100 protein-coding genes and 10 pseudogenes (2 of these 110 running past the window's edge) are annotated in these 113,860 nt (G+C 57.2%); 70 read left to right on the top strand and 40 right to left on the bottom strand.

Going from position 1 to position 113,860, the window contains the following annotated elements:
• The 9 genes from secY to bfr form a co-directional block, all read left to right on the top strand.
• Nucleotides 1–256, top strand: the end of a protein-coding gene (gene secY, locus AC4LE2_RS18625; protein ID WP_491827320.1) for a preprotein translocase subunit SecY. 1,079 nt of this gene lie to the left of the window's left edge; the window shows 256 of its 1,335 coding nt (coding positions 1,080–1,335); the start codon falls outside the window, past its left edge; it ends in the stop codon at nt 254–256.
• A 29-nt stretch (nt 257–285) separates the two neighbouring features.
• Complete coding sequence (gene rpmJ / locus AC4LE2_RS18620; RefSeq protein WP_002555468.1) at nt 286–402, top strand: 50S ribosomal protein L36; 117 nt, start codon at nt 286–288, stop codon at nt 400–402.
• Between the two features lie 130 nt (nt 403–532).
• Nucleotides 533–889 carry a 30S ribosomal protein S13 gene (gene rpsM / locus AC4LE2_RS18615; RefSeq protein WP_181117530.1) on the top strand — a complete coding sequence of 119 codons (357 nt, stop codon included), beginning with the start codon at nt 533–535 and terminating at the stop codon, nt 887–889.
• A gap of 30 nt (nt 890–919) precedes the next feature.
• Complete coding sequence (gene rpsK / locus AC4LE2_RS18610; protein ID WP_002555466.1) at nt 920–1,309, top strand: 30S ribosomal protein S11; 390 nt, start codon at nt 920–922, stop codon at nt 1,307–1,309.
• Between the two features lie 18 nt (nt 1,310–1,327).
• Nucleotides 1,328–1,948, top strand: a complete 621-nt coding sequence (gene rpsD / locus AC4LE2_RS18605) for a 30S ribosomal protein S4 (RefSeq protein ID WP_491827318.1) — start codon at nt 1,328–1,330, stop codon at nt 1,946–1,948.
• A 22-nt stretch (nt 1,949–1,970) separates the two neighbouring features.
• Nucleotides 1,971–2,972 (top strand): DNA-directed RNA polymerase subunit alpha, encoded by a 1,002-nt coding sequence (locus tag AC4LE2_RS18600; protein ID WP_491827317.1) that lies wholly within the window; start codon nt 1,971–1,973, stop codon nt 2,970–2,972.
• A 43-nt stretch (nt 2,973–3,015) separates the two neighbouring features.
• Nucleotides 3,016–3,402, top strand: coding sequence for a 50S ribosomal protein L17 (gene rplQ, locus AC4LE2_RS18595; protein WP_263264684.1), 387 nt, complete (start codon nt 3,016–3,018; stop codon nt 3,400–3,402).
• 171 nt (nt 3,403–3,573) lie between these two features.
• Entirely contained in the window at nt 3,574–5,022 is a 1,449-nt protein-coding gene (locus tag AC4LE2_RS18590) for a catalase (protein ID WP_491827314.1), read from the top strand.
• 157 nt (nt 5,023–5,179) lie between these two features.
• On the top strand, nt 5,180–5,650 hold the full coding sequence (gene bfr, locus AC4LE2_RS18585) for a bacterioferritin (protein WP_491827313.1): 471 nt from the start codon (nt 5,180–5,182) through the stop codon (nt 5,648–5,650).
• Nucleotides 5,651–5,799: 149 nt separating this feature from the next.
• Here the strand turns inward: bfr and uvrA are convergent, their stop codons facing one another.
• Nucleotides 5,800–8,637, bottom strand: coding sequence for an excinuclease ABC subunit UvrA (gene uvrA / locus AC4LE2_RS18580; protein ID WP_491827312.1), 2,838 nt, complete (start codon nt 8,635–8,637; stop codon nt 5,800–5,802).
• A gap of 202 nt (nt 8,638–8,839) precedes the next feature.
• Between uvrA and AC4LE2_RS18575 the strand changes: the two genes are divergently transcribed.
• Nucleotides 8,840–10,234: an MFS transporter gene (locus tag AC4LE2_RS18575; RefSeq protein WP_491827310.1), complete on the top strand. Its 1,395-nt coding sequence runs from the start codon at nt 8,840–8,842 to the stop codon at nt 10,232–10,234.
• Nucleotides 10,235–10,243: 9 nt separating this feature from the next.
• Nucleotides 10,244–10,777 carry a single-stranded DNA-binding protein gene (locus tag AC4LE2_RS18570; RefSeq protein WP_491827308.1) on the top strand — a complete coding sequence of 178 codons (534 nt, stop codon included), beginning with the start codon at nt 10,244–10,246 and terminating at the stop codon, nt 10,775–10,777.
• 103 nt (nt 10,778–10,880) lie between these two features.
• Here the strand turns inward: AC4LE2_RS18570 and AC4LE2_RS18565 are convergent, their stop codons facing one another.
• From AC4LE2_RS18565 to hhe, 3 genes are read right to left on the bottom strand one after another with little or no spacing between them, the layout of a single operon-like run.
• A complete protein-coding gene (locus tag AC4LE2_RS18565; protein ID WP_491827306.1) occupies nt 10,881–12,077 on the bottom strand; it encodes a hypothetical protein in 1,197 nt (398 codons plus the stop codon).
• 10 nt (nt 12,078–12,087) lie between these two features.
• Entirely contained in the window at nt 12,088–12,708 is a 621-nt protein-coding gene (locus tag AC4LE2_RS18560) for a glutathione S-transferase (RefSeq protein ID WP_491827304.1), read from the bottom strand.
• A 50-nt stretch (nt 12,709–12,758) separates the two neighbouring features.
• On the bottom strand, nt 12,759–18,242 hold the full coding sequence (gene hhe / locus AC4LE2_RS18555) for a DUF4011 domain-containing anti-phage protein Hhe (protein WP_491827302.1): 5,484 nt from the start codon (nt 18,240–18,242) through the stop codon (nt 12,759–12,761).
• 416 nt (nt 18,243–18,658) lie between these two features.
• Between hhe and AC4LE2_RS18550 the strand changes: the two genes are divergently transcribed.
• The 3 genes from AC4LE2_RS18550 (at nt 18,659) to AC4LE2_RS18540 (ending at nt 21,755) form a co-directional block, all read left to right on the top strand.
• On the top strand, nt 18,659–19,837 hold the full coding sequence (locus tag AC4LE2_RS18550; protein WP_491827300.1) for an HD-GYP domain-containing protein: 1,179 nt from the start codon (nt 18,659–18,661) through the stop codon (nt 19,835–19,837).
• 111 nt (nt 19,838–19,948) lie between these two features.
• Nucleotides 19,949–20,833, top strand: a complete 885-nt coding sequence (locus tag AC4LE2_RS18545) for a sugar nucleotide-binding protein (protein ID WP_491827298.1) — start codon at nt 19,949–19,951, stop codon at nt 20,831–20,833.
• Entirely contained in the window at nt 20,826–21,755 is a 930-nt protein-coding gene (locus AC4LE2_RS18540; RefSeq protein WP_491827296.1) for an NAD-dependent epimerase/dehydratase family protein, read from the top strand. The genes AC4LE2_RS18545 and AC4LE2_RS18540 overlap by 8 nt, the downstream gene beginning before the upstream one ends.
• Nucleotides 21,756–21,768: 13 nt before the next feature.
• Here AC4LE2_RS18540 and AC4LE2_RS18535 read toward each other — a convergent pair whose 3' ends face one another.
• The 5 genes from AC4LE2_RS18535 to AC4LE2_RS18515 form a co-directional block, all read right to left on the bottom strand.
• Nucleotides 21,769–22,467 carry an OmpW/AlkL family protein gene (locus AC4LE2_RS18535; RefSeq protein ID WP_491827294.1) on the bottom strand — a complete coding sequence of 233 codons (699 nt, stop codon included), beginning with the start codon at nt 22,465–22,467 and terminating at the stop codon, nt 21,769–21,771.
• 118 nt (nt 22,468–22,585) lie between these two features.
• On the bottom strand, nt 22,586–23,101 hold the full coding sequence (locus tag AC4LE2_RS18530) for a DUF3299 domain-containing protein (protein WP_491827292.1): 516 nt from the start codon (nt 23,099–23,101) through the stop codon (nt 22,586–22,588).
• A 10-nt stretch (nt 23,102–23,111) separates the two neighbouring features.
• Nucleotides 23,112–24,377 carry an ABC transporter permease gene (locus AC4LE2_RS18525; RefSeq protein ID WP_491827290.1) on the bottom strand — a complete coding sequence of 422 codons (1,266 nt, stop codon included), beginning with the start codon at nt 24,375–24,377 and terminating at the stop codon, nt 23,112–23,114.
• On the bottom strand, nt 24,377–25,084 hold the full coding sequence (locus tag AC4LE2_RS18520; protein ID WP_491827288.1) for an ATP-binding cassette domain-containing protein: 708 nt from the start codon (nt 25,082–25,084) through the stop codon (nt 24,377–24,379). The genes AC4LE2_RS18525 and AC4LE2_RS18520 overlap by 1 nt, the downstream gene beginning before the upstream one ends.
• A 3-nt stretch (nt 25,085–25,087) precedes the next feature.
• A complete protein-coding gene (locus tag AC4LE2_RS18515) occupies nt 25,088–25,675 on the bottom strand; it encodes a DUF2796 domain-containing protein (RefSeq protein ID WP_491827287.1) in 588 nt (195 codons plus the stop codon).
• Nucleotides 25,676–25,799: 124 nt separating this feature from the next.
• Between AC4LE2_RS18515 and AC4LE2_RS18510 the strand changes: the two genes are divergently transcribed.
• The gene (locus tag AC4LE2_RS18510; protein ID WP_491827285.1) at nt 25,800–26,168 is read left to right on the top strand and encodes a hypothetical protein; all 369 of its coding nucleotides are present in this window, start codon (nt 25,800–25,802) and stop codon (nt 26,166–26,168) included.
• Here AC4LE2_RS18510 and trxA read toward each other — a convergent pair.
• Together trxA and AC4LE2_RS18500 are read right to left on the bottom strand one after the other, a co-directional pair.
• Nucleotides 26,162–27,034 carry a thioredoxin gene (gene trxA, locus AC4LE2_RS18505; protein ID WP_491827283.1) on the bottom strand — a complete coding sequence of 291 codons (873 nt, stop codon included), beginning with the start codon at nt 27,032–27,034 and terminating at the stop codon, nt 26,162–26,164. The genes AC4LE2_RS18510 and trxA overlap by 7 nt on opposite strands.
• 111 nt (nt 27,035–27,145) lie before the next feature.
• Complete coding sequence (locus AC4LE2_RS18500) at nt 27,146–27,604, bottom strand: YbaY family lipoprotein (protein WP_491827281.1); 459 nt, start codon at nt 27,602–27,604, stop codon at nt 27,146–27,148.
• A 148-nt stretch (nt 27,605–27,752) separates the two neighbouring features.
• On the opposite strand from AC4LE2_RS18500, the gene nrdR reads away from it, so the two are divergent.
• The 10 genes from nrdR (at nt 27,753) to ribA (ending at nt 35,153) form a co-directional block, all read left to right on the top strand.
• Nucleotides 27,753–28,217, top strand: a complete 465-nt coding sequence (gene nrdR / locus AC4LE2_RS18495; RefSeq protein ID WP_491827279.1) for a transcriptional regulator NrdR — start codon at nt 27,753–27,755, stop codon at nt 28,215–28,217.
• Nucleotides 28,214–29,353 (top strand): bifunctional diaminohydroxyphosphoribosylaminopyrimidine deaminase/5-amino-6-(5-phosphoribosylamino)uracil reductase RibD, encoded by a 1,140-nt coding sequence (gene ribD, locus AC4LE2_RS18490; protein ID WP_491827277.1) that lies wholly within the window; start codon nt 28,214–28,216, stop codon nt 29,351–29,353. Before nrdR ends, ribD begins: the two co-directional genes overlap by 4 nt.
• A gap of 21 nt (nt 29,354–29,374) precedes the next feature.
• Nucleotides 29,375–30,037, top strand: a complete 663-nt coding sequence (locus tag AC4LE2_RS18485) for a riboflavin synthase (protein ID WP_491827276.1) — start codon at nt 29,375–29,377, stop codon at nt 30,035–30,037.
• Between the two features lie 14 nt (nt 30,038–30,051).
• Nucleotides 30,052–31,143: a bifunctional 3,4-dihydroxy-2-butanone-4-phosphate synthase/GTP cyclohydrolase II gene (gene ribBA, locus AC4LE2_RS18480; protein WP_491827274.1), complete on the top strand. Its 1,092-nt coding sequence runs from the start codon at nt 30,052–30,054 to the stop codon at nt 31,141–31,143.
• Nucleotides 31,144–31,224: 81 nt separating this feature from the next.
• Complete coding sequence (ribH, locus tag AC4LE2_RS18475) at nt 31,225–31,701, top strand: 6,7-dimethyl-8-ribityllumazine synthase (RefSeq protein WP_491827273.1); 477 nt, start codon at nt 31,225–31,227, stop codon at nt 31,699–31,701.
• A complete protein-coding gene (gene nusB / locus AC4LE2_RS18470) occupies nt 31,698–32,195 on the top strand; it encodes a transcription antitermination factor NusB (protein ID WP_491827272.1) in 498 nt (165 codons plus the stop codon). Before ribH ends, nusB begins: the two co-directional genes overlap by 4 nt.
• A gap of 11 nt (nt 32,196–32,206) precedes the next feature.
• Nucleotides 32,207–33,172 carry a thiamine-phosphate kinase gene (gene thiL / locus AC4LE2_RS18465; protein ID WP_491828178.1) on the top strand — a complete coding sequence of 322 codons (966 nt, stop codon included), beginning with the start codon at nt 32,207–32,209 and terminating at the stop codon, nt 33,170–33,172.
• Nucleotides 33,169–33,672, top strand: a complete 504-nt coding sequence (locus tag AC4LE2_RS18460; protein ID WP_491827270.1) for a phosphatidylglycerophosphatase A family protein — start codon at nt 33,169–33,171, stop codon at nt 33,670–33,672. The genes thiL and AC4LE2_RS18460 overlap by 4 nt, the downstream gene beginning before the upstream one ends.
• Before the next feature lie 28 nt (nt 33,673–33,700).
• Complete coding sequence (locus tag AC4LE2_RS18455) at nt 33,701–34,462, top strand: substrate-binding periplasmic protein (RefSeq protein WP_491827268.1); 762 nt, start codon at nt 33,701–33,703, stop codon at nt 34,460–34,462.
• A gap of 100 nt (nt 34,463–34,562) precedes the next feature.
• Complete coding sequence (gene ribA / locus AC4LE2_RS18450) at nt 34,563–35,153, top strand: GTP cyclohydrolase II (RefSeq protein WP_491828177.1); 591 nt, start codon at nt 34,563–34,565, stop codon at nt 35,151–35,153.
• A 79-nt stretch (nt 35,154–35,232) separates the two neighbouring features.
• Here ribA and dxs read toward each other — a convergent pair whose 3' ends face one another.
• From dxs to AC4LE2_RS18435, 3 genes are all read right to left on the bottom strand, one after another.
• Complete coding sequence (gene dxs, locus AC4LE2_RS18445) at nt 35,233–37,119, bottom strand: 1-deoxy-D-xylulose-5-phosphate synthase (protein ID WP_491827266.1); 1,887 nt, start codon at nt 37,117–37,119, stop codon at nt 35,233–35,235.
• 178 nt (nt 37,120–37,297) lie between these two features.
• A complete protein-coding gene (locus AC4LE2_RS18440) occupies nt 37,298–38,185 on the bottom strand; it encodes a polyprenyl synthetase family protein (RefSeq protein WP_491827264.1) in 888 nt (295 codons plus the stop codon).
• Nucleotides 38,182–38,424 carry an exodeoxyribonuclease VII small subunit gene (locus AC4LE2_RS18435; protein WP_491827262.1) on the bottom strand — a complete coding sequence of 81 codons (243 nt, stop codon included), beginning with the start codon at nt 38,422–38,424 and terminating at the stop codon, nt 38,182–38,184. Before AC4LE2_RS18435 ends, AC4LE2_RS18440 begins: the two co-directional genes overlap by 4 nt.
• A 218-nt stretch (nt 38,425–38,642) precedes the next feature.
• On the opposite strand from AC4LE2_RS18435, the gene AC4LE2_RS18430 reads away from it, so the two are divergent.
• Nucleotides 38,643–38,858, top strand: coding sequence for a PLD nuclease N-terminal domain-containing protein (locus tag AC4LE2_RS18430; protein ID WP_491827260.1), 216 nt, complete (start codon nt 38,643–38,645; stop codon nt 38,856–38,858).
• Nucleotides 38,859–39,113: 255 nt separating this feature from the next.
• Nucleotides 39,114–39,326, top strand: coding sequence for a hypothetical protein (locus AC4LE2_RS18425; protein WP_491827258.1), 213 nt, complete (start codon nt 39,114–39,116; stop codon nt 39,324–39,326).
• A 101-nt stretch (nt 39,327–39,427) separates the two neighbouring features.
• On the opposite strand, the gene tssA (AC4LE2_RS18420) is transcribed toward AC4LE2_RS18425, so the two are convergent.
• From tssA (AC4LE2_RS18420) to AC4LE2_RS18350, 15 genes and pseudogenes are all read right to left on the bottom strand, one after another.
• Nucleotides 39,428–40,522, bottom strand: coding sequence for a type VI secretion system protein TssA (gene tssA / locus AC4LE2_RS18420; protein ID WP_491827256.1), 1,095 nt, complete (start codon nt 40,520–40,522; stop codon nt 39,428–39,430).
• A gap of 100 nt (nt 40,523–40,622) precedes the next feature.
• Nucleotides 40,623–41,141 (bottom strand): Hcp family type VI secretion system effector, encoded by a 519-nt coding sequence (locus tag AC4LE2_RS18415; RefSeq protein WP_491827254.1) that lies wholly within the window; start codon nt 41,139–41,141, stop codon nt 40,623–40,625.
• 132 nt (nt 41,142–41,273) lie between these two features.
• A pseudogene (gene tssM / locus AC4LE2_RS18410) lies at nt 41,274–43,761 on the bottom strand (type VI secretion system membrane subunit TssM).
• Entirely contained in the window at nt 43,758–44,684 is a 927-nt protein-coding gene (gene tagF / locus AC4LE2_RS18405) for a type VI secretion system-associated protein TagF (RefSeq protein WP_491827253.1), read from the bottom strand. The pseudogene tssM (AC4LE2_RS18410) and the gene tagF overlap by 4 nt, the downstream one beginning before the upstream one ends.
• A gap of 31 nt (nt 44,685–44,715) precedes the next feature.
• Complete coding sequence (locus AC4LE2_RS18400) at nt 44,716–48,636, bottom strand: type VI secretion protein IcmF/TssM N-terminal domain-containing protein (RefSeq protein ID WP_491827251.1); 3,921 nt, start codon at nt 48,634–48,636, stop codon at nt 44,716–44,718.
• Nucleotides 48,637–48,666: 30 nt separating this feature from the next.
• Entirely contained in the window at nt 48,667–49,380 is a 714-nt protein-coding gene (gene icmH / locus AC4LE2_RS18395; RefSeq protein ID WP_491827249.1) for a type IVB secretion system protein IcmH/DotU, read from the bottom strand.
• A complete protein-coding gene (tssK, locus tag AC4LE2_RS18390; protein ID WP_491827247.1) occupies nt 49,377–50,720 on the bottom strand; it encodes a type VI secretion system baseplate subunit TssK in 1,344 nt (447 codons plus the stop codon). The genes icmH (AC4LE2_RS18395) and tssK (AC4LE2_RS18390) overlap by 4 nt, the downstream gene beginning before the upstream one ends.
• Nucleotides 50,713–51,471 carry a type VI secretion system lipoprotein TssJ gene (gene tssJ / locus AC4LE2_RS18385; RefSeq protein ID WP_491827245.1) on the bottom strand — a complete coding sequence of 253 codons (759 nt, stop codon included), beginning with the start codon at nt 51,469–51,471 and terminating at the stop codon, nt 50,713–50,715. Before tssJ (AC4LE2_RS18385) ends, tssK (AC4LE2_RS18390) begins: the two co-directional genes overlap by 8 nt.
• Nucleotides 51,472–51,507: 36 nt before the next feature.
• Nucleotides 51,508–54,105, bottom strand: coding sequence for a type VI secretion system ATPase TssH (tssH, locus tag AC4LE2_RS18380; RefSeq protein ID WP_491827243.1), 2,598 nt, complete (start codon nt 54,103–54,105; stop codon nt 51,508–51,510).
• Complete coding sequence (tssG, locus tag AC4LE2_RS18375; protein ID WP_491827241.1) at nt 54,102–55,172, bottom strand: type VI secretion system baseplate subunit TssG; 1,071 nt, start codon at nt 55,170–55,172, stop codon at nt 54,102–54,104. Before tssG (AC4LE2_RS18375) ends, tssH (AC4LE2_RS18380) begins: the two co-directional genes overlap by 4 nt.
• On the bottom strand, nt 55,136–56,968 hold the full coding sequence (gene tssF / locus AC4LE2_RS18370) for a type VI secretion system baseplate subunit TssF (protein ID WP_491827239.1): 1,833 nt from the start codon (nt 56,966–56,968) through the stop codon (nt 55,136–55,138). Before tssF (AC4LE2_RS18370) ends, tssG (AC4LE2_RS18375) begins: the two co-directional genes overlap by 37 nt.
• Nucleotides 56,968–57,450, bottom strand: coding sequence for a type VI secretion system baseplate subunit TssE (gene tssE, locus AC4LE2_RS18365; RefSeq protein WP_491827237.1), 483 nt, complete (start codon nt 57,448–57,450; stop codon nt 56,968–56,970). The genes tssF (AC4LE2_RS18370) and tssE (AC4LE2_RS18365) overlap by 1 nt, the downstream gene beginning before the upstream one ends.
• 25 nt (nt 57,451–57,475) lie before the next feature.
• Entirely contained in the window at nt 57,476–58,978 is a 1,503-nt protein-coding gene (tssC, locus tag AC4LE2_RS18360; protein ID WP_491827235.1) for a type VI secretion system contractile sheath large subunit, read from the bottom strand.
• 14 nt (nt 58,979–58,992) lie between these two features.
• Entirely contained in the window at nt 58,993–59,526 is a 534-nt protein-coding gene (tssB, locus tag AC4LE2_RS18355) for a type VI secretion system contractile sheath small subunit (RefSeq protein WP_491827233.1), read from the bottom strand.
• A gap of 67 nt (nt 59,527–59,593) precedes the next feature.
• Nucleotides 59,594–60,343, bottom strand: coding sequence for a hypothetical protein (locus tag AC4LE2_RS18350; protein ID WP_491827231.1), 750 nt, complete (start codon nt 60,341–60,343; stop codon nt 59,594–59,596).
• Nucleotides 60,344–61,071: 728 nt separating this feature from the next.
• On the opposite strand from AC4LE2_RS18350, the gene AC4LE2_RS18345 reads away from it, so the two are divergent.
• The 7 genes from AC4LE2_RS18345 to AC4LE2_RS18315 are packed head-to-tail and all read left to right on the top strand — an operon-like array spanning nt 61,072 to nt 66,361.
• The gene (locus AC4LE2_RS18345) at nt 61,072–61,218 is read left to right on the top strand and encodes a hypothetical protein (protein WP_491827229.1); all 147 of its coding nucleotides are present in this window, start codon (nt 61,072–61,074) and stop codon (nt 61,216–61,218) included.
• Nucleotides 61,219–61,276: 58 nt separating this feature from the next.
• On the top strand, nt 61,277–63,052 hold the full coding sequence (gene tssI, locus AC4LE2_RS18340) for a type VI secretion system tip protein TssI/VgrG (protein WP_491828176.1): 1,776 nt from the start codon (nt 61,277–61,279) through the stop codon (nt 63,050–63,052).
• Nucleotides 63,053–63,071: 19 nt separating this feature from the next.
• Nucleotides 63,072–63,659: a DcrB-related protein gene (locus tag AC4LE2_RS18335; protein WP_491827227.1), complete on the top strand. Its 588-nt coding sequence runs from the start codon at nt 63,072–63,074 to the stop codon at nt 63,657–63,659.
• On the top strand, nt 63,656–64,858 hold the full coding sequence (locus AC4LE2_RS18330) for a PAAR domain-containing protein (RefSeq protein ID WP_491827225.1): 1,203 nt from the start codon (nt 63,656–63,658) through the stop codon (nt 64,856–64,858). Before AC4LE2_RS18335 ends, AC4LE2_RS18330 begins: the two co-directional genes overlap by 4 nt.
• Nucleotides 64,859–64,867: 9 nt before the next feature.
• On the top strand, nt 64,868–65,596 hold the full coding sequence (locus tag AC4LE2_RS18325) for a hypothetical protein (protein WP_491827223.1): 729 nt from the start codon (nt 64,868–64,870) through the stop codon (nt 65,594–65,596).
• Nucleotides 65,597–65,647: 51 nt separating this feature from the next.
• Entirely contained in the window at nt 65,648–65,935 is a 288-nt protein-coding gene (locus tag AC4LE2_RS18320) for an HNH/ENDO VII family nuclease (protein ID WP_491827221.1), read from the top strand.
• A gap of 3 nt (nt 65,936–65,938) precedes the next feature.
• Complete coding sequence (locus AC4LE2_RS18315) at nt 65,939–66,361, top strand: SMI1/KNR4 family protein (RefSeq protein ID WP_491827219.1); 423 nt, start codon at nt 65,939–65,941, stop codon at nt 66,359–66,361.
• On the opposite strand, the pseudogene AC4LE2_RS18310 reads toward AC4LE2_RS18315, so the two are convergent.
• Nucleotides 66,358–66,822: pseudogene (locus AC4LE2_RS18310) on the bottom strand (IS30 family transposase); the annotation flags it as partial. The gene AC4LE2_RS18315 and the pseudogene AC4LE2_RS18310 sit on opposite strands and share 4 nt — an antisense overlap.
• A gap of 64 nt (nt 66,823–66,886) precedes the next feature.
• Here AC4LE2_RS18310 and AC4LE2_RS18305 point away from each other — a divergent pair.
• From AC4LE2_RS18305 to AC4LE2_RS18290, 4 genes are all read left to right on the top strand, one after another.
• Nucleotides 66,887–67,237: a hypothetical protein gene (locus AC4LE2_RS18305; protein WP_491827217.1), complete on the top strand. Its 351-nt coding sequence runs from the start codon at nt 66,887–66,889 to the stop codon at nt 67,235–67,237.
• Nucleotides 67,238–67,614: 377 nt separating this feature from the next.
• On the top strand, nt 67,615–68,805 hold the full coding sequence (locus AC4LE2_RS18300) for a PAAR domain-containing protein (RefSeq protein ID WP_491827215.1): 1,191 nt from the start codon (nt 67,615–67,617) through the stop codon (nt 68,803–68,805).
• Between the two features lie 47 nt (nt 68,806–68,852).
• Nucleotides 68,853–69,869 (top strand): IS30 family transposase, encoded by a 1,017-nt coding sequence (locus AC4LE2_RS18295; protein ID WP_491823487.1) that lies wholly within the window; start codon nt 68,853–68,855, stop codon nt 69,867–69,869.
• A 75-nt stretch (nt 69,870–69,944) separates the two neighbouring features.
• The gene (locus tag AC4LE2_RS18290; protein ID WP_491827213.1) at nt 69,945–70,526 is read left to right on the top strand and encodes an Imm5 family immunity protein; all 582 of its coding nucleotides are present in this window, start codon (nt 69,945–69,947) and stop codon (nt 70,524–70,526) included.
• Between the two features lie 86 nt (nt 70,527–70,612).
• Here AC4LE2_RS18290 and AC4LE2_RS18285 read toward each other — a convergent pair.
• Nucleotides 70,613–71,021, bottom strand: a pseudogene (locus AC4LE2_RS18285) (IS3 family transposase); the annotation flags it as partial.
• A 6-nt stretch (nt 71,022–71,027) separates the two neighbouring features.
• Between AC4LE2_RS18285 and AC4LE2_RS18280 the strand changes: the two are divergent.
• Both AC4LE2_RS18280 and AC4LE2_RS18275 read left to right on the top strand, forming a co-directional pair.
• Nucleotides 71,028–71,454, top strand: a pseudogene (locus AC4LE2_RS18280) (PAAR domain-containing protein); the annotation flags it as partial.
• 351 nt (nt 71,455–71,805) lie between these two features.
• The gene (locus AC4LE2_RS18275; RefSeq protein ID WP_491827211.1) at nt 71,806–72,225 is read left to right on the top strand and encodes a hypothetical protein; all 420 of its coding nucleotides are present in this window, start codon (nt 71,806–71,808) and stop codon (nt 72,223–72,225) included.
• Between the two features lie 78 nt (nt 72,226–72,303).
• On the opposite strand, the pseudogene AC4LE2_RS18270 reads toward AC4LE2_RS18275, so the two are convergent.
• A pseudogene (locus AC4LE2_RS18270) lies at nt 72,304–73,440 on the bottom strand (IS3 family transposase).
• Nucleotides 73,441–73,505: 65 nt separating this feature from the next.
• On the opposite strand from AC4LE2_RS18270, the pseudogene AC4LE2_RS18265 reads away from it, so the two are divergent.
• Nucleotides 73,506–74,252, top strand: a pseudogene (locus AC4LE2_RS18265) (RHS repeat-associated core domain-containing protein); the annotation flags it as partial.
• 276 nt (nt 74,253–74,528) lie between these two features.
• Here AC4LE2_RS18265 and AC4LE2_RS18260 read toward each other — a convergent pair.
• Nucleotides 74,529–75,545, bottom strand: coding sequence for an IS30 family transposase (locus tag AC4LE2_RS18260; RefSeq protein WP_491823487.1), 1,017 nt, complete (start codon nt 75,543–75,545; stop codon nt 74,529–74,531).
• On the opposite strand from AC4LE2_RS18260, the gene AC4LE2_RS18255 reads away from it, so the two are divergent.
• Both AC4LE2_RS18255 and AC4LE2_RS18250 read left to right on the top strand, forming a co-directional pair.
• Complete coding sequence (locus AC4LE2_RS18255) at nt 75,501–75,725, top strand: HNH endonuclease (protein WP_491827209.1); 225 nt, start codon at nt 75,501–75,503, stop codon at nt 75,723–75,725. The genes AC4LE2_RS18260 and AC4LE2_RS18255 overlap by 45 nt on opposite strands.
• 2 nt (nt 75,726–75,727) lie before the next feature.
• The gene (locus tag AC4LE2_RS18250; protein ID WP_491827208.1) at nt 75,728–76,183 is read left to right on the top strand and encodes an SMI1/KNR4 family protein; all 456 of its coding nucleotides are present in this window, start codon (nt 75,728–75,730) and stop codon (nt 76,181–76,183) included.
• A gap of 235 nt (nt 76,184–76,418) precedes the next feature.
• Here AC4LE2_RS18250 and AC4LE2_RS18245 read toward each other — a convergent pair.
• A pseudogene (locus AC4LE2_RS18245) lies at nt 76,419–77,430 on the bottom strand (IS30 family transposase).
• A 198-nt stretch (nt 77,431–77,628) separates the two neighbouring features.
• Here AC4LE2_RS18245 and AC4LE2_RS18240 point away from each other — a divergent pair.
• On the top strand, nt 77,629–78,093 hold the full coding sequence (locus AC4LE2_RS18240; RefSeq protein ID WP_491827207.1) for a YrhA family protein: 465 nt from the start codon (nt 77,629–77,631) through the stop codon (nt 78,091–78,093).
• Between the two features lie 18 nt (nt 78,094–78,111).
• Nucleotides 78,112–78,387: pseudogene (locus tag AC4LE2_RS18235) on the top strand (RHS repeat protein); the annotation flags it as partial.
• 50 nt (nt 78,388–78,437) lie between these two features.
• Here AC4LE2_RS18235 and AC4LE2_RS18230 read toward each other — a convergent pair.
• The gene (locus AC4LE2_RS18230) at nt 78,438–79,355 is read right to left on the bottom strand and encodes a LysR substrate-binding domain-containing protein (RefSeq protein WP_491827206.1); all 918 of its coding nucleotides are present in this window, start codon (nt 79,353–79,355) and stop codon (nt 78,438–78,440) included.
• Nucleotides 79,356–79,539: 184 nt separating this feature from the next.
• On the opposite strand from AC4LE2_RS18230, the gene AC4LE2_RS18225 reads away from it, so the two are divergent.
• The 7 genes from AC4LE2_RS18225 to AC4LE2_RS18195 all read left to right on the top strand — a co-directional run bounded on the left by AC4LE2_RS18225 (nt 79,540) and on the right by AC4LE2_RS18195 (nt 85,520).
• Nucleotides 79,540–80,382: a transporter substrate-binding domain-containing protein gene (locus AC4LE2_RS18225; RefSeq protein ID WP_491827204.1), complete on the top strand. Its 843-nt coding sequence runs from the start codon at nt 79,540–79,542 to the stop codon at nt 80,380–80,382.
• A 12-nt stretch (nt 80,383–80,394) separates the two neighbouring features.
• Nucleotides 80,395–81,057 carry an amino acid ABC transporter permease gene (locus AC4LE2_RS18220; RefSeq protein ID WP_491827202.1) on the top strand — a complete coding sequence of 221 codons (663 nt, stop codon included), beginning with the start codon at nt 80,395–80,397 and terminating at the stop codon, nt 81,055–81,057.
• A 7-nt stretch (nt 81,058–81,064) separates the two neighbouring features.
• Nucleotides 81,065–81,745, top strand: a complete 681-nt coding sequence (locus tag AC4LE2_RS18215; RefSeq protein ID WP_491827200.1) for an amino acid ABC transporter permease — start codon at nt 81,065–81,067, stop codon at nt 81,743–81,745.
• A 2-nt stretch (nt 81,746–81,747) separates the two neighbouring features.
• The gene (gene argH / locus AC4LE2_RS18210; protein WP_491827199.1) at nt 81,748–83,250 is read left to right on the top strand and encodes an argininosuccinate lyase; all 1,503 of its coding nucleotides are present in this window, start codon (nt 81,748–81,750) and stop codon (nt 83,248–83,250) included.
• Nucleotides 83,247–83,984, top strand: coding sequence for an amino acid ABC transporter ATP-binding protein (locus AC4LE2_RS18205; protein WP_491827197.1), 738 nt, complete (start codon nt 83,247–83,249; stop codon nt 83,982–83,984). The genes argH and AC4LE2_RS18205 overlap by 4 nt, the downstream gene beginning before the upstream one ends.
• A 157-nt stretch (nt 83,985–84,141) precedes the next feature.
• Nucleotides 84,142–85,215 (top strand): aldo/keto reductase, encoded by a 1,074-nt coding sequence (locus tag AC4LE2_RS18200; protein ID WP_491827195.1) that lies wholly within the window; start codon nt 84,142–84,144, stop codon nt 85,213–85,215.
• 83 nt (nt 85,216–85,298) lie between these two features.
• Nucleotides 85,299–85,520, top strand: coding sequence for an NAD(P)H-binding protein (locus tag AC4LE2_RS18195; RefSeq protein ID WP_491827193.1), 222 nt, complete (start codon nt 85,299–85,301; stop codon nt 85,518–85,520).
• A gap of 143 nt (nt 85,521–85,663) precedes the next feature.
• Here AC4LE2_RS18195 and AC4LE2_RS18190 read toward each other — a convergent pair whose 3' ends face one another.
• From AC4LE2_RS18190 to AC4LE2_RS18175, 4 genes are all read right to left on the bottom strand, one after another.
• Nucleotides 85,664–86,854 carry an MFS transporter gene (locus AC4LE2_RS18190; protein ID WP_491827191.1) on the bottom strand — a complete coding sequence of 397 codons (1,191 nt, stop codon included), beginning with the start codon at nt 86,852–86,854 and terminating at the stop codon, nt 85,664–85,666.
• Between the two features lie 79 nt (nt 86,855–86,933).
• A complete protein-coding gene (locus tag AC4LE2_RS18185) occupies nt 86,934–87,770 on the bottom strand; it encodes a DeoR/GlpR family DNA-binding transcription regulator (RefSeq protein ID WP_491827189.1) in 837 nt (278 codons plus the stop codon).
• Between the two features lie 52 nt (nt 87,771–87,822).
• Nucleotides 87,823–89,169, bottom strand: coding sequence for a GntT/GntP/DsdX family permease (locus AC4LE2_RS18180; RefSeq protein ID WP_491827188.1), 1,347 nt, complete (start codon nt 89,167–89,169; stop codon nt 87,823–87,825).
• Between the two features lie 55 nt (nt 89,170–89,224).
• Entirely contained in the window at nt 89,225–90,598 is a 1,374-nt protein-coding gene (locus AC4LE2_RS18175) for a hypothetical protein (RefSeq protein ID WP_491827186.1), read from the bottom strand.
• A gap of 250 nt (nt 90,599–90,848) precedes the next feature.
• Here AC4LE2_RS18175 and otnK point away from each other — a divergent pair, with 250 nt between their 5' ends.
• Together otnK and otnC are read left to right on the top strand one after the other, a co-directional pair.
• Complete coding sequence (gene otnK / locus AC4LE2_RS18170) at nt 90,849–92,138, top strand: 3-oxo-tetronate kinase (RefSeq protein WP_491827184.1); 1,290 nt, start codon at nt 90,849–90,851, stop codon at nt 92,136–92,138.
• Entirely contained in the window at nt 92,135–92,773 is a 639-nt protein-coding gene (gene otnC, locus AC4LE2_RS18165) for a 3-oxo-tetronate 4-phosphate decarboxylase (protein WP_491827182.1), read from the top strand. Before otnK ends, otnC begins: the two co-directional genes overlap by 4 nt.
• Nucleotides 92,774–92,919: 146 nt before the next feature.
• On the opposite strand, the gene AC4LE2_RS18160 is transcribed toward otnC, so the two are convergent.
• Complete coding sequence (locus AC4LE2_RS18160; RefSeq protein ID WP_491827180.1) at nt 92,920–93,438, bottom strand: Hcp family type VI secretion system effector; 519 nt, start codon at nt 93,436–93,438, stop codon at nt 92,920–92,922.
• Nucleotides 93,439–93,997: 559 nt separating this feature from the next.
• Between AC4LE2_RS18160 and tssA (AC4LE2_RS18155) the strand changes: the two genes are divergently transcribed.
• From tssA (AC4LE2_RS18155) to AC4LE2_RS18080, 16 genes and pseudogenes are all read left to right on the top strand, one after another.
• Complete coding sequence (gene tssA / locus AC4LE2_RS18155; protein WP_491827178.1) at nt 93,998–95,554, top strand: type VI secretion system protein TssA; 1,557 nt, start codon at nt 93,998–94,000, stop codon at nt 95,552–95,554.
• A 34-nt stretch (nt 95,555–95,588) separates the two neighbouring features.
• A complete protein-coding gene (tssB, locus tag AC4LE2_RS18150) occupies nt 95,589–96,092 on the top strand; it encodes a type VI secretion system contractile sheath small subunit (RefSeq protein WP_491827176.1) in 504 nt (167 codons plus the stop codon).
• Nucleotides 96,093–96,118: 26 nt separating this feature from the next.
• Complete coding sequence (gene tssC / locus AC4LE2_RS18145) at nt 96,119–97,591, top strand: type VI secretion system contractile sheath large subunit (protein WP_491827175.1); 1,473 nt, start codon at nt 96,119–96,121, stop codon at nt 97,589–97,591.
• A 13-nt stretch (nt 97,592–97,604) separates the two neighbouring features.
• The gene (gene tssE, locus AC4LE2_RS18140) at nt 97,605–98,051 is read left to right on the top strand and encodes a type VI secretion system baseplate subunit TssE (protein ID WP_491827174.1); all 447 of its coding nucleotides are present in this window, start codon (nt 97,605–97,607) and stop codon (nt 98,049–98,051) included.
• 2 nt (nt 98,052–98,053) lie between these two features.
• On the top strand, nt 98,054–99,841 hold the full coding sequence (tssF, locus tag AC4LE2_RS18135) for a type VI secretion system baseplate subunit TssF (protein ID WP_491827172.1): 1,788 nt from the start codon (nt 98,054–98,056) through the stop codon (nt 99,839–99,841).
• Nucleotides 99,805–100,824, top strand: a complete 1,020-nt coding sequence (gene tssG / locus AC4LE2_RS18130; RefSeq protein WP_491827170.1) for a type VI secretion system baseplate subunit TssG — start codon at nt 99,805–99,807, stop codon at nt 100,822–100,824. Before tssF (AC4LE2_RS18135) ends, tssG (AC4LE2_RS18130) begins: the two co-directional genes overlap by 37 nt.
• Nucleotides 100,821–103,466 (top strand): type VI secretion system ATPase TssH, encoded by a 2,646-nt coding sequence (tssH, locus tag AC4LE2_RS18125; protein WP_491827168.1) that lies wholly within the window; start codon nt 100,821–100,823, stop codon nt 103,464–103,466. Before tssG (AC4LE2_RS18130) ends, tssH (AC4LE2_RS18125) begins: the two co-directional genes overlap by 4 nt.
• The gene (locus AC4LE2_RS18120; RefSeq protein ID WP_491827166.1) at nt 103,466–104,980 is read left to right on the top strand and encodes a sigma-54 interaction domain-containing protein; all 1,515 of its coding nucleotides are present in this window, start codon (nt 103,466–103,468) and stop codon (nt 104,978–104,980) included. Before tssH (AC4LE2_RS18125) ends, AC4LE2_RS18120 begins: the two co-directional genes overlap by 1 nt.
• A gap of 126 nt (nt 104,981–105,106) precedes the next feature.
• A pseudogene (locus AC4LE2_RS18115) lies at nt 105,107–105,193 on the top strand (type VI secretion protein); the annotation flags it as partial.
• Nucleotides 105,194–105,210: 17 nt separating this feature from the next.
• Nucleotides 105,211–106,416 (top strand): type VI secretion system-associated FHA domain protein TagH, encoded by a 1,206-nt coding sequence (tagH, locus tag AC4LE2_RS18110; protein WP_491827164.1) that lies wholly within the window; start codon nt 105,211–105,213, stop codon nt 106,414–106,416.
• Nucleotides 106,413–106,913 (top strand): type VI secretion system lipoprotein TssJ, encoded by a 501-nt coding sequence (gene tssJ / locus AC4LE2_RS18105; RefSeq protein WP_491827162.1) that lies wholly within the window; start codon nt 106,413–106,415, stop codon nt 106,911–106,913. The genes tagH and tssJ (AC4LE2_RS18105) overlap by 4 nt, the downstream gene beginning before the upstream one ends.
• Before the next feature lies 1 nt (nt 106,914).
• Entirely contained in the window at nt 106,915–108,246 is a 1,332-nt protein-coding gene (gene tssK, locus AC4LE2_RS18100) for a type VI secretion system baseplate subunit TssK (RefSeq protein WP_491827160.1), read from the top strand.
• Nucleotides 108,247–108,251: 5 nt separating this feature from the next.
• Nucleotides 108,252–109,127, top strand: coding sequence for a type IVB secretion system protein IcmH/DotU (gene icmH, locus AC4LE2_RS18095; protein ID WP_491827158.1), 876 nt, complete (start codon nt 108,252–108,254; stop codon nt 109,125–109,127).
• Between the two features lie 14 nt (nt 109,128–109,141).
• Nucleotides 109,142–112,636 (top strand): type VI secretion system membrane subunit TssM, encoded by a 3,495-nt coding sequence (tssM, locus tag AC4LE2_RS18090; protein ID WP_491828175.1) that lies wholly within the window; start codon nt 109,142–109,144, stop codon nt 112,634–112,636.
• Nucleotides 112,636–113,364: a PP2C family protein-serine/threonine phosphatase gene (locus AC4LE2_RS18085; RefSeq protein ID WP_491827156.1), complete on the top strand. Its 729-nt coding sequence runs from the start codon at nt 112,636–112,638 to the stop codon at nt 113,362–113,364. Before tssM (AC4LE2_RS18090) ends, AC4LE2_RS18085 begins: the two co-directional genes overlap by 1 nt.
• 17 nt (nt 113,365–113,381) lie before the next feature.
• Nucleotides 113,382–113,860: pseudogene (locus AC4LE2_RS18080) on the top strand (serine/threonine-protein kinase); its annotated part runs 400 nt beyond the window's last position; the annotation flags it as partial.

The raw sequence follows: 113,860 nt of genomic DNA, 5'->3' as shown, positions 1-113,860 counted from the left end.
CTACATTGATGGCGTTTTGACCCGTTTGACCATGTTCGGTGCTCTATACATGACGGCCGTGTGCCTGCTTCCCCAGTTCCTGGTGGTTGCGGCAAATGTACCGTTCTACCTTGGCGGGACCTCGTTGCTGATCGTGGTAGTGGTTGTGATGGACTTTATGGCCCAAGTGCAATCTCACCTCGTGTCACACCAGTACGAATCCCTGATGAAGAAAGCCAACCTGAAGGGCTACGGTGGCAGCAACATGCTGCGCTGATGTACCCATAAGGTTCGAGGAGTTGGTCGATGAAAGTTCGTGCATCGGTGAAAAAGCTGTGCCGTAACTGCAAGATTATCCGCCGCGAAGGCGTCGTGCGGGTAATCTGCAGCGCGGAACCACGTCACAAGCAGCGCCAAGGCTGATTGTGAGCTGTGCTTAAGCCTGGCAGCTAGTGTGCTGCCGGGTTGATTAATTGTTTTTACAGCGATATCATCTCGCGCCCTATTTCTTGGCTTCCGGGGCGCAAGTAGCTGTCAATTGGAGTCCCACTGAATGGCCCGTATTGCAGGCGTTAACATTCCAGATAACAAGCATGCTGTTATCTCGCTGACCTACATCTATGGTGTCGGTCGCACCACTGCGCAGAAAATCTGTGCAGACGCCGGTGTAAACCCGGCCGCAAAGATCAAGGATCTGAGCGACGAGCAAATCGAACTGCTGCGCGGCGAAGTTGCGAAGTTCACCACTGAAGGTGACCTGCGTCGTGACATCAACATGAAGATCAAGCGCTTGATGGACCTGGGTTGCTACCGTGGCCTGCGTCATCGCCGCGGTCTGCCGGTTCGCGGTCAGCGTACCAAGACTAACGCTCGTACCCGTAAGGGTCCGCGTAAGCCGATCCGCAAGTAATCGCGCCAGCGAATCGACAGGAATTTACTCATGGCAAAACCTGCTGCTCGTCCTCGTAAAAAAGTCAAAAAGACAGTGGTTGATGGCATCGCCCACATCCATGCATCTTTCAACAACACCATCGTGACCATTACCGACCGTCAAGGTAACGCCCTGTCTTGGGCTACCTCCGGTGGTTCGGGTTTCCGCGGTTCACGCAAGTCCACCCCGTTCGCTGCTCAGGTAGCGGCTGAGCGTGCTGGTCAAGCTGCGCTGGAATATGGCCTGAAAAACCTCGACGTCAACGTCAAAGGTCCAGGTCCAGGTCGTGAGTCCGCTGTCCGTGCTTTGAACGGCTGCGGCTACAAGATCGCCAGCATCACCGACGTGACGCCGATCCCGCATAACGGGTGCCGTCCGCCGAAGAAGCGCCGCGTGTAATTCAGGAGACGATAGATAATGGCTCGTTACATTGGTCCAAAATGCAAGCTGGCTCGTCGTGAAGGCACTGACCTATTCCTGAAAAGTGGCGTTCGCGCTCTGGAATCCAAGTGCAATATCGAAGCAGCTCCAGGTATCCACGGTCAGCGCCGTGGCCGTCAGTCCGACTACGGCACACAGCTGCGTGAGAAACAAAAGGTTCGTCGTATCTACGGCGTACTTGAGCGTCAGTTCAGCGGCTACTACAAGCAAGCCGCTAGCCAGAAGGGCGCCACTGGCGAAAACCTTCTGCAACTGCTTGAGTGCCGTCTGGATAACGTCGTTTACCGTATGGGCTTTGGCGCTACCCGTGCCGAGTCTCGCCAATTGGTATCGCACAAGTCGATCACCGTTAATGGCAACGTTGTAAACGTCCCGTCCTTCCAGGTACGTGCTGGTGACGTGGTTGCGGTTCGTGAAAAGGCTAAAAACCAGCTGCGCATCGCTCAAGCCCTTGAGCTGTGTGCCCAGCGTGGCCGCGTTGAGTGGGTAGAAGTAGACGTTGAGAAGAAGTCTGGCACTTTCAAAAGTGTTCCAGCTCGCAGCGACCTCTCCGCCGACATCAACGAAAACCTGATCGTCGAGCTCTACTCCAAGTAAGGGCTAGAAAGTAGGTGCATCCATGCAGATTTCGGTAAATGAGTTTCTGACGCCCCGTCATATTGATGTGCAGGTCGTCAGCCCAACCCGCGCCAAGATCACGCTCGAGCCTCTCGAGCGTGGTTTCGGCCACACCCTGGGCAACGCGCTGCGTCGCATCCTGTTGTCCTCCATGCCTGGCTGTGCAGTAGTAGAAGCCGAAATTGACGGTGTACTCCATGAGTACAGCGCTATTGAAGGTGTTCAGGAAGATGTCATTGAGATCCTGCTCAACCTCAAGGGTCTGGCTATCAAGCTGCACGGTCGTGACGAAGTTACGCTGACCTTGTCCAAAAAAGGTTCGGGGGTGGTTACCGCTGCCGATATTCAGCTGGATCATGATGTCGAGATCGTGAATCCCGAGCATGTGATCGCGAACCTGGCGTCTAACGGCGCCTTGAACATGAAGCTCGTTGTAGCCCGTGGTCGTGGTTACGAGCCGGCTGACTCGCGTCAGAGCGACGATGATGAAAGCCGCAGCATTGGTCGCTTGCAGCTGGATGCTTCGTTCAGTCCGGTACGCCGTATTTCGTACGTGGTGGAAAACGCCCGTGTGGAACAGCGCACCAACCTGGACAAGCTGGTCATCGACCTGGAAACCAACGGTACCCTGGACCCTGAAGAAGCTATCCGTCGCGCCGCGACCATTCTGCAACAGCAGTTGGCCGCGTTCGTGGATCTGAAGGGCGACAGCGAACCAGTCGTGATTGAGCAGGAAGACGAGATTGATCCGATCTTGCTTCGCCCGGTAGACGATCTGGAGTTGACTGTACGTTCGGCGAACTGCCTTAAGGCGGAAAACATTTACTACATCGGTGACCTGATTCAGCGCACTGAAGTAGAACTGTTGAAGACTCCGAACCTGGGCAAGAAGTCCCTGACTGAAATCAAGGACGTCTTGGCCTCCCGCGGTCTTTCCCTCGGCATGCGCCTTGATAACTGGCCGCCGGCAAGTCTTAAGAAGGATGATAAGGCTACGGCCTGATCATCGTAATCACCGAACGTAGAGTTTCGGTAAGGAATGAACCATGCGTCATCGTAAAAGTGGTCGTCACCTAAGCCGCACGAGTTCGCACCGCAAGGCCATGTTCCAGAACATGGCGGTGTCGCTGTTTGAACACGAGCTGATCAAAACCACCCTGCCGAAAGCCAAAGAACTGCGCCGCGTTGCCGAGCCGCTGATCACCTTGGCCAAGGAAGACAGCGTTGCGAACCGTCGTCTGGCGTTCGACCGTACTCGGTCAAAGTCTGCCGTTGGTAAGCTGTTCAACGATCTGGGCAAGCGTTATGCCACCCGTGAAGGCGGCTACCTGCGCATTCTCAAGTGCGGTTTCCGCGCTGGTGACAATGCACCCATGGCGTACGTTGAGTTGGTTGACCGGCCTGTTGGCGGTGTTGTTGAAGCTGCTGAGTAAAGCACACTTCGATAAGACAGAAAACCGAGCCTAGGCTCGGTTTTTTGTTGCCTGTCATTTAGTTTAAATCTATCAGTCACCTGCACTTAATAAATGAGCCTTACCGCTTCGCCTTCTCCATAATTGTTCTCAACCGGGCGTTCCCCGGACTGAATGAAGGATGAGACGCCCATGAGCGATAAGAACACGTTGACCACCGCGAGCGGTGCACCCGTCGCAGATAACCAGAATTCTCGCTCTGCAGGCCCACGCGGGCCGCTGCTGCTGGATGATTTCCACTTGGTCGAGAAGCTGGCCCACTTTAACCGTGAAAACATTCCTGAACGGCGTGTTCATGCAAAAGGCTCAGGCGCCTTTGGTACATTCACCGTTACTCAGGACATCACTCGGTATACCAGTGCCAAGCTATTTAGCGATACCGGTAAGCAGACACCTATTTTCATGCGTTTCTCTACCGTAGGCGGCGAGCGTGGTTCTGCAGACACTGAGCGTGACCCACGGGGTTTCGCGATCAAGTTCTATACGGAAGAGGGCAACTGGGACATCGTGGGTAACAACACGCCTGTGTTCTTCATTCGTGATCCTATGAAATTCCCCGACTTCATTCATACACAAAAGCGCTTGCCTCAGAGCAACCTCAAAAGCGCTCAGATGATGTGGGACTTCTGGTCGCACTCGCCTGAATCACTGCACCAGGTCACCATTCTGTTCAGCGATCGCGGCATTCCCGACGGCTACCGCCATATGCATGGCTTTGGCAGTCACACCTATAGCCTGGTCAATGCACATGGCGAGCGCGTTTGGGTGAAGTGGCACTACAAAACCCAGCAAGGCATCAAGAACCTGGCCCCGGCTGATGCCGCACGCCTGGCAGGGACTGACCCTGATTATGCGCAGCGGGACCTGTTCACCGCTATTGAGCGCGGTGACTTCCCGCGTTGGAAAGTCTGCATCCAGGTGATGACCGAGGCGCAGGCTAAACAGCACCCTGAGAATCCCTTCGATGTGACCAAAGTCTGGTCGCAGAAAGAATTCCCGCTGATTGAAGTAGGTACATTGGAGTTGAATCGCAATCCTCAGAACTACTTTGCAGAGGTTGAACAGGCGGCCTTTGGCCCCAGCAACATGATTCCAGGCGTTGGTCTGTCTCCGGATCGCATGCTGCAAGGTCGCGTGTTCGCATATGCGGATGCACACCGTTATAGGGTTGGGACCAACTTCCAGCAATTACCCGTGAACGCCTCCGTCAACCCGGTGAACAATTACCAGCGAGATGGCGCCATGCGTTTCGGTAGCAATGGCGGCGCGCAGCCTAACTATGAGCCTAACAGCTACAGCAATGCGCCTAAGCAAGTGCCTGGATACGCAGAGCCTGGCTTGCCTATCAGCGGTGCTGCGGACCGGTACGATCACCGTGTGGATGAGGATTACTACAGCCATGCTGGCGCCTTGTTCCGCTTGATGGATGACGACCAGAAGCAATTATTGATTAGCAACATCGCGGGCACCTTGGAAGGGGTAAGTGAGGATGTGGTGCAGCGTCAGCTTGGCCACTTCTTTAAAGTGGACCCTGCCTACGGCGGCGGTATCGCTCAAGTGCTAGGCGTATCGCTTACCTAAGTGAAAACGCGAAAAAGAACCGCCCTCATTTGGGCGGTTTTTCGCATCTGTGTAGCGGTTTTTTGCCGGAATTCGCGTTTTTTTAACCCAGCAGCATCGACCTTGCGCCTGCCTTGGTCCACACTATGCCCTTCTGAAACGCAACGAGATGTGGGCTATGCAAGGTCATCCAGATGTTATCGACTACCTCAACACGCTGTTGACCGGCGAACTCGCGGCCCGCGACCAGTACTTTATTCATTCGCGGATGTATGAAGACTGGGGCTTTGCAAAGCTCTATGAGCGCATCAACCATGAGATGGAAGAGGAGGCCGGCCATGCCGATGCCCTCATGCGCCGTATCCTGATGCTCGAAGGCACACCGCGCATGCGCCCGGACGATCTTGACGTAGGCACCACGGTGCCAGAAATGCTGCAGAGCGACCTGCGGTTGGAGTACAAGGTGCGTGCAGCACTGTGCACGGGGATTGCGCTGTGCGAGCAGCACCGGGATTACGTTAGCCGGGACATCCTCAAACTGCAGCTGGCAGATACAGAAGAAGACCACACCTACTGGCTGGAAAAACAGCTAGGCTTGATTCGCCGCATCGGGCTGCAGAACTATCTGCAATCACAGATGGGTAACTAGCCTAAAGCATGCACTAGCGTTGTAGGAGTCAGCGAAGCTGGCGAGAGGTTCGCTAGCTCTTACACGCGGTAGAATTGAGCCTTCACCCAAGTCTATGCTTCCTCTCTGTAAGAGCCAGCGAAGCTGGCGAACCTCATTTCGGTAAAAGGTCAGGCCTTATCCCGCTCAAGCAGCGGCTTCAGGTACTTCCCGGTATAGGACTGCGACATCTTGGCGACTTGTTCTGGGGTGCCACAGGCAATAATCTGTCCGCCGCGTGAGCCACCTTCCGGCCCCAAATCCACAAGCCAGTCAGCCGTCTTGATCACATCCAGGTTGTGTTCGATTACCACTACGGTATTGCCATGGTCACGAAGTCGGTGCAGCACATCCAGTAACTGTTGAATGTCGGCGAAGTGCAAGCCCGTCGTAGGTTCATCAAGGATGTACAGCGTCTTGCCCGTATCGCGCTTGGACAGTTCCCGGGAAAGCTTTACCCGTTGTGCCTCACCACCGGATAGCGTAGTCGCGGATTGCCCCAGTTTGATATAGGACAAGCCCACATCCATCAGCGTCTGGAGCTTTCGCGCAAGGGCAGGCACTGCGTCGAAGAAGGTCCGGGCCTCCTCGATGGTCATGCCTAACACTTCATCGATGCTTTTGCCCTTGTAGCGAATCTCAAGGGTCTCCCGGTTATAGCGTTTGCTCTTGCACACGTCGCATGGCACGTAGATGTCGGGCAGGAAGTGCATCTCTACCTTGATAAGGCCATCGCCTTGGCAGGCTTCGCAACGGCCGCCCTTGACGTTGAAGGAGAACCGCCCCGGGCCATACCCGCGAGCCCGAGCCTCCGGCACGCCTGCGAACAACTCGCGAATCGGCGTAAACAAGCCGGTATAGGTAGCAGGGTTTGAGCGCGGCGTACGGCCAATGGGGCTCTGGTCGATGTCCACGACCTTATCCAGGTGCTGCAGCCCGTCGATGCTGTCATGCGCCGCAGGCTCAAGGGTAGTAGCACCATTCAACGCCGTGGCGCTCAGGGGGAACAGGGTATTGTTGATCAGGGTAGACTTGCCCGAGCCCGATACACCGGTTACACACGTCAGCAGCCCGATAGGGATCTCAAGGTCCACATTACGCAAGTTGTTGCCGCGCGCGCCCTTGATGCTGAGCGTGAGTTTTTTGTCTCTAGGCGTGCGTTTGGCCGGGTAAACAATCTTCTTGCGCCCAGAGAGGTAGGCGCCGGTCAGTGAGTCTGGGTGCGCCATGACTTCTTCCGGCGTGCCCTCGGCGACAATAGCGCCACCGTGTACCCCCGCACCCGGGCCGATATCAACCACATAGTCAGCCAAGCGGATCGCGTCCTCATCGTGCTCTACCACAATAACGGTGTTGCCGATGTCTCGCAGGTGATTGAGGGTTGCCAGCAGCCGGTCGTTGTCGCGCTGGTGCAAGCCAATGGAGGGTTCGTCCAGAATGTACATCACCCCGACCAGACCAGCACCAATCTGGCTGGCCAGGCGAATACGCTGCGCCTCTCCGCCGGACAGGGTGTCAGCGCTCCGATCAAGCGTGAGGTAATCCAGGCCTACGTTCACCAGGAACTGCAAGCGCTCGCGAATTTCCTTGAGGATCTTGTCGGCAATCTCGCCCTTACGGCCGGTAAGCTGTAGCCCGCCAAAGTAATCCCAGGCCTCACCAATAGGCAGGCCGGTAACCGCAGGGAGCGTTTTCTCACCTACCCACACATGGCGAGACTCACGCCGCAGGCGCGTGCCTCGGCATTCAGGGCAAGGCTGTGTACTCAGGTACTTAGCCAGCTCCTCACGAACACTGGTGGATTCGGTTTCCCGATAACGACGCTCCAGGTTCGGGACAATCCCCTCGAACGGGTGAGAGCGTTTGACGATATCGCCTCGGTCGTTCAGGTACCGGAAATCAACGTTATCGCGGCCACTGCCGTACAGCAGCAACTTCTGCTTCTCTGCCGGCAATTCGCCAAAGGGTTTTTCCAGGCTGAACGCATAATGTTTGGCCAGGGACCCTAGCATCTGGAAGTAATACACATTACGTCGGTCCCAGCCGCGAATGGCGCCCTCACCCAGGGTGAGCTCACCATTGACCAAGCGTTTGGGGTCGAAGAACTGCTTTACACCCAAGCCGTCGCAGGTGGGGCAAGCGCCTGCCGGGTTGTTGAAGGAAAACAGCTTGGGTTCCAGTTCGCTGATGGCGTGACCGCAAATGGGGCAAGCGAAACGGGCGGAGAAAATGATGTCTTCGCCAGTATCGCCTTCTTCCATAGGCGCCACTAAGGCAATGCCGTCGGCCAACTTCAGCGCGGTCTCGAAGGATTCGGCCAGCCGTTGCTGCAGATCGGCGCGCACCTTGAAACGGTCCACCACCACGTCGATACTGTGCTTCTTTTGTTTATCCAGCTTGGGCGCTTCGTCCAGCTCATGCAGCTTGCCATCGATCCGGGCGCGTACAAAACCTTGGGCACGCAGCTCTTCCAAAACGCCCAAGTGCTCGCCCTTGCGCTCACGGATCACAGGCGCCAATAGCATCAAACGGCGCCCTTCAGGCTCGGCCATGACCAGGTCGACCATCTGCGAAACGGTTTGTGCTTCCAGGGGGGTGTCGTGGTCGGGGCAGCGCGGTGTACCCACGCGGGCATAGAGCAGGCGAAGGTAATCGTAGATCTCGGTGATCGTCCCCACCGTGGAGCGGGGGTTGTGAGAGGTGGATTTCTGCTCGATCGAAATGGCCGGCGACAATCCTTCGATGGTGTCGACGTCAGGCTTTTCCATCATCGACAAAAACTGCCGGGCGTAGGCCGACAGCGACTCGACGTAACGCCGTTGACCCTCCGCATAGAGGGTGTCGAACGCGAGGGACGATTTGCCAGAGCCCGAAAGGCCGGTAATGACGATCAACTTGTCGCGGGGCAGGGTGAGGTCGATGTTTTTCAGGTTGTGGGTGCGTGCCCCACGAATCAGGATCTTGTCCAAGGCGGCCTCGCTCGGCGGGCATAAACACAAAGTATACGGGGGCTGCCGGGCAAACTCACTTCCCGGCGTACTGCGCCCAAAGGGGCCCGAATTGAATGCGCCCACCGGCCATGAAAATCCATTCATGTGGCATAGCGTCACTCAATGTGCCGTCAAACGATGGGACTGGTAGAATCTCGGCCGGTTCACACGAGGTATCTCCATGCAAGATCTCCACAGCGAACGCATGAGCGGCGGCGAAACCCGCGCGGCTGCCGGCCTGGCATTGGTGTTTGCGTTTCGCATGCTAGGCATGTTCATGGTGCTGCCAGTATTGGCGACCTATGGCATGGAATTGAACGGGGCTACCTTGCCGCTCATTGGGCTGGCCATCGGCGCGTACGGGCTGACGCAGGCCGTGCTGCAAATCCCCTTTGGCATGATCTCCGACCGGGTGGGCCGCTTGCCGGTGATCTACGTAGGCCTGGTAATGTTCGCCATTGGCAGCCTGGTAGCGGCGCAGGCGGACGGCATTTGGGGGGTGATCCTCGGGCGCGTGCTGCAAGGCGCTGGGGCCATCTCTGCGGCGGTCATGGCGTTGCTGTCAGACCTCACCCGGGAGCAACATCGCACCAAGGCAATGGCCATGATTGGCATGAGTATCGGCCTGTCGTTTGCCGTGGCCATGGTGGTAGGGCCACTGCTGACCCGTGCGTTCGGGCTCAAAGGGCTGTTTTTCGCCACGGCTGTGTTGGCCTTGCTTGGGGTGCTGATCGTCGCGTTCGTGGTGCCGCGCTCCACGCGCGCGCTGCGTCACCGAGAATCGGGCGTTGCCCGCCAAGCCCTGGGCCCCACACTGCGCCACCCCGATCTGCTGCGCCTGGATGCGGGTATTTTCATCCTCCACGCTATCCTCATGTCCAGCTTCGTCGCTCTGCCACTGGCGTACGTCGAGCGCGCCGGCCTGCCAAAAGAACAGCACTGGTGGGTGTACCTGACCGCGCTGCTGGTTTCATTCTTCGCAATGATTCCGTTCATCATCTACGGCGAAAAGAAGCGCAAGATGAAACGCGTGCTCTTGGGTGCGATCGCAGTGCTGGCGCTGACCGAGCTCTATTTCTGGGCATTCGCTCAGAGCCTGAGTGGTTTGGTTATCGGCACGGTGGTGTTCTTCACCGCGTTCAACCTGCTGGAAGCCTCGCTGCCTTCACTGATTAGCAAGGTGTCGCCTGCAGGCGGAAAGGGCACCGCGATGGGGGTGTATTCCACCAGTCAGTTCCTGGGTGCCGCGCTTGGCGGCATTCTAGGCGGGTGGATGTTCCAACACGGGGGGCTGGGCGGGGTGTTCCTGGGCTGTGCGGTATTGCTCATGTTGTGGGTAGCTATTGCTGGTACTATGCGGGAACCGCCCTATGTGACCAGCCTACGCCTGCCTCTTTCGCCTGAGTCGCTGCAGGACACCGGGCTGAGCGAGCGGCTAATGGCCGTCCCAGGGGTAACGGATGCGGTAGTGGTGGCCGAGGAAGCTGCCATCTACATCAAACTGGACACGAAAATTTTGGACCGCACGGCGTTGGACGCGTTGGTAAACCCACGTCACGCTAAGTGCGAAGCCTAGGAGAACGTTATGGCCCGCGGGGTTAACAAAGTCATACTGGTCGGCACTTGCGGTCAGGATCCTGAAGTCCGCTACCTGCCCAACGGCAACGCCGTGACCAACCTGAGCCTGGCTACCAGCGAACAATGGACCGACAAGCAGAGCGGCCAGAAGGTCGAGCGCACCGAATGGCACCGGGTGTCCATGTTTGGCAAGGTCGCGGAAATCGCTGGTGAATACCTGCGCAAGGGTTCTCAGGTGTACATCGAGGGCAAGCTGCAAACCCGCGAGTGGGAAAAAGACGGCATCAAGCGTTACACCACTGAAATCATCGTGGACATGCAAGGTACCATGCAGCTACTGGGTGGCCGCCCACAGGGTGATCAGCAAGCACCCAGCGGCGGCGGCAACGGCGGCGGCAATTACAACCAGGCGCCACGCCAGCAGGCCCCCCGTCAGCAATCGCAGCCCGAACAGCAGTCGCGCCAGGCGCCTCAGCAGCAGCCTGCACAGCAGCAAGCACCGGCTGATTTCGACAGCTTTGATGACGATATTCCGTTCTAACGCACACCTTAAACACGCCTCCTAACGGTCAAGTAAAAGCCCCCGCCGTGCGTTTACACGGCGGGGCTTTTGCGTTCAACGGCATATTGCAAGGCTTCGCTGCTTACTCTTCTGACTGGAGCCGCCGCTCAACGCGGCTGCGAACCATTTGTTCGAAGGCCTGCTTGGCGGACGTTTTTGATTCAGCGGAGATAGGCACGAATGGGTGGCCAACCTCGCTAAAACCAGCGGCCTGGTTAAAACCCGCTTGATAGCGCAACACGGACTTGGGCACATAGGTCCCGGATTCGTTGGTATAACCTTTCACTTGCCCATCTGCGAACGTCACCGTTCCCGCATACCGCACATCTTTGGCATTGCCGGCGAGCAGTGCATGGGCATTCTGCCCGTTGATTACGTTGCCAAGACGAATCTGACCGTCAAGTAAGGTAACGAAGATAAAAGGCCCGTTGAGTTTTTCCAGACTCAATGAACCGTCGGGCGGCGTGCCTCGCCAGACACCGTCTTCGCCGCATATGGCCAGTTGCGGTGGCTGCTTGGCAGGGGTTCCGGCGTCACCGTATCTACCGGACACCCTCTGGGCTATTTTCAGATTGACTGGACCAACACCCCCAGGAAACTGCCCGTTTGCGCGGCCCTCAAGCTTCATGCGAATGCGAGCATCTTCGTCGGCAGGGGGCGTGTCGAGCTCCAATGCGTCATGGGCTCGCTTCTTGTCTTGTTTCGGCAGCGTAGACGGGGTGCCGTAGGAGCGCCCTGGCGGCACCAATCCGGTCACTCGACGCTCATTACTGCTTATTTTTGCTTGTTTGGCGGGGGGCTCCTCACTTGCGGAACGTTCACCAATGGCTGCAGAGACCGAGGCATTCGCATTCGAGACCTTCAAGCGATCTACTTCGCCCCTGGCATTGATGCCAAACGTAACCTGCTCGGCGCCACGAAACGGTTGAGAAAGTTCAAAGCGCCCGCCATCGTTTTCGCACACCGGGTGCATGACGGCAACGCTGCCCTCTAGCGCTGCCACCGCATGATCGATAAGCGCGGCGTTAGCCTCGGACAGTAACTTTTTTTGCCCTTCGAGCCATGGCGTCGAAACTGTTCGGTTTGGGCCAAACAACGGATCTACAGTGCGAACGTCAGCGCTGCGTTCTGCACGTTGAATAGGCTCCTGCGCCGCGGGTGCTGCTGTTTGGTGAGCGCCAGGTGGCGTTATCATGGTGTGCAATGTTCCACAGGTACGTGGTGATAAGTCGCATAAAAGTGCAGTTGGGTTCCTTAGTAAAGCCGCAGCCTGTACCACGGCTGACCTCTTATCCCTTCCAATGCCGCTCACACACTTGTGCCACCCGTGGATGCCGGTCTATCAGCAGCAACATCTCATGAACCTGAGGGCGGGCGGTGCGCAGGTACTCACGTGTGCCTGACCAACGGGAAATCACCGAGGCAATGATTTCAGGGGCGCCTGGCGTTTTCGGCTGCCAGCAAGCCTGCGGTGTGAAGGTGTCGCTGAACACCGCCCACTGGTGATAGAGACGAGCCGTTGCACCCGCCACCAGACGCTGTGAGTGCTCCGGGGTAGCGTCGCTCAGCCAGCGCTCCGGGTAGTCGATGATGCCGATGGCGGCATAGCAGTTGGTTGCCAGGTACACCATGCTGCGCAACTGCTGTGTTTGCAGCTCGGCCAACGGCGAAAGCAGGCCCGACGACGGGAAGCTAAGCCCAAGGTGGATCAGAATCGCGGCGCTTTCGGTAAGCACCTGACCATCAGGGAGCAATAAGGTAGGCACCTGCCGCAACGGGTTGACGCGCTGGAGTTCGTCGTCGTTGCCGGGGGCCTCAGCGTTCGTTACCTCATATTCAACCTTGCAATACCTCAAGGCGATTTCCACTGCCGCCGAGCCTGATCTAGGTGCGCCAAACAGTCTGTACATTCAGGCCTCCAATGGGTAGGTATTGCTTCATGACTATGGCGCGGGGCCTGTTATGCATGGCCCGCGATTAACGTGAGTACGTCATCCAGGAACCGACCTTCCACTGGGTCTGTGCCATCGCGCAGATAACCCGGCAACCGTTGCTGGAATTCCCCTCGGTCGGCTGGCTTGAATTCCAGCAACGCTTCCAGCATGGCAGGCCGTAGTAAGCGGCGGTTCAGGGCGGTGTCTGGCAAGGCTGGGCGAATGACCTGCTCCTCCAGATAAAGCAGCCTTTCCCGAAGGCTTGAGCCTGGTTCAGCGGCAAGCACCTCTGCGTGCTGCGCTTGCCGGGCGACTGTTTGCAGGATTACCTCCTGCTCCGCTGCTGCCTCTGCGTGCGCCTGCAGGGCTGGGTCGGTACGCAGGGTAGCGAGCTCTTGCAGCAGCGGTTCGAGTTGCAAGCGGGCATTACGGAACCAGTCCACGGACCAAATCCGCCGAATACGCCAGCCCAATTGCTCCAATACGCTTTGACGCAAGCGGTCTCGGTCGCGGACCGACTTCGCTGAATGGTACGCCGCCCCATCGCACTCCACGCCCATGAGGTAGCGGCCTGGCTGCCCAGGGTCACGCACCGCCAGGTCAATGAAGAAGCCCGCCACGCCCACCTGGGGTTCGCACTGGTAGCCGTGCCGTTCCAAGGCCTCGATCACGGCCACTTCGAAATCGCTGTCAGGCGCGCGATCGCTTTCGCGAATAGTCGGCATGCGCCCGGATTCCGCGAACAGCAAGAAGTCGCGCAGCGCCTGGACGCCTCGGCTGGAGGTGCCAGTGATCAACACATCACTGCCGGTGAAGGACGAGAACACCTGCATGCGCTTTTTCGAGCGCGTAAAGAGTACGTTCAGCCGACGCCAGCCATCACCACCGTTAATAGGCCCAAAGCGTTGAGGCACGCTGCCGCCGATCTCCAGGGGGCCATAGGTGGCCGAGATGTAGATCACGTCCCGCTCATCCCCCTGGACGTTCTCCAGGTTTTTGATGAACAGGGGTTCGGCCGAGGCCTCGCTACGCTCCCGCGCTGCCTGCAACGCAGGGTTTTGCTTGGCGAGTTGTTCCAGAGCGCGTTCGATCTGGTCCGCCTGCTTGAGGTTCATTGCAACCACGCCCAGGGACTCTTCCGGCCGATGCAGCAAGTGATGCTCAATGGCGTTGGCCACCAAGTCGGCCTCTTCGACGTTGCGCTGCTCGACGAATCGGCCATGGGCCACCTTGACGAACTTCACGCCAAATTCAGCAGACTCACGGTGTGGCGAGGGGTACACCACCAGATTGCCGTCATAGAAGGCCTTGTTAGAAAACGCGATCAGGCTTTCATGGCGCGAGCGGTAGTGCCACCGCAAGCGGCGCAATTTGAACAGCGGCATGGCGGCTTCGAGAATGCTCTCTGAGTCTTGCGCCAGTGAGAGTTCGTCGGTGTCCTCGTCATCGTCGCCGCCTTGGCGTGCGAAGAAGTTGGTAGGCGGCAGCTGTTTGGGGTCGCCCACCACCACCAGTTGAGCCCCTCGGGAAATAGCCCCCAGCGCTTCTTCCGGGCGCATCTGAGAGGCCTCGTCCATGACCACGATGTCAAAATGCACTTTGCCGGCAGGCAAGTACTGGGCTACGGCCATGGGCGACATCATGAAGCAGGGCTTGAGCCCTTGCAGCGCCTCGGCTGCTCGCAGCATGAGCGAACGAATCGGCTCATGGCGGGTTTTTTTGCTGGCCTCGTTCTTCAACAGCGCCAGTTGCGTGCGCTCTTTCACTTTGCCGGAGTTGTTGCCTTCAGGCACCGGGTGCTGGTCTATCTGCGCGGCCAATTGCTCACGCTGAAGCCTGGCCAGTTGGCTGTCGATGTCTGCAAACCGGGCACGAACAGCCTCCTGGCTTTTACCCGAAAACTGGCCAAGGGCCGGGTTGTCTTCGAGTAACTGCTTGGCCCATGCGTCCAGCAGGCCCAATTGGCACGCGTCCTGGGTGCGGTCGGCCGGGAGGGTTTTGTTCTCCACCGCCTGGATGACGGCTTCAAAACCTAGCTCAGCCAGCCGGTTGCGCAACCGGCGATACTCCAGCCAGTGCTCCAGAACGTCGTCGTTGTTCGCAGCCCATTGCAGCCGCTGCACACAACGCTCCAAGCGAGCCTGGTCCGTACTCAACCACCACTGCGCAGGCTCCAAGGCCGCAGACGTGCAGAACTGTTCAAAGCCTTCTCGCCACGCCTGAGCGGCGTCGGTCAACGCGCTGCCGTGCTCATGCCAGGCGGTAACTACCTGTTCTGCTTGCTTGGGCGTGCAGCCGAGCAGCCGGCCGACGAGCGCCGGAGTGACTGGCAAGCCCATGACAGGCCTGGCCAGGGCAAGGCTGTGGCGCCACTTCAATAGCAGTGCACCGGCTTGGGATGGGTTATCGAAGGTAAGGGCTGCTTCGCCGCTGAGGCTTTCGAGTACAGTGGTATTCTGCTGCTGCGCAGCTGCGCGCTCTTGCCAACGCTCGACGGTTTTGGTCAGTTCAGCAACGCGGCCCAGCGTGGGGCGTTGTTCGCTGATCAGCGGCAGGAGGTCATTAAGGGCGGTACCCAGCACCTGCACCAGGTGACGGTACAGCCCGTCGGCCGCGAGCAGGTCCTGGGATTGCAAGGCAAGGGCATCGAACGCAAGCAAGGCTTCTAACGCGGCGCGATGTTCGAGTACTCCGTCGAGGTACGCTTTGACCTGTGGGGCGGTGGTCAACGTCGCGTCCAGAACAGCTGCCTCCTCTGTGAGCAGGTACTCCGCTATCCAGACGGAGCCCCCAAAACCACGGCCGCAGGCTTCTCGCAACGCGCGGTACCAACCGCGCAGGGTGATAAGGCTGTCGGTGTCAGTGTGAACACCGTTGAAATGCTCACCGAGGCTATCGCGGTAAGCCTTGTGGTCGTTGAGTTGTGCGACTTGATGCGCATAGGCAATGCCATGTACCAAGGCCTCGCGGGCCGCAGTGAAGGTGACCCCTGGGCGGGTAAACGCCATCAGTTCCTTGCGCGCAGCCCGCCATGGGCCTTTGAGCCAACGGAACAGCGAGGGGTCGTCCAGTACGCGTTTCAGATCTTCCAGGCGGGTAGCGTCCGGCAAGCGCTCAAGGCTCAAGCCCTGGCTGGCCTGGTCTTGTGAGTGCTTGATGCGCTCGATGCGCACGCTCAGCTCGGGCAAGTGCTGGTCCAGCGCGGCCTCTTCAAAGCGTTTGTGCCGGTACTCAGCCAGCGACAATGGCATCTGCTGTAGCCACTCGAGCAACGACTTGAGTTTTTCAAGGCCTTGCTTGTCGGTCCCAAGTGAAGGGGCTACGCCACGTCGACCGATGGCCTGAAGCAAAGGGTGTAGCAGAACGGCCTCGTCGAGCACGGCTCGGGCCTGCTGTACCTGTTCCAGTAGGCTATTGAGCGAAAGGGCCGGGCTATCGTTGTGCTGACGGATGACAAGGCAGGCACGTTGCAGGGTGGCCAGTGCCTCAGGCGAAGTCACCGCCGCAGGCTGAAGAGCAGCGCCCAGCTCCACCTGCTGACGCATGAGCGCATCGGTTTCCTCCAGCCAGGCCTGCAAGTGGTCGCAGGTGGCCGCGTCAAGCCGCTGAATCAGTGTCCAGTCTTCGTCCCCTTTAGGCAGCGGCACCGCGACCAGCGCCACGGCCAGGTCCTGGAGCTGTGAAGGCGAGAGCGTGGCGATGCCTGGTGTGTCCAGGGCGGCGGCCACCTGGCTGCGTATTACCTCCAGCGTTTGCAAGGCTTCAATGGCGGCGTGCAGGTTCTCGAACAGCTCAGCCCGCTGCGGGCCATTCACGTGGGTAAGCGTAGAGCCGAACCAAGGGTGGGTTTCGAGATGGCCGGCTTGACCTGCTTCTTCAGCGGTACGGCTGTAGAGGTGGGCAAAGTAGCCTGCCTGTTCGCTGACCTGCCGAGTGTCCAGCTGCGCTGCGGCGGCAGGGTGGAAGTCAGCGGGCCGCACGCTCAGCGATTCGCGCAGTCGGGTCGCCTGCATCAATATCTGGTGGGCACTCAGGCCGGTGTTGGCGTAAGGCGCGTGCAGTTGCTGCACGTGGGTATTGAGTTGCTGTTTAAGCTGCTCGTAGTTGGCGATCAGTGCGTTCAGCTGCGCCGGCGCACGGTAGCTACCCCGGTTGCTGATGCGGGCCCCAATGCTGGAAGCGACGGCGCTCTTCTGGCTTTTATGACTGTGCAGCTCCAGGCAAAACTCCCCTAGCCCTGCGCGGGTCAGGCGGTTTTTCACCACCTCCAGGGCCGCTCGTTTTTCAGCCACAAACAGCACTTTCTTGCCCTGCGCCAACGCCGCCGAGATCATGTTGGTGATGGTCTGAGACTTACCGGTGCCCGGTGGCCCCTCGATCACCACGTCTTCTCCCCGCATAACGTCTACCAGTGCGCTGTGCTGCGAGCTGTCGGCGTCATCGATAAGGGGGTACTCGTGATGAACATCCTGGAGTTCGTCAATGGCGTATTCGGCACTGAAGCCGCTAGGGGGCGCCTCGGCCTGAGCCGCATCACCCAGGCCGATCAACCGCTGCACGAGGCTGTTCTGTAGCAGCGTCGTGTTCTTGGCCGGTTCCAGGTCCAGGTACATCATCAGCTTGCCGAACTCGAACAGGCCAAGCGAGGCGTAGCGGTGCAGCTTCCACTCCGGCTTGACCGTCAGCACGGTGGCCCGCACCTGCTCGAAATACGCTTCAGGCAGCACGTCGTCTGTGATCGCTGGCAACGCAATGCCAAAATCGCGGCGCAGTTTCTCGCGAAGCGACAGGTTGGTCAGAATGTCTTCGCCGGTGTGCACCACCTCGTAGTCAAAGGTGGCAGTCTTGGTGTTCAGCTTGCCCTTGTCCAGCCGAACGGGCAGCAGTATCAGCGGCGCCAGTCGGGTGCTGTGCTTGCCTATTACCGACTCGTCCCATTCCAGAAACCCGATAGCCAGGTACAGGATATTGGCACCGGTTTCGTCCAGCGACAGGCGCGCCTGGGTGTAGAGCAATTGCAGGCGTGCTTCGAGTTCAGAGGGGTAATACAGGGTTTGGATGGCGTCGTCGGTGTGCTTGCGGCCAGCGGCAGGTGCGGCTAGCGGCAGCTCATAGTCGATATTCATGCCCAGCACCTGCGCCCAGGCTTCTGCCGTAGGTGGCTTTTTAAGCTCAACGACGTTGCCGGTCTGTTCGTCACGGCACAGGTAACCGCGTTCAAGCAGTTGCTTCTCGGTAGGGTCAGGCACGGGCGCGAAGCGCATGGCCTGCTCGTCGGTCAGGGTTTCGAACAGGTGGTCGGGCAGTTCATCGATGATGCGCGCGAAACGCTTTGAGCGCGCATGCGAAAAATTCAGCAGGCGGTTTCGCGCGCTCAGGTCTAGCAAGCGGCTACGTAGTTTTTCCAGGCTCTCTGGGCTGGCCGCGGGTTCGTCCGGGCGTTCTCCTTCCACTTCACCTGTTCGTTCATCAGGGGAGGGCGGCGAGGAAATGTGCGATTGCTCTGTCATTGAGCGGGTCCATTACGTGCGGGAAGCGGATGCAGGCGGAGTTGTCGATAGAAGCGGCGGGGAAGGTGGGGGAGGAACCCGTGGCGAACAAGTGCGGAGTTGGCCTTTCCATGGTGTCTCGCGGCAAATCTGAACTGCGTTTTGGCTACAGTAGCGAGCCGTCAGGCTTGGGTAAAGCACGGCGGGGGCCAGCATGCGACGGTAATATCTTTTTGGACGAATGGCGTGCTAATTTCGAGGCCTTGCCCCATTCATTCTCTTGCTAAAGGCGCCATGAGTCGATCGCAACCACGTTGACCACACGCTAATGCCAGGCCATGCCCGAATAGCCATTTTACTGTTGAAAGTAGCCTTGGGCAGTTATGAAAAGGCGGCCCGCTGCCGATACAGCAGTTACGCACACTAGGCTGGTCATCATGCTCCGGAAGATACCCATCGCTGAACTGGCCGTAGGCATGTTCATTCACGAAGGCGTGGGGGACGGCATCACTCAGACCTTGTGGAAAACCGGTTTCAAGATCCAGCATCCGGTAGACCTGGCGCGCATTATGGCGGCCGGCATGACCGACGTGTACATCGACACGTCCAAGGGCATTGACGCCCCGCCACGCTTTATCATCGAGGCGCCTGCCCCGGTCAGCCTTGAGGAGGAGGTGAGCCGCGCCGTTGAGGTGTGTGCCCGTGCCAAGCGGGCCGTGGCCAGCATGTTTAATGATGCACGCTTGGGCAAGGCCGTTAGCGACGAAGCCGCGGTGGCCACAGTTGAAGAAATCAGCCTGTCGGTCATGCGTCACCCTCATGCCTTGATTAGCTTGGCGCGCCTCAAAACCGCTGATGAATACACCTACATGCACTCGGTCGCCGTGTGTGGCCTGATGGTAGGGCTGGCACGCCAGCTGGGTCATCCGCCAGCGTGGGTGCTGGAATCAGGCACGGCGGGCCTGCTTCACGATATCGGCAAGATAGCGATCCCCACTGAAATATTGGATAAGCCAGGCCGACTTGACGCCGCAGAGTACGCCATCGTGCGTAGCCACCCGGTACGTGGCGTGGAGATTCTCAGGCAAAGTGGCTTCCTGAACATCGCCGCCATTGATGTGTGTATGCACCACCATGAGAAGTTCGATGGCACGGGTTATCCCCATGGCCTGGCGGGTGAACAGATCAGCACCATGGCCCGTATGGGCGCCCTGTGCGACGTATACGACGCCATTACCTCTGTGCGCCCCTACAAACAACCCTGGAGCCCTGCCCACGCATTAAAGGAGATGGCTTCGTGGAAAGGGCATTTCGATAACCACCTGTTCCAGGCCTTCGTGCGCACCGTGGGGATTTACCCTGTAGGTGCGTTGGTGCGCCTGGCCAGTCAACGGTTAGGGCTGGTGATAGAGCAGAATAACGGTGCGCTCCTGGCCCCCAGGGTGCGGCTACTGCTTGACTGCAAGCGCCGGCAACTGCTTGCGCCCACAGAGATCGACCTGACGACAGGGGAGGACCGTATCGTCGGAATCGAGACCGCCGAGGCATGGGGGTTGCGCGATCTGGAGGCCGTCTGGTCTGGCATGGCGATGCCGCGTTACCCTCTGTTCAGTTAGGTCGCCCCAAAACACGCCTCCAGGGGTGACGAATGCCCCATAAACCCGCAAAATGGCCAGTCGTGCGTGGTATCGCCACGCGACACCCTTTGGATTGGACCTGTTTAATCTATGCGAATGCGCCTACTGCTGTTGGGCGGCGATAGTGCCCTTGGTCAGGCGCTGATCCGTCTGGGGAGAGAAGAAGAAATCGACTTCCTCGCGCCCTCTGCGCCGGAGACGGGCTGGACTGCCTCAAGCGTGACCCAGTGCCTCGATGAGGCCCGCCCCGATGTGCTGGTTAACCTGGCCTACTACTTCGACTGGTTCCAGGCCGGTGAGGTAAACGAGGCTCGCTTTGTCGATCAGGAGCAGGCAGTCGAACGCTTGGCCGAGCTGTGCGAGCACCACGGCATGGTATTGGTCCAACCGTCGAGCTACCGAGTGTTCGACGGTGCGCGAGCGACTGCCTACAGCGAAAAAGACGAACCCTTACCCTTGGGGCTGCGTGGCCAGGCATTGTGGCGTATCGAGCAAAGCGTGCGCGCCAATTGCCCGCAGCACGTGTTGCTGCGCTTCGGCTGGCTGCTGGACGACAGCCATGAAGGCGTGCTGGGGCGCTTCCTTCGGCGTGCTGAAACCACAGAGCACGTTCTGTTGGCGGATGACCGGCGCGGAAACCCCACGCCGGTAGACGATGCCGCGCGAGTGATACTGTCCGTGCTCAAGCAACTGGACTGCGCCGCGCCGTTATGGGGCACATACCACTACGCAGGCAACGAAGCCACAACGGCGGTTGCCTTGGGCCAGGCCATTCTGACCGAGGCGGCAGGCTTGAGTGAGCTAAGGGTGCAAGCGCCTACCCCCCAGGCGCACGCTGCGCTTGCGGATGCACTCGAAGAACCGCAACATGCGGTACTGGCCTGCAAGAAAATCCTTCACACCTTCGGTATCAAGCCTCGTGCCTGGCGCACCGGGGTGCCTGCCCTGTTGCAACGGTACTACCGCCATGACTGAACGCCCCATCCTGATCACGGGAGGCGCCGGCTTCATCGGCTCGCACCTGGCAGACGCGCTGTTGGCGCGAGGTCACTCGGTGCGTGTGCTGGATAACCTCTCGACGGGCAAGCGTGCCAACCTGCCATTGTCTAACCCCCGTCTTGAGCTACGGGTAGGCGACGCTGCCGACCCCCAGCTTATGGCTGAGGTGGTACAGGGCTGTAGTGCGGCAGTTCACTTGGCAGCGGTGGCTTCGGTACAGGCCTCGGTAGACAACCCCGTGGCAACCCACCAGAGTAATTTTGTAGCCACGCTGAACCTGTGCGAAGCCCTCCGCGCCAACGGCGTCAAGCGCGTGCTTTTTGCGTCCAGTGCGGCAGTGTATGGCAATAACGGCGAAGGCCAGGCAATCGATGAAGGCCTGCCAAAGGCCCCGCTCACCCCCTATGCGGTGGATAAGCTGGCCAGCGAGCAGTACTTGGATTTCTACCGTCGTGAGCATGGGCTGGAGCCCGTAGTGTTCCGTTTTTTCAATATCTACGGCCCGCGCCAAGACCCCTCTTCCCCGTACTCCGGCGTCATCAGCATCTTTGCCCAGCGGGCACAGGCTCAGCGGCCCATTACCGTATTTGGTGATGGGGAGCAGACCCGAGATTTCTTTTACGTCGAAGACCTGGTGGGCCTGCTGGTACAAGCCCTGGAGGCCCCCGAGGCGCACCCTGGCCCGTTCAACGTGGGGCTGAATCAGGCTATTTCGCTTAACCATCTGTTGGCGGCACTGGCAACCGTAGTGGGGGCGTTGCCGTCGATTACCCACCAGCCACCGAGGGCAGGGGATATCAAGCACTCACGCGCCGACAATCATCAGTTGCTGGCGCATTTTGTGCTCGACGAGGTTACGCCGTTGGAAGAGGGCCTGCGGCGCTTGCTGGGGCGTTGATTCTGAACGGGGTTTAGAACCTATACCCTAGCCCTACCATGTATACCCATGGGTCCACGTCGACGTTGACCTTGGTACGGCCCACGCCCAGGGCCGTCGGCCCGTCTATGCTGGCCTTGGTATTGATGTCTGCGTACCACACGGCGGCGTTGAGCATCAGGTGGTCATTGAGCATGTAGTCCACGCCCACCTGACCGGCCAGGCCGATGGAATCCTGCAGCTTGAAGTTGCTGAAGCCTTGGGCCTTGCGCTCGCTACTCAGGTCTTCATCGAAAAACAGCGTGTAGTTCACGCCAATCCCGGCGTAAGGCTGGAAGCGCGAGTTCGGTGCCATGGGGTAGTACTGAACGCTGAGGGTGGGAGGCAGTTGGCGAATGTCGCCCAGCTTGCCGTCGAGCCCATCGATGCCAGTGGCTGCGCTGATGCCTTTAACCCCTACCCGGTGCTGAAAGGGTGTGGCGGCCAGCAACTCGATGCCTACGTGGTCGGTCAGCATATAAGCCAAAGCCAGGCCTAGCTGGGTATCGCCGTCCAGGGTAGCGCGGGTACCGCTAACCCGTGCCCCGTCGAGTTTCAGCTCCCCGCTGTCCTCGGCCGGTGACACCTTGGCGGCGCCCGCACGGATGATGAAGTCCCCGGCCTGGTGAGCGAAGGCGGCCGGCGTTGCTAGCGCCAGCCCCAGCAGCGCGGCACTCAATACAGACGTTTTCATGACAGCTCCATTGGTAAATGAACAATGGTTCAATCCTGAACGTGTACCAAGGGCACTCTATTGATCTGGGTCAGTAAACGCCGGCGGCAGGGGTGCGACCTGCTGCCACACCGGCCGCTCAATCAGGCAGCTCGTAGGCGAAGATTTTTTCGCCTTCCAGCTGGTACCCGGCCTCTGCCAACTCGCTGCTGGTGGACTTGACCTGCAGCTTGCCTTCGACCCAGTACGGCTGGTACAGCTCGTCGACCTTGACGCCAGCCTCCGTCACCACATGCACGATCTGGTTCGATGGGGGCGGTGGCACATGAATGCAGGCCCCGTAGTAAGGAACGAGCAGAAAGTCTGTGGTGCGGCCGTCCTCGCCTACTTCCAGAGGAACGATATAGCCCGGCAAGCGTACTTGCTGGCCGTCCAGCGCGGCGACCACAGGCGCGTGAGGGGCGACTTGATGCGCTGCTGGCGCTGCCTCTGCCAGCCCCGTGCCTAACGTGGACAGGTCGTGCATGGGGGTAAGCACTGGGGCGATCTTCGGCGCGTCGGGCGGCACTAACGCCTCCCAGGTCAAGACCTGCACCGGCACCGCATTCGCAACGCCGGCGAACGTCAGCAGGGCAGTCATCAGCAGCGCACGCATGGAAGCCTCCTCACAAGTGAACCGTCAGGCCGTCAGCCAGTGATTGCCGGTAAGCCCGCCAGGCAGGAAGCGCCCCGATCAACAACGCGGCCACCAATACCAGTGCCAGTAGGCGCCACTCGTAGGCACTGGGTAACGCCAGCGGCAAGTAAAGGCCGTAGCTGGCCTGTACATAGCCTTGGCTGGCGGCAATACCCACATACAGTAGCGCTATCCCGGCCCCGATGCCGGCCAGGGCCATGGCGCCGGCTTCAGCAATCAGCAGCACTGCAATCTGCCAGGGCCTGGCGCCGACTGAGCGCAAGATGGCCATTTCTCTTCGGCGTTCGTTCAGGCTGGTCAGAATCGCCGTTAACATTCCGATCAGCCCGGTGAGCACTACAAACAGCGAGACGACGAACAACGCCTGCTCAGCGGTGCCCATCAGGCTCCATAGCTCTTGCAACGCCACCCCTGGCAAGATGGCCAGCAGCGGCTCGTCCAGGTATTCGTTGATTTCCCGCTGCAGCGCAAAGGTGGTCACCCGGTTGTTCAAGCCCACCAACATGGCGGTAATCGCACTGGGCGTCAGGTCCATGGCACGGGCCTGGTCCGCGCTGATCCGTGCGGCGCCTCGCGCGGGCATGCCGTTATGCCAGTCCACGTGGATCGCCTCCATACCCGCCAAACTGATATGCAGTGTGCGGTCCACAGGGGTGCCGGTACGCTTGAGAATACCGACCACTGTGAAGGGTTTATCGTCGTGCTTGACCAAGCTGATGGTCGCGACCCCGTGAGCCAGTACCACCTTATCCCCTAAGGTGTAATGCAGCGCATCCGCCACCTCGGCGCCTAGCACCACTTCGAACGGGTCGTCGGCGAAGGGGCGGCCTTGAGCTAAGGCCAAGGCCTGGCCGCGACCGTAGTGATAATGCTCGAAGTAATTGTGATCAGTGCCCATGACTCGGTAACCACGGTGGGAGTCGCCCAGTGAAATGGGAATGGTCCATTTCACCCTGGGGTCGTGGGCGTAATGCTGATAACTGCTCCAGAGGATGTTATTGGTGGCATTACCGATCCGGAACACCGAATACAGCAACAGGTTGATGGAGCCCGAACGCGCGCCGACTACCAGGTCTGTACCGCTGAGGGTGCTGGCAAAGCTGGCGCGCGCCTCTGTACGCACGCGCTCTACCGCCAGCAGCAGGCACACGGACACGGCTATGGCAAAGGCGGTAAGCGCAGCGGTGAAGCGGCGGTTGGCGATGCTCGCCAGGGCCAGGCGTAACAAAGGCATCAAGCCCCCGAAGCGCGGACGGCGCGGTTAAGGTCTGCAAGGGAGACGGAGCGGTCGAACAGCGGCGCCAGGCTTTGGTCATGGCTGACGAACAGCAAGCCTGCGCCTGCAGCCTGACACTCTTCGAACAGCAACCGTAAAAACGCCTCCCGCGCATCAGTGTCCAGGGCAGAGGTAGGCTCGTCGGCGATCACCAGCTCCGGCTGGCCAATCAGCGCACGGGCCGCAGCTACGCGTTGTTGCTGGCCAATGGAAAGGGCATCGGCACGTCGCCCCCATAGTTCGGCGGGCAATCCAAGGTGACTTAGCAGCGTCTGCGCAGCCTTTACCAAGCTGCCATGACGGTGCTGTGCCCGGCCTGCACGCACCGGTGAGAAACGGCATGGCAACAGCACGTTGTGTTCGACGGAGAGGAACGGTAGCAGGTTGAACTGCTGGAAGATGTACCCGGTATGGTCCACCCGGAAACGATCCCGAGCGCCTTGGCGCAACTGGGCCAGGTCCTGACCGAGCAAACGCACGTGGCCACGGCCGGGCAGTTGGACACCACCCAGCAGGCCTAGCAAGGTAGTTTTACCGCTGCCGCTAGGCCCACGCAGGAACAGGCTTTGGCCGACCTCCAGGCGCAGCTCAGGCAGGTCCAGTAATTCTGCCTGGCCGGGCCAGGCGAAGCCTACGTCATGCAGTTCGATCAGCGCCGCAGGCATGGCTTAGAACGCCACCGCGCTGTCAGCGGGCGTCACCTCGTGACCTGCCTGCCCATTCGGGGTAATCGCTTGCACCACCAGCTTGTGGGTAGCGGGGAAGGTGCTGAAGAAGCGCCCAAGGTCCAACCCCTTCAGGGCATCGGGGTTGGCGCAGGTGAACTGAAAATGCCCGTCCACGTCGCTGTGTTCGTGGTGTGCGCCTTCGCCCTCATGGTCACCGTGATCGTCATGGCCTGCAGGCTGCGCGCTGGCATTGCCGAACAGCGGGCTTTGCACATCTGCCTTGGCCACGGTGCACTTGGCGGCGGCGGGTAGGCTGAACAGCTCCAGGGGTGCGCTCAATTGAGCGCGGGCTTTAGCAATAGCTGCACGGTCGGCGTCGGTGGCCGCCGCATGTTCAAAGCCCACCAGGTTCATGGCAGGGCTGTCCAAGTCCAGCGCCAGGGTGTTGCCGTCCAAGGCCACATCGAGCCGCGCCGTGCCGTGTTCATGAGGGGGCAGGCTGCCATGGGCATGAGCGGTCTCGGCTGCGATAGCGGAGTGCATGAACGGGATCAGGGCTAAGGTAAGGGCAAGCAGGCGAGGGCGCATAGGGAAGTCCATTGGGCGTTATTTTGGTTATGTTATAACGATTATAGGGCGAAGGCCAGGCCAGACCTGCACGCGTTTGTCGGTGCTCATGGTAAGGTTCGCCAAGCGCTCACGAGGTGAAAGGATGATCAGAATCACGGGCAAGCTTGGCCCATGGCCAGTGGACTTGAATATTGAGATGGCGCCTGACGACTGGGCCAACCTTCGGCTGGCGGTGGAGCGCTCCGAGGCCCACGCCGCAGTAGAGGCTAAAAGCCAAGAGCATCCATCGCCGCCACACGCCGCCCCTAACGATGCCTTATGGCAAAGCGCGCTGGCGCTGCTCAAAAGCGCCGGGCAAGTGAGTGGGCCTACATTGTTCGAGCAGTTGGAAGGGCTGGCAGGAAGCCCCGCTGCAGGCAAGCGGCTGCTTGTACGGTTGCGCCACTGCGAGCAGGTAAGGGTAGTGAGCGGCACTGACGCACCGCTCTATACCTGGAAGCAGGCTCAGTAGAGCACAGCGAACAGCTTGCGCCGGTAAGTCGTTACCAGTGGGTGGTCGTTGCCTAGCAGTTCGAACACTTGCAGCAGGGTCTTGTGTGGCAAGCCTTCGTTATAGCTGCGATTGCGCTGGAACAATTTAAGCAGCGCGTCCAGGGCCGCTTCGTACTGCTGTCGCGCCAGTTGCCGAACGGCCAGTTGATAGGCTGCTTCGTCGTCACCGGGGTTTTGTGCAAGGCGGCTTTTCAAGTCGGCAGCGTCAGGCAGCTCGCCAGCTTGCCGCAAGAATGTCAGCTGAGCTTTGGCGCCTGCCAGTGCAGCCTTATGCTCATCGCCTGTTACGGCATTGAGCACGTCTTCGGCCTCGCTTAACGCACCGCGTTCTGCCAGGCAGCGGGCATAGAGAATCAACGCGCCTGCATTGCTGTTATCCGCGCTGAGCAAGGCTTGCAGCGCGGCTTCTGCTTCACCGAAGCGGCCTTCAGCGAACAGCGCTTGGGCGTGTTCGTACGGGTCGGCCGCCACGGGCGCGGGCTCGCTCACATGCGGCTCAAGCATGGCCCGAATAGCGGATTCAGGTTGGGCCCCGGCGAAGCCGTCTACCGGTTGGCCATCTTTGAACAGCACGACCGTAGGCAAGCTGCGTACGCCAAGCATTGCGGTCACCTGTTGCTCCGCGTCGCAGTTCACTTTAGCCAGCAGCAACTGGCCCTGGTAACCCTCGGCGATTTTCTGCAGCACGGGCATCAGTGCCTTGCAGGGGGCGCACCAGTCGGCCCAGAAGTCCACCAGCACGGGTGTAGTAAAAGACGCCTGGATCACCGACTGTTCAAAATCCGCGTCGGTGGCGTCGAAGATGTACGGAGTATCCTGACTCATGGTGAATCTCTAAAAAGGCAAGGTTAGCGACACTATAAAGGCTGTTGGCGTGCCCTGAAAGTGATCGCCCATGGGGCACCGCCTCTCTTGAAGCACAGAGGCGTGTGGTAGTCAGGGCGCCTTGGTCATGTCCAGATTGCCCAGGTTTTGCGTGGTAGGGCCGCCGATTTGCCGGGGCACCAAGTGCAGAATCAACTGCCCTGACTGGCTCGCCCGCCCTCGCAATTCAACCTTGGCATTCTGCGGGAACGCATCAGGGTTGAAGCGTAGGCGGAACGGCAGCCCCCGGCCTGTTCCGGCCAGGGTGGTATTGGCCAGCAGCTGCTGGGGCCGCCCTCGCTCGTCGACCACCAGCAACGCCAACTCGACTTCCGCGCCCTGAGGGACCGCCTCAAGGGTTCCACTGAGCTCTCGCTGGTAGGCCGGCAAGGGGCCCAAGGGCTCAGGGTCGCGAATATCTGGCGCCGGGGCCTTGGAGGCAACAGGGGGCGGAGCGGGTTTTGGCGGCTCGCCCGCGCACGCGGCAAGTACGCCAAGGCAGCAGAGCAAGGCAAGTGAACGTAGGGTCATGAAGGGCCTGTTCCTGTAGGCATGTCGGGTTGCGTCATCGCGCAAGGCCTGTATACCGTAAAGCCTGGGCCATGTCTCGCGGGCAAGGCTGTGTCTCGGCCGGGCGATGCGCTAACATTGGCGTCCATTTCTAACCATGCCGGCTGCCATGCACTGTCCCTTCTGCGGTGCCAACGATACCAAAGTCATCGATTCGCGCCTGGTTGCCGAGGGCGAACAGGTGCGCCGTCGTCGCGAATGCGTGGCTTGCGGTGAGCGTTTCACTACGTTCGAAACCGCTGAGTTGGTACTGCCTCGCCTTATCAAGCAAGACGGCAGTCGGCAGCCCTTCGACGAAGAAAAACTACGCGCGGGCATGCAGCGGGCGCTGGAAAAACGCCCGGTCAGCATCGAGCGGCTTGAAGCGGCGCTGGGCCATATCAAAGGGCAGCTACGCGCCACCGGTGAGCGGGAAGTCAAATCCCTGGTAGTAGGAGAGCTGGTCATGGCCGAGCTGCGCAAACTCGACGAGGTGGCCTATATCCGCTTTGCATCGGTGTACCGCCGCTTCCAGGCGCTGGATGAGTTTCGCGAAGAGCTCGACCGCCTCGCTCGGGAGCCCGTCGTCAAATGACCGATTGTCGCCAAGACGCGCTGGATCACCGCTTCATGGCCCGGGCCCTGGAGCTGGCCCGCCAAGGGCTCTATTCCACGGACCCAAACCCTCGCGTGGGCTGTGTGATCGCCCAAGGCGACAACCCGGTGGGGGAGGGCTGGCATGTGCGCGCTGGCGAGCCCCACGCTGAAGTGCACGCGCTACGCCAGGCAGGAGAAGCAGCACGGGGCGCTACCGCCTACGTCACGCTGGAACCCTGCAGCCACCATGGGCGTACCCCGCCTTGCGCCGACGCCTTGCTGGCCGCTGGGGTAGGGCGCGTGGTCGCTGCCATGCGCGACCCTAACCCGCACGTCGCCGGCCAAGGCCTGGCGCGCCTGGCGGCAGCGGGTATCGCAGTGCAGGTAGGGGTTGCCGAAGCCGAAGCAAGGGCCCTTAATCCGGGGTTTATCAAACGCATGGAGCAGGGCTTGCCCTGGGTCCGCGTCAAGTTGGCCATGAGCCTGGACGGCCGAACTGCCATGGCCAATGGTGAAAGCCAATGGATCACGGGCCCGGCCGCCCGCAGTGCAGTACAACGGCTAAGGGCGCGCTCCAGCGTAGTACTCAGCGGTGCCGATACCGTGCTCATGGACGGTGCCCGCCTTACGGTACGCCCTTCGGAGCTAGGTTTGTCTGAGCCGTTGCTCTCCCTGGCAGCTGGGCGGCCTCCACTGCGCGTAGTGATCGATGGACGCCTTCGCGTGCCTACCGAAGCGCCTTTTTTTGCGGCGGGCCCCTCGTTGGTGGTGTGTGCTCAGCCGCCGGCCAGCACCTTAGGGTATGAGGCCGTGGGCGCAGAAGTGATATCAGTGCCTGGCAAGCAGGGGCGGGTGGCCCTGGCCCACCTGCTGAGTGAGCTGGCCCGGCGTGGTGCCAATGAAGTACTGGTAGAGGCAGGCCCGCGATTGGCTGGCGCGTTTGCGCAGGCCGGGTTGGTGGACGAGTACCACCTTTTCATGGCGGGGCTGTTTCTGGGGTCGAGTGCGCAGCCGCTGTTGGAGTGGCCACTGGCCCACATGGCGCAAGCCCCTCGCCTAACGATCAAGCACATGCGCGCGGTAGGCGACGACTGGCACCTCATTGCCGTGCCGGCGCCTGCCGGGCCCGTATAATTTCCGCTTCACGGAGGTTCCATGTTCACTGGCATTATCGAATCCATTGGCAGCATCCGCGCCCTTACCCCAAAAGGGGGTGACGTGCGCGTTCACGTTCACACCGGCAAGCTGGACCTAACCGACGTGAAGCTGGGCGACAGTATTGCGGTAAGCGGTGTGTGCCTGACGGCCGTTGAGCTGCCCGGTGATGGTTTCTGGGCAGACGTAAGCCGCGAAACCCTCGATTGCACTGCGTTCAGTGACCTCAAGGCCGGTAGCCTGGTAAACCTTGAAAAAGCCCTGACACCCAGCAGCCGGCTAGGCGGGCACCTGGTAAGTGGTCATGTCGATGGCGTGGGTGAGATCGTTGCGCGCAACGAAAACGCTCGGGCCGTGCAGTTCAAGGTGCGTGCCCCCAAGGCCCTCGCCCGGTACATCGCTCATAAGGGTTCGATCACCGTAGATGGCACCAGCCTCACCGTGAATGCGGTCGATGGCGCCGAGTTCGAACTCACCATTGTTCCCCACACCTTGGCCGAGACCATCATGGCCGACTACCGCCCTGGCCGTCGCGTGAACCTGGAGGTAGACCTCCTTGCCCGCTACCTGGAGCGGCTACTGATGGGCGATAAAGCCGCCGAACCTGGTCACGGTGGTATCACTGAAGGTTTCCTGGCCGCCAATGGCTACCTGAACACATAGAAGGGGGCTGCCGCGTGGCGCTCAATACGATCGAAGAGCTGGTGGAGGATATCCGCCAAGGCAAGATGGTCATCCTGATGGATGACGAAGACCGCGAGAACGAAGGCGACCTGATCATGGCAGCCGAATGCTGCCAGGCCGAGCACATCAATTTCATGGCGCGCTACGCCCGTGGCTTGATTTGCATGCCAATGACCCGTGAGCGCTGCGAAACCCTCAAGCTGCCCTTGATGGCGCCGCGTAACGGGTCAGGTTTCGGTACCAAGTTCACGGTGTCCATCGAGGCCGCCGTAGGCGTGACCACGGGCATCTCGGCGGCTGACCGTGCGCGTACCGTGCAAGCGGCTGCCGCCAGGGACGCGGTGGCAGAAGACATCGTCAGCCCAGGGCATATTTTCCCGTTGATGGCGCAGCCCGGTGGCACCCTTGCCCGTGCCGGGCACACCGAAGCGGCCTGCGACCTTGCGCGCATGGCAGGCTTTGGCCCGGCCGGCGTGATTTGCGAGGTGATGAACGACGACGGCACGATGTCGCGGCGCGCCGAGCTGGAAGCCTTCGCCCATGAGCATGGCATCAAGATTGGTACCATCGCCGACCTGATTCACTACCGCATGATCCACGAGCGCACCGTTCAGCGGATTGCCGAGCAGCCTTTGGACAGTGAGCTGGGTCAGTTCAACCTGGTGACCTACCGTGACTCCGTCGAGGGCGATGTGCACATGGCACTGACCTTGGGTCAGATCCATGCCGAGCAGCCGACCCTGGTGCGTGTGCACAACATGGACCCGCTGCGGGACCTCTTGATGGTGCGTCAGCCTGGGCGCTGGAGCCTGCGGGCAGCCATGAGTACCGTGGCCCAGGCTGGCAGTGGCGTAGTGCTGTTGCTGGGGCATGCGCCAGACGGGGATGCCTTGTTGGCGCACATTCGCGAAACCACTGAGCACCTGCCTGTGAAAAAGCCCACCACCTACAGTATTGTCGGCGCCGGCTCGCAGATCCTGCGCGACCTGGGGGTGCGCAAAATGCGCCTGATGAGTTCGCCAATGAAATACAACGCGATATCCGGATTCGATCTGGAAGTTGTAGAATACTTGCCTTCCGAATAAACGGCGCGTTGCGCCTGCTTTGGGCTTTACTTACCTACAGGCCGCTGCATGCGGCCTGGCTCTTTAATACGAGATCGCCGAATGACCCTCAAGACCATCGAAGGTACCTTCATTGCCCCCCAAGGGCGCTTTGCACTGGTGGTGGGGCGCTTTAACAGCTTTGTTGTAGAAAGCCTGGTCAGTGGCGCGGTAGATGCCCTGGTTCGCCACGGTATCAACGAAAGCGATATCACCGTCATCCGTGCCCCTGGCGCCTTCGAAATCCCTTTGGTCGCTCAAAAAGTCGCCCAGCGTAGCGAGTTCGACGCCATTATCGCCCTCGGTGCAGTGATCCGCGGCGGCACCCCGCATTTTGAATACGTGGCGGGTGAGTGCACCAAAGGCCTGTCTCAGGTCTCCATGGAGTTCGGCGTGCCTGTCGCGTTCGGTGTGCTCACCGTAGATTCCATCGAGCAGGCCATCGAGCGTTCGGGTACCAAGGCGGGTAACAAAGGTGCCGAGGCAGCATTGTCTGCACTGGAAATGGTTAGCCTGCTGGCGCAGTTGGAGGCCAAGTGATCAACGATCAGAACGAGGCGTTCAACCCACGGGAACCCAAGGACCCTGCCGTCGCCAAGAGCAAAAGCGCCAAGCGGCGTGAAGCGCGCAAAATGGCAACGCAGGCCTTGTACCAGTGGCACATCGCTAAGCACTCGCTGAACGAAATCGAAGCACAGTTCCGCGTGGACAACGACTTTAGCGACGTCGACGGCGCCTACTTCCGTGAGTTGCTCCATGGGGTGGCCACCCACCGCACGGAAATCGACGACGCGCTCAAGCCCTGCATGGAGCTGACGCTCGAAGAGCTCGATCCCGTAGAGCTATGCGTGCTGCAGTTATCCACCTTCGAGTTGCTCAAGCGGATCGATGTACCCTACCGCGTGGTGATCAACGAAGGCATCGAACTGGCCAAAATCTATGGCGCTACAGACGGGCACAAGTTCGTCAACGGCGTACTGGATAAACTAGCGCCTACGCTGCGAGCGCCGGAAGTCAAGGCGCACAAGCGCTAGGCGCCGTGGCGCTGTCGGAGTTCGAGCTGATCCGCCGCTTCTTTGCGGCGGCAGCTTGTGCGCGCCAGCATGAAGGGGTGGCGCTGGGCATCGGCGATGATTGTGCCTTACTGGCGCCCGCGCCAGGTGAGCAACTGGCCGTCTCCACCGACACGCTGGTAGAAGGGGTGCATTTCCCGCATCACGCGCCACCCTTCGAACTTGGCCAGCGTACCCTCGCGGTGGCTGCCAGTGACCTGGCCGCCATGGGCGCTACACCTATAGGGTTTACCCTGGCGCTAACGCTACCCCAGGTAGACGCCCAGTGGCTGGAGGCCTTTTCCCATGGTCTGGATGCCATGGCCCAAGCCTGTGGCTTAGCCTTGGTCGGGGGCGATACTACCCGTGGCCCGCTTAGCCTCACCGTGACGGTATTCGGTACCGTACCGGCAGGCATGGCCCTGACCCGCGCAGGCGCCAAGCCAGGCGATCTCTTATGCGTGGGCGGTAATCTCGGCGACGCCGCCGGGGCGTTGCCCTTGGTACTGGGCCAGCGTGATGCCCCGCCCGATGTTGCGCTACCCCTACTGTCTCGCTATTGGTCCCCCCGTCCGCAATTCGCCCTTGGCCTCGCGCTGCGAGGGCTGGCCAGTGCCGCGCTAGACATCTCCGATGGGTTGCTGGCCGACTGTGGTCATATCGCGGCGGCCTCAGGGGTGTCATTGCAGATAGAACGATCACGCCTACCGGTGTCAGATGCCTTGCACCAGTTCGCGGGGCCGCTCGCCGCAGTCCACGCCGCACTGTGTGGTGGCGATGACTATGTACTGGCGTTCACAATGCCCCTGGCGCACGAACAGCGTCTGCGTCAGAAAGGGCACGTTTTTTACGTGATCGGCCAGGTTACCCGCGACGAAGGTGTATACCTGTTGGATGAACAAGGCCGGGACATCACCCCACGGCAGCGGGGCTATCAACATTTTCAGGAGCAACCGTGACAGACCATCCCAACCAGGTACCCGCGGAGTTCGTTCCCCCTTCGGTGTGGCGTAACCCGTGGCATTTCCTGGCCTTCGGTTTTGGCTCAGGGACCTTGCCCAAGGCGCCCGGCACTTGGGGGTCCATGGTCGCAGTGCCGTTCATTCCGCTGTGGCAGATGCTACCGGACTGGGGGTATTGGCTAATGCTCGGCATCACCATGTTGTTCGGCTTCTGGCTGTGCGGCAAGGTGGCCGACGATTTACGGGTACACGACCATGAAGGCATCGTCTGGGATGAAATGGTCGGCATGTGGATCACCTTATGGCTGGTGCCAGAAGGCTGGTACTGGCTATTGGTGGGCTTTCTGGTGTTTCGGTTCTTCGACATCCTCAAGCCCTGGCCCATTCGCTGGATCGACCGCCACGTACACGGCGGTGTCGGCATCATGCTTGATGACGTGTTAGCAGGCGTGTTCGCCTGGCTGGCGATGCAAGGGCTTGTTGTGGTGTTCACGTAAAGGCCTAGGCCATGTGCCGGGAGGGATGATGTTCAAGGTATGGATACCGTTGCTGTTCGCTGTTCTTACTGGGTGGCTCACCCCGGCCAGCGCGGCCACTGTTCCCGGAACAGTAGAGATTGTCAGTGACGCCTGGAATAACTACACCGGCGAAGACGGCACTGGCCTGGGCTGGGATTTGCTGCGTACGATTTTTGAGCCTGCGGGTTACAAGGTGGTGTGGCGAATCGAGCCCTATTCGCGCTCCGTCGGCCTGGTTCAGCACGGCGAGGCAGACGCGTGGGCAGGCTCCTATCAAAACGAGCAAACGGCGTTGTACCCCCGCTGGCACTACGACACTGACCATATTTACGCACTCAGCCTGGCCAGCTTTCCGGCACCCACCACCGCCAGTTTGGGGGGGTATCGCCTGGCCTGGGTACGGGGTTATGAGTTTCAGCGCTATTTGCCGAGCGTGACCCGCTATGAAGAAATCCGCAGGCGTGACGGTATTCTGGAAATGCTCAAGCGAGGCCGCGCGGATTACTACGTAGACGCTGAGCAGGAAATGGACTACATCCAGCGCCTCATGCCAGACCCCGCCGCCTACCGGCTCACCCACTTGATCGATTTGCCCTTGTATTTGGGCTTCACCGACAGTGCCCGTGGGCGAGAGCTGCGAGACGTCTTTGATAAGCGCATGGATCAACTGGTGGCCAGTGGCGAACTGCGCCCGCTCTACGCGCGCTGGGAAATGCCATACCCCTTTGAGCAAGGCGCTGACTCCAAAGCGCGCAAGCAAAAAGACTGATAGAACCGTTCGATAGGTGGCTTCGATATTTCGCACTGAGCGTGCACTGGCGCAGATGTTACAATGTGACATTTCCAGCCTTCACAGATAGGAGCACATGGTGCCCGTCGCTTTCGTCGCTGCTTCCAAACTGCCAACGCCCTTTGCCACCTTCACCATGCACGGCTTTCTAGAAGCCGCCACAGGGCGTGAGCATGTCGTCTTGAGCCTCGGCGATGTTGCCGATGGCGTGCCAGTGCTGGGCCGGGTCCATTCCGAATGCCTTACCGGCGATGCCCTGTTCAGCCAGCGCTGCGATTGTGGCTCACAGCTTGAAGCTGCGTTGCAGGCCATCGCTAAGGAAGGGCGTGGCGTGTTGATGTACCTGCGTCAGGAAGGGCGAGGCATTGGCCTGATGAACAAGATCCGCGCCTATGCGCTGCAAGATCAGGGGGCCGACACTGTGGAGGCCAACGAGCGGCTAGGTTTTGCGGCAGACCAGCGGGATTATTCGATTTGCCTGCCCATGCTTGAGCACCTGGGCGTGAAGGCGCTGCGGCTGATGACCAACAACCCTCGCAAGGTCAAGGCACTGACAGACATGGGTATCACTGTCGCCGAGCGCGTGCCCTTGCACACGGGCCATAACCCTCACAACCAGCATTATCTGGCGACCAAGGCTGGCAAGCTTGGTCACATGATGGGCGATTGAGGCGGTAGACAAGCGCGTTGGAGTAGTAGGGATAGCGGTAGATCAATCTCCGATCTACCGTAGCTGGGCTAGCGAGGCGTCAGGCCAGCCGTGCCTTAATAGCGGCCTCGATACCGGCTTCATCCAGCCCGCATTCAGCCAGCATTTGCGCCGGCTTGGCGTGTTCCACGTAAGTGTCCGGCAGGCCCAGTTGCAGCAGTGGGATCAAAATACCCTCTCGCGCCAGGTATTCACCTACCGCAGACCCTGCACCCCCCATGATGGCGTTCTCTTCGATCGTGACCAGCAGCCCGTGCCGGGCAGCCATTGCCTTGACCAAAGCCTCATCCAGGGGTTTGACGAAGCGCATGTCTACGACCGTTGCGTCCAGCCGTTGCGCGACGGCCAGTGCCTCGGTCAGCTGTACGCCGAACACCAATATCGCCACGCCTTGGCCTTGCCGCCTGACCACACCCCTACCTACCTCGACCGTGCCTAGCGCAGCGTTCATCGGTGCGTTGGGGCCAGTGCCACGTGGGTAGCGCACAGCGGCCGGGCCCGGATAGTGGAAGCCTGTGCTAAGCATCAGCCGCAGCTCATTTTCATCACTGGGCGCCATGATGACCAAGCCTGGGATGCAGCGAAGGAAGGAGAGGTCAAAGCTGCCCGCGTGGGTAGGCCCGTCTTCACCGACCAGGCCTGCGCGGTCGATGGCGAAGAGAACGTCCAGGCCCTGAACCGCTACGTCGTGGATCAGCTGGTCGTAGCCGCGCTGCAAGAAGGTGGAGTAGATCGCGACCACAGGTTTTACGCCTTCGCACGCCAACCCCGCAGCGAGGGTTACTGCGTGCTGCTCGGCGATGGCCACGTCAAAGTAGCGATCAGGGAACCGTTCGCTGAAGGCCACGAGGTCCGAGCCTTCTTTCATCGCGGGAGTGATTCCCACCAGCCGCGAATCGGCTTCGGCCATGTCGCACAACCATTGCCCGAACACGCTGGAATACTTGGGGCCGCTGGGCTTTTTGACCACGCCCGGTGTAGGCGCCAAGGGCTCGAGTTTGGTAATGGCGTGGTAACCGATAGGGTCGACTTCGGCGGGCGCGAACCCTTTGCCTTTTTTGGTAACCACATGCAAAAACTGCGGCCCTTTGAGGTCGCGCATGTTGCGCAATGTGGCAATCAGCGTAGGCAGGTCGTGCCCGTCAATGGGGCCGATGTAGTTCCAGCCCAGCTCTTCGAACAGGGTGCCCGGTACCAGCATGCCCTTGGCGTATTCCTCTGTGCGGCGGGCAATTTCCCAGGCGCCCGGCAGGCGCGAAAGTACCTTTTTGCTGCCTTCACGCATGCTGGAATAGGTGCGGCTGGACAGAATCTTGGCCAGGTAGTTGGACAGCCCGCCTACGTTACGGGAAATGGACATGTCGTTATCGTTGAGGATAACCAGCATGTTCGCATTCACTTCCGGCGCGTGATTGAGCGCCTCAAAGGCCATGCCCGCAGTGAGCGCACCGTCACCGATCACAGCAATGGCCTTACGGTCGCTGCCTTGCAGGCGGGCGGCAATGGCCATGCCCAGCGCGGCACTGATGGATGTGCTTGAGTGCCCGACGCCAAAGGTGTCATAGGGGCTTTCACTGCGGCGAGGGAAGGCTGCCAGGCCTTCTTTTTGACGCAGGCTGTGCATGCGCTCGCGGCGGCCAGTGAGGATCTTGTGGGGGTAGGCCTGGTGGCCAACGTCCCATACCAGCCGGTCGTCCGGGGTATCGAAGACGTAGTGCAACGCAATGGTCAACTCGATCACGCCAAGCCCGGCCCCGAAATGGCCGCCGGTTTGCCCAACGCTGTACAGCAGCGCCTGGCGCAGCTCGTCGGCCAGGCTTTCAAGCTCGGCTTCGCCCAGGCGCCGCAGGCCGGCTGGCGTATCGGCGCTATCCAGCAACGGGGTTGGCGGGCGCTCACGGGGAATTTCTTGGAACGTCGTAGGCATCAGGCGGATCGTTTTGGAAGCCATAAAGGGGAAGAGTTTACCCTATGGCGTGGGCCTATAGGAGGCTTGCGCGACGATGGCCGTGCTGCCTGGGTGGTGACCGGTGCACGCTGCGCTTTATCGCGCGCTGCGTAGGCTCGCACATGAAGGGCTGGCGGCCTGCCCAGGTGAGCGACGCTTAGTGACGCCGCTCTACGATGTACCGGGCCAGCTCCCGAAGCGGCTCGGCGTCAGGGCCGAAGGGGCGCAGTGCATGCAGCGCCTGGTCGCGCAGCTCAAGGGCATAGCCTTTGGCAGTAGCCAGCCCCATCAAGGCAGGGTAGGTCGGCTTGTCGCGGGCGATATCGGCGCCTTGGCGCTTGCCCAGGGTAGCGGTATCGCTTTCTACGTCCAGGATGTCGTCCTGCACCTGGAAGGCCAGGCCGATAGCTCGCGCATAATTCTTCAGTGCTTTGAGGTCATCGGGTTGTGCCCGCTGGCTCGCCAGGGCGCCCAGTACCACGCTGGCCTCGATCAGTGCCCCGGTCTTGTGCCGGTGCATCTGCTCGAGGGCTGTCTGGTCCAACCTGAGCCCAACCGACCCCAGGTCGATCGCCTGGCCCCCCACCATGCCGGCCGGGCCTGCACCCTGCGCAAGCGCCTGCACCATCTGCAGGCGCAGGGTATCGTGCAAATGCCCGAGGCGGGGTGAGGTAAGTGCCGTAAACGCCAGCGCCTGCAGGCCATCCCCCGCCAGGATCGCACAGGCTTCGTCGAAGGCTTTGTGTGTGGTGGGCTTGCCGCGCCGCAGGTCATCGTCGTCCATGGCCGGCAAATCGTCGTGGACCAGCGAATAGGCATGGATCAACTCCACCGCGCACGCGGCGCCATCAGCATTGGCAGGGTCACCGCCCAAAGCGTCACAGGCGGCATACACCAGCAGAGGCCGCACCCGCTTACCGCCATTCATCACGCTGTAGTGCATGGCCTCATAGAGCCGTGCCAGCTCTTGGAGCGGCGCTTTGAGCAGCTGCTGCAACGCGGCGTCTACACGTACCTGACAGCGTGCCTGATACCCGGCGATCATTGCGTGTCGTCCACATCCAGGGGTTCTTCTACGAGCTGACCGTCTTGCTCCAGCAATTGCTGGACCTTCACCTCGGCCGCAGCCAGCGCGTCCTGGCAGTCACGGGTTAGCCGTATGCCTTGTTCGAAGGCCGTGAGGGAGTCTTCCAAGGACAGCTGCCCGTTTTCCAGGCGCTCTACCAAGGATTGCAGATCCGTGAGCGATTGCTCGAAGTCCAGAGCGGTTTTCTTTCGGGCCATGGCGGGGTTCTCGGGGGGCATGATTAACCGGGGGACGTTAGCAGAGCAGAACAGTGCGGGCAAACCGCCATGTCATCGCCCCTCAATGCTTGATGCTGCCGGATAGACCGCTCGTCCAGATGTGCCTGCCTCTTCATGAACCAAACGGCGCCTAAAACGCCGACAGTAGTAGTGGGCGACAGGGGTCGCCTAGGCGTCTAAACCATGAGGGATATGCCATGGACTCATTACTTTCCGGCTTGATAGGCCTTGTCGTACTGATAGCGGATATCTGGGCCATCGTCAGCGTATGGCGCAGCAGCAAATCATCGGGTACCAAAGTGGGCTGGACCGTGCTGATCTTCATCCTGCCCGTCGTAGGATTGATTATCTGGGGTGTCATGGGCCCACGCGGCATGCAGCCACCGACCTCGCCCACCCACAGCAAGGGCTGACCGGCAACGGTGTCCAGCGAGTGCCTGGCAACGTTGAACGAAAGCTGAATCACGGTGACGCGATTCAGCTTTTTTTCGACAGCGTGAAAGCTGTCACATTACTTTCAAGCCCAAGGGATCCGTGGGTTGTAGTGCATTTGCAAAAACGCTGGCGCAAGAATATCTGGATCGTTCGTCTGAACCCCCATGGTAGAGCGCCCACGCTTCGTCTACGCTGAGGCCTAACAATAAGAAAACCGTGAAAGGAAGTTTGCCATGCTTGACTATAAGAAAACCCATCGTTGCCTTCTTGCCGACGTAGCCTCTGGCCAATCTACCCATCGCGGGCAGTTGACCCAGACCTTGCAAGCCCTGGTGCTCTCGGGCTTTCTTCGTAGCGAACGCGTATACAACCCGGACCGGGCTATCGTGTTCAGGCTTACGTTAACGCCAGCCGGGCATGAATACCTGGCAGGGTTATGGCATTGAAGGGGGACACCTAAACCCAAGGCCGGCATACTGCCGGCCTTTGCTGTTGGGCCTCCAGTTAACGTGTTGGCATTGGCTCGTGGAAGTATCGATTAGCGCCCTCAGCTTTTAGGCGCCTTGGTCCCTAACACATCACGAATGCTATCAACGACATTGCTGTCCTTGATTACATCGCTGAGCCATCCTTCAAGCGGCATATTTCCCCACTTTATTGCACGTTCGATCAAGTAAGGCACCGGGCTCTGGGGTTCGGTCTGCTTGAAAAACTGTGCGATACCGGCAAGCATCGTGAAGGCTTCGTCCCGGGTCAGTGGCGTAGTGCGCAGCGCTGTCGGCACGGCGTCCTGGGCAGTCAGGGCGTGCACATAGGGTTGACCAGGGGCGTCAGTGGCGTGGCCTTGGGGCTCAGTCAAGGCCTGGGTTGTCGGCACCTTAATGCCCCGGTCCTTCAGCAGTTTTTCTGTCAATTGAGCCGCACGAGAAAGTACCTCGTTCAATGCTGAAAAGCTGGGTGCTTCGTGTCCGAACAAATGGTCCACCTTGGCTTGCAATCGTCGGCAAGCCTTCAGGCTCTCATTGATTTCCGACGCTTTGCTCATCAAGTGATCACTGTCGGTGAGTACCACGGAGCGTTGGAACATCTCTGCGTTGATCTTACCTTCGGCCAAGGCTGCATTCATCGCCTGCTGATTTTGCAGCGCCAGGTTTTCCATCTGCCGGGATTCGTCATAGCGCAGCAGGCCGAACTTCTGCCCCTGGGTAATCGGTAGCCCGCCTACCAACGCGGTAAGCGTACTGCTTAGCCAGGCAAGGCGCGCAGCGCGTTCTTCAAGCCCTTCATCGGCTGCGGGGAACAGGCCTGGCCAAAATGCTTCAAGAATGCGCTCGGCTACTGTCAGCCCGAATGTGATACCGACAAAATGATGCCTGTGTGCAAGGCCCTCACACAGCCACGCCACGAGCATCAGGTCCTTGCTGTATTGGGAGAGCCCTTCGGCCGCCAGGGTGATGGTCAGGTCCCAGTCCGAAATCTTCAGATCGGTTTGCCAATCGCCTTGGGTCAGGTAGTCAGGGTCTGCTCGACGTGCCTCTTTAATCTGATCAAATAGCATTGAAAAGCTCAGGTCTTCGCCGCTTCCTTCCTGGATGGGCATTGTGAGCTCGGTCAGAGAAAGATCGTTGAGTAATTCAGGCATGGTCCACTCTGTAGACGATAGAAAAACACCATGCCAAGGGACTGGCATGGTGTCGATAACGGGTTATCGCCGATGGCGAATGCCCGTTGCGCTTACTCGATCAGGCGAAGACCTTGTTTGCGGTACGGTCCCAGCCGCCGGTAACGTTCCCGCCGCCCTGGCCGTCGGCGCGGCTCTGTTGGGTGTAGGTAGTCTTGATGCGCGCAAAGTTGAAGCTGATCTCTTCAATAGGCAGATCGCTAGTGGCTTTATCTTCACCATTCTGGTTGCCACCGGCCAACGCTCGTACCGAGGACACTACAACTTCTTCCAGGTTGTAAGTGAGGTAGGTCACCTTGTCACCACCTGCGCGGTTTACGTTCAGTTGGATCTTGGGAATGTGGGTACCTTTGCAGCAAGCCTCGAACAACTTGGCAGAGGCCTTATCGACGGCCTTGCGAATGCTGAAATCACTAAGCGCTACACGCTCGGAGGACGCACCACCCGAGGAGCTTGCAGTAGCAGACGTCGCTTGAGTGGCCTCGAACTCAAACCCCAATACCTCGATCCAATCCTTGTGTTTTTCGTCCAGCGCTTCACCTGGGATGCCTTCAATCTGGATATATGCATCAAATGCCATTGTTACTTCTCCTTACTCACATTACGGGCTCGCGTGTAGCCCATTAGTTAGCCTCGCTGAACATCCACGAGGCCAGTGACACTCTGGCCTCTGAGTTGAGGGCCAAAGCGTCGGTATTGCCTGCGGCGCGATTCAGTTGAGCGCACGCACCTCGATTTCTACCCGCCGGTTAGGCTCCAGGCATTGAATGAGCTGGGCCTTGGGCAGTTGCATGTCGCACTTGACCAAAGGCTTCTCGCTGCCTTCGCCCACGGCCTCGATCAGCCTGGCAGGTACGCCCTTGCCGATCAGGTAGGTTTTGATGGTTTGTGCCCGTTGCTGAGAAACCTGAAGGTTGCCCTGGCGGTCGCCAATCTGGTCGGCATGGCCGCCAATGATGATCCTGCCAATGCCGGGGGTATTCAGCAGCTTGCTGGCGATCGCACTGAGTTGGCTTTGCCCCTCCGCTTTTAGGCTCTGGAAATCCGCTCGGCCGAAAGCGAACAGCGTGTCCGACTCTAGCGTGATGGTTTCGATGGAGCGCAGTGATTGCGAGAGCAGGCTATCAATGTAATTACGCGAACTGGACGTAAGGAATGCGTTATCGATAATGCGCGGCACGTCCGGCTCGTGAATCTGGTCGCTATAGAAGGTGACCTGGCGGCTGGCCAGCTCGTAATCACTGCCACCAGCAGCGGTGGTTTTGCCGGTTTTAAGGGCGATTGCCGGGTACCAGTAATCCGGGATCTTGGCTTTGAGGAAGGCCGGGTCGGCCTTATCCCGCTGCGCTCGCGAAAGCATCACGTAGGTTGTCAGCGTGGCCTTGCCGAATTCCGCGATCGATTGCGCTCGGTTATCCACCGGAAGTGCTCGCGGTTCAACGCTATCCACTCCGGTAATGGGCGTGAGTTCTTTGGCGTTGCGTTGGTACACCTTGAGGGTGGTCAGCAGGTACAGCGAGCGGGTGAGGTTGTCTGCAGTGGGCTTGAGCATGACGGTCTCAAGCCGGCTGAAATAGCGTTCGCGCACCACGGGCTCGACCTTATAACCCTGGTAGAGGCCCAGGCGCATTCGCATCGGCACACCCTGCCCATGGTGGCGGGCGTAATAATTGCCCGCCCGGAAGCGCAGGCGATCTAGGGTCTGCCAGGCGGTGTATTGGCTTGGGTTGGTTTTATCCTCGGCCGCTGCCGTGGCGAGTTCCGCCGACACGGTATCGATTTCGGTTTTGTTGTTCCAATATGACCAACCCCAAAGGCCGCACAGTAGTACCGCGATCACGCCACTCGCTCCGACCCAAACGGCCTTACGGCGGCGCTCGCGGAAGTTAGTGGTATACAGCGCGACCAAGTGCTGATCCGGAATGATCACCTTGCGGAACAGGCTATTAATGAATATCGGTTGGGGCAAGGCGTTGTGGCTGACAGCCTCTGCTTCCGCTTGTAGAGAAAAGCGTGTGCTGACCTGACGAGCATGCTCACCGGTTTCCGGGGCGTCGGCATCCAGCGCGCTAGTGAAATAAAAACCGCGCAACAGTTCAGCGTTTTGGTACGGGTTAGCGCGAAGCAACGCCTCCACGAACAGCTGCAAATTGGGCTTAAGCGCTGCCAGCTCCAGTGGGAAGCGATAGACCGTAGAGTCTTGGCGAGTAATGTGTATGTCTTGGGCCACCAACTGTTGGTCGGCAACGCCCTGCCAGTAGTGAACGAGTTCGTCCATGGCCACGCTGAAGCGTTGCCCCCAGTCGGCCCGCTCATAGTCGGCGTGCGCGAAGGTCTTGCCCATTACTTCACCACGGGCTGTCTCGTCCAAACGCCGGTAGAACGGGATGAAGCCCGGTACCAAGTCGCACTTGGTGAACACCAGGTACACCGGCAAGCGGATTTCCAGCAACGAATGGGTTTCTTGAATGCGTTCGCGTAGCCGTTTGGCGATCCGCTCCTGGTCTTCTAGAGAGGTTTGCAGAATGTCATGGATGCTCACCGTGACGATTAGCCCATTGAGGGGGCGGCGCTGGCGGTGCTGGCGTAGCAGTTGAAGAAACGCCCGCCATTTCCCGGCTTCCTCTGGGCTGTCCATGTAGCGGCCAGCAGTGTCCAGCAGTGTCCAGCAGCACAGCTTCGGAGCTGAAGAACCAGTCGCAGTTACGGGTGCCGCCAAGCCCGGCAACCCTTACACCCTCACGCTCGGCGTAAGGGAAGTTCAGCCCGGACTGATACAGCATGGTGCTCTTGCCAGCTGCAGGCTGACCTACTACCAAGTACCAAGGAAGGGCGTAAAGCGCGTCCTGAGTGCGGCCACTACGGGGCTTATTGCCGTGCAAGCGCTCAATGCTGTGTAGTAGGCGCTCCCGCAGCAGGCTGACCTCTTCGCGGTCCCCTGGGCTGGCATTGAGTACGGCTTGATCAGCGTCGTCCCGTAGCAGGTTTTCCAGGTTGGGATACCGGGAAACCCCTCGATAAAGCAGCAGCACGTAGCCTGCCGATAACAATAGGAACAGGCCGATGCCGAACAGCAAACTGCTTAGTGAGCTAAAGCCCAGCGCGTAGCCAGCCCCCCACACCACAAACGTGCAGAGGAAAAAACACATCCCCAGAATGTAAGGCTGGTAGCGCAGAAAGTAATATTTGATCTTGTTCATACGGGCTTCACATCCAGCGCGCCAACAAAATGATGGATAACGTTAAACAGAGGGCGATCGGGGTCGATTGAACGAATAGCCTGGCCAGTAATGTGCGAGGTGGTGGAGCCAGTGAATAAGGCGGCGCTGCTCTTTGGCTGGCAGGGCTGGGCTAGCGCTGTGTAGAGGCCAGCAGTCGTCCTTGAGCCAAAGCTGTATAGCCGCGGGTGCATGAAGTCATCCGCCAGCACGTTCACCTCGGGCGCCTGCTGACGAGCGTTCAATCGTGATAGCCAATCGATCCATAGGTCGGCGGTCGGATTCTTCAGCCCTCTTTCAGCAGGTAAGGGTAAGCACGTGGCCATGGGCTCGCCTTGCTTAGGCACTAGCCTGGCAGCGTTCAACTGGGCCAGCACAGCGTCAGTTGCCAGTTCTGGAGACGCGTTATTCAAAGCCGTGCTGATGTTTGTCAGGGTGAAGTTCCACAGGAATTTCTCGTGTACTTGACGAAAGAGTGCCAAGTCCTGGCTTTGCAGCGGCCGCAGGGCTTCTATCTGCTTGAACAACACGCTTTGGGCTTCACCTTGAACAGCTAGGTGCAGCAAGGGTTTGATACGTGCGCTGAACAGCTCGCTCAGGGTGAAGGGGTTGAGTAGCGTTCCTGCATCTTTGGCTTTCACCGCCTGGAAGATAAAAAACGGGTAGCGCCGGTCACTGGCGTCCTTCGAGCTGATCAAGCCTCCCAGTAGGGCGTTTCCAGACTTTGCTCGATAGGAGAAGAAACACACCGGCAGCCTATCGAATACGGCTTTCCAGCTGTCATGGTGCTGCAAGGCCGCCAGGGCCGTTTGCAGCCAGCTGTCGAACTCGCAGGCCTCTTCAATCGCCCCATGGAGGCTGACGAAGTCTGAGCTCGCCGGTATTTTTCCGAAGCAGCCGATCATAGGCCGCTCTCCTGAGGGTGGCGTTGGTTGTTCACTTGCCACGGCCCTCAGCGATGCTGGCGGGTGAGTTGAGCGCGCTTAGCGATTTCACGTTCGCCAAGTCGGTCAGCTTCACACCCCCATAGTTACGTACCGTCAGGCTTACCAAGCCGCTGGCAGTGTTCCAGCTGAAACGCTGCTGGATGCCGTCCAGGTCATCTACCCGGGCGCTGTCGTTCATCCGCAGCAGGCCCCAACGCCCAGGGTAGTCGAACACAGTGATGCGTTCGCCAGCGAGGGTCACCACGTCCAGGCGCGCGCCGGGGGCGGTGGTGGTGCCCGGCCAGGAGAAGCGGCTCCAGTTGGTTTTACCGTTGCGATAATGCTGGGCCTGCCCGTCGAGGGTGAAGATGATGTCGGTGAAACGGGTGGAAGGCTCCAGCATGATTTCAAAACCGTTGTCTTTGTCAGACAGGCTGGCGATCACTTGGCCTACCGAGCTGGCTTTGTCGATATTGTTGACGATGCTTGGGTTCACCAGCGGGGCCTGCTTGGCGCTGCTGCCCATGCCCAGCCCTTCACCACCGGAGAGGTTGCCGATTTCATTACGTTTGAAATTGGGCAACAGGCCGGATTCGGGATCGACGAAACGCTGCAGATCTTTCACCGAGGCCTCGTTGCGGCTACCAGGCGCGATCGGGTAGCGGTGGGCCATAACCTGCTCCCATGGTTTGGCGATCTCCTGGGCCCAGGCTTTGGCTATCTGCTGGCCCGCCGGGTCGCGCAGGGTTTCCCAAGCGAACTGGATCGGCAGGCTGAACAACCCTTGGAGCGACGCCGAGAGGCTGCCTTGGCTGGTGTCCACCGTGGTTTCTACATAGTTGCGAGCGTTGGTGACTTCGCTAGGCTGGCCTTCGAGGGTTTCGCTGATCAGCTGTTTGCTGCTTTTGCCCACATCCTGGGAGCGTTGGATATTGGTCATGCGCACTTTGAGTTTGCGCAGCGCAGCCAAGTAGCGGTCCATCACCGTACTGTCGGCGCCTTCGGCATTCTGCGCGGCGAATAGGCGAGACACAGGCTCGAAGCGTTTTGCCAGCGAACCGTCGTCCACCTGAGGCAGTGGTGAAACCAAGGTGCTTGACGCTTTGGGCGCATGGTCGAACAGCCCTGTCACCTGTGCCCAAAAAGAGTCATCAGGCGTGTTACCCGTTTGCTGGGGCTGGCGCAGAGCCGGGGCGTCCCACTGGGTATTTTCGTTCACGCCCGACAGTAATGCCTTAACGGGGGAATTCACCACATCGCTTAACAGAGATAGCTGCTGCGTGGCATTGCCCAAGTCGGTGAAGTGGCGAACGCCTACGCTGTTGACCATGGTGTACCACGCCTGTGCGTAGTCGCGTTTATAGCGGGCCATGAACTCACGAATGAAGTTGGCCTTCTGCACGATGCTGTCGCCACCATCGCCATCGAGCACCCAGTCAGACTCATTGCGCAAGTTGCCCGAAACGAGCTTGATCAACTCAGGCTTGACGAAAGTATCCCAGCCCTGGCGGGTGAAAATGGCCGGCACGGCTTCGCCGCCATAGAGCAGTTGGCGACCTGGCATAGGCACCAGACCGTTAAGCCCGATGGAGGGGAACTGCCGGCTGGCCTCCAACTGCAAGCGCAAGTATTCGCGATCCACCAGCGAGCTGAAGATCATAAAGCCCTTCAGGCTTTTGCGAGTGGCTTCTACCGGTTGTTCGTTACGGGGTAGGGCAGGGGCCTGGCCTTTTTCGAGCAACTGCACGTACATCGAGGTATTGCCTCGAATGATCTCGTCACTCACCGGCCCTTGTGGGGTGGCAGCGGTGGCCCAGGCCAGGGGCAAGGCGGCGCTGACGAACTCAGGGGCCGGATGGCTGCCGGGCTGGGTGAGCATCAAGTAAAGCTTCAGCGCGTTGTACGACTCGATGATCGACGCCACTTGCTGTTCATCCAGGCGGCCAAGCATGTCCTCGGACAGCGATAACCCGCCAGTGGTGGCAGACAATTCAGCCGCGGTATTAGGGGTAGCAGGGTTGCGCACATCCGCCATGGCGCTATTGCCTGCCCTGGTTGCACTGCCGCGGGCCATGGTTTTGAGGCTGCTGCCGGCACCACTGAAATTGCGTGGCAGGCTGCTCAACGTTGGCGTACCGGATGGAGTCAGGGCTTTTACGCCCCGGTCCAGGTATTTCTGGCCCTTCGATGGCTTGTTCCCAGCCTTGGCAGACGCTGGCTCGAAGTGGTTTTGTGGGTTAACGGCATCGGCGAACTCGTTGAACTCGCGCATTTGCAATTGCAGCTTGAGTGCGACAGGTTCAAGGGCCTGGGCCCGCAGCTGTTGCAGGTACGCAGGTTGTATGGACGCATAGAGGTCGTCGCCACGGTACAGCCCGGCGCTAAGGCGCAATGGCACGCCCTTGGCGCGGTATTTTTCGATCACCAGCATTTCGTTGCGAAGTAGCTCCAGGCCAGCCCCAGACGCTAAACGCTCATCACGATCAGGCGCGTCGATCAGCTCGCGCACGCTGTGCTGCATGGCCGCTACCCAGTCGCGGTTGTTCTGGAAGGCCAACGCCTGCCAGCCGACGAAGCCTACCCCTGCCAGCACACCCAAACCAATGAGCGCGGGGCCGAAGGCTCGGGTTTGTCCAGAGCGAGACTGATAAAGCGTCAGGTCGCGGTCAGCGAAAATCACTCGCCGGAAGGTGTCGGTAATGAAGTAGCTGCGATCGCCGACCTTTTTGCTCCCGGCCTCTGTGGCCGCCAAGGTTTCAGCGGCAGGTTGCAAGGCAAAGGATTCGGCCAGGTCGTCTTCGTATACCTGACTCAGCTGCTGGTCGGTTTGCAGCGCGCTGGTGAAGTAAAGGCCTCGTAACAGTAGAGGGCTGGAGCCAGGGCCAGGCGAGGTGAAATGCTCCAGGAACTGTTCCAGCACGCCAGATAGCTCGGCAAAGTAGTTGGGGAAATTCAACAGCGCGCTGCTGGCGCCTGCGCCCAGGGTGATCATTTGGGCATTTACATGGCGCTGGATGCCGCCATGCACATTGGCCAGTTTCTGGTCCAATACCGCGCGCAGGCCCTTGGTCTGGATCTCGGACAGCGCAAAGGTCATACCCAGGGGCTGTTGACGCTCGTGCAGGTCCAGGCCTTCGAACGCCTCGTGAAAACCAGGCAACTGGTCAGTTTTGCTGAGCATCAGGTAGATCGGTGAATGGGCGTCCAGGGCGCGGGTGTATTGCTCGATGCGCGACACCAGCTGCGCAGCCATGTCAGCCCGCTCCTGGCTGGTCGCCGCCAGCAGCTCCGGAAGGCTTACCACCAGGACCAGGCCGTTTACTGCGGCTCTTTTGCGCTGCTTTTTCAAGAGTTGCAGGAACGCGGTGAATTCATTTGCGGACTGGTCGTCGTGCACATAGCGACCAGCGGTATCGATCAGCACGGCGTCGGGGCTGAAATACCAGTCGCAGTGTTGGGTTCCACCGTCGATGGCGTTCTGGCTGCTGGCAATGCTGGCTGACAGGCCCGAGCGGGTAAGCAGCGAGGTTTTGCCGGCCGCTGACATGCCGATAACCAAGTACCAGGGCAGGTCATGCAGCGCCGAAGCGCCGCCGCCGCCAGCGGAGCGGTCTGCACGCAACATGGCGATGGCATGTTTGAGCCGGTCACGAAGCACCTGCTGGTCGCGGAATTCCGTATTGGGCTTGAGCGAGCGGTCGACTTCGATCTGAACCAGGTTTTCCAGGTTGTGCTCGGTACGAATGCGCCTGTACTGACGCAGCACGATCACCAGCAGGTAGAACGCGGTAATGACTGCCATGGCTTCAAGCACATGGTTACGCCACCCATTCAGGCGTGGCGCGATCAACCAGCAGGCGAGCAGGCTTCCCAGCCACAGCACCGGAATGAGAAACCAGAAACTTTTTGATGCACGAACAAGTGTTTTCATGTCTTCCTGACTCGGTTACCTCAGCATTGCTCAGGCACTGAACAGCTGGCTGATGTGTTCGGAAAGCGCGGCGACGTCCTTGCCCAGTAGCCAATCCAGCGTGAGGTAAACCGCCACGCAAACCAATGCAATGAGCGCCAGGTATACCCAGGCTGGTATTTCATACCGAAGCATCTGGGACACTTGGTCAGGCAGTGCCCAATCAGGCGAAAGGGCCTTGGGCGAGGTGCGATAGCGGGCAATGTCCTGGCCGAGGGTATTGGCCAGGTAGCGCAGTTGATCTTTCTCGGCCAGCCCGAACTTGCCCTCGAACCCCAGGGCCAGGCACAGGTGGTACACCTCAAGCACATCGAGGTTTTTTTTCACCTCTGCCCGCAGCGTTTCGATTTTCTCGAAGAAGCCTTGCCCGGCCAGATGCACACCGAAGTAGCGAAACTGCAGGGGTGATAGTTCGAACTGGCTGCGCAGTTGCGTATCACCCGAGCGCAGTACGCTTTCGTCCAGGAATGCACAGAGTGCGTATTGGGTGTCCTTGACCTGTTCAACGCTGTAGTTAGCCTGGCGGGCTTCGCGCTCCAGGGTGGTGAAAAAAGTATCAACACTGGCTTCGAACGCAGTGACGGAGGTTACTTCACGGCCACGGCGCATGATCAGCACCATGCTGATGAAGTCTTGCACCAAGTCTTTAAGGGTCGGTTTCCCAGGGGCAGCAGCCATAGCGCCTTGGATTACGGCTTCAGTCATTTGAGTACCGCCATCAGTTCAAGCTTGAGGTTGGTAAAAGCACTGGGCGCGTAGAACGAGATCGCCTGGGCGTTCATCATGCGTTCGTAAACCCGGCCATGGGGTTCTATGGAGAAGTAGTGGTTATCCAGCCGCACAGGGATTGCATTAGGCAGGCGGGTGGAATGGTTAAGCGTGGCGCCTGGCATGGCGCTGTTGACCACCACTTCGATGTCTTCGGGCGAGCCCACTTTGATTGCACGGGGTACCAGCTCCAGCAGGGTAGAACCAGGCATGTCCGCATGCACGCAGATGTAGAAATCCGCCTGGGCAAGGCGCGGGTCGTGCAGTTGCCCCTGCCAGTACGAAGGTTTGGTCTGGGCGAGGTGGATCGTGACGCACTGGTTGGGGATCACGTTATCCAATAGCACGCGGATCATCGCGTCCAGCTTGACCAGCGAGGCAGCGGGGTCGTGGTGATCGTATTCAGGAATGTCGTTGAGTTCAGTGTCCAGCGAGAACGTCAGCAAGCCACCGGCCAGCTCTGCCAGGAACAGATACAGGCGCTCCGGGTGCAGGCGAGGGTGGGTCAACAAGTGCGCCAGGTTAGGGTAAGCCCGATTGACAGTATTGAGCAGCCAGAACAGGGTAACGTCGCTGGAGCCGAATTCGGCGATCTGGTCCGCCCGCTCCCGCCGCCGCCCTGACAGTGCTTTACCCTTGGACTGCAGCGCGCCCAACAACCGCCTACCCAGGCTTACCAGGGTGTCGTGGGTGCCCAAATGCAGCGTGGGGTGCACGAAGTGGGTGTCCAGGGTAAAGCCGCCAATATTGTTGCGAGACAACCGGGCCACGGGGCAGTGGCTGTAGCCATCCAGGCTGTCGCCGTCCACCAACATCACTACGTTCAACCGCAGGCTGGTGATCTCGTTTTCCAAGTCCCCTTCGTTGAGGTCCGGTAGCGTGTCGAACTGCTTACGGTAGCGGCGCGCGCTCTTTTGCTCTTGGCTATCGTCCATATAGTTAACGCCGAAAGGCTCAGGGAGTTTCAGCGCCGCATACACATTCAGGTCATTACCCTTGAGCAGCTCTTTCATGTCTCTGGCTGCGGGCAGGGGGTCATGCTGGGGTGCGTCGAACAGAGTGCCATCCGGGAACACCAGCTTGAGCCGCTTGAGCTGCAGCGAACCGCTGGCCAGGGCCTGTTCATCGATCTGCAGGGCCTGCACGCCCCAATGGAAAGGCGTGCCACGCAACGTGGCTTCGGCCAGTTGATGCTGATGGAATTCGTCCTGGTATTGGAAGTGCTGTGGCAAGAGAAACATCCCTTCAGACCACATCACTCGGCTGTGCTTACTCATGAACGCTGTCCACTCGGAATTCGGATTGTGCGGGTAGAGGTGTGCTCGTTACATCTGTCAGGGCAGCTTCGGCCTTCTGAACTGCACTGCCTTGAGTATCACCAAGGCGCTGCGGTGTTGCCGGCCTTTGCGGCACGGTATTGCCAGCCGCCAGTTGTGCCTCGGTAGGGGGCTTGTTCAGCACATCCACACCTCGGGCCGCGATGATCAGGTTGTTGTCTACCAGCACCCGCAGGCCACTGGAGGAGAACCAGATACCGTCTTTGCGTAGGGACCTGGCATCGAACGCGACTTTCCAACGGCTGTTGTGCTCCTCGCGAAAGAACGCCGCTATGCCCACATAGTTGGCCGCCGCTTGCAGGGGCCATCGATCGACCTGACCAATGCCCGGCAGCAGGGTGATCTCCTGGCCTTCAACCAGCGTGTTGCCAAGGGCCTTGTGAGGCTCCAACCACAAGGTATCGCTGTCGCTGGAAGCGAAACGCTCCAGTGCTGTGAGCTGGTACACCCGCAGCACAACTGACAGGGGCCTGCCTGAATCGTCCGGGTTCAATTGGTTACCGCCATCGGCAGTCAGGATCAACGTCTCTTTGTCCCCGAACAGCATGTCGCCTGCCCAGGTATCGTCCACTCGCTTGCTTGCCCGGTCCGACACACCGCAGGCCGCCAGCGTGGCGGTGATTACCAAAACGGCCAAACCACGCGCCCAGCACGCCCTTGTGTAAAACCGGCCCATGTTTGCCCTATTCATGACGACTACCTATGAATACGTGTTGTGAATGCCCGGTCAGGTCAGGTGATAGGCGAAGTCGCCATCGCTGCCTAACGCAATATCCAGGCGTTGAATCGGCTTGTCCTCGGCCATGCGCGCCAGCACATGCTGTGCAAGCGCTGGCATCAGGGTTTTGGACAGAATGTTGTCGATGTTGCGGGCACCGCTGTCGACTTCGGTACAGCGTGCCGCAATGGCTGCGACCAGTGCCTCGTCGTAACCCAGCACAGCCTGATGATTGCGCTCAAAGCGCTTGCGAATGCGCTCCAGCTTGAGTGCTACGATCCGCTCCAGCACGCGGTCTTGAACCGGGTAATACGGCACGATCGTCAGGCGGCCAAGGAAGGCGGGCTTGAATACCTGGTTCAACTCGTCACGCAGGCCGTCGACGATGGCCTCGGGGGTAGGCTGCTCGGTGGCGTTCAGGCACCACTGCATGATGTGGTCGGTGCCGGTGTTGGAGGTAAGGATGATCACCGTATTCCGGAAGTTGATCTCCCGACCTTCACCATCATCGAGCACACCCTTGTCGAACACCTGGAAGAACAGCTCAAGTACGTCTGGGTGGGCCTTTTCCACTTCATCGAGCAACACCACGCTGTACGGTTTGCGCCGTACCGCTTCGGTCAGCACACCGCCTTCGCCATAGCCCACGTAGCCAGGCGGCGAGCCCTTCAGGCTGGAAACCGTATGGGCCTCCTGATATTCCGACATATTGATGGTGATGACATTTCGCTCACCGCCGTAAAGGGTGTCGGCCAGCGCCAAGGCTGTTTCTGTTTTGCCTACGCCGCTAGGGCCCAGTAGCAGGAACACACCGATGGGCTTGTTCGGGTCTTCCATACGCGCCCGGGAAATCTTGATGCGCTTGCCAATTTCCAACAGCGCATGGTCCTGCCCCAATACACGCTCCCCAAGCAGCGCAGGCAGGGCCTGTACGGTATCGATTTCGTCCCGCAGCATTTTGCCCAGCGGGATGCCTGTCCAGCCCGAGATCACTTCGCCGATGGTGCCGCCGTCTACCTGTGCATGAACCAAAGGCTGTTCGCCCTGGGCTGTGGCCAGTTCTGCGCGGGCAGCGGCAATGGCGGCGGCATCAGGGGCTTCTTGCGTACTTAACGCCTTGAGGCTTTCCACCAATTCAAGCTCACGTTGCCATTGCTGCTCCAGGCTGGCCTTGGTGCTCTGGGCGGCTTGCTCTTGTTCGTTCAACGCAGCCAGGCGGCGGGCGTGGTCGCTGCCCTGGGCGGCTTCCTGCTCCAGTACGGCAATTTCTGCTTGCAGGTTTTCGATCAGCCGCTTGGCGTCTTCCAGCGGACCAGGCTGTGCAGACTGCGCCAGGGCCACACGGGCGCAGGCGGTGTCCAGCACGCTCACGGCTTTGTCGGGAAGCTGGCGCCCGGTAATGTAGCGGTTGGACAGGCGCACCGCCTGAACCAAGGCTTCGTCCAGAACAGTGACCTGATGATGTTCCTGCATCTTGGAGAGCAGGCCGCGAAGCATATAAATGGCTTTTTCTTCGTCCGGCTCTTCTACCTTGACCACTTGGAAGCGCCGGGCGAGCGCGGCGTCTTTCTCGAAGTACTTTTTGTACTCGGCCCAGGTGGTCGCGGCGATGGTTCGCAATTCGCCGCGGGCCAGGGCAGGCTTGAGCAGGTTGGCGGCATCGTTTTGGCCAGCCTGGCCTCCTGAACCGATCAGGGTATGAGCTTCGTCGATAAACAGGATGATCGGGTGCAGGCTGCGCTTGGTTTCTTCGATCACGGATTTCAGGCGGTTTTCGAACTCGCCTTTCACACCCGCGCCAGCCTGTAGCAGCCCCAGGTCCAGGGTATGAATGGCCACATCCCGAAGTATGGAGGGCACATCGCCTTGAATAATGCGCAGCGCCAGGCCTTCGACCACGGCCGTCTTGCCTACGCCTGCTTCGCCGGTAAGAATCGGGTTGTTCTGGCGCCTGCGCGTGAGGATGTCGACCATCTGTCGCACTTCAAACGCTCGGCCCAGTACCGGGTCGATCCGGCCCTCGCGGGCGCTTTGGGTAAGGTTGACGGTGTATTGGTCCAGCGCCGGGGTGTTGCCATTGCCTTTAACGGCACGGGCGCTGCCAGTGTTCTGGGCCTGGGGTGGGGTAACCAGCCCGGACTCCGGGCTGGCTTCGACCAAGGCAGCAAGGTTGACCCGTAGGTCATCGGCGTTGATTTTTTCCAGCTCTGGCGCCGAGGCGGTGACCACGCGGCGCAGCGCGTCATCATCGAGCAGGGCCTGAATCAAATAGCCGGTACGGATCTGGCTTTGGCCGAATTCAATGGAGGCCAGCAGCCAGGCTTGCTCGATCATACGGGTGATCGAGGGCGATAGGGCTGGGGTGCGGGTGTTGCCCTTCTTGAAGGTGCCCAGTGCGGTCATCAACTGAGCCTGGAGGCGCTCCGGTACCACGCTGTAATGGCGCAGGATGCCGGGCAGGTCGTTATCCTCGCTTTCAAGCAACTGTAGTAACAGATGTTCGACTTCTACATCGTAATGCCGCTCCGACAGGCAGAGCGCGGCGGCGGCTTCTGTGGCTGTACGACTGGTTTCGTTCAGCTTGGCGAAGAGCGACTTCAGGTTCACAGGGAGACCCCATCGAAAGGAATGTTGAAAAGGGCGCAGCGGGACGGCGCCACATCGGTGCCTGGGCGCTTGAGCCACCCGAGCCAGCCCAAGGCCACTCCACCTTTACGGCCAAGCTGGGCAAGAGGCACCTCTTCGCGCTTGAGGACGGGCGCGATCTGAACGTCCAGCTGCGGGCCTGCATAGAAGCGGACCAGCTCCACCAGCTTGCGGTAGTCGAGGGTGTCGGGCTGGAACCGCTGGTAGTCCGTCAGCGCCAAGGGCCCGATTTCAATGCGTACGCAGGCCTGGTAATCCCAGATCCGATTACCCACCACCGTGCTCTGCCCTAAAGCGGCATTCTTGCGGCCCAACTGGGTGCGCTGGCTCTCGGCCAGCTTCAACCAACGCCCGGCGAATGGCTTGACCGTGAAAGGCAACGAGAAATAAAAGCTCAGCATCACTTGCAGGTTGAGCGAGTTGCGCGGCTTTTGCGCGAACATCCCTGAGAAATAACTGAACAACTCGCGGCGCAGGGGTGAGCCTCCCGGGCCGAATTTGCGGTGCTGCGCCTGGGGCCCGAAACCGACCAGGTTGAGCAGGTAGCGGTCGAATTTGGAGCTGCCGTTGCGCTCATACTCAATGTAGAACTTGTACTTTTGCCAGGCTTCGTAGAACAGCGTGGTCATGCGATGGGAAAACACATCGAGAAACGCATGGGCGGCGTCGTCGCGGTATTGAATGTGCCGCTCCAGCAATAACTCTGTATAGGGCCGCGGCAGTACACCGGAAGGCCCCACCAACCCCATGAAGGTCACCTGCACTTCTGATAGCGGCAACCCCGCCAGGGATACCGAACCCTCGCGCTCGAACGTCAAGTCGCTCACTTCGCTGGCCGGAAAATTCAGCGACAAGAGCGAACGAAACCGCAGCGGATCTTCATGCGGCCGTGTCTGCAGGTCCATACGACCTGTCCTGCTGTAGTGCAGGCGAAGCAAACGCACCAATTGAAAGAATTCGAATCGGTACGGCTCAGCCCGGGCCTGGTCGATCAGACCAGGGGTTGATCGCCGGTTCGCGGGGGCCATTGGACCACTCTCTTTTCACGCTGCAAGGTACGAAGGGTTAGCTGGGTAAAGCTATTAAGGGTGCAGTACTGGCCGAAGAAATGGTCCAGCACCATGCCAAACAAGAACACACCGCTACCAATGTATTGGCGTTCGTCAAACGTCAGCGTAACGCCAACGCCCCGTACGAAATTGGGTCGTGGATGGCCGATACGCGCCACCACGGGCTCGCTACCAACTGAAACGATGCCGTTGATTTGTTTACGGATCGCGGAGGTGTTTCGGTAGTTGTAGAGCGACAGCAACTCCAACAACACCTCCCGCCCTTGGGATACCAACGACATATGATTCAGCGATAGATGTGAGATCAGCCGCCAGATCACGCCATTGCCCAGCGGTACCCGTACCGAGGCCGTTGGCTTGCGCAGGCAGCGAATGTGCTGAATCACTGAGTTGGCCGGGATATTGAAGTCGCCGCGCTCACCTCCGAAGGGCAACATCTGCGGCAGGTCACGGTTGCTGCAGGTCAGCCGTATGCTCAAGGTGTCGTCGGCGGCATCGATCAACTCCAAGTCCCGATCCACCACGCGGATGAACATGTTCGAACCATCGGTTTGTTGGGCTTGCACCGGACGGCGACGGCTGATCCAGAAGCTATGGCCCTTGCCTTGATCGGCGCGGGGCTCGAAGAACGGGTGGCAGGTGGTAACTTGATCGACGCCTTTGCTGTTCCTGACCCGACGCACCCGGTCGATGGACACCACCTCAGCGGCGCTTTGCAAGCGCACATCGGGGACGACCCTGTACTCGTGTTGCGCGTGGGTGAGCTTGATCGGTTCGGCCTGCTGGCGGAACAGGTTGATGATTGGGGTGCAATTGAGTTTGAAGTTGCCCCGCCCAATATTCTGGGCAAGCCGTGCCAACCGATCGTTAAGGTCGTAGTCGGAGAAGTAAACGTTGACTACAACCTTCTCCAACGCCTTGCCAGCAAGAATGCGCTCGAACCCGGACAGGTCGAAAAACATGAATTTGTCAGGGAAGGTGAAATACTCATGCAGCAGTCGGTAGCCCAGGAACGACCGCTCCGAATAATCCACCAGCCCTTCATCCAGCCCGTAACCCACCGCTTTCAACGCATCGGCAGGCAGCTGCACTTCGCGGGTACGGCCTTCGTCCTCGAAGCTCAACGTGGCCTTGGCCACATTGTTGAACAGCAGCTCATACAACTGGAGCATCAGCGTGCTTTCGCCGTCCAGGAAGAACCGCAAGCTGTCGAGCGCTATCTGGCCGAACTGTGCATCCGCGGTGGTACTCAAGATCAATCGAAGACGGGCGATCAGGTCAGCGCTATGGCCGTTGAACGTCGAGCGCTCCATCTCTATGAAAGAAGCCTGCTCCACGGCGATGGGCCACAGCTCCACGGGGTAGCAAGTGCGGAACTTGCACACCACACCGTCCACCGCGTTGGCATGCAGCTCGGTATGCCGGGCAACGTGGTAAGCCTCAGTGACCTTTTCATGCGTGCCCATGCTGAGCTCGACAATGGACATCGACGGGGTAGGGCGCAGGTAATGTGGGTACAGCATCTCCAGAAACGCTTCGACAATTTCTGGAAACTCGTCATCGAGCTTTTTATGGACGCGCGCGGCCAGAAACGAAAACGCCTCAATCAAGCGCTCGGTATGAGGGTCTTCGCAGTGGTCGCCCTCAATAAGCAGCCGCGATGCGATTTTCGGGTACTGGGTCGCGAACTCCTGACCTAAAAAGCGCAGGTGCGACAGTTCCTTTTCGTAATAGGGGAGCAGGTCGTCGAGCATCAGTTTAGGTTCTGTACTTTGTATTCCTGGGTGTTGACCTGCAGCACCGCATCGAAGGAAACCTGACGGGAGACATCCCGCAGGTGCAAAACAGCATCGATCCGAAAGGTCAGCATGCGTCGGCCAGGCTGCTGTGGCAGCACCTGTACCTTGACGTTGCGAAACCGGCGGTCGCCGACCGCTATGGCTTTTTCCAACTGGCGCTGAATCAGCAGGCGATCCTCGGGCGCCAATACGCTTTTGCTAGTGAAGTCCGGCATACCGTAGTCGAGGATCGTGCCGTTCAGCTCGGGAAACGTGCCCAATTCCTCGGCCACCAAAGACCGGCGGGTGTTCACCAAAATCTCCAAGTCCCGAACGATGCTGGCTTTGTAATCAGCAAGCGAACACAAGCGCTCGGCCGAAGACTCGACGGCCTGATGTGGGCGGTCGTCCAGCAACCGGTCCAATAGAGACGGCAGCAGTGTGTGCTGGCTAGTCATATTGCCTCCTTGGCAACGTGCTCCATTAACCGCGAGTGGATTGCGGCAACTCTGCAACCAATCGCAAGGACGCGGTCAGCTCATCCAATTGGTAGTGCGGGCGCAGGTAAGTCACAGCCTTGTACACACCGGGCTTGCCTGGCACTTCGAACACCTCGGCACGCGCTTCCCGTAATGGGAACTTGGCCTTGGCTTCCTGGCTGGCCGTGTCATCGAGCAATACATAGCTGGAGAGCCACTTGTTCAAAAACATCTCAACGTCTTTGCGGGAGGCAAAGCTCCCTACCTTGTCGCGCATGATGGCTTTCATGTAGTGCGCAATACGCGAAGTGGCGAAGATGTACTGCAACTGCGCCGAAAGCTTGGCATTGGCGTTGGCAATGTCTGTGTTGTACTGCTTCTGCTTCTGCGCTGATTGCGTGCCAAAGAACGCCGCGTAGTCCGTACCTTTGCAGTGCACCAACGGGATGAAACCCAGGTCAGAGAGTTCTTTTTCGCGCCGGTCGGTGATCGCGATTTCGGTAGGGCACTTGAGCGCTACTTCACCATCGTCGGTTTTGAAGGTGTGGGTTGGCAGGCCTTCCACCAAACCACCGCCCTCTACGCCACGAATGGCTACGCACCAGCCATAGCGAGAAAACGCATCTGTCACCCGGGTGCCCAGGGCATAGGCTGCGTTCATCCACAGGTACTTGTTGTGGTCGCGGCCATCGACGCTTTCGACAAAGTTGAATTCCTCGACAGGCGTGGTATCCGGGCCATACGGCAGGCGGCCCAATACATGGGGCAAGGTGAGGCCTACATAACGCGAGTCATCAGAGTTGCGGAAGGATTTCCACTTGGCGTATTCGACGGTATCGAAGATCTTCGCCAAGTCCCGTGGGCCGGACATCTCGGTGAAGGAGTCCCAGCCAAACAACTCAGATGACGCGGACGAGATGAACGGAGCGTGGGCCGCTGCGGCTACGTGGGAGATTTCTTCGAGCAGGTACATGTCTTCAGGGCTGCGGCTGAACTCATAGTCGCCCAGCAGCATGCCGAAAGGCGCGCCACCGAAGGTGCCGTACTCTTCCTCGTAGATCTTTTTGAACAACGCGCTCTGGTCAAATTCGGACGAGGCCTTGAGGTCTCGAACCAAGTCTTTCTTGGAGGCGTTGAGCAGGTGGATCTTCAGCGTAGTGCTGGTTTCGGTCTGGTCTACCTGATACTTCAGGCCACGCCAGGAGGCTTCCAACTGCTGGAATTCACGCGCATGCATGATTTCGTTCATTTGCGCAGAGAGCATTGAGTCGATCTCGGCGATACGCGCATCAAGTACCGCGATCAGGTCCTTGCTCGGGGTCATCTCGCCTTCGAGTACCTGGCCGACCAGCTCGCCGATCAAGTCACGGGTGCGGGTACGCTCAGTGTCGGAGCGGGCAACACGGCTTTCGGAAATGATGCTGTCGAGCAGCGAGGCCTGGGGGGCGAAGTTTTCCACTTCGACCAGGTCATTGCCTTGCTGAGCGGCGGTTTGTTTCTCAGTCATCGTCGTGCTCCTGCTTACTCGTTGGCATCGTTAGCGGGAACGGCGGCTTCACGGCCGAATTCCTTGCCAAGCGTTTTCAGCTTCTCGGTGTTCTGCAACACATCCATCAGCAGCTCTTCAAGCTTGTCGTTACCACCCATCTTGTTGCGCAGGTCCGCCAACTTGTTGCGTACTTCCAGCAGCTTGCGAAGCGGTTCGACCTGGCGCACCACATTCTGAGGCTCGAAGTCTTCGAGGGTATTGAAGTTAAGCTCTACGCCCAGTTGAGTACCGTCCCGGGTCAGTGTGTTATCGACCCGATAAGCCAGGCGTGGCTTGATGCCCTTGAGCACGCCATTGAAGTTGTCACGGTCGATGTACACGAACTTCCGATCTTTAAGCTTCGGCAGGGGCTCTAGGGATGCACCGGAGAAATCGCCCAATACGCCCACGACAAAAGGCAACTCTTTCTTTTCCTGAGCATCGCCGATGTCCACGTCGTAGGTGATATGCACCCGAGGTGCGCGAACACGATCGAGTTTGTGCTGGGTACTTTCCTTCTTCGCCACGGTGGTCTCCTGTGCGAGCTGCTCGCTTCAAGTCGTTTGCGCGTCGGCCAATGCCGAACCAGGCGCGTTACAATGCGTCGATGGTCAGTAGCAGGCGCTGACGCGTCTCATCGCTCATATTCATGATGCTTTCCTGGCCTACCAGCTCTTCGAAGCTGGCATTGCCCGCTATCTGGGTACTACTGCGAATTACTGAGTCGTCGGGTAGCGTGGCCTGCACGGGCGAGCTGATTATGCAGAAGGGCAAGTCGCCAAAGCCCTTCAGCTTTTCGAAACTAACGGGAAACCGAAGGCCTTCGAATAGCCGCCCCAGCCCAGGTGATTTGCTGATGCAATAGAACAGAACCAAGTAGTGCAAGACGAAACGGTACAGTTCCGCACTGCTACGGTTCGGGTCTTTGATGAGCTTGCGAAACTGCTCCAAGCCGAAGGAGTTGAACCCTACGACCCAACGCGTCGGGCTGATGATGCGGATAACCTCGCCACTGTCCGCGAGCACTTTGTCGTACTCCAGCGCGAACAGCTCAGGCGTAGTACTGATCAAATTGAGCGGTGTTTCAATTTCATTGACTAACTGGAATGGCGCAGCCCCACCAATTCGGTCATACAAGGCGTTGAGTTCTTTGAAATGGTATTGCGTTTCACGCCCACTGCTACGGGGTGCGCCTTGCAGGTACTCGCCGAACAGGCTCTGTGGGCGAATCAGCAACGCAAGGGTAGCCAGGTAATCCGACGCCAAAGCCCTGAGCACATCTGAAATGGCCCGTGTCTGGCGTCGTAGACTGATCAATGCGTCTACGTCGAACGTCTGAATCATCGGTACATCATCCTTGAACCCTTCTTCACACGGCCCTTACGAGGAATGCGGGGTTGCAATAGCTTGGCCAGCGCCTTTAAAACCTTCATCGAACGCTATTCAGCGGACGCATCAGGCGCGGTTGCGGGGTGCTAATCATTAGCAACTCGCAGGTTCTAATTTGCCACCCATTCGAGGGTTTTAGGCACTTCACTGATACCAATTCTTCCTTGGTTCTGATTCTCACTGCAACAGTGGCGCAATGACATTACGCTTCGAATTGTGCCATTCAAATGGCGTCAAAGCGCTTTAGAATGGGGTTGTGCGGCGGTTTTTGGATCCTCTAAATCCGTTGAAAATAAACTCGAAAAAAGCGAATGGGTTCACATAGTTGGCCACTTTTGCACCCCTAATGACCCCGGATTCGCGCCCATTGGCGGCGATTGCACGGCTGGTGTGCTGAATTCACTTTCTCGCAATTGTTAGAAAATTTTGCATGGGCGTAGCGCCGCAAAAAATTAGCATTCGGGTTGACAGCGCACGGCGCTCGGGTGTCTCCTTCCACGCTCTGAAGCCAAGCGTCAACGGCGAAACGATTCCATGGTTGTGGCCAAGGGGCCCGGCGGGAACAGCCGTTTTACAAGGGTTTCAGCGTGGTATTGCCACCGCACATGCATGAGTGCTGGCGCGTGGTGTGTTGTTACCGGGCATAGCAGGAGCATGCCGGTTTTGCCCAAGGAGATGCACCGATGATGAACCTTGCCGCGTTGCGTTCACCGCATGATTCGCGCTTGATCACGCTCACCTACCTCGCCACCCCTCAATGGCGATTGTTCGGCAAGCCCCTCGTACTTGATCCGCGCCCCTTGGCGTATGACAGGCCGAGGAGTCACTGACGTGATAGATATTTCGTCTTTGTTTACACCGCAGAACAGGCGCCTGTTCAAACTGACCATGGCGCTGTCGGGCGGGCAGGAATTATTACTGGAGTCGTTTTCGGGGCAAGAGGGGCTTTCAACAGACTTCGGCTTCCAACTCGAATTGATTTCCGATGATGCAGGCGTAAAACTCAAGTCAGCCATTGGCCAGCCTGCCACTGTCGAGATAGAACTCGCTACCGGCGGCAGTCGCTACATCAACGGCCATGTCTTTGGCTTTGGGGCCAATGGCAGCGACGAAGGTTTTTCCAGGTACTCCGCGTACCTTGGCTCCTGGCTGGGGTTTCTTGAGCAGCGGTTCGATTCGCACATCTATCAGGACCAAACCGTCGAGCAGGTGATCACCCAGGTGTTCAGCCAGTACGAAGGCCTGGCCCACTATGAGTTTCGCGTCAATCGGGTGCTCAAGCCCCATAGCTACATCACCCAGTACCGTGAAAGTGACAGCCACTTCGTCCGGCGTTTGCTTGAGCAAGAAGGGTTGTTTTATTACTTCGAACATACCGCCGACCGTCATACGCTCATCATCATGGATGACTCAAGCGTACTTACGCCCTTGCCTGAGCAGCCACAGATACGTTTCCACCGGGCCGCTGTCACTGAAACAGCAGACTCAATTACCCGCTGGACGTCTGCCCGTGCATTCCAGCCGGGCAAAGTGTCTGTACAAACCTTCGATTATCGGCAACCGAACAACCGTATTCCCGTCACCATGAACAGCCTCAACCAGCAAGGGGATGTGCCTGCCTTCGAGCTGTACGATTACATGGGCCACTACACCCATGGCACACCCGCCGACGGTGAGCAGTTGGTACGCAACCGCATCGAGGCGCTGGAACTCAAAGGCAAAACGTTCGTGGGGCACAGTAATTGCCGCGCCTTGCGACCGGGTTATACCTTCGAGCTCACCCAGCATTACGAGCATGACCTGGGGCCTGCGGACGACCGGCAGTTTCTGGTCATGAAGGTCGAGCACCACGGCAGTAACAACTACACCTCGGGTAGCCAGGCGGATTACGCGAATACGTTTCACAGCGTGCGCAAAAAGATCACGTTCCGACCTCAAACGGCCCTGCTCAAGCCCGGCATTCCGGGCCCCCAAACCGCAATCATCGTGGGGCCGTCTGGCGAAGAGATCTACACCGATGAAATGGGCCGGGTAAAGGTGCAGTTCCACTGGGACCGCTACGGCCAGTTCGACGATAAAAGCTCCTGCTGGGTTCGCGTTGCGCAATCCGCCGCCAGTGGCGGGTTCGGCAGCATTCAAATCCCTCGCGTAGGGGATGAAGTCGTCGTCGTCTTCCTCGACGGCAACCCCGACCGCCCGCTGATCATGGGCAGCCTCTACAACAGCCGAAACACGCCGCCGTGGGCACTACCTGCGAATAAAACTCAGAGTGGGTTTTTGACGCGGTCGATGAAGGGCAAGGGCGCCAATGCCAACTTCTTCAGGTTCGAAGACAAGGCGGGGGCGGAGCACATTATCGTTCACGCTGAGCGTGACATGGACACTGAAATTGAAGCGGACGAGCGTCATACGGTGGGGGGCAGCCGTACGATTAAAGTAGAGGGCAAACATGCCGAGACGATCAAGCTGGAGACCAGTATTGCCGTCGAAGAAGGTAGCTACTTTGTCACCGTTGATAAGGGGGAAGTGAAGATAAAGGCTGCGACCTCCATTACGTTGGAGGTCGGTGCGAGCACCTTAAAAATGAATTCGGATGGCACTATTACGTTGTCCGGCGTCACGGTCGATGTTGAAGGCAAGACGATCATTAACCTGAACAAATAGCAGACGGACAGGAATCCTCATGCGCAGAAATATTTATGATCGCTTGTCAGAACAGCGAATTCGCAACGAACAACGCTTGGAACAAGAACGTATTCTTCAGGAAGCAAAGGACGCGCCTTTGCCTGCACCCGAGCGCTTTCACACCAATGAGTTGAGCTTTGTCAGGCCGTCAAACTTCAAGGACAAAACGTTTCATGTGTTTACGTTGACGGATATTGGGCCGAGTCCTCTGTCTGTTGTTATCGGCCGTACGCCTATTACGCCTGATCAAGGCCTTGAAGACATGGCGCAGCAATTGCTTGATGACCTGAAAAAAGGGTTATCTCATCTGGAATGGATCGAGCCTTTGTGCTCGGCAAATATCGCCGGCTTAGAAGCGCGTCGTGTCGAATTCAAATGGCGCCAGCAAGGTCAGCTGGTACATCAATTGCAATTTCTGTTTATCCATCAAGATGAGCACCAACACCCACTGCTTATACAGGTCACGGGTACAAGCAACGACGCCAGGGGCATGACGCCGCAGGAGCGAGCAGCCTTCTATTCGGTCGTCGATACGATTGAAGTGCGTCATCCTCTTGCTGAGGGTGAACCGGAAATAACGCCATGAGTCAGGCAGCACGCCTGGGTGACCCTATCGAACATACCGGCTCACTTACCGGCTTGCTCACGGGGTTAGCGATCGGCGCTATAGGAGCGGCGTTGATTGTGGGAACAGGCGGCCTGGCAGCAGTCGCGATGGTGGGGGCTTCCGCCGCAGCAGGCGCCGGTATTGGTCAAGTCCTTGGCAGCTTGTCTGTCTGTAACCACAGCACCGGGCAGATTCAAAGCGGTTCTGGCAACGTGGCTATCAATGGCAAGCCCGCCGCCAGAGCACATGTTGATACTGCAACCTGCGACGAGCACGGGCCTGCACCGCGAATCATCGCGCAAGGCAGCAGCACCGTTTTCATCAACGGCATGCCTGCTGCCCGTGTCGGTGACCGAACAGTCTGCGATGCCAAAATAAGCGCGGGGTCGGGAAACGTTTTCATTGGCGGGGCGACTCAAACCACTGATGCCATCAACCCAGAAGTTCCGGAATGGCTTGAGCGGGGCGTGTTGGTGGTAGGCCTGGGCAGCGCCTTCGTGCTCGCCAGCCCCATTCTTGTGATTGCGGGCCTAGCAGGCGGCATTGCGGGCGGGACAGCCGGTAACTGGGCGGGGGGCAAACTATTCGGCGCCGGTTCTGACGGGCAAACGCTGATGGCGCTCGGGGGAGGTTTGCTTGGTGGCGGGCTGGGTGTCAAAGGCGGTAAGTGGTTTGATGCTCGGTATGAGATCAAGACGCAGGGGCTGGGGTCGAATTTTGGGAATGTTAAGATTGTTCCTAAGACTACTTCTGTCCCAGAATCGACGGTAGCATCCCCACCTAAGCGTGGGCCTGATGGGCGCTTTCTTAAGAGTTCTGAAGCGCCTTTGCAATTCAATCGTAAATCCCAATACCCAGGTTCGTATCGCGCAGGCGTGAGAGATAAAGTTTTGGATGCTCACACTATTCAGGATGGACCTGATGCTGGGAAAGTGCTAACTGCGGATTTAGATGTTGTGGCAAGGAATGACCTAAGAATTACTATTGAGCACAAAAAAGCCGTTGTTGAGCATTGGAATGAACAAGGTTATAATTCCCCTCGTTCTTCACGTAACGATTATTATAACGATACAGAAAATATGAGCATCCGGCTGCGTTCTCTCAATAGCTCTGATGGGGCGAAGATGGGGGCTGAGGGTATTAGATACAGGCAAGATGTTGGGCCTGACTACGATTGAGGAGTTTCTATGTTTTCTAAGAGAGATCTGCTTGAGTCTTTTTCTGTTGTTGAAGAAAGCGCGGGCGGGTATTATTTTTTTCAGCATAATCTGCCAAAAATCACCTATCATTATTATTTAAAATCTTCGGCAAAAAAAGATTTTTTAGCTGTTTCGGAAGATACTTTAGATCGCGCTTTTTCTACGATGCTGTTAGATCAGGTTCCTAGTTTCGTTGAGGAGAATAAGCCAGTTATATACAAGATTCTAGAGAGCGAGTATGGATTTACTCATGCCATATTAGTGCCTAGTAATTATCATTCAAGCCTAAAAGGTAGGCTAGAAGCAAAGAGAGAAAATTTATACTTGTGCATCCCGATTTTTCGCTGCGAGTTTTCAGGCGGGGAATCCGAGGAGGAGTTCAAGGAAATTATGACTCGAATGGTTCCTGTGTTTAAGTGGAAAAGAAATGTTTTTCCGAAAGTTAGAGTTTATTTTGACAATCCAAAAACCGGTGCTGGTACGTATGAAAATGGAGCGATTTTAAAATTCAATACACTAGTTTCTGAGATGGAAAATTTAAATGGGGTTATCAGTGGATTTATTGAAATTACAAATTTTAGAAATGAGGTTTTGGAGATTCTCTCTCCTGCCGAAAATGTTTATATTATTGTCCAAGATAGATTAAAAGAGGAAAGGCTTGATTTTTCGAAAGCTTTGGAGAGAGTTTCAGAGTTTTCTGGAGTTTTTGCTAGGTGAATGCAGCGCTCTTAGCATTAAGACTTAAGTTGAGTCGTTATGTGAATTTTTTTGTTAGTCATAATCCGCCTAATCTACAAAGTCGACGCGCTGGGCCACAAGACCGAATACCTCAACGCCGACAATGGCCTGCCTTTACATCATTTTGGTCAAAAATCTCCCGGACCTTTGGTGGAGGGTAGTACTCGTTATCATGGTGTAGAAAAGCCGGGTCAGGACGTCTTGCATAGCCAGTATGGTAGAAGTAAGCCACACCCAACTCTTCAGCCTGACCGAAAAAAATTTGATGTGGATACCCGTGAGTACTGGAAATGGCGGGCAGCAGATAGCGCGGAGTGAACTATGTTTGATATTGCAGACCTGAAAAATAAATACGATGAGATCTATGGAGCTGAACCATGCTCCGCCGACGAACTTATTGAAATCGAGAAGTTGCTTGGCTTGAAATTTCCTGAAGATTTCAAAGAAATAGCAAAATTTTATAGCGGGAGGTTGCTTGGCGGTATAAGCCATCACGAGATCGCAAGCTCTGGTGATGCTACAAATATTGTTGAGGAGACCTTGAGGATAAGGGAGGCGATCGGTCTTAAAAAAAATCTAGTTATCCTAGCCGAGCCGCCAGGTAGCATTATTGCTTTTGATGTATCTAATAAACCTTCAGTGGTATGGTGTGATGCCGTAGAGGCAAAAAATTTAAATTCAATGCAATTTATTAATACACCGGATACTTGGGATAGTTATTCTGAATTTTTTCCTATTTGTTAGATAGGGAGGAAGAATGATTCTCGGCGGTTGCAAAGGCCGAGCTCAACCACTGAGTAAAGAAGGGGCTGGTGATGCTTGGCCATCATGGCAGTCATCATTTCAATGGAACACCTGTAATCAAATCGCTGACGCGTACGGATGTTCAACTGGTACGCAATGGCATCCAGTTGCTCTTAACTTACACCTGACGGATCGGTCCCTTCGGATAAATTCTGGCGAATTAATCCGTTGATGTTTTCGTTGCTGCCCCGCTGCCAAGGGCTGTGCGGATCGCAGAAATAGATCGCCGCGCCGGTGCGCTGAGTGATTTCAGCGTGCCGCGCCATTTCACGGCCTCTGTCATACGTCAGTGTTTTATTAGCCGCCAGTGGCATACGATTCAATGCCGCACTAAAACCCTCAACTACCGGGGTGGCCGTTGCATCGTTCATCCTGACCAGCATCAAGTAGCCCGTACTGCGATGGTAGGTGGAGAAACGATTCTTTCGGTGAGCCAATAAACCTAAGATCCCCTGAGGAATTTTAATGTCTGTTATAGCAATAGTTATTGAAGAGAGATTGGATGCAAAAAAATTAATGACTTTGCATCGTGCTTTGAATGTTTCTTTGCAGTCAATCAAGAGTAAGCTTGAGGCTGAGCTTCCAGTTATAGAAATCGAAATATTTGAGGGTGATTATCAGGAGCATGCCAGGCTGATACGATCAGTCCTGCAAGTTGTGAAAAGTGAAAAATTAAAAGCAAGATTTTATGAAATCCCATTTGGCGAACAGTATTTAGGAAACCCAAATCTTGAAACTTGGCGCATTAGTTCTGACCTCGTAAGCGGTATCCTTGAAGCAGCAGATGCAGAAATTGAAAGACAGCAGGACCTTTAGTTTTGATGCTGTTGCAGAACCGGATTAGCAGCATGATCCATATAAGGCAGAGTCTCCAAGATTTTCTGGCGTACGCATAATAGGTCGAGTATTAAAAAATAAATTTCTTTCAATTCTGTGATTTTCGCTATTTCAGTTTTGTAGGTGTGAAGTACAGATCGCGAAAATAATGACTACCGGCAAGACCAACCCGTACATCAGTTGCAACTGCTCTTTATTCATCGGGACGAGCATCAACACTCACTGCTTATACAAGTCACGGGTACAAGCAACGACGCCAGGGGCATGACGCCGCAGGAGCGAGCAGCCTTCTATTCGGTCGTCGATACGATTGAAGTGCGTCATCCTCTTGCCGAGGGTGAACCGGAAATAACGCCATGAGTCAGGCAGCACGCCTGGGTGACCCTATCGAGCATACCGGCTCACTCACTGGCTTGCTCACGGGGTTAGCGATCGGCGCTATAGGGGCGGCGTTGATTGTTGGAACAGGCGGCCTGGCAGCGGTTGCGATGGTGGGGGCTTGCGCCGCAGCAGGCGCCGGTATTGGTCAAGTCCTTGGCAGCTTGTCTGTCTGTAACCACAGCACCGGGCAGATTCAAAGCGGTTCTGGCAACGTGGCTATCAATGGCAAGTCCGCCGCCAGGGCACATGTGGACACCGCGACGTGCGACGAGCATGGGCCTGCCCCGCAAATCATCGCGCAGGGCAGTAGCACGGTTTACATCAACGGCATGCCTGCCGCTCGTGTGGGCGATCGAACAGTGTGCGATGCCAAAATAAGCGCGGGGTCGGGAAACGTTTTCATCGGCGGGGCTACTCACACCACGGATGCCATCAACCCAGAAGTTCCGGAATGGCTTGCGCGGCGCGTGTTGGGGGTAGGCCTGGGCAGCGCCTTCGTGCTCGCCAGCCCCATTCTTGTGATCGCTGGCCTAGCAGGCGGCATTGCGGGCGGGACAGCCGGTAACTGGGCGGGGGGCAAACTATTCGGCGCCGGTTCTGACGGGCAAACGCTGATGGCGCTCGGCGGAGGTTTGCTTGGTGGCGGGCTGGGTGTCAAAGGCGGTAAGTGGTTTGATGCTCGGTATGAGATCAAGACGCAGGGGCTGGGGTCGAATTTTGGGAATGTGCGGATTGCTCCGAAGAATTCACAAAAAACCGACAGTATTAATGAATCGGAAGCTGCATTAAGCCGTGCCAATCAGGCAAAAGCAGATCTTCCCCCAAGCAAAGAGTATAGAGTTAAAACAGTATCCTCCAACGACAAAAAAACGATCAGCGGTTGGGGTGTCCGAAAGCCCGAGGGATATGAAAAGGTTCCGGCTGAGAGAATTAAAGAGAAATCTGAACTAATTGGGCACGAAATAAAGTCTCATCCATATGACAGAGATTATAAAGGCCAGTATTACTCATCTCATGCTGAAAAGCAGATGTCGCTTGTGAGCCCTAATCACCCTATTGGTGTGTCTAAGCCTATGTGCAATGACTATCAAGGATATTTCTCCAAGCTGGCACAGTACACCAAGTTTGAGCAGACAGTTGCAGATCCTAAATTAATCAGGGGATAGCGGCAAAAACTGAGTGCAACACCTGACCTTTCCGGTACGGTATGCCTATGTCCTATCAAGAGCTCAACATCGAAGAACGCGTGACCATCCAAATAGGCACTCTTCAGGGCCTGAGCCTGAGGGCCATTGCCAGGATGCTCGACCGAAGCCCTTCGACCATCAGCCGCGAAGTGCGCCGCAACAGTCTGACCGCTCATCGCTATTCAGCCAGCCAAGCCCAGCAACACATGCGCTCTCGCCGCCAGGTCTGCCGCCCTGCGCTAAAGCTGGTCCCAGGCAGCGACCTGTTCGATCTTGTGGTCTATCTGTTGCGACAACGCTTTTCCCCACAGCAAATTGCAGGCAAGCTCAGGTCCATGGAATTTCCTAACTTTGAAGACACCTTCGTCTGTCGCGAGACCATCTACAACGCCATCTATGCGCTGCCAGTGGGCGAGCTTCGCAAGGAACTGATCATCTGCCTTCGCCAAGGCAACACCACCAGGCGCCCACGGTCTGGCGGTGTTGACCGGCGCGGTCAAATCCCTGATCTGGTCAGCATTCACGTACGACCGCCAGAGGTAGAGGATCGGCAAATGCCGGGCCATTGGGAAGGCGATCTCATAAAGGGCAAGGCCAATGCATCGGCTGTCGGGACCCTGGTGGAGCGAAGTACAGGCTATCTGATGCTGGTCAGGATGAACGATGCGACGGCCACCTCGGCTGTTGAGGGCTTTAGTGCGGCATTGAATCGTATGCCACTGGCGGCGCGTAAAACGCTGACGTATGACAGGGGTCGTGAAATGGCGCGGCACGCTGAAATCACCCAGCGCACTGGCGTGGCGATCTACTTCTGCGACCCGCACAGCCCTTGGCAGCGGGGCAGCAACGAAAACATTAACGGATTGATCCGCCAGTATTTGCCTAAGGGAGCCGATCTGTCAGGTGTAAGTCAGGAGCAACTGGATGCCATTGCGTACCAGTTGAACATCCGTCCGCGTCAGCGATTTGATTACAAATGCCCCATTGAAATGATGACGGCTATGATGGCTAAGCATCACCAGCCCCCCTCCTTAACTCAATAGCTGTGTTGCACTCAGCCTTGGCAACCGCCGGGTTTTTAAACCTGACGGCAGTGTCGAAATATTTTTGAGGTAAAAATGAATAAAAAATCTGAAGAACTAGTAAATGAGCTTTTTATTAAGGTGGAGCAGTCTCCTGCTGGGGAATTAGCATTGCCGTTAAGACGCCTTTTATGGGAAACCCTCACGGAGGGGCAATCCCAACTCGATAAGAAAATTTCCCTCACGAGACTAGATTCTGTTTGTGTGAAACACAGTGCATCAATCTGGGAGCGAAAGTTTGGAGGTGTCGATGAACTCAATGAGATTCTTGAAGTTGCGGATAAAGTTGCTATTGGTGAAATTCCCGAAGAAAAGGCTCTGGCTATTAGGGATGATTTTTACGTTGCGGTAGTTGAAGATCGAGAGTATGAACCTGAAGAGTATCCCGCTATGTTTGTCGGGCATGCTGCAGCGAACACAATAGTTACAGCAATAGATGAATTTAATTTAATTGCTGGTGATGATACAGATGACTATGAGCTTGATCCGGATGCGTTTGAACCAAGCTATCTAGTAGCATCAGCATTTGCAAAAGGTCTGGCTGAGGATGGAGATCCGGAGTATCGCCGCCAATTTTGGAAGTGGTATCTATCCAAAGCAGTGCGTGAGATTTTTTAATCCTTAAGACCACCAAAAAAAGCTCATTGCTTCGCAACGGAGTTTTGTAGTGGTCAAGTTTTCCCGGACACCTCAATAGGTGGTGTCTAGCCCGCTAGCCGCTCGTACTCATTCGGCGCTTGATGGTCTAACGTTGAGTGCAGTCGTTCGCTGTTGTAGAACCGTACGATGTAGGCTGTCACATCCTTGATCGCCTCAGCTTGGTTTGCATAGTTCTGACGCCATACCCCGTTCCATTTTCAGGCTCAGGAAAAACCGTTCCATCACTGCGTTGTCCCAGCAGTCGCCTTTTCGGCTCATGCTCTGACGCATTCCATGGCGGCTCAGCAGTTCGCGATGGGAAGCACTGGCATATTGGCTGCCACGGTCGGTGTGCACGATCAAGCCAGGTGGTGGAGCACGCTGCGTTATCGCCAGCTGCAACGCGCTGTTTACCAGCTCTGCGTGCATGTGCGGCGCCATCAACCAGCCCACGATCTTGCGCGAGTAAAGATCTTTTCCATCAACAGTATGCCCGCTGCCCGTGTCGGTGACCGAACAGTCTGCGATGCCAAAATAAGCGCGGGGTCGGGAAACGTTTTCATTGGCGGGGATACTCAAACCACTGATGCCATCAGCCCAGAAGTTCCGGAATGGCTTGCGCGGGGCGTGTTGGGGGGAGGCCTGGGCAGCGCCTTCGTGCTCGCCAGCCCCATTCTTGTGATCGCGGGCCTGGCAGGCGGCATTGCGGGCGGAACAGCCGGTAACTGGACGGAGGGCAAACTATTCGGCGCCGGCTCTGACGGGCAAACGCTGATGACGCTCGGGGGAGCGTTTGCTTGGTGGCGGGCTAGGCGCTAAAGGCGGTAAGTGGTTTGATGCTCGGTATGAGATCAAGACGCAGGGCCTGGGGTCGAATTTTGGGAATGTGCGGATTGTTTCCAGAGAATTAAAGGCAACATTCGGGAAAGCAAGCTCAGATGATTACAAGGCAAACTTCTTTGAGGAGTACCCTGACCTAAAGGGTAAGGTGGTTGTTCATCATGCAGTTGAACAGCAAGTTCAAAAACGATATCCAGGACTTGTCAAAAATGAAGAATTGCATTCGCTCGAAAATTTAAGGGAAATACCTAAAGAAAAAATTCCGAACTCCACTTGAGCTTTATACAAAAAGAGTGGAATAGGTTCTATAGGCAGACGCCTACTCCTACTAAGCAGCAACTACTGGACAAAGCAACAGAAATCGATAGTATGATCGGGTCCCAATTTGATCCACCTGTAAGATAAGTTCGGAGGCTCTATGTTTTATTTTGTTGAACCTGAGGTCGGTGGTGGGCTTGGAGATAGTACTGTTATAGATACGTCTTGCCATCCGCCTATTGTATCTAGCCTAGAGTACAGGTTCGGCGGATGGCTTGGTGATGAAATTTTGGAAAGTTTTCCGTGCTTTATTGTTACTAAGTCATTGGCTAGAAAAATGCTGGATAAAAAAATTTCTGGGTTTTCTCTTGATCGGGTTTTGATAACTGTCTCTGATGAGTTCCGCGAAGTGAATCCAAATCTTTTACTTCCAGAATTTTTATGGTTGAAAATCGGTGGCTCTCCGGGAGTCGACGACCTGGGATTAGCCTTAGATAATCGCCTTGTCATTTCACAGAAAGCAAAGGGTGTGTTTGAATCTGGTCAGTTGCATCATGCCGATTTTGAAGATTTTGAATAGAATCTTTGTAGTGGCTGGGTGGCGTTCAGTAATCAAGTGCAATATCCAAAGTAAGGTGCTGCCGACGTCTCCCCGTCCTCAGTAGCAGCTGGCTTTAGAGTCCTGGGTCAATGTAACGGCTTTCGCGGTCAGTTGCTTGGCATAGGCAGACGGGGTTAATCCGCCGAGACCCTTCTTTGGCCTTTCCTCGTTGTATTCCCGGCGCCACGCTTCGATGACCACCTGGGCGTGCGGCAGGCTGGTGAACCAGTGCTCGTTCAGGCACTCATCACGGAAGCGCCCGTTGAATGATTCGATATAAGCGTTTTGATTCGGTTTGCCCGGCTCAATCAAAAACAGTTTTACGCCACGCAACTGAGCCCACAGCAACATGGCGCGACCACAGAACTCTTTGCCATTGTCTGTGCGGATTGCTTTCGGGAGCCCGCGCAGGAGGGCCAGCCGATCCAGAATGCGAGTCAAGGCGTGCCCGCCAATAGCTCGCTCCGGCACGATCGCAACAGCCTCATGGGTGGCATCGTCGACCACCGTCAGGTTCTTGATAACACGTCCCTCAGCCGTGCGATCAAACACGAAGTCCATCGACCAGATCTGATTGGCAGCCTGTGGGCGGCCTAGAGGCTGCCGCTCACTGAGCGGTACCTTTTTGCGTTTGCGTCTTTTGACCTGCAGCCGCGCCTCGGCGTACAGACGCTCGACGCGCTTGTGATTAACGTCCTCACCGGCCTGGCGCAGCTTCAAATAGATCATGCCGGCGCCGTAGCGGCGATGCCGATGGGCCAGCGCTACGATGCGCCAGCGCTACGATGCGCTCGCGCAACGCATGGTTGCGATCCGGCCTGGGCTGGTAGCGCAACGCGCTGGCGCTCATACGAATGACTCGCAGTGCATGACGTTCACTTAGGCCACGCTGGGCCATGTACCGCACCAACTCGCGTTTTGCCGGTGCGGTCACCACTTTTTTTGCAGTGCCTCTTTGGTGATTTCATTCTCAAGCATGGCATTGGCCAGCATGCGCTTGAGCCGCGCATTCTCGGCCTCAAGCTCCTTGAGGCGCTTGGCGTCCGGCACGCTCATGCCGCCGAACTTGCTACGCCACAGGTAATAGCTGGCCTCCGAGAAGCCGTGCTGGCGGCACAGTTCCTTAACCGGTAGCCCGGCTTCAGCTTCGCGTAGGAAGCCAATGATTTGCTCTTCGGTGAAACGCTTCTTCATGTCCAATCTCCTGGTTGCTGGGATTGGACTCTAAAGCTGGGCGCTACTCAAGTCGGGGGAGACGTCGCTACGACCCCGCTGCCAACCGCCTGAACTTCAACGCCCGCAAGTTCGACCACGTTAAAGACAACCGCCTCACCACCTGGCGCGACCAGGAATACCGCTACGACCCCTGGGGCAACCTGATCGAGAAACGCACCGGCCACAGCAGGCTACAAACCTTTAGCTACGACTGTGAAAACCGACTGGTACGCGCCGAAACGCAAATTCAAAGCCGCCTGGAAAGCATCGGCACCTACCGCTACGACAGCCTCGGGCGCAGGGTCGGTAAAACGTCCCAAATCAACGGCAAAACCGAAGACAAACGCTTCCTCTGGCAAGGCCTGCGTCTGCTGCGGGAAGAAAGCCCAGGGCAGAGCAGCCTTTATCTTTACGAGCCCGGCAGCTACGCGCCGCTGGCGCGGGTGGACCAAGCCGAAGGGGAGGAGCAGAAGTTCTACTACTTCCACACCGACCAGATCGGCACGCCGCTGGAGATGACTAATGCCCAAGGCGAGATCGTGTGGCAAGCCACCTACCGAGCGTGGGGCACCCTCGAGCGCCTGGCGGTCAATCAAGTCGAGCAGAATCTGCGCTTCCAGGGTCAGTACTTCGACGATGAGACGGGGCTGCACTACAATACGTTCAGGTACTACGATCCGGAGGTGGGGCGGTTTATAACGCAGGACCCGATTGGGCTATCAGGTGGGGATAATTTATATCAGTATGCGCCTAGTCCGGTTGGGTGGGTTGATCCTTGGGGCCTGAGCTGCGGTCTCTCATCAAAAATGGTTAAGCCTATAAATGAGAGGTTACCTATAAATAGTAGGTATGCCGGAAAAATATACCCGATCGAAAATATCCCAGTTTGGATAAGGCATAAGTATCCACATAGTGTGCCGTTTAACCATGCCGGATTTCCTGATTTCTCTAGATACTCCATAAAAAACGTTCGTATAGAATTGGGTCGAACGCGAGCAATAGATTTCACAAGGGCGGATAGAGTCGCAGGGTATAATAGGCGGTTGCCAAGGCTGAGTGCAACACAGCTATTGAGTTAAGGAGGGGGGCTGGTGATGCTTAGCCATCATAGCCGTCATCATTTCAATGGGGCATTTGTAATCAAATCGCTGACGCGGACGGATGTTCAACTGGTACGCAATGGCATCCAGTTGCTCCTGACTTACACCTGACAGATCGGCTCCCTTAGGCAAATACTGGCGGATCAATCCGTTAATGTTTTCGTTGCTGCCCCGCTGCCAAGGGCTGTGCGGGTCGCAGAAGTAGATCGCCACGCCAGTGCGCTGGGTGATTTCAGCGTGCCGCGCCATTTCACGACCCCTGTCATACGTCAGCGTTTTACGCGCCGCCAGTGGCATACGATTCAATGCCGCACTAAAGCCCTCAACAGCCGAGGTGGCCGTCGCATCGTTCATCCTGACCAGCATCAGATAGCCTGTACTTCGCTCCACCAGGGTCCCGACAGCCGATGCATTGGCCTTGCCCTTTATGAGATCGCCTTCCCAATGGCCCGGCATTTGCCGATCCTCTACCTCTGGCGGTCGTACGTGAATGCTGACCAGATCAGGGATTTGACCGCGCCGGTCAACACCGCCAGACCGTGGGCGCCTGGTGGTGTTGCCTTGGCGAAGGCAGATGATCAGTTCCTTGCGAAGCTCGCCCACTGGCAGCGCATAGATGGCGTTGTAGATGGTCTCGCGACAGACGAAGGTGTCTTCAAAGTTAGGAAATTCCATGGACCTGAGCTTGCCTGCAATTTGCTGTGGGGAAAAGCGTTGTCGCAACAGATAGACCACAAGATCGAACAGGTCGCTGCCTGGGACCAGCTTTAGCGCAGGGCGGCAGACCTGGCGGCGAGAGCGCATGTGTTGCTGGGCTTGGCTGGCTGAATAGCGATGAGCGGTCAGACTGTTGCGGCGCACTTCGCGGCTGATGGTCGAAGGGCTTCGGTCGAGCATCCTGGCAATGGCCCTCAGGCTCAGGCCCTGAAGAGTGCCTATTTGGATGGTCACGCGTTCTTCGATGTTGAGCTCTTGATAGGACATAGGCATACCGTACCGGAAAGGTCAGGTGTTGCACTCAGTTTTTGCCGCTATCATAGATATAATCCAAGACCTTCTGATTATACTTGGCACCATAATCAAGAGTCTGGCTTTATGCAGTTGATACCTTCGGATATACATGCGGCAATAAAGCATACTGGCGGAATAGCTACGGGAAGGTGATCATGACAGTTATAAAAGGGTCTAAGGGTGTTCTTTCTGACGACGATATAAAGGGCTTGGAAAGCAGGTTGGGCATACAACTCCCCGCTGATTATCGTGATTTCATAAAATCTTATCAGGGAGGTTATCCAGAGCCAGATGGCTTTGAGTTCAGAGATGATGGATCAAGCGTTGATAAATTTTTAGCGGTGTATGGAGATAAGCTTGAAACAATTGAAGGTTATATTGAGATATACGGAGGCAGATATCCTGACGGATTACTACCGGTGGCGAATGATCCTGGAGGAAATCTAATATTGCTTGGCGTTAGTGGAGGGGTTCATGGCGTCTACTTCTGGGACCACGAAGCCGAGGCTGACGAGGACGAAGAGGACGAAGAGGTTCAGTTCGATAATGTTTATGTTATAGCTAAAAGTTTCAAATATTTTATTTTAAATCTGTGCCAAGTAGATGCCTGAGAGTGCGAGGGGGCTGCGACGAATAAACAGATCCGAACAGCCCCCCTGGCAGCGCGGAAGCAAAAAAACATCAAAGACTGATACGCTAAGTCAGGAGAAACTGGGTGCTATTGCATACCAGTTAAACATTCGTTCGCGTCAGTGATTTCATTAAAAAATCCATATTTAGCCCGGCAGCCTGTGCTGTACCCAGCATTTTAAAATATGGCGGTTGCAGCAACCGAGTGCAACACCATTACTGAATTGAAGTGGGTGAATCATGATACATGCCCATCACCTCAGTAATGACTTCAATCGGGCATTTGAAATCGAAGCGTTTACGAGGGCGGATGTTCAGTCGATACGCAATAGCGTCCAGGTCTTGCTGGCTGTGCTTCGACAAATCCGTGCCTTTAGGCAGGTATTGACGAATCAGACCATTGATATTCTCGTTGCTGCAGCGTTGCCAAGGGCTGTGCGGATCACAGAAGTAAATGGCTACATCGGTCTTCTGGGTCAATTCGGCATGTTTCGCCATCTCGCGGCCCTGGTCATAAGTCATGCTTTTGCGCACCACCAGCGGCATGCTGTTCAGCGCTGCACTGAACCCTTCAACCGCCGACGTGGCGGTGGCATCACGCATCTTGACCAGCATCAGATAACCGCTGGTGCGTTCTACAAGCGTACCAACCGCCGAGGCGTTGTCCTTGCCCTTGATCAAATCGCCCTCCCACTGGCCGGGCATCTGACGGTCTTCAATCTCCGGCGGGCGAACGTGGATGCTCACCATGTCCGGGATCTGACCGCGCCGATCAACACCGCCGCTACGCGGCCGACGGGTGCTTTCCCCCTGGCGCAGACACACGACAGCTCCTTGCGCAGCTCGCCTACAGGCAGTGCGTAAATAGCGTTGTAGATTGTTTCCCGGCAGACGTAAGCGTCTTCAAAATTGATTTTCCTACGCCGCAGCTTGCCCGCGATCTGCTCGGGAGAAAAGCCTTCTCGAAGCAAGTAGACGACCAGTTCAAACCGCTCACTGCCCGGTACGAGCTTCCTAGCAGGGCAGCAGGCCTTTCGACGGGCACGGGTAAAGGTCTGCGCCTCACACGCCACATAGCCCCGGAGGGGGACTGGTTTCTACGCAATTCACGGCTGACCGTCGATGGACTGCGCCCGATCAGCCGTGCGATTTCACGCTGGTTGAGGCGTTGATATTGGCCAATTTGAATGGCTACACGTTCTTCGATGCTGAGCTCGGTATAAGACATCGCGGCACCTTACCGGAGGTAGAGGTGTTGCACTCAGTTTTTGCGGCCGCCTTTAATAAAAAATGATCCCTATCACAAAGCAATAACAAACTATCAAAATTATATGGCTAGGGGTATTTTGTCTGGGCAAAGTAAAATTTTGAACTGGCCGATGATTGATGTTGAAGTATACCCTCCACCCTTGTTTTAGAGGCTTTCATGAGAACTTTGCTTAAGAAAATAGATTTCCTAATTAGTAAGTATGCAGGCGATGGCTTTGTTTTCATCGGTGGTGCTCCTCAAGTTGAAATTGATTTATTTATTGCTCGATGTAAAGTTGAGCTGAGATTTTTGCCGCCAGTTCAATATACTGATATCTTAGAAAGATTTGATGGCATAGTAGTTGAAGGCGTATTTCTTTATTCTACCAGGCCGCAATTAATTCCTGCCAGCGATGGATATTCGCTGGATTTTATTGAAATGAATCTGCTGTCGAGAGAAGTAGACGGAATGGAAGATTTTATATTTTTTGGGGATAGCGATCAAGATGTCTATGTTTTTGATATTCGCAATGATAAATATCAAGTTAGAGATAAACAAGCTTTCGATAACATTTATGAAGAATTCGAGGGTTTTTTAGATCTTTTCGAATATATGGTTGAACTAATGTTGGCACGCGTTTGATGTCCTCAGGTTAAGCGCAAAAGCACCCACTACCGCTATAACGAACGCCACCACCTGGTAACCGTGACCAACGCCCTCAACCAGACCACAACCCTTGAGCGCAAGCCGGACGGCGAAGTACTGCGCAGCAACCACCCAGACGGCACTTGCGAAGCCGTTACCTACAACGAACTGGGCCAAGTGCTCACCCACACCGACGGCAAGGGCCAGACCCCCCAACTGCTGCGCAATGGCCGTGGCCTGCCCAAATGGCGGCAGGATGCCAGCGGGCACACTGTTACCTACAAATATGAACCCAAAGGCGACCTGCACGGCCCCCTTACTAGCGCAGCAACTGACCCGATCTACTCCAAGGCCACACATCGCCAAGGCTCAGTCGCCTCTGCCAACATCTCCCCGATCAACTGTGCAAACCGCTGGGTCAGCAGCCCGTGCGGCCGGTCGCTCGGCAGTAGCAGGTAGGTTGTAAAGCGAATCGTAGGTTCGAACGGGCGGGTGTCGATTCCCATATGCCGGTACTCCTGCGCCACCAAGGGGCTAACGATGCTTACCCCCAGCCCCAGCCCCACCAGCGAGCAGATGGTGGCGGCATACGGGGTTTCCAGGTTCATGCGGCGGTAGCCCTTGGTCTCGGGAAACAGGCGGTCCACCCGGGTGCGTGAGCCATCGTTGTGCAGCAGTGAAATGAATTCCTCGCCCTTCATGTCCTCAGGCTTCACGGTGCTGAGCGCTCCCAGCCGGTGCCCGTGGGGAAATACACACACGCCCGGCACATTGCACAGCACTTGAGGAATCACCCCAGGCGTTTCCTCCCCCACATAAGACACCAGCCCCAAGTCACAGAACTGTGAGGCCGTCCAGCGGGCGACGGCGGGGGAGTCATTGGTGTGGATAGAAATCGCTACATCGGGGTATTGCTTGCGGAATCGCTGAATTACCTTGGGCAGCAGCGTGAGGGACAACGAGGGTACTGCCGCGATGCGCAACCGCCCGCTGCCTCCTTGGCGAATGTTATGAGCGGCGTCTTCGATGCTCTGCAATCCCACGAACGCCCGCTCGACATCGCCAAATAGCGCCGCCGCCTCGTCCGTAGGTTGCAAGCGGCTGCCGTTGCGCTCAAACAATTTCAAGCCGCTCGCGCGTTCCAGCTGTGCGATCAAGCGGCTGATATTGGGCTGAGACGTGTGCAAAGATTCAGCGGCGGCGGTCATGGAACCGCTCAACATCACCGCGCGGAACGCTTCGATCTGCTTGAAATTCATAAGACATATCAAATTGGTATGGGCCACTACTGTAATTTGATTGGTTGGTATGATCCAGAGTGTTTATAACTCTCTACACCAAAGGCACGCAGATGCCACACCAACGCCCCTCCTTCTGTCTGCCATGACTGTTGTCCGTTGCACTGCCCATACCCGAGCGCGCAAATACCGACCAGGAGGCACTATGTCGTTGTCAATCAAACCCTTCATCACCGCCCTAGCGTTGGCCTTGGCTACTCAAGGCTTGAGTGTCGCCAACGCTGCCGAAATGCCTGCGGTGCCAGATGAGATCAAAGACGCCCAACAGTTGCGAGCAGGCGTGCGCTGTGACCAGCCGCCCTATGGTTTCCAGGACGGGAGTGGCGAGTTTGCAGGCGTAGAAGTGCAGATGGCCCGGCAGATCGCCGAATGGGCACTGGGCTCCAAGGACAAAGTGACCTTCACCTGCGTAACGGCAGAAAACCGCGTACCGCAGTTGTTGGGGCGTAAGGTCGACCTGCTGATCGCAACCCTTGGGGTGAGCCCGGAGCGTCAGCGGGTCATCGACTTCACCACCCCCTACCGGTGGGGTGCAAGCGATGTGCTGGTGAACAAGGCCAGCAACATCAACAAGGTGGCCGAACTCAAAGGCAAGACGCTGGCCACCCTCAAAGGCTCGGTTCAGGCCAAATGGTTCGAAGACCATATGCCCGAGGTCAAGACGTTGCGCATGAACAGCGCCGCTGATGCCCTGCAGACCTTCCGTCAAGGCCGTGCCGATGCCTACACCCACGACGCGGCCACCTTGGTCGTGGTAGCGGCCAACGATGACAAGGTGCGCCTGATCGGCGAGCCCTTCCAGATATCCGATGCCGCCATCGGTGTGCGCAAGAACGAAGCCGCCTGGCGCGACTACCTCAGCGCAGCCGTGGCCCGCATGCACGAAGAGAAACTGTTCCGTGGCTGGGTGCAGGCCTATGTGCCAGAGAACATTCAGTCCTATTACCTGAGCGTGTTCGAACAGCCCAAGCCGGCCGAAGCACTTTAAGCAGGCACCGCCATGGACTTCGACGTCAATTACTTACTGGCCCAGTGGCCTGCGTTACTCGATGGGGTGTTGATGACCCTGCGCGTCTCGCTGTTGGCCATTCTGTGCTCGGTACTGATAGGGGTACTGGGGGGCGGGGCGCGGGCGCTGCGCATTCCGCTGCTGTCCCCGGTGGTTGCGCTCTACGTAGAGGTGGTGCGCAACACCCCCATCCTGGTGCAGTTGTTCTTCATCTTCTATGGCTTGCCCGCCGTAGGCATGGAGCTCTCGCTGTTCTGGTCTGGGGTGTTGTGCCTGTCGCTGTGGGCAGGCGCCTATCAAGTGGAAAATGTGCGCGGTGGCCTGGCAACCGTGGAGTGGGGTATGCGTGAAGCCGCCTTCGCCCTTAGCCTGCGGCCTGTGCATTACTTCTATCTAATTGCCTTGCCTATCGCATTCCGCACCAGCTTGCCGGCCATGCTCAACACCGCCATTTCACTGCTGAAGAACTCCTCTTACCTACAGGCCATTGGCTTGGCCGAGCTGACCTTCGTGGCAGTGGACCGTATCGCCACGGATTTCCGCGCTATCGAAATGTTCAGCGCGATCTGCGTGTTGTACCTGGGGCTGGTGGCATTGCTGTCCTTGGTGACCGGGCGGCTGTCTGCCCATTTACAGCGGCCGTTCCGGCAGTGAGGCGCTGATGGATTTTTTGATCGAGAACTGGGGTTTCGTTGCCAAGGGCCTGTGGATGACCCTGCGCCTGGCACTGGTGATTCTGCTGTTCACCACCCTGATTTCAGCGGTGTTCGGCGTGCTGGCCACGCTACCGAACCGGGCGTTGCGCTGGGCGATTCACGCGTATGTGGAGCTGTTCCGGTCGATCCCGTTGATCGTCAACGTGTTCTTTATCTTCTTTGGCGCCCCCATGCTGGGCCTGGACCTGAGCCCCTTCGCGGCAGTCACCACTGGCCTGACCCTCTGGGGCAGCGCCAACGGCATTGAGGTGATACGCGGTGGCTTGGAGTCGGTGGCTCGGCATCAGTGGAAGAGTGCCTGGGCACTAGGGCTGCGCCCCTGGCAGGTCTACCTGTACGTGATAGGGCCGCAGTCCATGCGGGCCATTTTGCCCGCCTACACCGGGCTGCTGACCATGCTGGTGCAGGCGACCTCGCTGGGCGCACTGGTAGGGGTAGGGGAGTTCCTCAAGGTGGGGCAAATCATCATCGAGCGGTCCACCGTGATGACAGGGGTAAGCCCTGCGTTCAGCGTGTACGGCATGGTGTTGCTGGTGTATTTCGTTATCTGTTCTTCATTGAGCGGGTTCAGTCGTTATCTGGAGCGTCGGCTGGGCAGTCCAGCGTCGCGAGCAAGAGGTGTTTGACCGTGCAAGAATCCAAAGTCAGCCGTCGCCTGAAAGAAACCACCGCCCCTGAAGTCAACGAATTCATCTACCGGCCACGGCTGGAAGGGTTTGCCAGTGGCTTTGCCGCGCTGGGGGATATCAACAAGGCGCACATCGTGATGCTGGCCGAACGCGGCCTGATTCGCCCTGAACACGCCGCCACCCTGGCCCGAGGCGTATTGGCCATGGAAGCCGCCGGCCCTGAGGCCGTCACCCTAGACCCTTCCCGCGAAGATGCCTACTTCAACTACGAGGCGCACCTGATCGAGCAGATAGGCGCAGACATCGGCGGGCGCCTGCACACCGGCCGCAGCCGCAACGACCTGCTCGCGACCCTTGACCGGTTGCGCTGCCGACAGGTGTTGATGGACCTGATCGACGGCCTGTATGACGTCCGCGAGCAGGCACTGATCAATGCCGAACGTTATGCCGACGTGACCATGCCGGGCTACACCCACCTCCAGCCGGCACAGCCAATCACCTATGGCTACTACCTGGCGGCGGTCGAGCAGGCGCTGGCCAGGGATTGCCACCGCCTTGAGCAAACCCTCATCTCCATGAACCAAAGCCCCTTGGGCGCTGCGGCCTTCGCCGGCACCCCCTTTGCCATCGACCGGGCCCGCACCGCCGAGCTGTTAGGGTTCGACGGTTATGTGGACAACGCCCTGGACGCGGTAGGGTCGCGGGATTTCATTCTCGAAAGCCTTTCGCACCTGAGCCTGCTAGCGGTGTTCTGGAGCCGCGTGGCCCAAGACTACTTCGTGTGGAGCACCCATGAGTTCGGCCTGATCGATTTCCCCGACAGCGTGGCAGCCACCTCCAGCATCATGCCCCAGAAGAAAAACCCCACGGTGCTGGAGTACCTCAAAGGCCGTAGCGGGCACATCGTGGGCCTGCTGATGGGCGCCAGTACCACACTCAAAGGGACTAACTTCTCTCACACGGGCGACGCCAACCGCGAGGGCACCCGAGGCTTCTGGGAAGCGGCCGAAGAAACCCAGCGTTGTCTCAAGCTGTTGGCCTTGGTCGTGCGCACGGCTACCCCGAACGTAGCACCCGCGCTTAGAAAGGCGAGCGAAGATTTTTCCACCACCACTGGCTTGGCGGACTTGATCGTGCGCGAGGCAGACCTGTCCTTCCGCGAGGCGCACCACATCGTGGGCGCGGCCGTGCGCATGGCCCTGGATGCAGGGCTGCCTGCATATCGCATCGACACCGCCATGCTCGACACCTGTGCCCATGAACAACTGGGCCATGCATTGCAACTGGACCCTGAGCAGGTGCGCCAGTGCCTGGACCCTGCCGCTAATGTGCAGTCCCGTGCCTCTGCCGGTGGCCCGGCGCGGGCTGAGCTGCTTCCGGCCGTGCAACGTGCGACTGCACGCCTGGCTACGGCCCGCGCGGCCAATCACGCCAGCCGCGAGCGTTTCGCCCTTGCCCAGCAACGCTTGAACCACGCCACCCGGGCGCAGGCTGCGCAATGAGCCGTATGCTCACCGTGCGCGGGCTGCGCAAACGCTTCGGCGAACATGAGGTGGTCAGGGGCGTGGATCTGGACGTAGAAGCTGGCGAAGTGGTGGTCATCATCGGCCCCAGCGGCTCCGGCAAGTCCACTTTCATTCGGTGCTTGAACAGCCTCGAAGACCCTTCGGCAGGGGAGGTGGTCATTGATGGTGGTGGCGCGGCCCAGGCCGGTGACCGCAAGGCCATGGCCCGGCTGCGTGAAGACGTGGGCATGGTGTTCCAGGATTACACCCTGTTCCCCCACATGACCGTGCTGGCCAACATGATGCTGGCGCCGGTCAAGCTCAAACGCATGAGCAAGGCCCAGGCCCGGGAAACCGCGCTGACCCTGCTGGACCGCGTCGGCTTGCAACACAAGGCAGACAGCTACCCGTCGGAGTTGTCCGGCGGCCAGCAGCAGCGCGTTGCGATCGTCCGGGCGCTGGCGATGAAGCCTAAGTTGCTACTGTTCGACGAGCCCACGTCCGCCCTGGACCCTGAGACCGTGAACGACGTGCTCAACGTGATGAAGGTGCTGGCGCAGGAAGGCATGACCATGATCGTGGTTACCCACGAGATGGGGTTCGCTCGCGAGGTGGCGGACCGCGTGGTGTTTTTCGATAAAGGCCAAGTGGTCGAAACCGCGCCGCCGGCCGAGTTGTTCAGCCAGCCGAAGGAGGCGCGCACGCGGCAGTTTTTGGCGAATGTGCTCTAGGCGCTGGCAGGTGCTTCCCGTCGTAGGCTGAGCGGATCGTCATCCGCGCATCGCAGACCAGGTTGAACGTTTCACCTCCTTGGGGCGTCGGTGCTGGGGAGAGGGGGCCACGCGCCTGGTGCCTCTCTCCTTGATTCATGCCTTAAAGGAGAACCCTATGAAGTATCGTGCGCTAGGCAATACCGGTTTGCTCGTCTCTGAGCTGGTCATAGGAACGGTGCCCTTCGGCGGGCGCGGAAGTTTCGAAAAAACTGGCAGCGTAGACGCCAGCCAGGCAGCTCGCATGTTTGACCTGGCATTCGACGCCGGCGTGAACATGGTCGATACGGCAGATCTGTATTCCCACGGCCTGGCGGAAGAAATCGTCGGCCAGGCATTGGGTGAGCGGCGCAACTCCATCATTCTGGCCTCCAAGGCCCGCAGCCCGATGAGCGAAGACCGCAACGACAGCGGTGCCTCCCGCTACCATTTGATCCGTGCCTGTGAGGCCAGCCTCAAACGCCTCGGTACCGACCACATCGACCTGTACCAGATCCATAACTGGGATGGGGTTACCCCGGTCGAAGAAACCTTGGCGGCGCTGGACCACTTGGTGCAAAGCGGCAAGATCCGCTACTTCGGCACCTCCAACTATACTGCCTGGCAAATGATGAAAACCCTGGGCGCTGCGCGGCTCAATGGCTGGCAGCAGCCGGTATCCCAGCAGATCTACTACACGCCAGAGGCCCGTGAGGCTGAGTACGAGCTGCTGCCTATGGCTATCGACCAAGGGTTCGCCACCCTGGTGTGGGGCCCGCTTGGGGAAGGGTTGCTCACCGGTAAAGTGCGCCGTGGTCAGCAAACCCCGACGGGCACTCGACAGGGCAATGATTGGCCAGAACCCTACGTACACGATCAAGAGCGTGCCTACGACATCATCGAAACCCTGATTCAGGTAGGCGAGCGCCATGGTTGCTCCATTGCCAGGGTCTGCCTCGCCTGGCTCAAAGACCGCCCAGGTATCACCAGCGTAATCACCGCGGGGCGCAACGAGGAGCAGCTAAAGGACAACCTCAAGGCTGTAGAGCTGGTGCTCGATGACGAAGACTACAAGCAGATCGAACAGGCTACCCGCCTGGCGCCTCAGTACCCCTACTGGCACCGGATCGCCGCAGGCATGGACCGCATCGACCCTGCCGAAGCGCCGTTCCTGGACATGTACCGGGAAACCATGGGCCAGAATAAGAAGTAAGCTTTTAGCCATCAGGGCCTGGCCGTTGAGCGCAACAGTCAAGGCCCTGGCGTACTTCAGGGCCATTAGGGGAGACATGTGCAATGTCACGTACCGTTTTCGTTGCCGGCGCTTCAGGGGTCATTGGCCGGGTATTGCTTCCGCTGTTGGTAGAGGAAGGCTACAAGGTATACGGCGCTACTCGTCATCCCGAGAAGTTAAAAGCCATTGAGGCCATGGGGGCGACAGGGTTGGTGCTGAACGTGTTCGATGTGGCCAGCCTGGCCGTACTCAGCGAACTGCCGGTGCAAGCCCTGTACATGTAGAAGCCGCAGCGCGCGCTGCCGTGCTGGCATTGCAGGCGGCCGACGGCGGGGTGTTTAACATCGTCGAGGACAACCCTACGGTGAGCAACGAAAAAGCCAGGCACGTGCTGGATTGGGCCCCGGCAATGAGGGCCTAAACGCTATCACTTGGAGGCATTGCTCATCGACCCTCCTAGCACATACAACCCGCCGCCCACGATCAGGAACGCCGCCAGTACGTAGAACATGGCGTAGGGCGGCAAATAGGCCAGCGAGACCCCGCACACAATAGGCCCCAGCGCGGCGCCGAGGTTGGAGAGGTTTTGCGCGGCGTAGTACATCCCCCTCAAGTGAACCGGGGCAATACGGTCGATGAACATGTACTCGGTAGGGAAGACAATGATCTCCCCAAGCGTGAATAGCACCATGGCCAAGGCCCAAGCCACCAGGCTGCTGGCCATGGAAAACCCGACCAGGCCTGCCAAAAACAACGCCAACCCGCCTATCAGCCACTGGGTGAGGTAGCGCTGGTCGATGCACTTGCCTACCCAGTATTGCAGTGCAATGACCACGCCCCCGTTGACCGCCAGCAATGTCGTGATAACGGCATACAGTTGGTGGGCATCGGTGGTTACCACCAGGTACTGAGACAGGTAGGCGGCGAACTGGCCGAACATTACCGCGCTGAGTATTCCGCCCACGGTAAAGCACACCAGGCGCTTGTCTTTGAGCAGTACCCCGCCCACCTGAGCGAACGAAAAGGGGCGGGTGTTCGAGGGCGCGTGAGCCAGGCCCCGGTCCGCGTAGGCGGCGTATACACAGAAGAACAAAAGACCCAGCGTTGCCGACATCATGAAGGGCAGTTTCAGGCTCACCTCCGCCAGCCCCGCGCCGATGAACGGCCCTACCGCATAGCCGATATTGATCAAGGTGTACCGCATGGAATACACCCGGCTTTGTTCATCGCTGGGCAGCAGTCGCCCAAACGTGGCTTTGGCCGCGACGTCGATCACCGAATAGGCGAAGTTGAACAGCACCAGGCACAGGAAGAACACCACAATGCCGGGCGCCAGGCACATGCCCACGAACCCGGTGATGAAGCAGCCGGTAAATGCAAGGATCAGGCGAAATGGCTTTAGCCTATCGGTCAGGTAACCGCCGTACAGGCTCAGCAATGAGCCCGCGATCATCGCACCACCCACCACCATGCCGACGTGCGAAACGCTCAAGCCGTAATGCGTGGTCAGGTAGACCACCAGGTAGGGCAGGGTGATCGCGCGTCCCAGCGTCAACAGCAGCCCGCTCGCCAAGAGCAGGTTCACATCTAGGGGGTAGCGCTTGAGGGTGGCGATCATGCCGCATCCTTACAGCGAAGTCAGGCCTGGAGCCTATACCAGCCGTCGAGCCGGCGCCACGGCTCAATGCAGGGGTGACTCAACCCGCTTCGAGGGTGCCTGGGTGCAGAGGGTCTACCAGGTCCAACGCCAGCCCCTGCCCACGAATACCCAGGGCGGCAGCTTCTGCCAGAGCCGTGTCAGTGATAATCAGGTCGAAGCTGTCCAGCGGCGCGATCCTGAAGGTGCCAAAGGTGCCGTACTTGGAGCTGGTAGCGATCAACACGGTCTGGGCGGCTGAATCCATCGCCGCTTGCTTGACGTCTACCTTGGAGGCCGACGGGGTGGTGATGCCGCGTTTGAGGTCCCATGAGCTTGTGGAGATAAACGCGATGTCCGTGGCTATTCGCCTGAGGGTTGCAGCGGCCAGGGGGCCGACGCTGGAGCGGTTGGGGTGGTCAAGCTGCCCGCCGGTGTGGATCACCTCCACCTCCGTGGCATCCATCAAGGCCTGCACGATAGTGAAGTCATTGGTAACCACGGTCATGCCCCGGTGCTGGCGGATATAGGGCACCAGCGACAGGGTGGTGGTGCCGGCATCCAGGTACACCGTCATGTCCGGGTGCAGCAGCGCTGCCGCCCGCTGCGCCATCCCCTGCTTTTGCGGCAACTCGGCCACAGCCTTGAGTTGGTGGCTGGGTTCGCTGCTCACCTGGCTGGCGATGCGCACCCCACCCGGCACTGAATAGGCCAGGCCATCGCGCTCAAGAACGGCGATGTCCCGGCGGATGGTCATGTGCGAGCACTGAAACATCTCAGTGAGCTGATGAACGCTCAGTACTTGATGGCGACGCAACTGGCGCCACATCAACTCACGGCGTTGGTCGGGGATGATGGGGGCGCCATTGCTGACTGCGCTTTCGTCTTTGTTCGGCACGTGCCGCGGCTCCAGATCGGCCGCCCCGGAAAGCGGGGCGCGGCCAATGATATCAACGAATCACAGCTTCGATCAGTAGCACGCCAAGCAGGCCGATCACTGACTGTAGCGAGAGCATCAACGTCCAGGTGCGGAAGGTCTGGGCCACGCTCAATTGGAAGTACTCCTTGAATAGCCAGAACCCGGAATCGTTGACGTGGGACAGCATCACCGCGCCGGAGGCCGTGGCCAGCACCAGCAGTTCAGGCGACAACCCAGGATGCACCAGCGCCAGCGGCGCGACGATACCCGTAGCCGCCACAGTCGCGACGGTAGCCGAGCCGACACAAATCCGCAGCAGTGCTGCGATGCCCCATGCCAGAATCAGCGGGTTCACCGGCCAGCCCGAGGCGTGGTGGGTGATGAGCTGGTCCAGCTGGATAGACGTTAGCATCTGCTTGAAGCCACCGCCTGCGCCTAGAATCAGCAGGATTGCACCCAAGGGAGCCAACCCCTTGTTGGCCATCTTGCCCACTTGGCCAACGTTGAAGCCTGAGCGCAGGCCCAAGGCAAAGAACGCGAAGATCACAGCGGCCAATAGCGAGAGGATCGGGTTGTTCAGCGAGCCAAAGAAGGTATACGCAGACGTGCCCTTGGCGGTGTACGCCATGCCCAGCGTACCGATCAGCATCAAAGCGGGCGGCAGCAGCACCGAGATGATCGACAGCACCAGCGACACCGGCCGTGGCTGAAGGTCTTCCGTTGCGCCTACCGGCCCGGCGGAGAGGTCTGGCGCAGGGCCGAACCAGCGGCTGATGGCTTTGGTGAACAGCGGCCCGCAGATGACGGCCGTGGGGACGGCGATTAGCAAACCATAAAAGATGGTCAAGCCGGTGTTGGCATGGAACGCGGCCACCGCCAGGGTAGGGGCGGGGTGCGGGGGTAGCAGGCCATGAGAGACATACAAGCCCGCCGCCAGGGGCAAGCCGATGTACAGCAGGTGGCTATTGGTACGTTTGGCCACGGTGTACACCAGCGGGGCCAGCATGATGAAGCTCACATCGAACAAGTGAGGCATGCCGATCAGCAAGGCCGCGGCACACACGGCCCAGGGCGCGTACTGCACTGGCCGGTGGCCGATGAATGCGTTGGCGATGCGGTCCGCGCCGCCCGAGCCCAGCAGAATGCCGCCGAGCAAGGTGCCTAAACCGATCACTGGGCCGGTTTTGGCCAAGGCACTACCAAAGCCTTTGGCAAAGCTTTCAACGGTTTCGTTAGCGCCTACGCCGGCCACCAGGCCCAGCCCGAGGGCCGACAGGGTCAACGCCAAAAACGGGTTGAGTTTGAGCTGGGTGATCAGAAGGATCAGCACCACGATGGCCCCGGAGGCCATCAATAAGGTAAGCAGTTCACTGGTCATAATTGTTATGGAACTCTGCTAGGTAAAGTAGGCGCCCACTGCGGCGCCTGTGAGATCAATGGTTGCCGAAGCCTTCGCTCCAGGCACTGGCAAGGTCGGTGTCGTAATTGGCGAGGTCGCCCATGCTCAGCAGCTCGCCCGCAGCAATGGCCCGGGTGGTGGTGGCATGCGCTGCCAGGTACAGGGGCGCTACGTCGGCCGGCGCCTCGGTGCCTTTGAGCAGAACTGCCTGCACACCCGTTACATCATGATGGTGCCCGCCCATGGTCAGCACCGTACCGGCTGGAATGTCCACGGTGGTGCGGCCTGCCAGCACGGCGCATTGGTGTGGCGTGGCGCTGCCCGAGGCGCGCCCGTGCAGTACTGCGTTGAGCAGCGTGATCGGGGTTTCGACGCCCATGAAATGGTAAGGCAGGTATAGGCAGGCATAGCGGCGGTTACGGCTGACCACGTGGCCTTTCTGCGCCAGCAATTCCCAAGTGGGTGCGTCATGGGTGCGCACTACCACGAACACTCCACCCGCGAAACTGGCTTCATCGGGCAGGCGCAGCACGTTGAACACTTCAATGACACCGCTGCCGTTGAGTACGCCACCGTCTTCACGCAGGGCATAGAGGTCGGCCAGCTCAGCCGTACGGGCGATAGGGTAGTGCAGCAACTCAACGTCCGGCACCAGGCCGGTGTTGGTGGCCACTACTGACATTTCACAGTAATCGGCCGTAGCGCTGGTTTTCAGACCGCCCAAAGCGGCACGGCGTGCCTGCAAGGTGGCATGGATGTCATCACCGAGTTGCAGTAGATCACCCATGGCCGGCGCCGAAATAGTGGTGTCCAGTTGGGTGACGGTGCCCTGCTCAGGGTTGAACACCAGGTCGTATTCGCTGGATTTGCCAGCGGCTACGATATCCAACCCCAATGTACGGGCCCAGCTTACCCAACCGATCAGGTTGGCAGGCTGGTCACCATCGGCTGTGGTGTACACCACCTGGTGTTGAGCAGCCAGGCGCGACAGGGCGATACCGGCTACGGAGTCCACTTCTTTACTGACCATCGCTACGTGCCGGCCTTCCTGCAACGCTCGACGTGCCACGCGGTGGCCAATGGCAGGGTTACCCGTGGCTTCTACCAGAATGTCGTAACGAGCGGCGTCGAGCAGGGCAACATCGGCTATCAATACAATGGCATTGGCCGGCGCTTGAGCCACGGCGGTGGCGTCCTGGCATTCCACCAGGTCTTCGACGGCATAGCCGAGTTCCAGGCACAGGTCGCGCAGGCCGGTAATGTCCAGGTCGCAGAGGATGGCAGGCAACAACGCAGGCATCAGGCGGGTCTGGGCTAACAGGGTGCGGGAGAAGCCCCCTTTGGCGCCGGTGAGTGCGTAGCGCACCGTGGTGCCCGCCTTGTCGGCGAACAGCAGTTCGAAGTTCATGGTTGTCCTCACATAGCTTTTATTCTGCGGACCCAGGTCACTCAGCGGGCGATCGGGTGGCGGTGCCACTACCTTAGTGAGCAATTAACATCCAAGTCAAATAATTTCACACAGCTTCACATAATGTATTAGGATCCTGCCATCGATTGAGGGCGCTGCTCAACTGTGCAGGCCGTCAGCGGATGTTCTGTTTTGTGAATCCGTTGGCAAATGACCCTCTAGTGGATTGGCATCGCTTTTTGGAGAACGCATGAACCCTGCCCACCGACCGCTGTTGGGATGCATCGCCGACGACTTCACCGGCGCCACTGACCTTGCCAATATCTTGGTACGAAACGGGATGCGCACCGTGCAAACCATCGGTATTCCCGACGGCACTGCCGCCCTGGACCTTACCGCAGACGCGATCGTGGTGGCGCTTAAATCCCGGACCGCACCGCCCAATGAGGCCGTGTGTGAATCCCTCGCTGCCCTGGCCTGGCTACAGGCGCAAGGGTGCGAGCAGTTTTTCTTCAAATACTGCTCCACCTTTGACTCTACCCCCGCAGGCAACATCGGCCCCGTGACAGAGGCCTTGCAAGGCGCCTTGAACGTGCCTATCACCATCGCCTGCCCAGCCTTTCCAGACGCCGGCAGAACGCTGTTCCGTGGCCACCTGTTCGTGAATGATGGGCTACTGAGCGAGTCTGGCATGGAGCACCACCCACTTACTCCCATGACCGACGCTAACCTGGTTCGCGTGTTACAGCGCCAGAGCCAAGGCACCGTAGGCTTACTGCGCTACGACCAGGTCGCCGCAGGGGCCGAAGCAGTGAAAGCACGCCTGACTGTGCTGCGCGAAGCCGGCGTGAGCATTGCCATTGCCGATGCGGTGTCCGACCAAGACCTCCAAACCCTGGGCGCCGCCTGTGCAGCCTTGCCGCTGATTACCGGAGGGTCCGGTGTGGCCCAAAGGCTGCCGGGTAACTTCCGTGAGCGTGGCCTGCTGGCGGAAGGCGACGCCTCGTCGCTGCCCGTCGTAGACGGCCCGGCTGTGGTGCTGGCAGGCAGCGCCTCCCGCGCCACCAACGGGCAGGTTGCTGCCTGGTTGGCGGCCGGCTTGCCAGGCTACCGCATCGACCCCTTGCAACTCGCGAAAGGTGAACCTGTGGTTGAGCAAGCACTGGCGTTCGCAGATCGCGCAGAGCCTGTGCTGATCTACGCCACCAGCGACCCCGCTACCGTCAAGGCCGTGCAAGCCGAACTGGGCGTAGAGCGTGCGGGCGCGCTGGTAGAGGCAGCGCTGGGTGAGATTGCGCAGCAGCTATACCAGCACGGCACACGCCGCTTCGTGGTAGCCGGCGGCGAAACCTCTGGCGCTGTGGTTCAGGCCCTAGGCGTGACCTCGCTGCGCATCGGCGGGCAAATCGACCCTGGCGTGCCGGTCACCCTGGCCTCAGGCCTGGCCGAGCCCGTGGGCCTCACCCTTAAATCAGGCAATTTCGGCAGCGTGGACTTCTTTATCAAAGCCCTGCGCCGCCTCTCAGGAGACTGGACATGAGCCGCGAAGCCTCGCTGCGCGAGGAAATCTGTACCGTAGGCCACAGCCTGTATGGCCGTGGTTACACCGTGGGCAGCGCCGGCAACATCAGCGCCAGGCTGGACGACGGCTGGCTAATCACCCCTACCGACGCCTGCCTCGGCCGGCTCGACCCAGCCGCCATCGCCAAGGTGAATCAGGCAGGAGAGTGGGTGTCCGGTGATAAACCCTCCAAAACCCTGGCCCTGCACCGCCAGGTGTACGACCGCAACCCCAGGGTGGGCGGCGTAGTCCATACCCATTCCACGCACCTGGTAGCGCTTACCCTGGCCGGAGTGTGGCAGCAAGACGACATCCTGCCGCCGCTTACGCCCTATCAAGTGATGAAAGTAGGGCACATTCCTCTGATCGGCTACCAACGCCCTGGCTCGCCTCTGGTTGCGCAGCGTGTAGCAGAACTGGCCAACGCGGTACGCGGCGTCATGCTCGAACGGCTAGGGCCGGTGGTGTGGGAGCGTTCGGTGAGCAAAGCCAGCTATGCGCTGGAAGAACTGGAAGAAACCGCCCGGCTCTGGCTCATGACCCAGCCCCGCCCCGAGCCGCTCAGCCAGGCGGTGCTGGATGAGTTGAATGAGGTGTTTGGGGCAGGGTGGTAGCGGTTGGTTGGAGAGCAAGGCGCCCTTGGGGTTGGGGCGCCTTGGGTTAGGTTTCAGCGTATACAGACTGTAAGGTTCATCATTTACCGGCCGGTGCGGTAACCCCCGCACCGGGCGAATACTGCTCAGTGCATAAGCTTTTGAGCTTAGCCAGCGACAGGGGTACGCCAGTCGTCAGAGCCTGAAGTGCCACAGACTTCGTGCGTCCAAGTGATCTTCCGGTACGAGAAGTGGATGTCCTCCAAATGCGTGAAATGTGCGTTTGATGGATCTTGGCAGTTATGCATGTAGTCGGTGATATTTACGATGATCGCGTCTTCGAGTTTGGTGGTGTAATAGTGCTCCTGGGTGCCTTTATCAGAGGTGCGGTACCACTGGATCTCAACCCAATCGATCTTTTCGCCCGATGTTAGCGCCGCTAGCAACAATGGCGAGGCTTTGTCGAAGACTTTGGTAACGACCACCGGCTTGTGGACACGTTGACCGGTAGGCTGGCCTGACTGTGGGTCGCGCGGAATAATGACCTCATGTCTAAAAGCCTGGACCATTGCCTGGTTCTCATGGCCCTCCTGATAGGTATTACCGACTGAGTCAGCAGTGAAAGCGTTTTCTGTCATAAGACCTTGTTTCGCGCCAAATACGGACATGTAAGCAGGTGTTGCCATTTGGAATACTCTCCTTCGTGATCTGCGCGCAGGAAGACACTAAAAATAGCGTCTGCGCGCTGCAGTATTAACAAAGAGCGTGCCACTTTTAGTCCAGCCCTTATTTTCGGGGAGGTTGAGTCGGTCTTAGAACAGCCACCCTACCTGAGCACTTAAAGCTGGGATTAAACTGAGCAAGTACTTGCGCATATTTGGAGAATCTTTGCACAGCTTAATTGAAGCCTTTATTTTCATAAGTTTAGCGCATGCTGTCACGGGGATATCCACAGTATTATGTGCAAAAACTTGCGCACTTGACGCAACTGAACAGTTTTAAGTAAAAGCACAGCCAGAATAGCTTTGGTGAACTTTCCTACAAAACTTTAGGAACTTCCTGGCTTGTCATTTGCTAGCACTGGCGTACAGTCATTCGGAAGCGTTTCTAACCCCCTTGTATTGAGTGAAACCTTTTTGAACGAAAGCGCATTCCGCGGGGACAATAAACATTGTCAACTCCATTGCAGGTGACAGGCCTTAAGTCAATCAGGTCTGATAGTGTCACTCAGAGTAAAGGCTAGGCATGTCTTATCCAGACGAAATCTTGACGCGTTACCTTGATCTTGCGAAAGCGGCTATCTCTGCAGAGTGTTTCGCTGGCAAAGACATGCGATTCTCAACGGAATACGAAGCACTTGAGCAAGAAGTAGGCAAAGCTCAATCCATGCATGCCAATGGGCTGACAGACTGGGAAGCAGTGCGCCAAACAAGCGAACGCGTGCTTGAAAGCCATTCAAAAGACCTTCGGGTAGGGGCATGGTTGACGTGGGCACTTTATCAGCGGGAGTCGCTCCCTGGGCTGCTGGCGGGTCTTGGCCTCCTTCACTACTTGGCCTGCAATCACTGGGCTGAAGTCTATCCCACCAAAGGGCGAACCCGTGCGGCTGCACTCATTTGGCTGGTACCACGCCTTGAGCGCACATTGAACGAGCAGATTGCAATCAAGGAACAACTGCCGATGTTTCACCGCATGGTGGAATACATCGAAGGATTAGACAGCATTTTCAACCAGCATTTGGGTGAGCAGGCGCCTCTACTACTTCCAGTTTCTCGCCGGCTGAAAATGCTCGTCCAGCGCGCTTCCGAGACCCAGACCCATCCAGGGCCGCTGAGCACGGCAATCGCGCAAGTCAAAGGCGCTGCTGCCCAATGGGTAACCCCGGTAACCACCATCGACAACGAAAAAAGTGCTCAAAAGGCGCTCCGAACACTACAGGAGAACGCTCGACCGCTGTGCGCCTGGTGGCTCAAACAAAGCGTCGCGGCGCCTCGCGCACTGGCCCTTAGTCGTACACTGCTATGGTTGCCTATCGAGGCGCTCCCGGAGCACAACGCCGAGCTGATAACGCCGTTAAGGCGCCCACCTGCGGGCATAACAAAGGCGTATCAAGAGCGCTTTGAGCAAGGTAAGTACGCCGACCTGTTGGTAGACCTGGAAGCCAGCCTTTCAAACGCTCCGTTCTGGTTCGATGGTCAGCGAATGGCATGGGAATGCCTGCAGGGCCTGAATGCGACATGTGCGATGCAGCAAGTAGAAATTGAATTCGGGCTGCTACTCAATCGCTTGCCTGCGCTGGCAGAGCTACGTTTTCACGACGGAAGCCCCTTCGCGGACTCTGCTACGCGCTCCTGGATCGCTAGGTACATAACGCCGCACTTTCAAGCCCAGTCCCCGCCTACCCAACCTGAAGTATGTGGCGAGCCAACACCCAGGGAGTCAGCGCTGCAAGAGGCGATGTCAGTGTTGGGCAAGGAGGGCGTTAAAGCAGCCGTCCTACTACTCAAGCCAGGCTTGCAGGCCGCCAAAGGTGGGCGGGAGCAATTTTTATGGCAGCTATCGATGGCGAGGCTGTGCTTCATTGCGAAGAAATACGAATTGGCAAAGGCTCAGCTCGAAGCGCTGGACCAAGGGTTACACAGCCAGAATCTCAACGCGTGGGAGCCCGACTTAGCCCTAGAGGTGCTCCATATGCTCTACAAGTGCTGTGAACTTCTTCCTCAGAACCATGCTGTTCGGGAGTGTAAGGAAAAAATACACCTCAGGTTGTGCCATCTAGATCTCGAAGCAGTAATTGAATAGGCCTAGCGGCCACAGTATAAAAGGAAAATGCCCAATGGCCAAAGAAGGCTCTGTTGCGCCCAAAGAACGGGTAAACATAACATTCAAACCTGCGGTAGAGGGGGGGCGAGAGGAAATAGAGTTACCGCTGAAACTCATCGCTATTGGTGATTACATTCATCGGCCCGACGATCGCAAGGTGGAAGACCGTAAGCCAATCGGTATTGATAAATCGACATTCAATGAGGTACTGGCCAAGCAGGAGTTGAGCCTCGCAGTTAATGTGCCTAACCGTCTGAAGCAGGGAGAAGAGGACGAGTGTTTGAGCATGCAGTTAAGCATTCACACGATGAATGACTTCGATCCCGCCAATTTGGTGAAGCAGGTCCCCGAGCTGAACGCGCTAATGGAACTTCGCGATGCGCTGGTCGCCTTGAAAGGCCCCCTAGGCAATGCACCGGCCTTTCGGAAAGCGATCGAACAAGTACTTTCTGACGATGAAGCACGAGCGAAGGTAATGACCGAGTTGGGCATGAGCAGCCCGTTGGAACCTAACTAATTGCCCAAATATAGGAGCCTCCTCTCTTGAATACCAGTGCATTGCAAGAACGCCTAGAGCCCATCGAACACAGTGTTCTCGATAGCATCATTGCGCAAACCCGACTTACTCCCGACGACGAGGCCTATTCGATCGCCAAACGTGGAGTCTCGGCGTTCATCGAAGAACTGTTAAGGCCCCAAAATAAAGGCCAGCCTATAAAAAAAGCGTTAGTCGACCGCATGATTGCGGAGATAGACACTGTCCTTAGCCTGCAGATGGATGAAATCCTCCACCATCCAGACTTTCAATCGCTGGAGTCTTCGTGGCGGGGGCTAAAACTGCTGGTAGACCGTACTGACTTCCGGGAAAACATTAAGATCGAAATACTCAACGTTTCCAAGACCGATTTATTGGAAGACTTCGAGGATTCGCCAGAGGTCACTCAGGCTGGCCTTTACAAACACGTCTATACCGCAGAATACGGCCAATTTGGCGGTCAGCCGATAGGCGCTATCCTCGCTAATTATTATCTGTCTCCCAGCGCGCACGATGTGAAGCTCATGCACTACGTCGCCAGCGTTGCCTGCATGGCACACGCACCCTTCATCGCTGCGGTTGGCCCTCAGTTCTTCGGGCTAGAAAGCTTTACTGGCCTGCCCGATCTCAAAGACTTGAAAGACCATTTCGAGGGGCCCCAATTTGCCAAATGGCAGAGTTTCCGTACCTCGGAAGATGCGCGCTATGTGGGCCTCACGCTGCCTAGGTTCTTGCTCCGAAGCCCCTATTCTCCTGAGGAGAATCCGGTCAAATCCTTTGTTTACAGAGAAACCGTCGCTAATGACCATGAGCATTATTTATGGGGAAATACCGCTTATGCATTTGGCACACGCCTGACTGAAAGCTTCGCCAAGTTCCGCTGGTGCCCCAATATCATTGGCCCGCAAAGCGGCGGTGCGGTCGAAGACCTGCCGCTGCATCACTTCAAAAGCATGGGGGAAATTGAAACCAAAATCCCCACTGAAGTGCTCATCAGTGATCGTCGTGAGTACGAGCTCGCCGATGAAGGTTTCATTTCACTGACCATGCGCAAAGGGTCTGACAATGCGGCATTTTTCTCAGCCAACTCCGTGCAAAAACCAAAATTCTTCGGAATGAGCGAGGAGGGGAAAGCAGCAGAGCTCAACTATAAACTCGGCTGCCAATTGCCCTACATGATGGTAATTAACCGTCTTGCACACTACCTGAAGATCTTACAGCGCGAGCAACTGGGCTCCTGGAAAGAAAGGACAGACCTCGAACTAGAACTGAATAAATGGATTCGTCAATACACAGCCGATCAAGAAAATCCTAGCGCAGAGGTTCGTGGCCGTCGTCCACTGCGGGCCGCTCAGATTACGGTTAATGATGTTGAGGGTGAACCTGGTTGGTACCGGGTCTGTTTGAGCGTACGGCCGCATTTTAAATACATGGGCGCTGATTTCACGCTGTCGCTGGTTGGCAAGTTAGATAAAGAGTAAGTGGAGATACGCCATGATTGCATATGCCACGCTTTTCGACCGCCTGAATAACGGTGGGGTTGAGCTTGCTAGCCAGAATCGCGAGGCGTGCATCATGGCCTCTATAGCTAAGCATCTTGCAAAAATGCTTAGCACCCGAGCGGGCAGCGTACAAACGCTCCCTGATTACGGTCTTCCAGACCTCAATGATATGCGGCTCAGCCTGCATGATTCGCTCTGTCGCGCTCGCACTGCTATTGAAGTGTTCATCACTACGTATGAGCCTCGGCTGAGCAAGGTGCGCGTCATACCGCTCTCGCGCGACACTGATCAGCTTCGACTGGCCTTCCGTATTGAAGCCTTGCTTTCGCTGGAAAGCCTCAACCGTCCGGTTAGTTTTGAGGCGTGCCTTCAAGGCAGCGGGCAAGTCCAGGTGGTTTCATCCTTTGTAGCCTCTATGGCTCCTGGCAGAGGGCGGTAAGCATGTCCTTCAATCATTATTACCAAAGCGAACTGACTGCACTGCGTCAGTTGGGGCAGCGCTTTTCTGAACGTAGCCCGGCGCTAGCCCCTTTTCTGGGGCGGGAAGGTAAGGACCCAGACGTTGAGCGCTTGCTGGAAGGATTTGCGTTTCTGACAGGGAGGCTGAGGCAAAAGCTCGACGATGAATTGCCAGAGATCAGCCATTCGTTGATGCAGTTACTATGGCCAAACTATCTCAGGCCGCTGCCTTCTTTCAGCATCGTCCAGTTTGATCCGCTCACTCGCCCAGGCCCTGCGCTCAAGGTAGCGCGACATACACCGGTCGAAAGCCTTCCTCTCCATGGCACACGTTGTAGGTTTCAGACGTGTTACCTCACAGAAGTAATGCCGCTGGCATTGGTAGCCCTGACCTATTCGGCACGTGGTAACGGTTCATTACTAAGCCTACGAATGAAAATGAACAACGACGGGCACGTAGGGGAGCTTGCCTTGAGTCAGCTGCGCCTGCATTTGTGTGGCGAGCGCTACATCAGCCAAATGCTCTATGTTGGGCTGCTACATGATTTGGAGCATATTGAGCTGGTACCGCTTGATGACCAAGGCAAATACGTACTCGGCCTTGAGGGGGCAGTTATCAGCTGGGTGCTACCAGGAAGCAAGGTGCGCCCCGTCGGCTTCGCTGAGCAAGAAGCATTGATCCCATACCCGCTCAACACCTTTCGAGGTTATCGCTATCTACAGGAGTACTTTTCTTTTCAAGAGAAGTTTCTGTTTGTTGATATCGAGGGTTTAGACCTTCTGCAAAAGTTGCCAGAAGAGGTATTAAAACAGGTAAGGGGTCTGGAACTACGTTTTGATATTCGTAAGTGCGGTATTCAAAAGCTTCGGCCTACGCTCGATAACGTAAAATTATACTGTACTCCGGTTGCAAACCTGTTTAGTCACGATGCGCTACCTATCCGTTTCGATGGAAAGCAGGACGAGTACCTGTTATTGCCGGCTGAATACGATTCGGAGCACTGCGAGGTCTTTTCGGTAGACACAGTGATCGGCTGGAAGCCTAGCGGCTTGGATTACCAGGCTTACGTGCCATTTGAGTCGTTCGAGCATGATGTCAGTTTTGACGTTGCCGAAAGCCAGCCGCATTACAGTATTCGACAGCGAGCCTCCTCACTCCATGATGGTTTGGATACGTATTTAAGCTTTACCAGCCGTCAAGTTGACGCCCCGGAAACTTTGTCAATTGAGCTGACGTGCACAAATCGGAATCTACCGCAGAAGCTAAACGTAGGCGACATCTGCGTAGCCTGCGAGGACACGCCAGAGTTTTTGAGCTTCCGAAATATTGTTCAGGCTACCCCGAGTTATGCGCCGCCCCTGAATCAAAACTTCCTTTGGAAGCTGATCAGTAATATGTCGCTAAATTATCTTTCTCTGGCGGATGTCAATGCGTTAAAGGTTATCTTGGAAACATATGATCTGCCTCGCTATCATGACCACCGTGCAGCAAAGATTAGCAAGCGATTACTAGGTGGGCTGAAGTCCATCAAACATCAGCATGTCGATCGTTTGTATCGGGGGTTGCCTGTTCGCGGCGTGCGTACCGAGCTGGTAATAGATCCAGAAGGCTACATCGGCGATGGAGATGTATTTGTTTTTGCGTCAGTGTTGAATGAGTTTTTTGCACTGTATGCGAGCCTCAATTCATATCATGAGCTGTATGTTAAAAGTACGTATGGAGAAACTTATAAATGGGCACCCCGCATGGGCTTGCAGCCTCTTCTTTGAGCGAGCTGACACGGAGCATACGTGAATATTCGTTATTCCAGGCTGTGTTGTTAGTCATTGAGCGATTGCGCAAAGCATACCCATCTATGAGTGACGATGAGTTATACGAACACGTGGAGTTCCAGGCAAACCCAAGTTTGGGCTTTCCTTGCGCAGACGTAGATCGTGTGCAGTTTTTCGAGGAAAAGGGCCAGATGCGGGCACGCCTGCGAATCAACGTGATTGGCTTGATAGGCTCAGGGTCGCCGCTTCCTGCTTTTTATGGGGAGCAAGCTTTGGGAGAGTGCGAGGAGAGTAAGCTAACCCGTAATTTTCTGGATCTATTTCATGATCGTTTGCATCGGCTACTGTTGCCTGTGTGGCGTAAATATCGTTATCACATCAGTTTTCAGAGCGGTGCGGTGGATTCATTTTCAGCGCAGTTATTTGCCTTGATCGGATTAGGCAATGCAGAGATTCGAAAGGCAAAAGAGCTGAACTGGAGGCGGCTCCTTCCTTACTTGGGCCTGCTAAGCCTACGGGCGCACTCGGCAGCTTTGATAGAGTCGGTACTGCGTTATTACTTTAAACATGCTGAGCTGCGGGTGGAGCAGTGTACCGAACGCCGTGTTCGAATCTTGGCTGAACAGCAAAACCGTTTGGGCATTGCTAATAGCGTGTTAGGAGGCACGTTGGTGTTAGGTCAGTACGTGCGAGACCGGAGCGGTAAGTTTTGTATTCATATCTATCAACTTGATTGGAAGCGGTTTCATGAATTTTTACCTATAGGAATTGGCTATCAACCACTGCACGCCTTGGTGCGATTTACCTTGCGTGATCCTCTGGAGTACGACATCCGCCTGGTGATGTGTCATGAGGACATCCGAGAGTTACGCATTGGCGAACGAAACCCCTGTCACCTTGGCTGGACCAGTTGGCTGGGCCGCGAGAAATCGGACGGCATAGTTACACTTGGTAATACTCAGCAAGGACGTGAGCAATGATGAATATAGATTTGCATCAACTTGTACACGCGCTTGATGCCGAAACCCGCCGAGATCTTGAGTGCTGCGCCCAACGATGCCTTGTTCGCAGTGGCAGCAAGATTCTTGTGGAAGACTTGCTGGCAGCATTACTGCAACGCCCCCAAGGCCTTCTTGGGCGAGCTTTGACAGACGCTGACGTGGACGTGGATGAATTAAGCGCAACGTTGAAACCGCAAGTTGAATATAGCGCGTCGCGCAATCCGGTTTTTTGCCAAGCGCTCGTACAGTGGCTGCAAGATGCTTTGATCCTGGCTAGCCTTGAATTTGGAAAGTCCGAAGTGGACGAGGCGTGTTTGATTCTTGCCGTACTTTGCAATCCGCTACGTTATGCCGGCACCCGCTATCACCCCCTGCTTGCCAAGCTTAATAGAGAGCGGGTCAAGGCTTTTGCGCTTGACCGCCACGAGCAAACGCCTATGGCACAACCACCCAAGGCAACAGAATCACAGCTAGAGCGTTTCACCCACAACCTTACAAATGACGCTCGTGAGAACAGGCTTGATCCTGTGTTATGCCGAGACGCAGCCATACGCCAGCTGATTGATATCTTGGTTCGTCGACGTAAAAACAACCCAATCGTGGTTGGTGAAGCTGGCGTGGGTAAAACGGCCGTTGTTGAAGGCTTGGCGTTGCGCATAGTTGCGGGCGAAGTACCGCCAGCATTGGCTTGTGTCGAGCTCCTGTCGTTGGACATGGGCTTGTTGCAAGCAGGGGCAAGCGTTAAGGGTGAATTTGAGCGGCGCCTTAAGGGTGTCATGGAAGAAATCAAGGCATCTGCGACGCCAATTATTCTGTTCATCGATGAAGCGCATACGCTGATCGGCGCGGGTAACCATGCAGGTGGTTCTGATGCCGCCAACCTGCTCAAGCCGGCACTCGCGCGCGGTGAGTTACGAACTATCGCCGCTTCTACCTGGACAGAATACAAAAGGCATGTTGAAAAAGACCCGGCGCTGGCTCGGCGCTTCCAGCCGGTGCACCTGCGCGAGCCAACGGTCAGTGAGGCGGTGACCATTCTGCGCGGGCTGGCTCGAGTCTATGAGAAAAACCACGGCGTTTATCTGCGAGATGATGCAGTAGTGGCTGCTGCAGAGTTATCAGCGCGCTATCTGTCAGGTCGTCAGTTGCCGGATAAAGCGGTAGATGTCCTCGATACCGCCTGTGCGCGCGTGACCATCAGCTTGGCAGCTCCACCAGAGGCTGTTGAAACATTGCGTAGCGAATGGGTAGAAGGCACCCGGCAGTCTGAAGCCCTCCATCGTGATGCGCAGGCGGGTTTAGAGATTGATCTGAGGGCATTGGATGCGCTGGACTGTCGTTTGGGTGAGGCACGTACCGAATTTAAAGCGCTGGAAGCCTTCTGGGCCACTCAGAAAGCTCTGGCTGAACGTCTATTGACGGCACGTAGGCAACTTGCCAGCGTGCGTGAGTTTTCTGCGATCGCGGAGGTAGGTGCAGAGCCGTGCTTAGTGCAACTGGCGGAGAACGCGACGCAGGCGGCCGTCCATGTAGACATGATTGCCGATCTTGAAGTTAAGCTCGAAGCGGCACATAGCGCATTGATCAGCGCTCAGTCTGATACGCGGCTGGTAAGTTTCGAGGTATGTCCGCGCCTCGTCGCAGACGTAGTAAGCACGTGGACGGGCATACCGTTAGCCCAATTGGCGCGTGAACACGATTCAAAGATTGCCAGCTTTGCTCCACTGCTGAGTGCGCGCATACGTGGCCAAGAGCACGCCGTCCGCGCTCTGGACCGTTCGATGCGTGCCAATGCTGCCGGCCTTAATAACCCCAACGGGCCAGCGGGTGTTTTTTTATTGGTCGGCCCTAGCGGGGTTGGCAAGACTGAAACAGCCCTGGCGCTTGCTGACTTGCTGTACGGAGGCAAGCGTTTTCTGATTACCATCAATATGTCCGAATATCAGGAGCCACACACGGTTTCACGGCTCATTGGTGCGCCCCCGGGCTACGTCGGCTATGGTGAAGGGGGCATGCTCACTGAAGCGGTACGCCGCAACCCCTACAGCGTCGTGTTGCTCGATGAAGTTGAAAAAGCGCACCCAGATGTTCTCAAGCTGTTCTATCAGATATTTGACAAGGGCACGGTCAACGACGGCGAAGGGCGAGAAATCGACTTCTGCAATACGTTGATTCTTATGACGAGTAACCTTGGCAGTGACCTTATCGACGCCTTATGTAGTGAGCCTTCGCTGCCAACGGCAGAAGTACTAGAGCACGCTATCCGTCCAGTGCTAAGTGCGCATTTCAAACCGGCACTACTCGCTCGTATGCGTGTCGTGCCCTACTACCCCATTAGGGCCGGCGTAATGCGCGAATTGGTCGAATTGAAAATCGACCAATTAGGTGAGCGCCTGAAGCGGCGGCAGCTGGGGTTTAGCCACTCGCAGCGGGTTGTAGACTACATGGCCGAGCGTTGCGTACAGGGCGATAGCGGCGCGCGGCTGATTGATCAATTAATGGAACAGCAGGTGTTACCGAGGCTGACCGACCGCCTGCTTGAAGCAACAGCCAGTGGGCAAGGCCTTAAACACGTTCACATGACGCTTGCTGGCGCTGATGTGATTTGCGAGTTGAGCTAATGTTTAGTGATATTCCAGAACCATTAGCCTATGCCGAAAAATTGATTGGGCAGTTCGGCAGGGTACTAAACGTTTCAGGGCGCGAAGCTTTATTAGACGCTTTAGCTCAGGCGATCACTCCGTTAACACATTGCGAGCTGGTGCAAGTTTATATGGTAGACGCCACGCTTAAACGGTTGGATTTAGCCGTCGAGTGCCTGAACGGCGTGCTACACCCGCAGCCTTCCCGACGGCTTCACATGAATTACAGCGGCGAGCAACTACTTCAATTTTCGCTGATCCATAACCGTACTGTGTGTTTGGGTGATGTGAGCAGCAGTCTACATGAAGCCAATTTTCTTCCATCCCAAACAACAGCCTGGAAAGCACTGTTATGTGTACCTCTCGCCGCTCAAGGTCAGCGCGTACAGGGGGTGTTAGTGTGTGCAAGTGGTCATGAGGTCAGCCTTCAAGGGTTCGCCGAGTCAATTAGCCAACTAGGGTCGCTTTCGCTTGGTCGATTGCAGCTGCTGCACGGCCAGCAAAACGCGAATGCCATACAGCCAGCGCCCCCTATCAAGATCAATGAAAATCGTTATGGGCTGATTGGCGACAGTGCTGCGATGCGCCATGTGTACTCGCTCATCGGCAGAGTTTCGAATAGTCCTTGCACTGTCCTGCTGCAAGGTGAGACGGGGACTGGGAAGGAATTGGTTGCACGAGCGATCCATGATTACGGTACTCGTCGCGCTAAGGTTTTCGTTGTCCAGAACTGCGCAACATTCCCTGAGCAACTCTTGGAAAGTGAATTGTTTGGCTATCGCAAGGGCGCCTTTACGGGTGCTGATCGAGACCGCGAAGGTCTATTTCAAGCGGCTCATGGTGGAACGTTGCTACTCGACGAAATTGGCGATATGCCCTTGTCCTTGCAGGCCAAGCTGCTGCGCGTATTGCAAGATGGCGAAATTCGACCATTGGGCTCTAACACAGCAAGAAAGGTTGACGTGCGCATCATCGCCGCTACGCATAGAGATTTGATGGCATTGGTCCGTGAGGGCAGTTTTCGTGCAGACCTTTATTACAGGCTAGCTCAGTTTCCTATTGAAATGCCCCCTTTAAGGCATCGTGAGAGCGATGTACTTCATATGGCACGACACTTTGCCGATCAGGCTTGCGTATTTCTTGAGCGTACACCTGTAAGGTGGCCCCATAACGTATTACATTACCTTAGCCGATACTCATTTCCAGGCAATGTGCGTGAGCTCAAAGGGGCAGTCGAACGCGCCGTGCTGTTGTGCGATGGTGAGGAATTGGAACTTGGGCATTTCTCCTTGGGGCCAGTTGATGCTCAAAATGACAAAAATATAACACTGCGGGAGCAACTCGAAATTATCGAGCGTGATTTGCTGATTCGTTGCTTAAGCAAAAACGGTGGAAACAAGACGGTAACGGCTCGTGAACTAGGTTTGCCGCGCCGTACGTTTTTGTATCGCCTTGATCGGCTTAGTATCAACAAGGCGGCGCTCAATGATTAAATCAGTGTTGCGTCAATTAGGTTGGAATATTCAATATCTCTGTATGGTGTTTCGCGTTCTGGAGGTCAAATAGTGTGCTTTTATTTTTTCCGCTTTTTCTTGATAGTACTCGGCTTATTCTGTGCCCTTGTAGCGTGCACAGGTAATTACAAGTTTAACGACGATAACTATCGTCCGCTAGGAGATCCGCGCGCGCTCAGTCGTGGTAAGTAATAGAAGGAAAAGAATAAATGGACTTGGTTTTCGAAGTCTCGACTGCTACGCAATCCGTATCTGCTGCAGTACATAAGAAAAATTTCAAGCAGGCTGGCGGTGTGATAGGGCGAGGGAAGTCCTGCGACTGGGTATTACCGGACCGCAAGCGCTATTTGTCGAACCGACATGCAATGATCACCTACAGTAAGGGGTTTTTTTTTCTAACGGATGTCAGCCGCAATGGTACGAGGGACGGTCGGAGCGGTGCACAGCTGCCTCGCGGAAAACCCGTCCTTATCGAGCATGGCAGCCTGTATGTCTTAGGTGAGTTTGAAATTCACGCACAGCTCATACAGCATGCGCCCACCCCCGAGTTCACGGCTGGCGTACCGCAGCGTGCGGCAAATGTAATTCCCGACGATGCATTTTTTTCACCAGATCCTTTAGAGACATTAAAGTCGCAAGAGCATGGCCATTCAGAATTAGACGATCTGCTGAGATTTTCCATGGGCCCTCAGGACACTGGGGCTGCGGTAGATTTTGCTTGCATCGACAGGGAGCATCTTAGGGTCCCAAAACTGATCGCAAGTACCGTCAATGACCCAGATGAAATTACGCCGGTAGTGACTGAAGTAGGCAATGAAGAATTTTGGGAGCAGTTTGCTTCCGCCCTGGGGCTAAGCATTGAAAATCTTGATGTACGACAGCGTGAGAGCCTTGCAGTAAGTGTTGCAGGGTTGCTTAGGCTGAGTATTAGCGGCCTGAGTCAAAGTTTACGAACCCAAGCGGATATAAAAAATGAGTTGGGCCTGGAGCGCACATTGGAAGAAGGTGCCCTGACAAACCCTTTGAAGTGTGCAGCAGGCACCCCTGAGATACTGCACAGCTTATTGCAGACGCAAAAACCCGGGCAGTTATCCGCGCAGCAGTCTGTATCAGGCGCATTTCATGATCTTCAGGCTCATCAGGTTGCCCTGCTGGCGGCAAGCCGCGCCGCAGCACGGAGCACCATGGGTCACTTCTCACCCCAGCAGCTCTCTCAGCGTATCGAGCGCCACGCTCTGCCGTTTGCACTTATACCCGGCAGGCGATGGCGGGCCTATGAACGTTACTACGAAGCCTTACAGAAGGATGGCGATGGGTGCGAGCGCTTGCTAAGCCGTGACTTTACACGCGCCTACGAGGAGCAAGTGCGTTTGATTTCCGCTCTTCACCTCGATCATCAGGAAGAACACGTATGACGTACCGATTGCCTGTATTTGCTATTGCTATCGCAGCACTGGCTGTTTTACTGCTGATGACTGGTTGTTCCGCTATGTCGCCCTTTTCGACATTTACAAAACTCGATTTGAGCCTACATGCAAGTCAGCAGGTAAACCCGGACCTCAACGGGCGGCCTTCACCTGTTGTAATACGTCTTTTTGAGCTCAAGCATCCTGTAGCTTTTGAGAACGCTGACTTTTTTAGCCTCTATGAAAGGCCACGGCAAACCTTGCCGGAAGACATGGTAGCCATCGAAGAGCTAGAGCTGCGCCCTGGTGAATCTGTCGAACTGAAGCTGCATATGGAGAAGGGCAGCCGCTACGTTGGCATCCTTGCTGCCTATCGAGACTTATCAGAAACGGAGTGGCGCTACACCCTGCCTATAACCGCTTCAGGGCTGACCCGAGCTGACCTCACGCTTGACCAGACAGGTATCCAGAATGTCACGCAAGTGCTTGCCAAGGTAAAGGGCTGATATGAGTAACCATAAAGTTATTTGGCAAGAAGGTATGTTACTGCGCCCTCAACACTTTCAGCATAACGACCGGTACTACGATCACCAGATGAAAACCCGTACCCACTGGGTCACCGGTTACGCATGGGGGTTCCTTACGCTGGAGATTGATCAGCAGTCGCTGAATCTGGGCAAGCTGGTGATTACGCAGTCCTCTGGCATCCTGCCGGATGGCACCTTGTTTGACCTCCACAACAGTATTGAGCCACTAGCCTTGGACCTGCCGGCCAATGTTGGCAACACACCTGTCTACTTGGCCCTACCCATGATGGTTGGTAACTCTGTCGAAGCGCGTCGCCCTGAGCAATCGGACGTCGTGGCGCGATATACCGTCTATGACGCCGAGTTGGCAGACTCCAATGCCGGTGAGTATTCAGTGAGTCAAATCAGCTGCGGGCGTATGGCCTTCAAACTCTTGCTCGGTGAGCAGCAGGACGATCAAGCCTATGTAAGGCTTAAAGTCTGCAACGTACTGAGTACAACGTCCGATGGCACTATCAGCCTTGATCCTGATTTTGTACCTACCTACATGCAGGTGCATACCTCACGGTACCTGCTGTCTTGCCTGAAGGAAGTGATCAGCCTGTTGGCCAACCGTGGCGACGCTATTGCCGAACGTATTCGCTCAACAGGCAGCATTGGGGGCGCCGAGGTTGGCGACTTCATGATGCTGCAATTAATCAACCGCACTGAATTGCTGTTGCGTCACTACCTTGGCCTAGAGCATGTACACCCTGAAGCGCTTTATCGAACGCTGCTAAGCTTGCTGGGAGAGGTGGCTACGTTTTCCAGTGAGACTAAGCGCCCAGATGTAGACGGCCGCTACCAACACAGCGATCAGTGCATGAGCTTCCGCTTGCTGATGGAAGCTATCCGTCAGGTGCTCTCAATGGTGCTGGAGCAGCACGCCATCGAGATTCCTTTGGAGGCACGCCAATATGGGATTATTGTCGCGCCCCTGCAGGACCATACACTGGTTGGCACTGCCTCTTTCGTACTCTCGGCCAGCGCGCAATGCGATTCCGAAGCACTGCGGCACCGCTTACCAGCACACCTTAAAGTAGGTGCTGTAGAGCGTATCCGTCAATTGGTTAACCTGCACTTGCCAGGGATAACACTAAAGCCTCTGCCCGTAGCGCCACGGCAAATTGCATTCCATGCTAATAAAACGTACTTCGTTCTTGAGCTTAGCCCTGATGATTTGGCACAACTGGAGCGCTCCGGTGGTTTTGCGTTCCACGTATCAGGTGAATTTCCTGAGCTTGAGCTGAAATTCTGGGCTATCAGGAATTAAGAGAAATGATAATAGATGGTTACTACGAAAAAGATGAAAAAACCGTACTCCTCGACCGCCAAGGTAATGCAACAACCGCTACACCATTGACTGATTTCGAATCCCCACCTCGTTTCGAGCAGTTAGAAGAACGCATGGTTTACTCGGCACACCAGCGCGCCTCTGAAACGTTCAGTGCCAGCCTGAATGCCTTGGTAGCCAGCGCTTACGAGTTATTGTCTGAAGTCGTACGGTTAAAGCAAAGCGCAAATGGCGAAGACGTGGGATCACTTAAAGAGTACCTCTCCTCCTCGTTAAAAAGGTTCGAGTCGCGGGCGCTTCAGAGTGGCATAGAGAGCAGCCAAGTGCTGGCGGCTAGGTACGTACTCTGCACAGTCGTTGACGAAGCAATAGTCACTACACCGTGGGGTAACGAAAGTGGATGGTCCAAGATAAGTTTGCTCAGCAGCTTTCATAATGAAACCTCAGGTGGCGCGAAGTTCTTTCAGTTACTGGAACACCTTTCAAAAAACCCGCTGAAGCACCTGCTTACGCTTGAGTTGATGTATGTGTGCCTGGCCCTTGGCTTCCAGGGAAAGTACCAAGTTCAAAAGCAGGGCACCCTTGAGTTGGAGAATGTCCGAGATGCCCTTTATCGACAGATCCGCCTATTGCGAGGTGATGTCCCTCGCGAACTGTCGCCACGTTGGGAGGGCTTTGACAATCGACGTGCCACGGTCGTGCGTGTGGTGCCAGTCTGGATGGTGGTGCTGTTTACGCTGGTGTGTCTTGCCGTGATGTATGGGGGCTTCGCCTGGGTATTGGGTGAGCAACGGGGCGCATCACTTCATGCCTATCAGGTACCTGAGGCAGCCCTGCACTTGCCGCAGTCACAGCCATGAAGAGAGAACAGGCAATGATCGAACGCGTTAAAAAAATGGGGGTATTGCTAGCTCGCACCTGGGTTTGGACGTTGCTGCTCGTCTTGTCCCTGGCACTGATAGTGTGGAAGTTGGGCCCGCTGCTGGCAGTCGATGAGCATAAGCTCTGGGAGAGCGCTTCCTCTCGCTTGTTAACCATCAGCGTGCTTTTTCTACTATGGGGGCTAGCGGGCGTGTTCGCCAGATGGCGGTCAGACGTGCAAAAGAAGAGCGGCGGCGCAGGGCAAGGTAGCCGGGGTCAGGTTGATCGAACGGCTCAGATCAATGAAGAGCAACGTGCGCTAAGCGTACGTTTTAAAGACGCGCTCAATGCACTGAAACGCTCAGCCTTATATTTTGATCGTAGCGCGCGCTGGCGCGATACTTTGCCGTGGTATTTATTAATTGGGCCTCAGGGTAGCGGCAAAACCAGCATGCTGGCCTTCTCTGGCCTCGAATTTCCGCTCAATGATATCCGCCAAGTGGCTCAGCGCACAGGCGCCCACAGCCACTGCGAGTGGTATTTCGCGGATGCGGGCGTGCTAATAGATACCCCCGCGCGTTATCTCACGCAGCCAGAAGAGGTCGATGCAAGCGGCTGGCATTCACTGCTTAAACTGCTACGTAAACGGCGCCGTGGGCGCCCCCTTAATGGAGTACTGATCACACTCCCCGTCGATATGCTTTTAGGCAGGAATGAAAGCGCCACTGAAGTGCTTGCGCACCAAGTGCGTGCTCGCCTGCAGGACGTTTACCAAGTACTGCACACTGACGTGCCGGTCTACCTGGTGCTAAGTAAAGCTGATCAAGTAGCAGGGTTCAGTGAGTTTTTCGACCAACTCACTCGTGAAGAGCGTAACCAAGTCCTAGGTGCCAGTTTTCGTGAAGGCCAGATTGGCACAGAAGTGGCGGTGTTGCGTGTCGAGTTCGAAGCCTTGCTAGAGCGGTTGAGCAGTCAGGTCATTACACGCCTGCATCAAGAACGCAACCTCCAACGGCGTGGCGATATTCTGGATTTTCCTCACCGGTTAGCGCAAGTAGGCGAGCAACTGTGTGTATTTGTAGACAAAGCGCTCGGCGGTAACCGCTATCAAAGGGCTGGGCATTTAAGAGGTTTTTATCTAACCAGCGCGCCCCACAGCGCCGCTGACCCAGGCGCTGATGAAGGTGGCGGCTACCCGTTTGAGCGTCATGCAGGCCAGCCAAGGTTTATTCAATACTTATTTAGCCGTGTGATCTTTCCCGAAGCTGACTTGGCCAGCTTAGACAAGCGTGAGCGCAGCCGTATTCACTGGGGGCAGCGTACCCTGTATGCAGGCGCGCTGGTAACGTTAATAGCGTTTGGCTTGCTATGGACGCACGGTTTCAAGGCTAATCATGAACGCCTGGAAGCCTTGCGGACGCTCACGCAAAAAGGAGCACAGCAATGGGCAGAGCTTTCTGCTAGTAGTGATGCTGCGCCATTGGCGGCAGCGTTAGACACTCGTTATGCCGCAACTCAAGCGTTCCCTGACGCCAGTGATATTTCTTACCTGGAGCGCGCCGGTTTGTATCAGAGAGGAGCAGTTAACCCGCCACTTGAAACTACATACGAGCATGATCTGGCCGCGCATCTTTTACCCCAGGTCGCCAAGCTGCTTGAACGTCAGATCCGCGCCAATTTGAATGATCGTGACCAACTGCTCAACAGCCTACGTGCTTATCTAATGTTGAATAGGGCAGATCGACGGGATTCCACATGGCTTCAGGCATGGGTGGCAAAAGAATGGGCTGCACACTACAAGGGCGACTCCGGTCTTCAGACCAGTCTGGCGATGCATTTTGAGCGCCTATTAAGCCAACCCTTCACCCACTCGCTTGATGAGAAGCTGGTTGCACAAGCGCGCGTTGCGTTACGCCGTGAGTCATTGGCCGAGGTGGTTTATCGCCTGTTACGTGAACAAGCACAGAGTTTGCCAGACTACCGGCTGAGTCATCACTTGGGCCCTATGGGTTCGTTATTTACCGGTGCCGACTACGTGATTCCGGGGTTCTTCACCCAAGAGGGGTATCGTCATTATTTCTCGGTTAAAAGCCCAGTGCTGGTCATGGATATCCTGCGTGACAATTGGGTGTTGGGGGAGGGCGCCGCTATCAGTGACATGGAGCTACAACGCTTGGCTGCAGACATTGAGCAAGCGTATTTCCGTGATTATGCCGCCTATTGGGGCGAAGCCATTGCCCAGCTAACCATTCCTCCGATTGAAGATGCCCGAGAAAGCGCTGAACAGTTGGCCGGGCTAACCTCTCCAAACTCGCCGGTGCTGCAATTGCTGGTGGCCGTGCGCAATAACACAAGGTTAAGCGCGTGGTCTGAGCAGGTGGCCGGTTTGGCGACAGACGCCGCAGGGCGCGTAGCCAAAGCCCCTGCAGGCGTCCTGGACCGGATGGTTTCAGTAGGGGAAAACGCCTCTGGCGCGATGAATAACGTATCGGATGCTGCGCGAAAATTGCTGGAGCGGCGCTTTGAGGCCTTGCACCGTCTGCTCGATGACAAGGATGGCCCCTCCAGTGATTTGGTACTCGCCTTAGGCGCCCTCAATGATCTGCAGCAGCAGATGGCAGGGCTGGCACGCACCAGTGGCAATGGGCAGGCAGCTTTTGAGTTGGCACGGCGTCGCATGAGTGGGCAACGTGATGCGCTAAGCAGTGTTGGCAATGCATCAACGCGTTTACCTGGCCCAGTGAAGCGCTGGTTCAACGGTGTTGCGAAAGACAGCTGGCGTTTGGTGCTCAGCGATGCTTATGCGTATGTGAGCCAGCGTTATCAAAGCGAGCTGTATGGCTTCTACGACAAGGCAATCAACAAGCGTTATCCCTTCTATGCTGACAGTACCAGCGATGTAGCCATCACTGACTTTCGAGAGTTTTTCAAAGCCCAGGGCGTTGCAGACCGTTTCTTCGATACCTACGTACGGCCATTCGTAAACGGTGATGCCACTAGCTATCGCCTACGTCATGTGGAAGGTCAAAGCTTGCCAATCTCAAGGTTTTATCTTGAGCAGATCATAGCGACACACGCTATTCGGCAAGGCTTCTTTTCAGACGGGGCGCTCGAACCGCAGGTTGAGTTCTCACTGGAACCTTACACGCTTGACCCTACCGTAAGCCGCGCCGAGTTCACGTATGGCGAGAAAGTGCTGGAGTACCGGCATGGCCCGATCGTGCCGGTATCCTTCACCTGGCCTGCGGCGGCTGAGGTCAGTCATAGCAAACTGGTGATGGAGAAACTAACTGGGCAGGCTGTAGTGATAGAGAAGCGCAGCAGCCCTTGGGCGCTGTTCCGGCTGTTGGACCTGATGCAAACCGAATACCTCAGTGGGCGCGATATATTGGTATTGAAGGCCGATGTTGGGGGGTTGCGTGCTAATTATCTCCTGACCAGCCAGCGCGCGCCTAACCCGTTCGACATGGAAATGTTGCGTACCTTCCGTATGCCAGCGCAGATTTGATGTGGATGACTAAACCCTGGCGAAGTGCTGCCTGTACCCATGAGGGTAAGGTACGCGCACGCAACGAAGATGCCTTTCTAGATAATCCCCATAAAAACATATGGGTAGTTGCCGACGGCATGGGTGGTTATCAAGGGGGCGATATCGCTAGCCAGTTAGTGGTCATTAGCTTGGCTGGGTTGCCGTGTCAGGAGGGCTTATCGCACCGGGTAAGAACCCTTTGTCAGAACTTGCGGTGGTTGAACCGCCGGCTGAATGAGGAGCCGACGCTTATTGCCGGGCATCACGACACCGTAATGGGTAGCACCGTAGTTGCACTCCTGATTGAGAGCAACCGCGCGGCGTGTATCTGGGCTGGCGACAGCCGCTGCTACCTATGGCGAAGTCGGCGCTTGTATCAATTATCCAAAGATCATTCCTTGCAACAGCAGTTGGTGGATGAGCATCACATGACCGTCGAACAAGCCAAGTCTCATCCGAATGCGCAGGCGCTCACCCGTGCTATTGGGGCGGATGAGGTGCTGAGCTTAGGGGTGGCAGAGCTTGAAGTACGGCCAGGAGATGCCTTTTTGCTGTGCAGCGATGGCCTATACAAGGAAGTAGGCAGTGATGCGCTGGGCAGGGCGTTAAGTCTGGTTTCGCCGCAGGCGGCAATAAGCCGCCTGTTCGATAGTGCGCTTGAAGGCAGCGCCAGAGACAATCTCACAGCGGTAGTGATTCGGCAGTGACAAGCGTCGCGCGCACAACGCATGAACGAATAAGTACGTTACCTGATGTGCTCGCAGGGCGTTATCGAATTGAGCGATTATTAGGCGCAGGGGGCATGGCAGTGGTGTATCGCGCTAAGGACCTGCTTATTGAGCAATTCGGCGAGCCTGTGCCTTTTATTGCAGTCAAAGTTGTGAGCGATGCGCTTGCTCAGTCCGCCGATGCCAGTGCATTGCTATACAACGAGTTTGCGCTGACCCAATGCCTTCGGCACGACAATATCGTGCGTGTGCAAACCTTCGACGTAGACAAAAGCTGCCAGCGTGCGTTTATCACCATGGAGTTAATGCACGGCCCAACCCTGGATAAGTTACTGTGTGAGTACCCAATGGGCCTATCTTGGCGTGAGCTACGTGCCGTAGCCCTGCCACTGCTCCATGCACTGGCTTATATCCACACGCAAGGCGTACTCCACGGAGATATAAAGCCCAGCAACATAATGCTGAGTGATGAAGG

The organism is Pseudomonas sp. 9.3L, assembly GCF_058536285.1.
Note: the sequence above shows the minus strand (reverse complement) of the source record. Positions and strands in the feature narration are given on the sequence as shown.

Excerpts from the sequence above, each read along its gene's own strand:
- tssI (WP_491828176.1), top strand. The coding sequence starts at position 61,277 with ATGGCGCTGTCGGGCGGGCAGGAATTATTACTGGAGTCGTTTTCGGGG.
- AC4LE2_RS18195 (WP_491827193.1), top strand. The coding sequence starts at position 85,299 with ATGTCACGTACCGTTTTCGTTGCCGGCGCTTCAGGGGTCATTGGCCGG.
- otnC (WP_491827182.1), top strand. The coding sequence starts at position 92,135 with ATGAGCCGCGAAGCCTCGCTGCGCGAGGAAATCTGTACCGTAGGCCAC.
- tagF (WP_491827253.1), bottom strand. The coding sequence starts at position 44,684 with ATGATCGGCTGCTTCGGAAAAATACCGGCGAGCTCAGACTTCGTCAGC.
- AC4LE2_RS18350 (WP_491827231.1), bottom strand. The coding sequence starts at position 60,343 with ATGATTCAGACGTTCGACGTAGACGCATTGATCAGTCTACGACGCCAG.
- AC4LE2_RS18535 (WP_491827294.1), bottom strand. The coding sequence starts at position 22,467 with ATGAAAACGTCTGTATTGAGTGCCGCGCTGCTGGGGCTGGCGCTAGCA.
- AC4LE2_RS18550 (WP_491827300.1), top strand. The coding sequence starts at position 18,659 with ATGCTCCGGAAGATACCCATCGCTGAACTGGCCGTAGGCATGTTCATT.
- tssJ (WP_491827162.1), top strand. The coding sequence starts at position 106,413 with ATGACGTACCGATTGCCTGTATTTGCTATTGCTATCGCAGCACTGGCT.
- tssJ (WP_491827245.1), bottom strand. The coding sequence starts at position 51,471 with ATGAATAGGGCAAACATGGGCCGGTTTTACACAAGGGCGTGCTGGGCG.
- hhe (WP_491827302.1), bottom strand. The coding sequence starts at position 18,242 with ATGACAGAGCAATCGCACATTTCCTCGCCGCCCTCCCCTGATGAACGA.
- tssH (WP_491827168.1), top strand. The coding sequence starts at position 100,821 with ATGATGAATATAGATTTGCATCAACTTGTACACGCGCTTGATGCCGAA.
- AC4LE2_RS18200 (WP_491827195.1), top strand. The coding sequence starts at position 84,142 with ATGAAGTATCGTGCGCTAGGCAATACCGGTTTGCTCGTCTCTGAGCTG.
- AC4LE2_RS18085 (WP_491827156.1), top strand. The coding sequence starts at position 112,636 with ATGTGGATGACTAAACCCTGGCGAAGTGCTGCCTGTACCCATGAGGGT.
- ribD (WP_491827277.1), top strand. The coding sequence starts at position 28,214 with ATGACCGATTGTCGCCAAGACGCGCTGGATCACCGCTTCATGGCCCGG.
- otnK (WP_491827184.1), top strand. The coding sequence starts at position 90,849 with ATGAACCCTGCCCACCGACCGCTGTTGGGATGCATCGCCGACGACTTC.
- AC4LE2_RS18180 (WP_491827188.1), bottom strand. The coding sequence starts at position 89,169 with ATGACCAGTGAACTGCTTACCTTATTGATGGCCTCCGGGGCCATCGTG.
- AC4LE2_RS18540 (WP_491827296.1), top strand. The coding sequence starts at position 20,826 with ATGACTGAACGCCCCATCCTGATCACGGGAGGCGCCGGCTTCATCGGC.
- AC4LE2_RS18485 (WP_491827276.1), top strand. The coding sequence starts at position 29,375 with ATGTTCACTGGCATTATCGAATCCATTGGCAGCATCCGCGCCCTTACC.
- AC4LE2_RS18510 (WP_491827285.1), top strand. The coding sequence starts at position 25,800 with ATGATCAGAATCACGGGCAAGCTTGGCCCATGGCCAGTGGACTTGAAT.
- tssK (WP_491827247.1), bottom strand. The coding sequence starts at position 50,720 with ATGAGTAAGCACAGCCGAGTGATGTGGTCTGAAGGGATGTTTCTCTTG.
- nrdR (WP_491827279.1), top strand. The coding sequence starts at position 27,753 with ATGCACTGTCCCTTCTGCGGTGCCAACGATACCAAAGTCATCGATTCG.
- icmH (WP_491827249.1), bottom strand. The coding sequence starts at position 49,380 with ATGACTGAAGCCGTAATCCAAGGCGCTATGGCTGCTGCCCCTGGGAAA.
- tssG (WP_491827241.1), bottom strand. The coding sequence starts at position 55,172 with ATGGCCCCCGCGAACCGGCGATCAACCCCTGGTCTGATCGACCAGGCC.
- tssE (WP_491827237.1), bottom strand. The coding sequence starts at position 57,450 with ATGACTAGCCAGCACACACTGCTGCCGTCTCTATTGGACCGGTTGCTG.
- AC4LE2_RS18330 (WP_491827225.1), top strand. The coding sequence starts at position 63,656 with ATGAGTCAGGCAGCACGCCTGGGTGACCCTATCGAACATACCGGCTCA.
- AC4LE2_RS18530 (WP_491827292.1), bottom strand. The coding sequence starts at position 23,101 with ATGCGTGCGCTGCTGATGACTGCCCTGCTGACGTTCGCCGGCGTTGCG.
- icmH (WP_491827158.1), top strand. The coding sequence starts at position 108,252 with ATGATAATAGATGGTTACTACGAAAAAGATGAAAAAACCGTACTCCTC.
- AC4LE2_RS18300 (WP_491827215.1), top strand. The coding sequence starts at position 67,615 with ATGAGTCAGGCAGCACGCCTGGGTGACCCTATCGAGCATACCGGCTCA.
- AC4LE2_RS18315 (WP_491827219.1), top strand. The coding sequence starts at position 65,939 with ATGTTTGATATTGCAGACCTGAAAAATAAATACGATGAGATCTATGGA.
- tssB (WP_491827176.1), top strand. The coding sequence starts at position 95,589 with ATGGCCAAAGAAGGCTCTGTTGCGCCCAAAGAACGGGTAAACATAACA.
- AC4LE2_RS18305 (WP_491827217.1), top strand. The coding sequence starts at position 66,887 with ATGTCTGTTATAGCAATAGTTATTGAAGAGAGATTGGATGCAAAAAAA.
- AC4LE2_RS18500 (WP_491827281.1), bottom strand. The coding sequence starts at position 27,604 with ATGACCCTACGTTCACTTGCCTTGCTCTGCTGCCTTGGCGTACTTGCC.
- AC4LE2_RS18260 (WP_491823487.1), bottom strand. The coding sequence starts at position 75,545 with ATGTCCTATCAAGAGCTCAACATCGAAGAACGCGTGACCATCCAAATA.
- AC4LE2_RS18290 (WP_491827213.1), top strand. The coding sequence starts at position 69,945 with ATGAATAAAAAATCTGAAGAACTAGTAAATGAGCTTTTTATTAAGGTG.
- tssE (WP_491827174.1), top strand. The coding sequence starts at position 97,605 with ATGATTGCATATGCCACGCTTTTCGACCGCCTGAATAACGGTGGGGTT.
- AC4LE2_RS18325 (WP_491827223.1), top strand. The coding sequence starts at position 64,868 with ATGTTTTCTAAGAGAGATCTGCTTGAGTCTTTTTCTGTTGTTGAAGAA.
- trxA (WP_491827283.1), bottom strand. The coding sequence starts at position 27,034 with ATGAGTCAGGATACTCCGTACATCTTCGACGCCACCGACGCGGATTTT.
- rpsK (WP_002555466.1), top strand. The coding sequence starts at position 920 with ATGGCAAAACCTGCTGCTCGTCCTCGTAAAAAAGTCAAAAAGACAGTG.
- AC4LE2_RS18240 (WP_491827207.1), top strand. The coding sequence starts at position 77,629 with ATGAGAACTTTGCTTAAGAAAATAGATTTCCTAATTAGTAAGTATGCA.
- AC4LE2_RS18295 (WP_491823487.1), top strand. The coding sequence starts at position 68,853 with ATGTCCTATCAAGAGCTCAACATCGAAGAACGCGTGACCATCCAAATA.
- AC4LE2_RS18545 (WP_491827298.1), top strand. The coding sequence starts at position 19,949 with ATGCGAATGCGCCTACTGCTGTTGGGCGGCGATAGTGCCCTTGGTCAG.
- AC4LE2_RS18570 (WP_491827308.1), top strand. The coding sequence starts at position 10,244 with ATGGCCCGCGGGGTTAACAAAGTCATACTGGTCGGCACTTGCGGTCAG.
- rpsM (WP_181117530.1), top strand. The coding sequence starts at position 533 with ATGGCCCGTATTGCAGGCGTTAACATTCCAGATAACAAGCATGCTGTT.
- AC4LE2_RS18215 (WP_491827200.1), top strand. The coding sequence starts at position 81,065 with ATGGATTTTTTGATCGAGAACTGGGGTTTCGTTGCCAAGGGCCTGTGG.
- tssM (WP_491828175.1), top strand. The coding sequence starts at position 109,142 with ATGATCGAACGCGTTAAAAAAATGGGGGTATTGCTAGCTCGCACCTGG.
- AC4LE2_RS18600 (WP_491827317.1), top strand. The coding sequence starts at position 1,971 with ATGCAGATTTCGGTAAATGAGTTTCTGACGCCCCGTCATATTGATGTG.
- AC4LE2_RS18520 (WP_491827288.1), bottom strand. The coding sequence starts at position 25,084 with ATGCCTGCGGCGCTGATCGAACTGCATGACGTAGGCTTCGCCTGGCCC.
- AC4LE2_RS18345 (WP_491827229.1), top strand. The coding sequence starts at position 61,072 with ATGATGAACCTTGCCGCGTTGCGTTCACCGCATGATTCGCGCTTGATC.
- tssA (WP_491827256.1), bottom strand. The coding sequence starts at position 40,522 with ATGCCTGAATTACTCAACGATCTTTCTCTGACCGAGCTCACAATGCCC.
- AC4LE2_RS18590 (WP_491827314.1), top strand. The coding sequence starts at position 3,574 with ATGAGCGATAAGAACACGTTGACCACCGCGAGCGGTGCACCCGTCGCA.
- AC4LE2_RS18440 (WP_491827264.1), bottom strand. The coding sequence starts at position 38,185 with ATGATCGCCGGGTATCAGGCACGCTGTCAGGTACGTGTAGACGCCGCG.
- AC4LE2_RS18525 (WP_491827290.1), bottom strand. The coding sequence starts at position 24,377 with ATGCCTTTGTTACGCCTGGCCCTGGCGAGCATCGCCAACCGCCGCTTC.
- ribH (WP_491827273.1), top strand. The coding sequence starts at position 31,225 with ATGACCCTCAAGACCATCGAAGGTACCTTCATTGCCCCCCAAGGGCGC.
- AC4LE2_RS18220 (WP_491827202.1), top strand. The coding sequence starts at position 80,395 with ATGGACTTCGACGTCAATTACTTACTGGCCCAGTGGCCTGCGTTACTC.
- AC4LE2_RS18250 (WP_491827208.1), top strand. The coding sequence starts at position 75,728 with ATGACAGTTATAAAAGGGTCTAAGGGTGTTCTTTCTGACGACGATATA.
- tssK (WP_491827160.1), top strand. The coding sequence starts at position 106,915 with ATGAGTAACCATAAAGTTATTTGGCAAGAAGGTATGTTACTGCGCCCT.
- AC4LE2_RS18230 (WP_491827206.1), bottom strand. The coding sequence starts at position 79,355 with ATGAATTTCAAGCAGATCGAAGCGTTCCGCGCGGTGATGTTGAGCGGT.
- AC4LE2_RS18575 (WP_491827310.1), top strand. The coding sequence starts at position 8,840 with ATGCAAGATCTCCACAGCGAACGCATGAGCGGCGGCGAAACCCGCGCG.
- AC4LE2_RS18515 (WP_491827287.1), bottom strand. The coding sequence starts at position 25,675 with ATGCGCCCTCGCCTGCTTGCCCTTACCTTAGCCCTGATCCCGTTCATG.
- tssC (WP_491827235.1), bottom strand. The coding sequence starts at position 58,978 with ATGACTGAGAAACAAACCGCCGCTCAGCAAGGCAATGACCTGGTCGAA.
- AC4LE2_RS18120 (WP_491827166.1), top strand. The coding sequence starts at position 103,466 with ATGTTTAGTGATATTCCAGAACCATTAGCCTATGCCGAAAAATTGATT.
- rplQ (WP_263264684.1), top strand. The coding sequence starts at position 3,016 with ATGCGTCATCGTAAAAGTGGTCGTCACCTAAGCCGCACGAGTTCGCAC.
- tssF (WP_491827239.1), bottom strand. The coding sequence starts at position 56,968 with ATGCTCGACGACCTGCTCCCCTATTACGAAAAGGAACTGTCGCACCTG.
- AC4LE2_RS18425 (WP_491827258.1), top strand. The coding sequence starts at position 39,114 with ATGCTTGACTATAAGAAAACCCATCGTTGCCTTCTTGCCGACGTAGCC.
- AC4LE2_RS18560 (WP_491827304.1), bottom strand. The coding sequence starts at position 12,708 with ATGTACAGACTGTTTGGCGCACCTAGATCAGGCTCGGCGGCAGTGGAA.
- AC4LE2_RS18175 (WP_491827186.1), bottom strand. The coding sequence starts at position 90,598 with ATGAACTTCGAACTGCTGTTCGCCGACAAGGCGGGCACCACGGTGCGC.
- AC4LE2_RS18400 (WP_491827251.1), bottom strand. The coding sequence starts at position 48,636 with ATGAAAACACTTGTTCGTGCATCAAAAAGTTTCTGGTTTCTCATTCCG.
- AC4LE2_RS18335 (WP_491827227.1), top strand. The coding sequence starts at position 63,072 with ATGCGCAGAAATATTTATGATCGCTTGTCAGAACAGCGAATTCGCAAC.
- AC4LE2_RS18430 (WP_491827260.1), top strand. The coding sequence starts at position 38,643 with ATGGACTCATTACTTTCCGGCTTGATAGGCCTTGTCGTACTGATAGCG.
- tssG (WP_491827170.1), top strand. The coding sequence starts at position 99,805 with ATGGGCACCCCGCATGGGCTTGCAGCCTCTTCTTTGAGCGAGCTGACA.
- dxs (WP_491827266.1), bottom strand. The coding sequence starts at position 37,119 with ATGCCTACGACGTTCCAAGAAATTCCCCGTGAGCGCCCGCCAACCCCG.
- AC4LE2_RS18275 (WP_491827211.1), top strand. The coding sequence starts at position 71,806 with ATGTTTTATTTTGTTGAACCTGAGGTCGGTGGTGGGCTTGGAGATAGT.
- tssF (WP_491827172.1), top strand. The coding sequence starts at position 98,054 with ATGTCCTTCAATCATTATTACCAAAGCGAACTGACTGCACTGCGTCAG.
- bfr (WP_491827313.1), top strand. The coding sequence starts at position 5,180 with ATGCAAGGTCATCCAGATGTTATCGACTACCTCAACACGCTGTTGACC.
- rpmJ (WP_002555468.1), top strand. The coding sequence starts at position 286 with ATGAAAGTTCGTGCATCGGTGAAAAAGCTGTGCCGTAACTGCAAGATT.
- AC4LE2_RS18205 (WP_491827197.1), top strand. The coding sequence starts at position 83,247 with ATGAGCCGTATGCTCACCGTGCGCGGGCTGCGCAAACGCTTCGGCGAA.
- rpsD (WP_491827318.1), top strand. The coding sequence starts at position 1,328 with ATGGCTCGTTACATTGGTCCAAAATGCAAGCTGGCTCGTCGTGAAGGC.
- AC4LE2_RS18415 (WP_491827254.1), bottom strand. The coding sequence starts at position 41,141 with ATGGCATTTGATGCATATATCCAGATTGAAGGCATCCCAGGTGAAGCG.
- AC4LE2_RS18225 (WP_491827204.1), top strand. The coding sequence starts at position 79,540 with ATGTCGTTGTCAATCAAACCCTTCATCACCGCCCTAGCGTTGGCCTTG.
- tagH (WP_491827164.1), top strand. The coding sequence starts at position 105,211 with ATGGACTTGGTTTTCGAAGTCTCGACTGCTACGCAATCCGTATCTGCT.
- AC4LE2_RS18160 (WP_491827180.1), bottom strand. The coding sequence starts at position 93,438 with ATGGCAACACCTGCTTACATGTCCGTATTTGGCGCGAAACAAGGTCTT.
- AC4LE2_RS18455 (WP_491827268.1), top strand. The coding sequence starts at position 33,701 with ATGTTCAAGGTATGGATACCGTTGCTGTTCGCTGTTCTTACTGGGTGG.
- AC4LE2_RS18435 (WP_491827262.1), bottom strand. The coding sequence starts at position 38,424 with ATGGCCCGAAAGAAAACCGCTCTGGACTTCGAGCAATCGCTCACGGAT.
- tssA (WP_491827178.1), top strand. The coding sequence starts at position 93,998 with ATGTCTTATCCAGACGAAATCTTGACGCGTTACCTTGATCTTGCGAAA.
- AC4LE2_RS18190 (WP_491827191.1), bottom strand. The coding sequence starts at position 86,854 with ATGATCGCCACCCTCAAGCGCTACCCCCTAGATGTGAACCTGCTCTTG.